The following is a 115,343-nucleotide window of genomic DNA, read 5'->3' as shown; positions in this document are numbered from 1 at the left end:
CCCCATGACGCTACCAGCTCAGAACGCTTAACGCCTTCTTTCACCGGGTACTCATAGTTCACTTCTGCGTACATCTGCTGTGCTTTATCATCCGTCAGGAATTCCATCAGCTTCTGCGCGTTATCTTTGTTAGGCGCATACTTGGCCATTGCCATGCCGCTGACATTCACGTGTGTACCTTCTGCTTTCTGGCCTGGGAAGTTAATGTAAACCGCTTCAGCCCACGCCTTCTGCTTCTCGTCATTAACCATTTTGCCTAGGTAGTAGCTGTTACCAATAGCAAGATCACACAAACCTTCTTTCACAGCTTTAACCTGTGCACGGTCGTTCCCCTGCGGCTTCCGTGCAAGGTTGGCTTTAACACCTTCCAGCCACTCTTTGGCTTCTGCTTCACCGTGATTGGCAATCATCGAAGAAACGAGAGAAACATTGTATGGGTGCTTACCAGAACGAGTACAAATCTTACCTTTCCATTCAGGCTTCGCCAGATCCGCATAGTCAAAGTCAGCAGGCAGACGGCCAACACGATCGCGTGAAGAATACACGTTACGAGAACGCAGTGTCAGTGCAAACCACTCATCTTCGCTATCACGGTACTGAGCTGGTACATTCTTCTCAAGAATTTTGCTATCAACAGCCTGAACCAAATCTTTATTTGTCAGTTCAACCAAACGGCTGATATCTGTTGTCAAAATCATGTCAGCAGGGCTGTACTCGCCTTCTTGCTGCAGTTTCTCTGCCAGACCTTTTTTCGCGAACTTCACGTTAACCTTGATGCCGGTTTCTTTCGTGAATTCGTTAAACATAGGCTCAACCAGGAAAGGTTGACGGTAAGAGTATACGTTCACTTCTTCAGCAGCAGTTGCTACCTGAGGAGCAGCTAAACCAAGCAAAATCGCCGATGCCAACAGCTTTTTCATTAATTCGTCCCTTAATGCAAAATGTAATGATAATGTTTATCAATCTCGAATAATTATACTGTAGCACGGCAGTAAAACAATGCACGGTTACCATTAAACACAAAAAAAATGCCACCTTACGGCAGCATTTTTAAAAGATGCGAACTAAATATATGTTACTTGTTTCTTAGTTTTTCCAAACGCTTGCTCTTAGTTACATCACAGGTTGTGCAGTTATGTGTATATAAAAGTTTAGTCTTTATTTTACGCTAACAAATTCAGGGTAGGCATCGATACCACAGTCATGTAGATCCATTCCCGCCATCTCTTCTTCTTCTGTAACACGGATACCCATTGTTGCTTTCAGTACCGCCCAAACCGCAAAGCTGGTTACAAATACCCAGCCAAAGATTACAGCCGCGCCCAGTAGCTGAGCACCGAATGTCGCATCTGCGTTGTTGAAAGGAACAACCATCAGACCGAAGAAGCCACAAACACCGTGTACCGAAATTGCACCAACCGGATCATCAATTTTTATTTTATCCAGGCCAATGATACTAAAGACAACAAGCGCCCCCGCAACCACACCGATTACTACCGCAGCCATCGGTGATGGTGACAGCGGATCGGCCGTGATAGCAACCAAGCCCGCCAAGGCACCGTTCAATACCATTGTCAGGTCCGCCTTGCCCCAGGTTGTCTTACACACAGCCAACGCTGCGATAGCACCGGCGGCGGCTGCCGCATTGGTGTTGAGGAAAATCTGGCCTACTGCCGTTGCATTTTCAAAATCGGACACCATCAGCTGTGAGCCGCCGTTGAAACCAAACCAGCCGAACCAAAGGATGAAGGTACCCAATGTTGCCAGCGGCATGTTCGAACCTGGGATTGGATGAATAGCGCCGTTTTTGCCGTATTTCCCTTTACGGGCACCCAGCAGTAGCACACCAGCAAAAGCTGCGGCAGCACCCGCCATGTGGACGATACCTGAACCTGCGAAGTCACTAAATCCCGCCTCTGACAAGAAGCCGCCCCCCCAAGTCCAGTACCCTTCCATCGGGTAGATAAAGGCCGTCAGAATGACTGAGAAAATGAGGAACGACCATAGCTTCATGCGTTCGGCTACTGCACCGGATACCACCGACATTGCCGTTGCCACGAACACCACCTGGAAGAAGAAATCAGATTCAAGCGAGTGATCCGCCCCTTCTGCCTGAGAACCTATCAGGGTACCAATCGATGGCAGCCAGCCGCCCTCACCGTTATCGACATACATAATGTTGTACCCCACCACTAAATACATAGTACAGGCGATAGCATACAGGCAGATATTTTTGGTCAGGATCTCAGTCGTGTTCTTTGAGCGGACAAGGCCAGCCTCCAGCATGGCAAACCCCGCCGCCATCCACATCACCAATGCACCAGACATCAAGAAAAAAAATGTATCGAGCGCATAACGCAGCTCTGTTACCGTTGTTGATAATTCCATGGTCGTCATCCCTACTCGTCCAATTCTTATAAGGCTTCTAGATCTGTCTCACCGGTACGGATCCGCACGGCATGATCAAGGTCATAAACAAAAATCTTACCGTCACCAATCTTTCCGGTTTGGGCTGCTTTTGAAATTGCTTCTACAATGGCATCCAAGTTATCTGCCTGAGTCGCAATTTCCAGCTTCACTTTAGGCAGAAAATCTACCTGATATTCTGCGCCACGATACAGCTCGGTATGACCCTTCTGGCGGCCAAATCCTTTGACCTCAGACACTGTCATCCCCTCGACGCCCACATCTGCCAGCGCTTCTCGAACATCATCCAACTTAAATGGTTTTATGATTGCATTTATCAATTTCATTGCCTGCTCCTTACCGACTGAATTCCTTGTGGTTACAGTTAAGTAACAAACAAGCTTTGTGCCAACTTTTTATTTGCTTATTATTCATATACTTAAACCTTAGCGGTAAAAGTAACGAAAAAGGGCCGCACCTATATGGTGCAGCCCTTTCACTGAAAAGAAGCAAATTATACGAATTAGATGATTAAGATCAGAAGCGAGTCACAAATGCACGCCAGGCACTCAGCATTTGCTCAAGATCTTCAAATCCACACAGCGACATACACTCGTCGTCGTAGAAATTCATGTCTTCGTCAAGTTCGGTATCATCTTCTGAAAACAGGTAGTTAGCCTGAACGAGTGCTTCGTTATCCTGGAGGCTCAACGTCAGATCATCTCCCAACAGCCGCCATTCCCGGGTGCTGTTTTTTAACGCACCAATTTGAGCCAATATGGTACCTATCTTTGAAAAGTCTTTACCGACTTCTTCTATTAGCCAGCGGCCCAGCGCTTCATGGCCCATTGAAAAAATGGCGTGATAGCTACCGTCCAGGGTATTTTTCTTAAATTCGTAGTCCATAGCTACCCTCAGTCATCTGCATTGCATACCCAGCCACTTGATAAGCTTGGTACAATAAAAGTAAAGTCACGAGGCACCTGCACATTTGCCTGTATGTTGACATAGCCTGTGCTAACCGTAACAAAGTCGCACATTTTCAGGATCTGGAACAAGAATGCAACTAAATGCCACCATTGCCCGACAGATAGTTGAGCGCACGATGAAGATCATCCATTACTCGGTGAATGTGATGGACGAACAAGGACGGATCATCGGCTCTGGCGATCCCGCTCGGATCAACCAACGCCATGATGGGGCTATCTTAGCAATCAATGACAACCGCGTGGTCGAAATTGATCAAGCCACCGCGAATCAGCTCAAAGGAGTCAAGCCCGGGATCAACCTACCGATCATTTTTCATCACCAAGTGATCGGGGTTATAGGTATATCTGGAGTCCCCGAAGCCGTTCGCAATTATGGTGAGCTGGTCAAAATGACGGCGGAACTGATTGTCGAGCAGGCAGCACTGATGTCACAGATCCAGTGGGACAAACGCCACCGTGAAGAACTGGTGCTCCAGCTGATCCAAGGGAGTGAGCTCAACGAAAGTCAGCTCACGACAATTGCTGAACGACTCAACCTCGACTTGAACCAGCCGCGTATTGCTGCAATTGTGAAGGTCTACCCGACCAAGGGCGAGCAACTATCGCTTGAGCACCTTCAACGCGTCGTTCACCTTCTCGAATATCCTGAACGTGATAACCTCGTCGGTATTGCCTCAGTCTCACTCAATGAAATCGTGGTATTAAAACCGATCAGTTTAGAAGGTGACGACTGGGCAAAAAACATCGAGTTACAGCGAGCGAAAAAGTTAGTAAAACGTGCTGCTAAAGATGGCAGTTTTAGCATTAAGATCTCGCTCGGAGGTTACTTCCCCTCTCTGCAAGGGTTAGCCAAATCTTACCTGACAGCACAAGCAACACTTGAGACCCAGATAGATAATCAAGACATCATGTTCTATCACAATCATCTGCTTCCCGTTTTGCTTAACGGCTTAAAAAACGATGCTTGGCGTCACGAGCAACTTTGTGCACCGTTACTCAAACTCATCGCTAACGATCCTCGGGGGATTCTGTTCAAAACGCTCAAGACATTTTTTGTTCAAAATTGTGATTTAGCGCAAACTTGCGAAGCGCTCCATATTCACCGGAATACTCTACGCTATCGACTTGAGAAAATAGAACTAGAAACATCATTGAATTTCAACAATATACAAGACAAAACTCGCCTGTACCTTGCTGTACTGAATCATCAGTAATTTTGTCAAATTGTGCATCTGCACAATTTGGCAAAATCCACATCAATAATATTTGGTCGCCTGCCCAAAGCATATTTCTATCAGAGTGATTAGAGTAGCCGCCTCCAACAGCTTGCTTATTTTTATTCTAATTAACGGTGAGACCCACTCACCTCCATTGTAAGGACGCACCATTATGGTAGAAGTATCCACCCTCGGCGCACTCTCGGCCTTGATTGTGGCAATTACCCTCATTTTACGAAAAGTTCCACCCGCATACGGCATGATCATTGGTGCTCTCGTCGGTGGTATTGTCGGTGGCGTTTCACTGACAGACACGGTTGGATTGATGATTGGTGGTGCACAAGGCATTGTCACCGCAGTATTACGTATTTTAGCGGCGGGTGTGCTTGCCGGCGTACTGATTGAATCTGGCGCGGCAACCTCCATTGCTGAAACCATAGTAAAAAAAGTTGGCGAAACCCGTGCCTTATTGGCTCTGGCTGTCGCAACGATGATTCTAACGGCCGTTGGTGTTTTCGTTGACGTTGCCGTTATTACCGTCGCTCCGATCGCGCTGGCGATTGCACGTCGTGCCGATCTTTCCAAAATGGCAATCCTGTTAGCCATGATTGGTGGCGGTAAAGCCGGTAATGTTATGTCTCCGAACCCTAACGCTATCGCAGCTTCTGACGCCTTCAATGTTCCACTCACTTCTGTCATGGCTGCTGGTGTCATTCCTGGTTTATGCGGTATGGTCTTTGCCTACTTCATCGCCAAGAAGCTGGTTAATAAGGGTAGCAAAGTACAAGAGCACGAAGTCGTTGCCGTTGACCATAGTCGCCTGCCTAAATTTGGCGCAGCGATCATTGCACCGCTTGTTGCAATCGCGCTACTTGCCCTGCGCCCTATCGCTGGTCTCAATGTCGACCCACTTATCGCCCTCCCACTGGGTGGCTTAATCGGTGCCGTTGTCATGGGGCGCTTCCGTGATGCCAACCATTTTGCAGTGTCAGGTCTTAATCGCATGGCTCCCGTTGCAGTGATGCTATTAGGTACAGGTACCTTAGCCGGCATTATTGCCAACTCCGGCCTCAAAGCAGGTTTGATCGATGTATTAACCGCATCTGGCTTGCCATCTTACCTACTCGCTCCAATTTCAGGTGCCATGATGTCGCTCGCAACAGCCTCAACCACAGCCGGTACTGCCGTCGCTGCTAGCGTCTTTAGCCATACGATTCTAGAACTTGGTGTCCCAGCCCTTGCTGGTGCTGCCATGATCCATGCTGGTGCAACCGTGCTTGACCACATGCCACACGGGAGTTTCTTCCATGCTACGGGCGGTGCGCTACACATGGACATTAAAGAGCGCTTAAAACTTATTCCTTACGAATCTGCGGTAGGCTTAATGATTGCCGTGGTTTCGACATTAATCTTCGGTGTTTTTGGTTTCTTCGTTTAAAGGCTATTCACTATGAAAATTGTTATCGCACCAGACTCATACAAAGAAAGCCTATCGGCAATGGAAGTTGCCACTGCTATTGAAGCAGGTTTTCGTCAAGTATTACCCGATGCCGAGTACCACAAGCTCCCAATGGCAGACGGCGGTGAAGGCACAGTGCAATCACTGGTCGATGCGACGCAAGGCACGATTGTTGAGTGTCGAGTTACAGGGCCGCTTGGCGAACAAGTTGACGGCTTCTACGGTGTCATGGGGGACGGCAAGACCGCAATTATTGAAATGGCTGCCGCATCGGGTTTACACCTTGTACCTTGCGAGCAACGTAACCCATTGCAAACGACCACTTATGGCACTGGAGAGTTGATCAAAGCCGCTCTCGATCGTGGTGTCAAACACATCATTGTTGGCATTGGCGGAAGTGCCACCAACGACGGTGGTATTGGTATGGCGCAAGCACTAGGCATTCAACTCTTGGATGAAGCAGGTAAAGAGATTGGCTACGGTGGCGGTGCACTTGCACGCCTTGCAACCATCAATATGGCGCACGTCGACCCACGCCTTGCGACCATTAACCTTGAAGTCGCTTGTGATGTGGATAACCCACTGTGTGGACCGAAAGGTGCATCTCATGTTTTTGGCCCGCAAAAAGGGGCAACACCAGCGATGGTAGAACAGCTTGATGCGAACCTAGCGCATTATGCCGCAATCATTAAAGCGCAATTAGGCCAAGATGTGAAAGAGTTGGCTGGCGCAGGTGCGGCGGGGGGATTAGGTGCCGCGTTAATCGGTTTGCTATCAGCCAGTTTGCGTCCGGGGATTGATATCGTCATGGATGCTGTCAATCTCAAAGCACAATTAGCGGATGCTGATTTAGTGATCACAGGTGAAGGCCGGATAGATAGCCAGACCATTCACGGAAAAACGCCTATCGGTGTGGCACGTTGTGCCAAAACCTATGGCATTCCAGTGGTGGGGATTGCCGGATGTCTATCCAATGATTGCCATGTGGTGCACGAACATGGCATTGATGCCGTATTTAGCGTGGTACCTCGTTCGGTATCACTCGAAGAAGCGCTGCGTGATGCAACCGTGAATGTTGAACTCACTTCAGCCAATGTGGCGCGCGTACTGAAACTGGGTTTATTAAAAAAATAACGACAGACACAACGTGTAGAAAGATAGAGGACAAAGATCTTCGCCCGTAAAAAAGCCCTCTCTCGAGGGCTTTGTTTTATCGGCTCAAGTAAGACAACTTACACTGCAGTTTGAACAATCACATCGTCTGCCTTCTTCGTGTAAGACTCCATGCGATGGAAATTCAAATAACGATAAGTATCTGCCGCTGTGGCATCAATCTGCTTGGCGTACTCGAGATATTCTTCTTTGGTCGGAATACGACCGAGAATTGCCCCTACCGCAGCCAGTTCTGCCGATGACAGGTAAACATTGGCACCGGTACCCAGGCGGTTCGGGAAGTTACGGGTTGAGGTCGACATAACCGTCGCTTCATCCGCAACACGTGCCTGGTTGCCCATACACAGCGAACAGCCCGGAGTTTCAATACGCACTCCTGCACGGCCGAAGATACCGTAGTAACCTTCTTCCGTTAGCTGATCTTTATCCATCTTCGTCGGCGGAGCTACCCACAGGCGGGTATCGAGTTGACCACCGAATTTCTCTAACAGTTTACCTGCGGCACGGAAATGGCCGATATTGGTCATACAAGAACCGATAAATACCTCATCGATTTCTGTCCCCTGCACATCAGACAACAGACGGGCATCATCCGGATCGTTCGGCGCACACAGGATCGGCTGGGTGATCTCTGCCAGATCGATTTCGATCACATGCGCGTACTCTGCATCTTTATCGGCTTCCATCAGCTCAGGATTTGCCAGCCACTCTTCCATCGCGGTAATACGACGCTCGATGGTACGGCGATCGCCATAACCTTCGGAGATCATCCACTTAAGCATCACAATGTTGGAGTTTAGGTACTCGGTAATAGACTCTTCAGACAGCTTAACGGTACAGCCCGCTGCACTACGCTCTGCCGATGCATCAGACAGTTCGAAAGCCTGCTCGACAGTCAGGTGTTCTACCCCTTCGATTTCCAGTACGCGGCCAGAGAATTCATTAATCTTACCGGCTTTCTCTACCGTTAGCAGACCCTGCTGAATCGCGTAGTAAGGGATAGCATGAACCAAGTCGCGCAGGGTGATCCCTTCCTGCATTTCGCCCTTGAATCGAACCAGGATAGATTCAGGCATATCAAGTGGCATCACGCCAGTTGCTGCAGCAAATGCCACCAGACCGGAACCGGCCGGGAACGAGATACCCAGCGGGAAACGAGTATGCGAGTCACCACCGGTACCGACGGTATCAGGCAGCAGCATGCGGTTTAGCCAAGAGTGAATCACACCATCACCCGGGCGTAGTGCAACACCGCCACGGTTCATAATGAAATCGGGAAGCGTGTGGTGAGTGTTTACATCAATAGGCTTAGGATAGGCTGATGTATGACAGAATGACTGCATCGTCAACTCGGCAGAGAAACCAAGACATGCCAAATCTTTCAGCTCATCACGGGTCATTGGGCCGGTCGTATCCTGAGAGCCGACGGTCGTCATTTTGGGCTCACAGTAAGTGCCCGGACGGATCCCCTCGACACCACACGCTTTACCGACCATCTTCTGTGCCAGACTATAACCTTTACCGGTATCTTCTACTTCGCCAGGACGGCGGAACACATCAGATGATGCCAGACCAAGTGACTGACGTGCACGATCTGTCAAACCACGGCCAATGATCAGCGGAATACGGCCGCCGGCACGTACTTCGTCAATCAGTACATCTGTTTTGAGGGCGAAAGTAGAAACGACATCATCACTGTCATGGTTACGAACTTCGCCTTTGAATGGGTAGACGTCAATTACATCGCCCATATTTAGGGCTGTCACATCCACTTCGATGGGTAGTGCTCCGGCATCTTCCATCGTGTTGAAGAAGATTGGTGCAATCTTGCCACCCAGGACATAACCACCAGCACGCTTATTTGGTACATTCGGGATATCGTCGCCCATGAACCACAGCACGGAGTTAGTCGCCGACTTACGGGATGAACCCGTACCCACAACATCGCCAACATAAACCAGCTGGTGGCCTTTTTCTTTCAGGGCTTCAATTTGCTTAACCGGGCCAATTGAACCGTGTTGATCAGGCGCAATACCCTCACGGTCATTTTTAAGCATTGCCAATGCATGCAAAGGAATATCTGGACGTGACCAGGCATCCGGCGCAGGAGACAAATCATCGGTATTTGTCTCGCCGGTTACCTTAAACACTGTCAGTGTGATTTTTTCAGCCAACTCAGGCTTAGACAAGAACCATTCGGCATCTGCCCACGACTGAATGACTTGCTTGGCAAAGTCATTGCCAGCTTTAGCTTTCTCTTCCACATCGTAGAAGGCATCGAACATCAGTAGGGTATGAGAAAGTGCCTTAGCGGCGATAGGTGCAAGTTTGGCATCATCAAGAAGAGCAATCAGTGGTTCAATGTTGTAACCACCTTGCATGGTGCCCAGAAGTTCAGCCGCTTTTTCTTTGCTAACAATAGGTGAAGCAGCCTCACCTTTGGTTAAGGCTGCGAGGAAGCCAGCTTTCACATAAGCCGCTTCATCAACACCAGGGGGAATACGGTTTTCTAATAGATCCAGCAGGAAGGCTTCTTCACCCGCTGGTGGATTTTTCAGGAGTTCAACCAGAGCTGCAACCTGCTCAGCATCAAGTGGTTTTGCAACAACTCCTTCAGCAGCACGTTCTTCGACGTGTTTACGGTAGGCTTCAAGCACGACATATTCCTCATATTTAGGTTTAGCCTAATGGCCAAACATCCTTGGAAGTGATTGATCATCTTTGCACAGTGCGTCTTATGATTCTTATAACTAAGACACTGAGACATGCACAAGAGACCAAAACCGTCCAGCGAGCATACCATTTTTAACTTAAAATTAAAAATCACTCTCTTTTTACAACATTCGCAAATTTCGCATAAACCTTCATTATTAAGAATCAGAACGCACTACCAAAAGAAACATAGAAGGAATTATTCGCCTTCTCGGTGCGGCCATATGCCAGCAATAAGGGGCCTATCGGGGTGGTGATCCCACCAAACAGGCTACCTGCACGGTAAAGGGGCAATTCGTTGATAGGTAAACTCTCATTGAACACTCCGCCGTATTCCAGCGAACCACCGACAAATACACTGGATGTAAACAGGCCAAAATCCTGCTCCAACAGATGATAACGGTAAATGGCAGCGGTAAACGCCTTCTTTTCACCCGCCATACTGTTTTTAGGAATTCCCGACAAATTAAGAAATCCCCCGATCTCCTTCGGCGCAATACCTGACGACTCCGAGCCCAGTTCCAGTTTCCCCATCACAGTGTGCTTGCCGACGGTATAGGCTCCGGTCCAGTGAATATCAAAATGCGTAGAAGAACCCGCATCCTCATCATCAAGTATTTTTATAACGTTATCAGCCAACGCCAACTCAACTTCTAGCAAATTACCTTTCTTCGGCAGCAGGAAGTCATCCAGGGTATCTAAGCTGTAACGCAGATAACCTTCTTTACTTTCCCGCTTAAAACTAAACCCATTGTTACCTTTAAACTCAGTATCACCGACGATGTAGCGCATCCCCATTCGGAACTCCTGCCACAAATGGGGTTGCCAACCGAATGAACCGTCAAAGGTATAGTCGGTATAGGTTGCCGGGATAAACAGGTCAATATTATCCAATGAGGGCTCTTGATCTGGAAAAATAAAGTTCTTATCGGCAATCTGGTACTCGGCCGACAACAGGCCAAACCACTCCTGATCCTTGATAAACGGTAGGTAAAGTTCAGTGGCAAGCCGTTTCTCCGTTCCGTATTCCAGCTCGTTACGCCACTCGGCCCCGGCCTCGGTCAAACCTGTCACCGTAAAGGCAGCCCCAATGGAATAGTCGGTGCTGTTCTGAAAGTCATCTTCGAGGGCAAAGCGAAGATCAATAAAATTAGGCCCCCAGCTTTTTTTCTGAACATCGAGCATGATGACATTCTTGTCATCCTGCTGTTCAATGCGATAATCGATGCGCTCGAAACGGTCCAGGGCGTAGAGGCTCCTGACACTTTCAGCCAACTCCTCTGAAGAAATATTCTGTCCGGCTTCTAGCTGCAAACGGTTCAGCAGTACGTCATCGGCATAGGAACTGTTATTAATCAGTTTGATTTCATCGACATAAAGCTGATCAAGGTAACTCAGACCACGGCGGCGAACCTGCTTGTTGTCGATATAGTCCTGGAACCAAGTCGTCCGCCCCAGCTTAGACAACTTTTCTTCCATCGCCATGGTTGCCACGTAACCACTCTCATAGGCTTGCGGCATACGGGAGAAATCTGCAGTATTAATCTCACGGATATTTGGCTGGATTAAAAAATCATCATTGTCCAGACTCTCAATCTGACGATCAGCATTTGCACGAACCATGAAGTCCGTTAATTGGTCCATGACCGAAAAATAATTATTCAGTTCATCACGGTGTTTAAACTCATTACTGATATCAACGGCAATGACAATATCCGCCCCCATTGCTCGTACAACATCAATTGGCAGATTATTGGTGATCCCGCCATCGACCAACATATTGCCATGCAGCTCCATCGGCGGCAGGATACCGGGTATCGACATACTGGCCTGCATCGCTTCAGACAAGTCTCCGTAATCAATCACAACCGGCTCAAGCTTTTCAATATCGGTCGCCACCGCTCGGTATGGAATAGCAAGTTGATCAAAGCTCTTCATCGTCGGCAAATTGCCAGAGCTCGAACGCAGAATCTCACCCATGCTCTGCCCCTGAACAAACCCTCTGGGCACCTTCAACTCCCAGAAATCGAAACCTATTTCGCTGTTGATCTGAAACCGGTCTTCCTGCTGTTTCTCTCTGACCCGGCGATCGCTGCGTTGGACCCTATCCTCGTAGCCTTTTTCCCAGTCAACCGTCGTCAGCAACGCTTCGATATCATCGGCGCTCATTCCAGTGGCATACAAGCCGCCAACATAGGCCCCCATACTGGTACCAACAATGTAATCCACCGGGATCTGCATCTCTTCCAATGCCTTGAGAACCCCAATATGAGCCGCGCCTTTCGCTCCCCCGCCACCGAGCACAACGCCGATTTTTGGTCGTTCTGATGCAAAAACAGCCTCAGAGAAAAACACCTGAGTTATTGTGAGAATTATCACTAAAGTTATGTAACGGATCGGCAGATATACATTCATAGAGAGACTTTTAACAGATGGCTTTAATTGGGTCATTGGTTACTTTTTCCATGAACGACCTGTTCGTTCATTACTATATCTATAAGCAGTTAAGCATTATGAAGTTCAATCAGCTCACCATTAAACAGAAACTGATTATGGCGATGATCCTCGCCGTACTAGCCTCAACCGTCCTCGTAGGCGCAATAAGTCAAAACCAAGCCCGCAACGTGGTAGAAAGCCGTTTGCTTGAATCAGAGCTACCGGCAACACTGATGCAGATCCGCAATAATATCGACAAGGAAGTGTCACAGCTACAATCCGCGGCCCACCAACTGGCGACAAATCGCTTTATCACAGATATGTATAAAGAGAACAAACGCCCGGTGCAAGAAGAAAAACTAATTCGGCAGCTCAATGATATCAGAACTCAGTACAATCTGTTTGATGCATCAGTAGCAGACCGTACCACCGGCAACTACTGGAACCAAAATGGTTTTCTGCGCCGCCTGAACCAACAACAGGATGGCTGGTTCTTCGGCTTTACCAACAGCAGTAATGCGAAAATGCTTAACGTTTTTCAGGAAGCCAATGGCGAGGTAAAGCTGTTTGTAAACTATCAGCAGCTTAACGGGCGTGGAATGGCCGGTCTATCAAAATCTATGGACGAGATGGTCAGGTTTATTAACCAGTTCAAGCTAGAGCAAACAGGCTACGTTTACCTTACTGATGCCAACGGTATGGTGCGTCTGCACAAAGACCAAAGCAAGATGGGAAACAGTGATCTAAGTAAGCTCTACGGTACTGATGTTTCCCGCCTGCTTCTGAATAAAAACGACTTCAACGTTGCCGAATCAAATATCAATGGCACTGATACCCTGATAGCCACCAGCTACATTCCGTCAATGGAGTGGTATGTTGTTGCCGAACTACCGAAAGAAGAAGCTTTTGCCGGCCTGAATCAGGCACGCAACCAAATTATGGTTTGGACAGCCGGGATCGCTGCAGTGTTTGTCCTTTTGGCAATCTGGCTCGGCAGCAATATTACCCGCCCAATCGAGCGTCTGGCTGTCGTATTCAAAGATCTTGGTGAAGGAGAAGGTGATCTACGCCATCGCATCGACATCAAAGGCAAAGATGAAATCGCCCAGCTATCGGAAGGCTTTAATAGCTTTATCGGAAAAATCCATTATTCGGTAAAAGAAGTGGCCGAAACCGGAAACTCTCTGCGTGGCGCGGCAGAGTCGGTGGCATCTCAGGCACAGCTTACGCTTGATAACAGCCACAACCAACGTGACCGTACCATCCAGGTTGTGACAGCAATCAACCAGATGGGCGCAACCGTTAACGAGATTGCCGGCAATGCCGCACAGGCAGCAGAAGCGGCACACAATGCAGAGTCCGAGACCCACAACGGCCAGGCCGTTGTCGGACAGGCACGCGACAGCATTAGCCAACTGTCAAATGACGTGTCTAATGTCAGTGAGGTGATCGAATCACTCGCCAACAATACCCAGGCTATAGGTAGTATTCTCGATGTGATCCGCGGTATCTCAGAGCAGACCAACCTACTGGCACTAAACGCCGCCATCGAAGCTGCCCGTGCCGGCGAACAAGGCCGAGGCTTTGCTGTGGTTGCCGATGAGGTACGTAGCCTGGCAAGCCGGACCGCCGACTCGACAGACGAGATCCAAAACATGATCAACCGTCTTCAGGAAGAAGCCAGCAATGCTGTGAACGCCATCGTGCAGAGCCGTCAGCTCACCTCCAATGGTGTCTCGGCAGCCGATGAAGCGTCTGGCGCTCTGGTTTCGATTGCCGACCGCATTACCCTGATCTCCGATATGAATACTCAGGTTGCCACCGCCACCGAAGAGCAGTCAACAGTAGTAAACGACATCAACTGCAACATAGAGGAAATCAACGAGACCACCCAGCGTACTGCTGATACAGCAACCGAACTGGCACATTCGAGCCAGGAGCTGCGCGAATTATCGCAACGCCTAGACAGTATGGTGGGTACGTTTAAGCTTTAAAGCTGCCATCACTATCCTCCCCCTTTCCAAGGGGAACATACAACGAAATACAAAAGGAGAGCTTCGGCTCTCCTTTTTTGATACCAACGGCTTATCCAGATCGGTATAAGCCAATACTTCACTTCGGAAATTTTGATGAACTCAACAGTCAAAACTGTCAATAGATAACGATATTAAAGCAATAGCATGCAACACAGTTAGTATTTTGTGACCAGGTTCTGATTCTCATGGGTCATTGAGGAGTATTTTTGCACCTCCATTTAATCACTAACAAAAATCAACAACGATGAAACTAACTACAATTGCAATTTCTTCCCTACTGGCTTGCGCTGTTGCATCAGGTTCAGTATTCGCTGATCCTAAATTACCAGGTACGGAAACGGGCTTCAGCTCAGTTCAAATTATGCAGCAAGGTGAGCCTGCTCAGCTACATTGGGTATCGGTCGAGGACATTGCAAAGAGCCTTGAAGGCAAGCAGCCAATGGCTGTCGGCTTTGATATCGACGACACCGTACTTTTTAGCTCACCAGGCTTTTATCGTGGTCAGCAAAAGTTTTCGCCAAACGGTTACAGCTACCTTAAATCTCAAAAATTCTGGGATAAAATGAACTGTGAATGGGAGAAGTTCAGTTTACCGAAAGAGATCGGTCAGAAACTGATCGCCATGCACCAAAAACGTGGCGATGATATCTATTTCATTACCGGACGCACTGGTTCTAAATGTGAAATTTCTACTCAGTACCTGAAAGATTCGTTTGGCATTGAGAAGATGAACAAGGTGATTTTCGCCGGTTCAAGCAAAACGGAATACACCAAAACGAAGTACATAAAAGCGAACAATATTAAGATGTACTACGGAGACTCAGACGGCGATATTATCTCGGCCCGTAATGCCGGTGCTGAAGGGCTTCGCATTATGCGCAACGCGAGCTCTAGCTACAAACCCGTACCGAAGAACGGTATCTACGGTGAGAAAATCATTAAAGATTCTCAGTACTGATCCCATTCCTTAAATACAAAAAAGCGCCAAAAGGCGCTTTTTTTATATCAGCTTAAACGGCAAGAATTACTTCTTGCGCTTAACTGCTTTTGCGTTTGGCAGGTCAGTGATTGAGCCTTCAAACACTTCTGCAGCAAGACCTACAGACTCATGCAGTGTTGGGTGCGCGTGGATTGTTAGCGCGATGTCTTCTGCATCACAACCCATCTCGATCGCCAGACCGATTTCACCCAGAAGCTCACCACCGTTAGTACCAACGATAGCACCACCGATAACACGGTGCGTGTCTTTGTCGAAGATCATCTTCGTCATACCGTCAGCACAGTCAGATGCGATTGCACGACCAGAAGCAGCCCAAGGGAAAGTCGCAACTTCGTAGTTGATACCTTCTGCTTTCGCTTCTTTCTCTGTCTTGCCAACCCATGCCACTTCTGGCTCGGTGTAGGCAATTGAAGGAATAACCTTAGGATCGAAGTAGTGCTTCTTACCTGAGATAACTTCAGCAGCAACGTGGCCTTCATGCACACCTTTGTGAGCAAGCATTGGCTGACCAACGATATCACCGATAGCATGGATGTGAGGTACGTTAGTACGCATCTGCTTATCCACGTTGATGAAGCCACGCTCGTCAACTTCGATGCCTGCCTTCTCGGCTTCTAGCAGCTTACCGTTTGGTACACGGCCGATAGCAACAAGAACCGCATCGTAACGTACAGGCTCAGCAGGTGCTTTTTTGCCTTCCATTGAAACGTAGATACCGTCTTCTTTCGCTTCAACAGCCGTTACTTTGGTTTCTAGCATCAAGTTGAACTTCTTCTTGATGCGTTTGGTAAATACTCGAACGATGTCTTTGTCAGCGGCAGGGATCACCTGGTCGAACATTTCAACAACGTCGATCTGTGAACCCAGAGAATGATATACCGTACCCATTTCCAGGCCGATGATACCGCCACCCATAACAAGTAGCTTCTCAGGAACTTCTTTCAGCTCCAGCGCGTCAGTTGAGTCCCAGATACGTGGGTCTTCATGCGGAATGAATGGTAGCTCGATAGGACGAGAACCAGCCGCTACGATCGCGTTGTCGAAGTTAACTGTTGTCTGGCCGTCTTCACCTTCAACTACGATAGTGTTAGGACCAGTAAATTTACCGTAACCGTTAACCACGTTAACTTTACGCATCTTAGCCATACCGCCAAGACCGCCAGTTAGCTGAGTAATTACTTTGTCTTTCCAAAGACGGATCTTGTTGATGTCTGTTTGCGGCTCACCGAACACAACACCGTGCTCTGCCATTGCCTTCGCTTCTTCGATAACTTTTGCTACGTGAAGAAGTGCTTTCGATGGGATACAACCCACGTTCAGACATACACCACCAAGTGTGTTGTATTTTTCGATTAGAACCGTATCTAGACCTAAGTCTGCGCAACGGAATGCCGCAGAGTAACCAGCAGGGCCTGAACCCAACACCACTACCTGGGCTTTAATTTCTTTACTCATCATGACCTCGTTGTAGTCTTTTATCCCTAACAGGCTATCAGGTAAGTTGTACTTATTTGCTTTTGTACATTCTTCTTTCACATTGCCAACAAGTTTACAGACCTGTTAACAAAGTGAAAAGTATATTGCTATAGCCTGTGAGCTACACAACAATTCCATGCCTACTATTGCAGGCATGGCGTTGCGGATGTAAAACCTTAAAGCACCAAACGGCGGATATCAGATAGACAACCGTTTAGGTAAGTAATGAAGCGAGCACCTTCAGCACCGTCGATCACGCGGTGATCGTAAGACAGTGATAGAGGAAGCATCAGGCGAGGTTCGAAATCCTTGCCGTTCCATACTGGTTTCATTTCAGACTTAGATACACCTAGGATGCCTACTTCTGGCGCATTCACGATTGGCGTGAATGCAGTACCACCCAGGCCACCAAGGCTAGAGATAGTGAAACAACCACCCTGCATGTCTGCAGCCGTTAGCTTACCAGCACGTGCTTTCTTAGATACAGCCATTAGCTCTTCAGATAGCTCGTAGATGCCTTTCTTGTTCACGTCTTTGAAGACAGGAACAACCAGGCCGTTCGGCGTATCAACAGCAATACCTACGTTCACGTACTTCTTCAGAATTAGGTTTTCACCGTCTTCAGATAGAGAAGAGTTGAATGCTGGGAATGCTTCAAGTGCTTTAGCTACCGCTTTCATGATGAACACAAGTGGAGTGATCTTCATGCCAGTATCTTTCTTCGCTTCAATCGCATTCTGCTCTTTACGGAATGCTTCCAGAGCAGTGATGTCGGCGTTGTCCCACTGTGTAACGTGAGGGATCATTACCCAGTTACGGTGCAGGTTAGCGCCAGAGATCTTCTTGATACGAGATAGAGGCTTAGTTTCAGTCTCACCGAACTTGCTGAAATCAACTTTCGGCCATGGTAGTAGACCAAGAGCAGAGCCGTCGCCTTTGCCAGATGCTGCAGCACCAGACTCAAGGCGCTTAAGCGCTTCTTTAACGAAGTTCTGAACATCTTCTTTCAGGATGCGCTGCTTACGACCAGTGCCTTTAACCTTCGATAGGTTAACGCCGAACTCACGAGCAAGACGACGAACAACTGGTGACGCGTGTGCGTACTCGTTGTTTTCCTGGAAGTCGCCAGCTGCTGGTGCTGATACTGCTGCCGCTGGAGCCGCTGGAGCTGCTGGAGCTGCTTTAGCCGCTGCCGGAGCAGGTGCTGCCGCCGCTGGAGCCGGAGCCGGAGCTGCGCCAGCCACTTCAAAGACCATAATCAGTGAGCCAGTAGACACTTTGTCGCCAGCTGCGATCTTGATTTCTTTAACCGTACCCGCGAACGGTGCAGGCACTTCCATTGAAGCCTTGTCACCTTCAACAGTAATAAGAGATTGCTCTTCTTCTACTGTATCGCCAACAGCAACCATGATTTCAGTCACTTCTACTTCGTCGCCACCGATGTCTGGTACATTAACTTCTTTAGCTGCGGCCGGCGCTGCTGGTGCCGCTGCTACTGGAGCTGCCGCTTGAGCAACAGGTGCTGCTGATGCAGTACCTGCCACTTCAAAGATCATCACTAGAGAACCAGTAGATACTTTGTCGCCAGCGGCAATTTTGATTTCTTTTAGAACGCCTGCAAATGGTGCAGGTACTTCCATTGATGCTTTGTCGCCTTCAACAGTAAGAAGAGATTGCTCTTCTTCGATGCTGTCACCGATAGCAACCATAATTTCAGTCACTTCAACTTCATCGCCACCGATATCCGGTACGTGAACTTCTTTAAGCTCAGCGGCCGCAGGCGCTGCTGCAACAGGTGCCGTCGCTTCAACTGCAGGAGCTGGCGCAGCTGCTGCACCTTCCGCTTCAAAGATCATAATTAGAGAGCCGGTAGAAACCGTATCGCCTACAGCGATCTTGATCTCTTTAACGATACCCGCCTGAGAAGCTGGTACTTCCATAGAAGCCTTGTCGCCTTCTACAGTGATCAAAGATTGCTCTTCTTCAACCTTGTCGCCAACGCTTACAAGAATCTCAGTTACTTCAACCTCATCCGCACCAATGTCAGGTACATTAATTTCGATTGCCATGTTTTATTGCCTCTTACGCGTATAGCGGGTTGATCTTGTCAGCGTCGATGTTGAATTTAGCAATTGCTTCTGCAACGACAGATTTCTCAACATCACCACGGTTAGCCAATTCAGTCAGTGCCGCTACAACTACGTAACCTGCATTAACTTCGAAGTGACGACGTAGGTTCTCACGGCTGTCAGAACGACCGAAACCATCAGTACCAAGAACTTTGAAAGACTCAGACGGCATGAATGCACGTACTTGCTCTGCGTAGTTCTTCATGTAATCCGTCGCAGCGATTGCTGGCTCAGTACCCATCGCTGTTGTGATGTAAGGTACTTTCTGCTCAGCTTCTGGGTGCAGCATGTTGTAACGCTCAGCATCCTGACCGTCACGTGTTAGCTCGTTGAAAGAGGTAACAGAGTAAACGTCAGATGCAACACCGTAGTCATCGCTTAGGATTTGAGCTGCTTTACGTACTTCATTCATGATAGTACCGGAGCTCATCAGCTGAACCTTCTTCTCACCTGCGTAAGATTCTAGCTTGTAGATACCCTTACGGATGCCTTCTTCAGCGCCTTCTGGCATTGCTGGCATTGCATAGTTTTCGTTCATTACCGTTAGGTAGTAATAAACGTTCTCTTGGTTCTCACCGTACATGCGACGGATACCGTCTTGCATGATAACCGCAAGCTCGTAAGCAAACGTCGGGTCGTAAGAGATACAGTTAGGCACTGTGTTCGCCATGATGTGTGAGTGGCCATCTTCGTGCTGAAGACCTTCACCATTTAGCGTTGTACGACCAGCAGTAGCACCCAATAGGAAGCCACGTGCTTGTTGGTCACCTGCTAGCCATGCCATGTCGCCAACACGTTGGAAACCGAACATTGAGTAGTAGATATAGAATGGGATCATTGGTAGATCATTGGTGCTGTACGACGTTGCCGCAGCAACCCAAGATGCCATTGAGCCAAGCTCGTTGATACCTTCTTGCAGAACCTGACCAGACGTCGCTTCTTTGTAGTAAGAAACCACACCGCGGTCTTCTGGCGTGTACTCTTGACCGTGTGGGTTGTAGATACCAACCTGACGGAATAGACCTTCCATACCAAAGGTACGTGCTTCATCACAGATGATAGGTACGATGTTCTTACCGATGTTTTTATCTTTCAGTAAGATATTCAGCGTACGTACATAAGCCATAGTGGTAGAGATATCACGCTTCTGCTCACCCAGTAGCGGAGCAAAATCTTCTAGCTCAGGAACCTTAAATTCTTGTGTGAACTTAGGCAGACGCTTAGGCGTGTAACCGTGAAGTGCATTACGACGAGCGTGCAGGTAGTTATACTCTGCAGAGCCTTCTTCCAGCTTTAGGTACGGAAGATTCTTCATGTCTTCGTCAGAAACCAGATCTTCCAGGCCTAGACGATCACGCAGGTGCTGAACATGGGTCATGTCCATCTTCTTCACACCGTGGGCGATGTTCTTACCTTCAGCCGCTTCACCCATGCCGTAACCTTTAACAGTCTTAGCCAGGATGACTGTCGGGCGACCGCCAGTTTCTTTTGCGTTGTTAAATGCAGCAAACAGCTTAGAAGACTCGTGGCCGCCACGCTTAAGCGCGAAGATTTCGTCATCAGTCATATCAGCAACAAGTGCAGCTGTTTCTGGGTATTTACCAAAGAAGTGCTCACGTACGTATGCACCATCTTTAGATTTGAATGTCTGGTAGTCACCATCAATAGTTTCGTTCATTAACTGAAGAAGCTTACCGGTAGTGTCTTTCGCTAGTAGCGCATCCCAGTTGTTGCCCCAAACCACTTTAACCACATTCCAGCCAGCGCCTTTGAACAGACCTTCTAGCTCTTGGATGATCTTGCCGTTACCCATAACAGGGCCATCTAGGCGCTGTAGGTTACAGTTGATTAGGAAACATAGGTTGTCCAGTTTTTCACGTGCAGCGAAAGAGATCGCACCACGTGATTCTGGCTCATCCATCTCACCATCACCCAGGAACGCGTATACGCGCTGGGCAGAAGTGTCTTTAAGGCCACGACCTTCAAGGTACTTCAGGAAGCGTGCTTGATAGATAGCAGAGATAGGACCAAGACCCATAGAAACAGTCGGGAACTGCCAGAACTCAGGCATTAGTTTAGGGTGCGGGTATGAAGGGATACCTTTGCCATCAACTTCCTGACGGAAGTTATCTAGCTGATCTTCAGTCAGACGGCCTTCAACAAATGCACGAGAATAGATACCAGGAGAGATGTGGCCCTGGTAGTAAACTAAATCGCCGCCATCAACTTCGTTTGGAGCACGGAAGAAATGGTTGAAACATACCTCGTAGAAGGCAGAAGCAGACTGGTATGAAGCCATGTGGCCACCCAGGTCTAAATCTTTCTTAGAAGCACGTAGTACGATCATGATTGCGTTCCAGCGGATGATGGAACGAATACGGCGCTCAAGAGTAGTATCACCAGGATACGCAGGCTCTTGTGCTGCTGGAATCGTATTGATGTAGTTAGTAGTCATGCCAGTTGGCATATCTACACCGTCTAAACGCGCTTTATCTAATACTTGCTCAAGCAGGTACTGTGCACGCTCTACACCTTCTTCACGAACGACTGATTCAAGAGCTTCTAGCCACTCTTGAGTTTCAAGTACGTCAACGTCATTTTTCATGACTTCAGACATGCGATCTATCCTTTCGTTGATAATCTACAAAACTTAATACCAATCGTCATAATTATCTGAACAGTTCAGAGCGACTTAGCGAAACAAGGGCAAGGCGAAAGATTGTTTGCATAGTGGTTCTACGCATGGAATCTTTTAACGCAGCAATTGTGTTGCTAAGTAGCTCCCTTCGGGCGGAGTAAAACAGCCCCTCTGCTGCGTTATGTCTTATTGATATAGACTCGCTATTATCTTCAAAGACATGTCTTGCATATCGTCTGTTTTATATCCGCTGAATGAGCAAATAATTATGACGACTGGTATATTGTCGCGACTGTTTACTACCTACCTCGGCTTATATGAGGGGTACTAATCCAGCCCGTCCTTGCGTTGTTGAATCCGACGAAGAGAGCGTTCACGTCTGCTATCTTCACGCGATAAATCCAACAGGGTTTCCTCGATATAAGCCAAATGTGCATGCGATGCTTCACGGGCTTTTTCTGGCTCACCAGAAACGATCGCTTGCACAATATTGGCTCGATGCTTTCGCACCTTTCCCACTACCTCTGGGCGGCGGTTCAGGAGCTCAAAGTTTTGTAATACGTTTTGCTCTAGCAAAGGGGCAAGGCTGCGGATGATATGAAGCAGTACCACGTTGTGAGCGGATTCGGTCACCGCTATCAAGTACTGCATTACCGCGCTGGCTTCAGCCTTCATATCGCCTTGCTGCTGGGCATCTTGTATCCGTGTGTGGCAGTCACGGATACGAGTAAAATCTTCCTCGTTGCCTCGCAGGGCTGCATAGTACGCAGCCAGGCCTTCAAGGGCGTGACGAGACTCAAGTAAATCTAGCTGGGTTTCCGGATGGGCGCTAAGCAAATCCAACAGTGGCTCAGAAAAGCTCTGCCATAGCTTTTCTGTTACAAAAGTGCCACCGCCCTGACGACGGGTCAGAAGGCTTTTGGCTTCAAGACGCTGGATTGCCTCTCGTACAGAAGGGCGTGAAACGTCGAATTGCTTGGCCAGCTCGCGTTCAGGCGGCAGCTGCTGCCCCGGAGACAGGGTGCCTTCCAGGATCAGGTGCTCTATTTCCTGCTCAATGGCATCGGAGAGCTTTGGTTGGCGAATTCGTTTATAAGTCATTTTTTTCGTTATGCTTCTTGTACTTATAGCGTTTCGGGAAACCCGTTAACGGGTAAATTGGTATTACCAATTAAATTATGAAAGGAAAGTTTACAGAAATAATTGAAGATGTCCACCGACAACATGATGCAAATCATAGAACCAGCGCACACTTAACAAAAATTTCATCTTGTGAAAACTTATTAACACACGGCAATTACTATTAATTAACAGCAAGAAAGAAAAGGACGGAATGAAAAGAAATTAATGGTCTGACCAATTTGGGGCAAAGAGACTTTTCATCCTTTGTTGATCATTTTTCCAGTAATGCTGTTTTAAACGCCCGCCAGTCGAAAGAAAAACCGGGATCGGTTTTGCGTCCCGGCGCAATAAACTCATGACCGGTGATCCGCGAAGCATTGATGTCAGGGTAACAATGAATAATAACCCGGGTCAGCTCAGTCAACATATTGTACTGGGCTTGGGTATAAGGGAGGGTATCCGTTCCTTCCAGCTCTATCCCAATAGAGTAATCATTGCACTTGTCACGGCCTGCAAATTGCGATACTCCAGCATGCCAGGCGCGACAATCAAACGGTACGAACTGGATAATATCGCCATTTCGTCTAATTAAACAGTGCGCAGAGACCCGAAAACCTGAAATTACCCCAAAATAGGGATGTTCCTCCGGGTCCAGCTGACCGGTAAAAAGTTGCTCTATATATGGCCCGCCAAACTGGCCCGGGGGCAAGCTGATGTTATGAATCACCAGCAGGGAAATATCTTTACTATCAATTCGTTGATCATAAAAAGGGGAAGGGACATGCTTAACGCCTTCGAGCCAGTGGGTGTTGTTAATTGTTAACATTTTTTCATAAATCCAGAGAAGTTGAGTATCGAGTATTACGTTGGAAGATCCGAGAGAGTAAATCAAGCATCTCGAAACGAAGTGCTCTCGACACGCAGCGCCTTTGCTTCTTATATGATTCTGTGGTCAGAGTTAAAAAATCACTTCATCTTGTCAAGCTTTTGCTATTCCTCGATACTCGTTACGCTCAACTAGCCTCTCGCATATTAATTAGTCTCCATGTATGATCAATACCATAATATTCTCGGGAAACTCCTACCCGCTTTCCCTATTCAACAGCAGCTCAACCTTGCTACGGATATGTCATGACTCAGATGGAAAAGAAGCACGACAGCGAATCGCGCTTAGACTACTTAAAGCAGCAACTCCCACAAGAAATTACCCGTGCCGTCGCCGATACCTTGCGTGAAGATCTCGGCGGCAGTATCGATCCGGCTCTTGATATCACAGCCAGCCTGATCCCTGCCGACAGCCAAGGCGTCGCCACGATCATTACCCGTGAACACGGTATCTTCTGCGGCCAAATGTGGGCCGAGGAAGTATTCAAGCAGCTAGGCGGCAAAGTAAACATCGAATGGCATGTCCAAGATGGCGAAACCGTTGAGCCAAACCAAACCTTATGCACCCTGATCGGCCCGTCCCGTATTCTGCTGACCGGTGAACGCAATGCGATGAACTTCATCCAGACCCTGTCGGGCTGTGCCAGTATTGTTGCCGAGTATGCCAAGCAGCTGGAAGGCACCCGTACCCGCCTGCTCGATACCCGCAAAACTATTCCGGGCCTGCGCAGCGCATTAAAATATGCCGTCACCTGCGGCGGTGGCTACAACCACCGTATCGGCGTATTCGATGCCTACCTCATCAAAGAGAATCACATCATTGCCTGTGGCGGTATTGAGCCAGCGATTACGACAGCCAAACAGCTCAATCCGGGCAAGCCCGTTGAAATAGAAACCGAAAGCCTGGACGAGCTGCAACAGGCGATTGACGCCGGTGCCGACATCATCATGCTTGATAACTTCACCACCGAAATGATGCGTGAAGCAGTGAAAATCAATGCAGGCCGCGCGGCACTGGAGAATTCCGGTAACGTGACCCTGGAGACAATCCGTGAATATGCGTTGACCGGTGTCGACTATATTTCCGTGGGGGCCCTGACCAAGCATCTCAAGGCGATGGACTTGTCGATGCGGTTTAAGTAACTCAGTATCGAGGAGTGAATAACGAGAGTTTCACTCCTTTCATTTTTCCTACCATATTGCTTTATTTTTCTTTTCTTAAAACTCGCATCTCGACACACTCCCTTTTATCACCCTCACCCACCAAACACACCTAACCTGATAATTTACTTAATAAATTTTGCGTCAAAGACCGCCAGCCACTGTGCAACAGGTGCAATACTTTCAATTTAAATAAGTAATGCGCCGAGTAATCATCTCCATATTATTCAGCCACTTGCATAAATAGGTATGCTGGAATCACTTTATTTCGAGAATTATTGGCAGAATAAGAAAGGACAAATAAATGAAAGGACAAAAAGGTTTTACCTTGATTGAATTGATGATTGTGGTAGCGATTATCGGTATTTTGAGCGCATTTGCTGTACCTGCTTATCAAAACTACACTAGCCGAACACATGCCAGTGAAATGTTAAATGCATCAACTGCATTCAAAACGGCAGTCGGTGTATGCGTACTCAGCGGAAATACTAACTGCACTCAAGGTAATGGTGGAGTTCCCGGAACTCAAACGTTTACAAAAGGTGACGGATTTGGGGATGCTTTTACTGTAACATCCAACGTAACTGTTACAGATACAGGCACTATTACTGACGGCACCGCAATTACCGCAATTATTGATGCGACAGAAGGAAAAGGGGCGTTACCTGCAGGGGCTAGCGTAATTTTAACCCCTACTCTTAACGGAAGCGGCATTATTTGGACTGTCACTTGCGCAGCGACAGACACTACTGTCGATACTGATGACTTCTGCCCAGTATCAGAAATACCAGCAGCATAATGCAAACCAACCTCGCTTCCGTCCTGCACCAGGCCAGCCTGATTGGTCCGGCGCAGGAGCAGCAAGTGGTGGATCTTGTCCGGGCAGAAGGTACCAGTGTGCCTTCTGCCTTGATACAGCTTGGCTTGTTCAGCGGTACCGAACTTGCACGTCACCTCGAGCACATCTTTGCCGTCGCGCTGATTGATGTCCACCAGTACGACTATCACGCCTGCTGCAAGACGCTCAATCAACGTGAGCTGATACTGCAGCACCGGGTGTTGCCGCTACAAATCAATGACAATACCCTGTTTGTCGGCCTCAGTGATCCGACCCAAATCAATGCGCTGGACGAGTTCCGTTTTGCTACCGGCAAGAACATCGAACCTTTGCTGCTTGAGACCAAGCAGCTCGAAAGTGCCATCCGACGAGTTTACGGCAGCGAAATCGGAGAGAACTATCGCTCTTCCCAGCACCAACGCAGTGTAACTGATGCCGACCTCGGTGATTTGGTTGACTTAGGGGATGGCGAACTGCTTGATGAAGCGACGGATTTAAGCCAGGACACTGCCCCGGTAACCCGCTATATCAACCAGGTACTGATGGATGCGGTCCGTAAAAAGGCATCAGATATCCACTTCGAGCCCTATGAGGAGACTTACCGGGTTCGCTTTCGCTGCGACGGTATCCTCCATCAGCATGCCATGCCACCAGCTCATCTGTCACGGCGGCTATCAACCCGGCTCAAGGTAATGTCAAAGCTCAATATTGCCGAACGACGCCAACCGCAAGATGGTCGGATCAAGCTCAGGCTGACTCAAACGTTGGCTATCGATCTTCGGGTATCTACCCTACCAACACTGTGGGGCGAGAAAGTGGTACTGCGGATCCTTGACAGTTCCAGTGCTCATTTGGACATCGATATTCTGGGTTATAACGAGCAGCAGAAACAGGCCTATCTCGAAGCATTACGGCAACCGCAGGGTATGATCCTGATGACCGGCCCCACCGGGAGCGGTAAAACGGTATCACTCTATACCGGACTTAAAATACTCAATACCGACGAGAGAAACATCTCTACTGCCGAAGATCCGGTCGAAATCAACCTCCCAGGGATCAATCAGGTTCAGATAAACACCCAAATTGGCCTGGGCTTTGCCGAGGCACTGCGATCATTCCTCCGTCAGGATCCCGATGTGGTTATGGTGGGTGAAATTCGAGATTTGGAAACCGGATCCATTGCGGTCAAGGCCGCACAAACTGGTCACTTGGTGCTTTCAACCCTGCATACCAACTCGGCCGCTGAAACAATTACCCGCCTGACCAATATGGGAGTGAAAGATTTCAATTTGGCTTCATCACTGAGCCTGATCATTGCCCAGCGGCTCGCCCGCCGTTTGTGCCATGGCTGTAAAGAGGAACAACCGCTAGATAGCCTTGTACGAGAAAGGCTTGAAATTCCGCTGACAACCACGATCTATCAGGCCAACAAAATGGGCTGCGATGACTGTAACAAAGGCTATCTTGGGCGAGTCGGCATTTATGAAGTGATGCCGTTTAGCCGCGAGATCGCACAAGCGCTCATGGCAGGCGCCTCGACGCTCGAACTCGAAGAGCTGGCTTGCAAGCAAGGAATGCAGAAGCTACAGCAGTCCGGTATAGAAAAGCTCTCTGCTGGCGTGACCAGTTTGGAAGAACTGCAGCGGGTGCTGCATTTTAGTTAGGGGCCTCGGGCTCATAGGGCCGCTTATCCTGAAACCTAGGTAAAGAACGCGAAAGGAGATATCATGGCACAAGCCAATAAAATTCACTATTTCCACTGGCGGGGCGTCAATCAGATAGGAAAAAAAACCTCGGGCGTAACCCTAGGTTTTCAGGAGCGTGATGTTCGTAACATGCTCTGCGAGCAGATGATCCAGGTAAAAAAGATAAAGCGCCACAAACCATCGACCCTCAGCAAGCTGAAAAACCAAATGAAGCCGGCCGATGTGACGGCGATAACCCGTCAGCTGGCAACAATGATCGCCTCGGGCGTCCCCGTTGTACAAGCATTATCCATGATGGCCAATAGCCACAATAAAGCGGAAGCCAGAGCCATTCTGGCTCAGGTCACCACCCAGATCGAAGCCGGTGCTTCACTATCACGGGCATTAAAAACCAGCTCTCCCCTGTTTGATAACTTCTACTGTGATCTGGTATTAACCGGCGAGCAGACAGGTCATTTATCGGAAGTTTTCGACCGTATTGCGACTTATCGGGAAAAAAACCAAGCAACCCGACAGAAAGTGATCAAGGCAATGATCTACCCCACGATGGTTACCCTGACATCCATTGGTGTCACGATCATGATGCTGGTTTTTGTTATCCCTCAGTTTGCCGGTATCTTCAGCAGTTTTGGTGCAGATTTACCCTGGTTTACCCAGCAGGTGATCAAAGCCTCCAACTTTATGCTCGGTTACGGCTCCTATCTGGCCATTGCACTGTTTTCAGTCCTGCTATGCACGAGTTATCGATACAAAAGATCCGCTCGGTTCAAGATGGCTATCCATCGCTTCAACCTCAGGCTACCGATTATTGGCAATGTACTGCTCAAAGCCACGGTCGCCCGGTTTTCCCGGACTCTGGCTACCACCTTCAGTGCCGGTATTCCTCTTTTAAGCGGCCTGCAGTCGGCAGGAAAAACAGCGGGCAACAAATACATCGAACAGGCGATAGAAGAGGCACACAACAGTACGGCAGCAGGCATGCCGCTGCATATCGCACTACGCCAGAGCAATGTCTTTCCGGAGCTAATGCTGCAAATGACAATGATAGGTGAAGAGTCCGGTTCGCTAGACGACATGCTCAATAAAATGGCGACCTTATATGAAAACGATGTTGATAATACCGTCGATAACCTAGGGAAAATCCTCGAACCGCTTATTATCATTTTTCTTGGTGGACTGATTGGCGGATTACTCGTCGCGATGTATATGCCAATCTTCAAATTGATGAGTGTGATGGGATAGAGACCAGTTGCTGATTCTAGGTTCTAGGATCTAGTCCTAGATTCCCCTACAATAGCCTGATATATAAGTATGAGATGTCTTTCATGGAACTGCTGACTTACTACCCCTGGCTATTTCCTGTTTTTGCAGCCATTTTCGGCCTGCTGGTTGGTAGCTTCCTCAATGTCGTGATCTACCGTCTACCCGTTATGATGGAAAGGCAGTGGAAAGCCGACTGTGCCGAATGCTTTCCGGAATGTGGCCCGGTAGATAACAGCCAGCCCTTTAACCTGAGTGTACCGCGCTCACGTTGCCCGCATTGCCAACATCAGATAAGTATGTGGGAGAACATTCCAGTTATCAGCTGGTTGCTACTCAGGGGGCGCTGTCGCTCTTGTCAGGCCAAAATCAGTGTCCGCTATCCGGCAGTAGAACTGTTTACAGCAATTATCACCACAACCGTTGCTATCGTATTGCCAGCTTCTGAATGGGCAATTGCGGTGATCTTCTTTAGTTTTGCTCTGATCGCCCTGACATTTATCGATATAGACAAAATGCTGTTACCGGACCAAATTACTTTGCCACTGATCTGGGCTGGTATTTTTGTTGCATTACTGGGCTGGGGACCAGTCTCACTCACCGAGTCGATTATCGGCACGATGGCAGGCTACCTGTCACTGTGGAGCCTTTACTGGAGCTTTAAGCTGATAACCGGTAAAGAAGGGATGGGATATGGTGATTTTAAATTGCTGGCCGCTTTGGGGGCCTGGCTTGGCTGGCAGCTGCTGCCTTTTGTTGTGCTATTGTCTTCCTTGGTTGGGGCAATTTGTGGCATCATCTTGATGCGTATACAAAGTTCTGATTCTCAGACTCCTTTTTCCTTTGGCCCTTACCTTGCCCTTGCGGGCTGGATCGCCATCTTATGGGGTGAGCCAATCCTGAACTGGTACCTAACTTCATATTTAGGACTGTAATAATGACAATGGTTGTCGGACTCACCGGCGGTATTGGCAGCGGCAAGACCACCGTTGCTGAGCAATTCGCCCGCTATAGCATTGATATCATTGATGCAGATATCGTCGCCAGAGAAGTGGTAGAGCCCGGAACAACCGGCCTCAAAGCCATTGTCGAAAAACTGGGTTCTGACATTTTACTGACAGACGGAACCCTCGACCGCAGTAAGCTACGACAAGCCGTTTTTGACGATAACCACTTGAAAGAATGGTTAAATGCTCTGCTTCACCCTATGATCAGAGAAAAGATGAAGGCGGAAATTGATCTGGCTACCTCGCCTTACTGCCTGCTGGTTATTCCGTTGATGGTTGAAAATAATTTGCAGACCATGGTCCATCGCCTACTGGTCATTGATGTGAATGAAGAGGTGCAGATAGCACGAACCCAGCAGCGTGATCAGGTTGATGCCAGCCACGTCAGGAAGATCCTTGCGGCCCAGGCCACTCGACCGGAGCGACTGGCAGCTGCCGATGATGTGATAAGCAATAATGGTGACAGTACCGAGCTCGAAGATGCCGTCGCAGTACTGCATCAGCAATATTTAGCGATGAGCCTTCAATATCAGTAACGAGCAACCTCGGATAAACAAATATGCTAACAAACCGTTTTGAACATCCGCTAAACGAAAAAGTGCGTATTTATTTGCGCCTTGAGTATTTGCTCAGACAAATGACACATGCCAGCCAGCTAAACGATCAATGGCAGCATCAGATATTCTTCCGAGCATTATTTGATCTACTGGAAATTCTCGATCAAATCCAACTCAAGTCAGAACTGGCAAAAGATCTCGATAAACAACGAACCAAGCTTAAAAACTGGCTCAATATCGAGGGGGTCGATCAGTCAGCCCTGCTTGCCATTCTCGATAACATGGATCTTGCTCACCACCAGCTGATCACGGCGAAACGGTTAGGCCAGGAAATCCGTGAAGATCGTTTTCTAAGCGGGATCAAGCAACGCTTTTCAATTCCCGGGGGAAGCTGCTGCTTTGACCTCCCCACACTGCATCACTGGCTGCACCTGCCATTAGCCCACAAGCAAAACGACATGACTAACTGGCTCAAGCAACTTGCTGAACTCACCGAAGCCCTTTACTTATGGCTCCGTCTTACCCGTGACTCAGGCCAATACCAACCGCAAATTGCTCGTGGCGGTTTTTTTCAGCATGATGCTGAAAATGCCAGTTTATTGCGATTAGAAATTTGCCCAAGCTATGGGGTATATCCTATGATATCGGGCCATCGCAGCCGCTTTGCTATCCGCTTCCTACCTTTTGAAGAAGGCGCAGGCATTGCTGAGGCTATCGACTTTAAACTAGCAATCTGCTGAGGTATCTGTGACACAATCAAATACGGCGTTTTCAGCCAAGATCACCATGGTCAAATGCCCAACCTGTCAATCAAAGGTGGAATGGAGCGAGAAGAACCAGTTTCGTCCATTTTGCTGCAAACGTTGCCAGCTGATTGATTTGGGGGAATGGGCCGATGAAGAGAAGGCGATTCCGGGCGCACCGGATATGTCCGATTCTGACGGTTGGTCGGAAGATATGGGATACTAGAAAGGTACGAGTGCCTAGAGCCTAGTTCCTCGCGACTGGGCCCTAGACACTTTTACATCCCCATCAGCTTTTCCAGCACCACTTCATTGGCTTCGGGAAACGCATAATCCCGCAAGTTCGTTAACTTCACCCACTCTCCGGGCTGGCCTTCTTTTCCGTAAGCTTCACCGTCAAACTCTTTGACTAGAAAAAAATCAAACTTCAGTGATTTTTCCGGGTAGTCGTGTTCTAGTGCAATAAAATGCTCCAGCTCTGTCGCATGAATACCCACCTCCTCATCGAGTTCGCGGATCACGGCCTGCTCGGCAGTTTCTCCGCTTTCCACCTTACCGCCTGCAAATTCCCAAAATCCGCCTTGATGGGCTTTGGCTGCACGCCGAGTAATAAAAACTTCATCTTGCTGCGTATTGAGAATAATCCCTGCCGAAATCCAAACTTGTTTCTTTTCCAAAACTAATGACCTGCTATCCGTATCGAATTGCCAGTTTCAAGTCACGAGAGCATTCTCTCGCGACTTTGCTCTAACATCTCGTATCTTTTCTCAAATAAACAAAAGGCCGCTTACGCGGCCTTTTTACTGTATCAAACGGCTCAACAGCGGATCAATTAGTTGATCTTTCCGTGACACTGTTTGTATTTTTTGCCGGAGCCACATGGGCAAGGCTCGTTTCGGCCAACTTTACGATCTTCACGCTGGAAAGGTGTACTTTCCTCACCTTCCGAGCTTTCATCGGCAATCTGGTTTTCTGCGTTCTGATGCTGGAACTGTTGACGTCGTGCCAGCTCTTCAGCCTGACGACGGCGCTCTTCTTCCAGGCGCTCAACTTCTTCCTGCTGCTGAACACGAACCTTGCTAAGGATCATAATCACATCAGACTTTAGGCTTTCCAGCATACCCTCGAACAATTCAAACGACTCTCGCTTGTATTCCTGTTTCGGGTTCTTCTGGGCATAACCTCGCAAATGAATACCCTGACGCAGGTGATCCATCGCCGCCAAATGCTCTTTCCACAGCGTATCAAGGTTCTGTAGCATTACCGTCTTCTCGAAGTTACGCAGTACCGCAGCACCCACGACTTCTTCTTTCTCACGGTAAATTTCAACTGCTTTCTCGACAATGCGCTCACGCAGTGCTTCTTCGTAAAGCTTATCTTCGCTGTCTAGCCATTCCTGAATAGGCAGCACCATATCAAAGTCTGTTTTCAGACGCTCTTCAAGCCCCGGAACATCCCACATTTCTTCCAAAGACTGTGGCGGAATATGACCGTCAATAACAGTCAGAATCACATCTTCACGGTTCTGTTCGATCATCTCGCTGATGTCTTCGGCATTCATCAGCTCGTCACGCAACTCATAGACAACCTTACGTTGATCGTTGGCAACGTCATCAAACTCAAGCAGCTGCTTACGAATATCGAAGTTACGGCCTTCGACTTTGCGCTGGGCATTTTCAATCGCCTTGGTCACCCATGGGTGCTCAATCGCTTCGCCTTCTTCCATTCCCAGCTTCTTCATCATGTTCGATACACGATCAGAAGCAAAAATACGCATCAGTCCATCTTCCATCGACAGATAGAAGCGAGAAGAACCCGGATCCCCCTGACGACCAGAACGGCCGCGTAGCTGGTTATCAATACGACGGGATTCATGACGCTCGGTGCCGATAATATGCAAACCGCCAGCCGCTAATACCGCGTCATGGCTGTCTTTCCACTTCGCTTTAATAGCCGCAACTTGATCGTCTGTAGGCTTGTCAAGCTTGGCTATATCACTCTGCCAAGATCCACCCAGCACGATATCGGTACCACGGCCAGCCATGTTGGTTGCAATAGTCACTGAACCAGACTGACCTGCCTCGGCCACAATATCGGCTTCTTTTTCATGGAACTTCGCATTCAGAACCTGGTGCTTGATGCCTTGTTTCTTCAGCGCATTGGACAGGAGCTCTGATTTCTCAATCGAGACAGTACCAACCAGCACAGGCTGGCCTTTTGCTACACGCTCTTTGATGTCTTCACTGATAGCGGTAAACTTCTCAAGCTCGGTCATGTACACCAAGTCGCCCATATCATCGCGGATCATAGGCTTGTTAGTCGGTAGCACGACAGTTTCCAAACCATAGATAGACTGGAATTCAAAGGCTTCAGTATCAGCTGTACCTGTCATGCCTGATAGTTTGCTGTACAGACGGAAGTAATTCTGGAACGTGATTGATGCCAGCGTCTGGTTTTCATTCTGGATCTTAACGCCTTCTTTGGCTTCAACCGCCTGGTGAAGACCTTCAGACCAGCGACGTCCCGGCATAGTACGGCCAGTATGTTCATCAACGATGATGACTTCGTCATTTTTGACGATGTAATCAACATCACGCTCAAACAACACATGGGCACGCAATGCTGCGTTCACATGATGCAACAGGCTGATATTAGCTGGAGAATATAGCGTATCATCCTCAGCCATCATGTCGTTCTGTTTCAATAAATCTTCAACAAACTCCTGACCATTTTCGGTCAGGTGGGCTTGTTTTGATTTTTCGTCAACCGTGTAGTGGCCTTCGCCACGGTACTCTTCACTATCTTCTTGATCTTGTTTGGCAAGCTGTGGGATCAACAGATTAATCTTAGTGTAAAGCTCAGAGCTATCTTCTGCCGGACCAGAAATAATCAACGGCGTACGGGCTTCATCGATAAGGATGGAATCCACCTCATCGACTACCGCGAAGAAGCGCTCACGCTGCACACGGTCTTCCGGACGGAACGCCATGTTATCGCGCAGATAGTCAAAACCAAACTCGTTGTTGGTACCGTAAAGGATATCAGCCGAATAGGCTTCTTTCTTTGCTTGCGGTGGCATGTTCGGTACATTGACGCCGACAGTCATACCTAAGAATTCAAACAGGGCGCGGTTTGTTTCCGCATCACGTGCTGCAAGGTAGTCGTTCACCGTAACGATGTGAACGCCTTTGCCTGTCAGGGCATTCAGGTAAGCGGGTAATGTTGCCGTCAGGGTTTTACCCTCACCAGTACGCATCTCGGCAATCTGGCAGTCATTTAGCACCATGCCACCGATTAGCTGGACATCGAAATGACGCATACCGAATACACGGCTCGAAGCTTCTCGCACAGTTGCAAAGGCTTCGGGCAGCAGCTGGTCGAGGTTTTCACCTTGCTCCAAACGCTCACGGAACTCAGCCGTTTTGGCTTTCAGCTCTTCGTCTTGCAGGCTTTCAAATTGTGGTTCTAGCTTGTTGATTTGATCAACAATTTTACGCAAACGACGCAGAGTGCGGTCGTTACGGCTACCGATAACTTTGGTCAGTAGTTTTGATAACATGGCGTTGCCGTTTTCTCTTTGTTATTTCAGCTTCAGTACTGGCTGAATCGCTTAATCTGGGTTTCATAACCGGGAGTATACCTAACTGAACAATTATCTGAGCCTTTTCAGGATCTCTGATAAGTCAGATAATAATTCGGTTTGGTATTATCATCCCTGTCCCGTCTGAATCCGCCACAAATGTGACAACAGAAGCCGACACGAAAAACAATGGTTATAAATGATATTGTGGCCCTTTTGGTTAATTTCAAGGGCTAGATGAAAACAATACCAGTGTTTTGCTCAGGGGCTGTGTTTTACCAACAATCGCTCCCTCGCGGCCAGGCATATCTGCCACTGTTATAGAAAACAGCTAATATTAACCTGCATTCTATAGACTTGGTATAATATGACATATTAACGAGGTCGCCTATGATAAAAGCAGGCGACTTGCTTTCCATATTCGAAAAATTAGAACTTAGCCCTAATTAGGACATGTTTCATGCGTGATCATCGCCCCCAAACAACTGCGAGCCTGCTCGATGACAGTCAACTAGGTAATATCCAGCAGCGTGCTATTGCACTCAGCAAGCTCAACAAAGCCGTAAAACAGCACCTTGACTGTTCAGATTACTGTCGCGTGAGCAACTATCGCCAGGGAACGTTGATCATTGAAACAGCATCCGCGGCCTGGTCAATGCGGCTTAACTACGAACGTAACAACCTGATCCGAAAGTTAAGGGAAAAACTGTTGCCTCAACTGACAAATATCGAGGTAAAGGTCAACCCGGCACTGGCGGCTGTTGAGAGGAAGCAAGAGGATAAGACGCCAGATATCGTGCAAAAGCCAATATCTCCGCTGGCAGCTCAATATTTGCTGACCACAGCAAAAAATGCCCCCGACAAAGTGAAAAAGAAGCTAGAGCGATTAGCGGCGTTAGCCGCGAGAAAACATGAAGTATGATGGGATTAAGGCATTAAGAGACACAACAAGGCTTCGAGGTCACCTTCAATAAAAACAAAAACGCCGGACAGAGTCCGGCGTTTTTTAATTCTGCATCGGTGCTTAAGCTAATACCATACCTGGCTGGGCAAAAGTAACCGGCACTTCGTGCTCTTCCTCGAAGGTTGACCACTCAAAGGCTTCCTGATCGGCCAAGACTGCACGCAGTACCTTGTTGTTCATGGCGTGGCCAGATTTATAGGCACACATTTCACCGATAATATTATGGCCACACATATACAGGTCGCCAATCGCATCCAGTACCTTGTGCGTCACCAACTCGTTATCAAAACGTAGGCCTTCATCATTCAAGATGCGGTAATCATCCAAAACAATGGCGTTATCAAAGCTACCACCCAGACACAGATTCTGTGACTGTAGGTACTCGATATCGCGCATAAAACCAAACGTACGGGCGCGGCTGATGTCTTTTACAAATGACTGGCTCGAGAAGTCCAATACTAAACGCTGTTGCTCTGATTCAATCGCCGGGTGATTAAAATCGATAGCGAAATCTAGGCGGAATCCGTTATACGGACGTAGTTCAGCCCATTTGTCGCCATCTTCGACGCGAACAGTTTTCTTGATACGTAAGAAACGCTTGGGTGTGTTCAGAGTATCAATACCGGCAGACTGCAGCAGGTAAATAAACGGGCTTGCGCTACCATCCATAATCGGAATTTCTGGAGCATCAACCTCGACAATTACATTATCGATTCCCATTCCTGCCAAAGCTGCGTTTAGATGTTCAACCGTTGAGATACGCACACCGTCCTCATTGACAAGGGCGGTACACAGCATGGTATCACGCACAGAATCTGCATTAGCAGGGAAATCCACAGGTGGATTCAAATCTGTACGACGATAGATCACGCCAGTGTTTGCGGCAGCAGGACGCAGAATAAGCGTGACTTTACGTCCAGAGTGAAGTCCCACTCCGGTCGTTTGCACTATGCTTTTCAGGGTACGTTGTCTGATCATCTGCTCTTCTCAACTTTTATTTAGCCAATACATCGGCCCATTACCGTGCAATTGCACGATAATTGGGCAAATATGTTACCACTTATTGAGCGGTAACCCAAACAATTTACGTCAGTTAGTCAGCCTGTTTACGTAAAAATGCTGGAATATCAAGGTAGTCATGGTCAGCCTGAGGCTTCGACTTCGCAGCTGCGGAAGATGAACCCTGTTGCACATTTGTTTCAGCAGCTGGTGCCTGCTGGCTCAACGGCGCGGGCTTAGACTCTTCAACTGCTGGCGCTGCTGCAGTTTTTTCCTGTGCTACCGCCTGAACCGGCTTCGACGTAGTAACCAGAGTAATGTCCGGCTTGCTTTCTTTGCCAATACCTGTTGCAACAACCGTTACACGCAGCTCATCAGTCATCTCAGGATCCAGAGACGTGCCGATAACCACGGTGGCATTGTCTGATGCGAAGGCCTTCACTGTGTTACCCACAGTTTCAAACTCATCAAGACGCATGTCTAAGCCAGCAGTGATGTTAACCAACACACCACGCGCTCCAGCGAGGTCGATATCTTCCAACAATGGACTAGATATCGCCATTTCTGCAGCTTCTTCAGCACGATCGTCACCGGTTGCAACACCGCTGCCCATCATGGCATGACCCATTTCAGACATCACTGTACGAACGTCAGCAAAGTCGACGTTAATCATACCCGGACGGGTGATCAATTCCGCAATGCCCTGTACTGCATTTTTCAGAACATCATTTGCCTTGGCAAATGCATCCAGCAATGTAATACCACGGCCAAGAACTTTCAGCAGTTTTTCGTTTGGAATAGTGATAAGAGAATCGACGTGCTTAGACAGCTCTTCGATACCCTGCTCAGCAAACGCCATACGCTTCTTACCTTCAAAGCTAAATGGTTTGGTAACCACAGCAACAGTAAGAATGCCCAGCTCTTTGGCAACTTCAGCAATGATTGGTGCTGCACCAGTACCGGTACCGCCCCCCATACCTGCGGCGATAAAGATCATGTCAGAACCTTGCAGTTCCGTCTTAATCGCCTCACGATCTTCCAGTGCCGAGTCACGTCCCACCTGAGGGTTCGCACCCGCACCCAAACCTTTGGTGATATCACCACCGATCTGGATCACTGTACTTACATTGCTTTTTCGAAGCGCTTGAGCATCGGTGTTTACACTAATGAACTCAACCCCTTCAATCGACTCACGTACCATGTGATCGACAGCATTACCGCCGCCGCCGCCAACGCCAATGACCTTAATTACAGCTTCATCAGACATTTCCATCATCGGTTCAAACATTTGTTCTCTCCGTTTATCCTGTTCGCATCAGGTTTTAAAATTCTTTTCTTAGCCAGCTACTGATTTTAGTGAAGATCCCGGTTACCGAACGCTTCGGCTCCAGTTCACTATCATCAAATGTCTGACTGTCCTTTCCATAATGCAGTAAACCTACTGCAGTTGCATAGTGCGGAGCCTGAACATAATCAGTCAGTCCACTTAGCTCTAACGGTTGCCCAATCCGTACCTGGTTGCGAAATACTCGCTCGGCACATTCAATCAGGCCTTCCATCTGTGCTGCACCGCCTGTGAGGACGATACCAGCCGCTAAATGATGCTTAACCCCCGCATCTCGCAGTTGTTCTTGTATTTCCAGCAGCTTCTGATTAACCAGCCCCAATAACTCGCTGTAACGGGGTTCTATCACTTCTGCCAACGTCTGGCTCTGCAGGCTACGTGATGGACGACCACCGACACTCGGTACATCGACCTTCGCATCTTTGCTCACCAGCTCACTCAGCGCACAGCCGAATTTAACTTTGATTTCTTCAGCATCACCAGGTGGTGTGCCAAATGCATAGGCGATATCACTGGTTACCACGTTGCCGGCATACGGAATCACTTCGGCATGCCGCAGTGCTCCGCCAGTCCAAACCGCCAAATCCATCGTCCCGCCGCCGATATCGACCACACAAACACCCAGTTCGCGTTCATCGGCAGTCAGCACTGCATGGCTAGCAGCCAAACCAGAAAAGATCAGCTGATCAACTTTCAATCCGCAACGTTCGACCGCCTTCACGATATTACGAGCCATATCATTGTGACAGGTGATCAAGTGAACACTGGCTTCCATCCGAACTCCAGATAAACCAACAGGGTTTTTTATTCCCTCCTGATAATCAATAGCAAATTCCTGAGGAATTACATGTAAAGTTCGGTGTTCATCGCTAATTTTTACCGATTTCGCTGTATGAATAACATTATCAACGTCATCCTGCGTTACCTCTTTGTCAGAAATAGGCACCATGCCTTTTTCTGTCTGGCAACGTATATGTTTGCCGGATAACGACAAAAACACAGAGGAAATCTGGCAATCTGCCATCAGCTCAGCCTGATCGACTGCACGCTGAACTGACTTGACGACGGATTCAAGATCATTGACCCCGCCCTTGTCCATTCCCCGTGACGGACTGCTGCCAACACCAATGACATTTACATTGCCATCAGGCAACACTTCCCCAACCAAAGCACTCACTTTGGAGGTGCCGATATCCAGGCCCACTATGAGTTTTTTATCTGCCGCCTTCGTCATTAGCGCACGCTCTTATAGTTATACTCACCAAACAATTCTGAACACTCAGAGCTTGCTTCTGGCAGTATTATTCTGGAACCACTTTCCAACCCACAGCAGCCCCGGTGTCGTAGCGCAAGTCTACGTACTCAATGGCTTTTCCTTGCTGCTCTAATTCAGGATACAGTCCGATAAAACGCTCAAGGCGTTCCATTCGGGCTTCTCGACCCAGCTCGAGTCGAACTCCATTTGTTAACCATGCTCGCCAGGCTCGGCGTTCATTTAATGCCAAAGTGGCAATCTCGAACCCCGCGAGCTGTAATATTGGTTGCATCTCATGCAACGCAGCCAGCACTTCCCGGCTGCTACCTTCCGGCCCCGTTAATTCGGCCAACCTTTTCTCTTTTACCTGCTCTGCCGGCGCCCTGAACACCGCACCTTCGGTATTCACCAGGTGTTGTTGGTTCCAGATTGCCGCTGGCTGGTGTTCAACCAAAAAAACTTTGATTGAATCTGGCCACTGTTTTCGTACCGACGCTCTTGAAATCCAAGGCAATGCTTCCAAGGCCAGCTGGATCTTGTCAACATCCTGGGTCATAAAGCTCCCCAGATGATCCAACTGTAAGATCCCCTGACGAACATCGTCAGCACTCAGGTACTCCAACTTTCCCTGGATAACCAGCTGCGATAGCGGCAGCCGGTTGGCGTCTGTCATCCAATTTATCCCTGCACTAAAAAGCCAGGCGATAAAACCAATAACAAAAAGAAAAAACGCAGCCCCTCCCCAGTGTGTAACTGTCGCCGAGGGAGGCAGGGGGACTATTTTCAAGACTGCATCAGCCATATATCGTTTGTGCCCTTACCTCAATCGTCTTATATCGCCCCAAAATCACCAAGAGGATATCTGACGTTTGGAAAAGTCAGGTAGGAATACGCAAAGTTGATCGATTATACCGACCAACCCGTTGCTCTCCAACTATTGTTGAAGATTTCCTTTCATATCCTGAGATCAAAACCTAATAAATGGTTATATCACATGCACTTTGCCGCTTAAAAATAATGCAATAAATGTACCATTTCGCTTCTAACAGTCGATAAATAGGTTAATCGCGGCTCATTTCTACAATATTCAACTTCATTTCAGCCAATTGACGGGCAATCTTACCAACATCTCCCGCACCTTGAGTCAAAACTAAATCATCATTTTGAATAATATTGGCTAATGCCGCCGGCAACGCATTGCTGTTAGGCACAAAAATCGGATCGATCTTGCCGCGTCCGCGAATGGTGCGGCAAAGCGCACGCCCATCGGCACCGGTAATTGGTACTTCGCCTGCCGCATAGACATCCAGCATCACCAACACATCAACTTGTTCCAGCACATTCGCAAAGTCATCGTATAGGTCACGGGTACGGCTATAACGGTGAGGCTGGAACACCATAACCAGACGCTTTTCCTTCCATCCGGCACGTGCAGCCTTGATTGTCACATCCACTTCACTCGGATGATGGCCATAATCATCCACCAGCATGACTGTTCCGTTTCCGGAGTCGAACTCGCCTAAGTGATCAAAACGTCGCCCCGTTCCCTGAAATTCAGCCAGCGCACGAATAATCGCCTCGTCTTCGACACCTTCTTCTGTCGCAACGGCAACAGCAGCTGTCGCGTTGAGCGCGTTGTGCTCACCTGGAATATTTAGCTTAATATCCAAGGCCGGCTTGCCCTGACGCAAGATAGTAAAATGTCCTTGCTGGCCTTGTTGATTGTAGTCAACAAGACGCACATCAGCATCTTCGGCAAAGCCATATGTGATCACCTGGCGGCCAATTCTTGGCAGCAGCTCACGAACAACCGGATCATCGATACACATCACGGCTAAGCCATAGAATGGTAAGTTATGCAGGAAATCGATGAATGTCTGCTTCAGCACTTCAAAGTCACCGCCATAGGTTTCCATATGGTCGGCTTCAATATTTGTTACCACACACACCATCGGCTGCAAATGCAGGAATGACGCGTCACTTTCGTCAGCTTCGGCAATTAGGTAGCGGCTGCAGCCCAGGCGCGCATTGGTACCGGCACTTTTCACGAGGCCGCCATTGACGAATGTCGGATCGAGCCCTGCTTCAGAGTAAATCTGCGTGGTCAGTGCGGTCGTGGTCGTTTTACCGTGAGTGCCGGCAATTGCAATACCGTGACGGTAGCGCATTAGCTCGGCCAGCATCTCTGCCCGGCGAACAACCGGGATCCTCAGCTCCCGCGCAGTGACTAGTTCAGGATTATCAGCGGCAATCGCCGTGGAAACCACCACCACACTGGCACCTTCGACATTGCTGGCAGCATGACCGAAGAAGAGTTCAGCCCCTTTTTCTACCAGGCGTTCGGTGACAGCGTTCGGCGCAATATCCGATCCGCTGACACAGTAGCCCTCATTGACCAATACCTCGGCGATACCGCTCATTCCAGCTCCGCCAATCCCAACAAAGTGAATACGCTCAACACGGCGCATCTCTGGCACCATCGTTCTGATTTTTGCTAATTGCGGGTTATCCAGTTTACTCATCACTCTGTCTCTTATTTATTTGCTAGCGACTTGATCACATCGGCAACACGCCCATCGGCGTCAAGGATCGCTGCATCGCGCGCAGCACTTGCCATTTTGGCAAGCGAGTCACGATCTAATTGATTTAATTCTTCGGCCAGGCCCTGTGCGGTCAGATCCATCTGCTCAATCATCTTCGCAGCCCCGCACCGCACCAGATGCTCAGCGTTCAATGCCTGCTGGCGATCTTTGTGCATAAATGGAATAAATATTGCGCCTACGCCAGCTGCTGACAATTCAGACACGGTGAGTGCGCCGGATCGGCACACAACAATATCAGCCCACGCATAGGCGGCGGCAACATCATCGATAAATTCCGTCACTTTATGATGGGTCTCTGTTTTTTCGCTATAAGCCTGTTCGGTGACGTCAAGGCTGCCTTTACCCGCCTGGTGCCAGATAGTTATGCTTTCGCCCAGAATCCCGGCAACTTCAGGCATCGTCTGATTCAGAATACGCGCGCCCTGGCTTCCGCCCATCACCAAGATTCGAATCGGTCCCTGACGACCGGCAAAGCGTTCGCTTGGCGCAGTCAGCAAGGTAACATCCTTGCGAACAGGGTTACCGACAACTTCTTTGCCAGAAAATGCCCCCGGAAAAGCCTGCAGAACTCTCGAGGCAATACGTGATAGCCATTGGTTGGTCAGCCCCGCGACAGCATTTTGCTCATGCAAGACAACCGGCACACCGGATAACCAGGCGGCAACCCCACCCGGACCACTGACATAGCCTCCCATACCCAATACGGCATCTGGCTGCCAGGTTTTGATATATTGACGAGCCTGTAAAATCGCACCAACGATCTTAAATGGCGCGGTAAGCAAACGAGCCAAGCCCTGCCCCCGCAGGCCTTTAACCTTGATAAAGTCGATTTCAATACCATGCTTCGGCACCAGCTCGGCTTCCATCCGGTCGGCAGTACCCAACCAGCGAATCTCCCATCCCTCCAGCTGAAGTTTCTTGGCAACAGCGAGCCCAGGAAAAACGTGTCCTCCGGTACCGCCAGCCATAACCAGCAAGCGTTTATTCTTGTTCATTATCGTCATCATCTAATTCTTCTGCAGGACCATACTTGGCAGCCAAGCGCTGCTCATGATCAATGCGTATCAATATGGCGACTGCCGTCGCCATAATAAACAAACTGGATCCACCGTAGCTGATCAGCGGAAGGGTCAGCCCTTTGGTTGGTACCAGGCCAGCAGCCGCCCCGACGTTGACCAGTGTCTGAAAGGCAAACCAGAAGCCAAAACCAAATGCCAGAAAACCACCAAAAAGTTGGCCTGACTGCAGGCATTTTCGGCCGATAAAGAGCGCCTTGAAAACCAAAGAAAAAATCAGCAGTAGTACTACCGTCACCCCAAGCAGGCCGACCTCTTCGGCCAGTACCGCAAACACAAAATCAGTATGCGCTTCGGGCAAATATTCAAGCTTTTGAATTGAGTTGCCTAATCCTTGGCCCAGCCAGTCACCACGGCCGAAAGCCATCAGAGACTGCGTTAGCTGATAACCGCTGCCGAAGGGATCTTCCCACGGATCCATAAACGAAGTGACCCTGCGCAAACGATATGGCTCGAAGACAATCAGCAGGGCGATCCCCAACACCGCAGCGGCGAGCATTGCCAAAAACTGCCACAGCTTGGCACCGGCAATGAACAGCATGCCTACAGTGGTAACGAACATCACCACAAACGAGCCCAGATCTGGTTGCTGCAGCAGAAGTACTGCGAGAATAGCCAAGACAACAAGCGGCTTGATAAATCCAAAAAAGCTATCCCGCACCTGATGATACTGGCGGACCAGATATCCGGCGAGGAAGATAAATAGCGAAAGCTTTGCTACCTCGGCAGGCTGGAGATTGAAAACCCCCAACGGGATCCAGCGTGATGCCCCATTGACCGAGCGCCCTATCACCAGAACTGCAATCAACAGCATGATCGACACCAGCAGCATCGGAACGCTGAACTGACGCCAGCGCTCAAGCGGAATTTGTACCATAAAGCCGGCAATCACCAGCGAACAAGCCAGGAAAAAGCCGTGGCGCAATGCAAAATAGAAAGGCATATCTGTCAGGCGGGTTGCCACCGGCACCGAGGCTGACGTCACCATCACCAGCCCCGTCACCATCAACGCCAGTGCTATCCACACCAATTGGCGGTCATACATGCTAGGTGCTGCCGGCCGAGTCAACCACTCACTAACCGCCGACCAGCCCTCTCTGACCTGCCCCAGCATCAATTCGCTCCGGAGACGGTGTTCTGTAGCTCAGTGGCCAATGCGACAAATGCATCACCACGAGCCATAAAATTAGGGAATTGGTCAAAGCTCGCACATGCCGGGGATAACAGAATCATATCGCCAGCCTGCGCCGCTTTTGCCGCTATAATCATTGCCTGCTCCATGGTCTCGACAGATAACGGATTTTCAACAAGTGAGGCGAAATGACGGCCATCACGCCCATAACAATAAAGCTGTACATTTAAGTCAGCCAATACAGGCTGAAGTTCCGAAAAATCAGCCCCTTTACCATCGCCACCCATCAATAAGTGCAGTTTGCCCGCCAGATTCAGCCCTTTCAGCGCAGCCAGAGTACTGGCAAGATTCGTCGCTTTAGAATCGTTAACCCATCGTACATCGTGCGAGCTGGCGACCAACTGGCACCTGTGTGCCAGGCCGTTATATCGCCTTAGCGCCCGACATACTGCCAAATGGTCAATGCCAACTGCATCGGCCAGCGCCAACGCCGCCAAGCTATTGGCAACATTGTGGCGACCAACCAAAGCAATATCGCCAGTTGCCATCACAGGTTGCTGAGCGACTGCAAGGTATTCCTCCCCTTCGACAGTAACCAGACCATATTCTGCGGCGTCAAAACCAAAACTGATCATCTCGCCAGAGATGGCTTTGGGGCAGGTTGCCAAATCATCGCGATTATACACCGCCAGCAGCGCATGCTCGAAGATCCGCATCTTAGCCTGGCTGTAATCTTCCAGCCCGACATAACGATCCATATGATCTTCGGAAAGATTCAGGTATACCGCCGCTTTTAACTGCAGCGAAGAGGTGGTTTCTAGCTGGAAACTCGACAGCTCAAGCACATAGAGATCGTGATCCTGTGCCAGCATATCCAAAGCCGCAAAGCCTATGTTACCTCCGACGCCAACATTGATCCCAGCTTCCCTGGCCATCTCACCGACCAGACTGGTAACGGTACTTTTACCGTTGGAACCCGTAATCGCGACAACCGGCTTGTTCACTGCCCGGGCAAAAAGCTCAATATCGCCGACAATCTCAATCCCAGCTTCTGCTGCTGCGACCAACGCAGGCGTTGCCAGTGCGATCCCCGGACTGGCGACAATCAAATCAGCCGTCAGCAGCCAATCCATGTTCCACCCGCCGCTGCAAAGTGCTACATGCGGCGGCAGCTTATCCTGCCCTGGCGGTGTCGGACGGGTATCAATCACTTTAATATCAAACTCGTCAGGTTGACGCAGTAGGTGGCTTACCACCGACAGCCCGGTCATCCCCAGGCCAATAACAACAACCTTTTTCACACCGTCCAAGCCATTCATTTAACGTACCTTCAGTGTTGCCAGTGCAATCAGAACCAGCATTAGGGTAATGATCCAAAAACGGACAATCACTCGCGGTTCCGGCCAGCCCTTAAGCTCATAGTGGTGATGGATAGGCGCCATACGGAAAATACGCTGGCCGCGTAATTTGTACGAGCCTACCTGCAGGATCACCGATACGGTCTCCATCACGAACACACCGCCCATGATCACCAGCAGAAGCTCCTGACGGACCAGTACCGCAATCGTACCCAACGCTCCGCCAAGGGCCAATGAGCCGACATCGCCCATAAAAACCTGCGCCGGATAGGTGTTAAACCACAAAAAACCTAAGCCAGCACCGACAATCGCCGTACAGACTACCACCAGCTCACTGGCATCTTTCAGGTAAGGAATATGCAGGTAGTTGGCAAAATTCACATTTCCGGTCGCCCAGGCAATGAACGCCATCCCAGCTGCGACCATCACCGTCGGCATAATCGCCAGACCATCCAGGCCGTCGGTCAAGTTCACCGCGTTGCTGGTACCGACAATAACAAAATAGGTAAAGACAATATAAAACAGGCCAAGCTGTGGCATAACATCTTTGAAGAATGGCACCACCAGTTGTGTCGCCACGGTATCTTGACCGTGCACATACAGGGCAAATGCAACGCCGAAGGCGATCACCGACTGCCAGAAGTACTTCCAGCGTGCAACCAAGCCATCTGTATTCTTGCGGACCACTTTGCGGTAGTCGTCAACAAAACCAACCGCACCATAGCCCAGCATAACGGTCAGTACCGCCCAGACGTAAGGATTAGAGAGATCGGCCCACAGCAAAACAGTGATAGCAATTGCAGCCAGGATCATGATACCGCCCATCGTCGGCGTACCACGCTTGCTGAAGTGCGATTCAGGACCATCATGGCGTACCACCTGGCCAATTTGCAGCAGCTGCAGACGGGCAATCAAACGCGGCCCCATCCACAGAGAAAGCAGCAAAGCCGTCAATACACTGACAATCGCGCGAAACGTCAAGTATTCAAACAGGCGGAAAAAAGGGAACGTGGACTCTAATAAGTCAGCTAACCAGTAAATCATTATGCTTTTTCCTGCAGTGCAACAACAACGTCTTCCATTCGGGAACTACGTGCTCCTTTTGCCAACACTGTAATTTCTGTATGTTGTGAATTAAGTTCTTGATGATCAAGCTGTGCTTTCAGGAACCTGATCAGGTCAGATTTATCATCAAAATGTTGACCGTGATTCATTTCACTGACCACGGCACTGGCCCGGCCATATGTTAGTACCTGCTCCAGATCTTTAGCCATGGCATATTCTGCCACTTCCCGATGCAGTGCTGCACTGTCATTGCCCAACTCAGCCATATCGCCAAGCACAAACCAGCGTTGCCCTGAAAAAGTAGCAAGCAAGTCAATCGCCGCCTTCACAGAAGCCACACTGGCGTTGTAAGAATCATCGATAAGACGCAGGCCATCACGAGGCAAGGTAATATCCACCCGCCCTTTTACATTCTTTACCTGCTCCAGGCCATTTTTCACCTGCTCCAGTGTTGCCCCCATTGCCATGCTTAACGCGGCAGCAGCCAGTGCATTGGCAACATTGTGGGCACCAGCCAGTGTCAACGTGACTGGTATATCACCGTCGGTGGTGCGCATTGTAAAACAAGCTCGGCCTTGACTGTTAATAAATATGTCATTTGCTGAGAAGTCAGCCGTCGATTGCGTCGCAGAAAAAGTGATTAGCCGATGTCCAGAGAGCAACGGCTGCCACATTGCCAATTCATTGGAATCCAGGTTGATGATTGCCGTCGTTTCGGCAACAGCTTCATCTGCCCTCTCTTCAACTGAAGCAAGCCCTTCAAATATTTCACCTTTTGCCTTGGCAACGCCTTCCAGCGAGCCAAAACCTTCTAGATGAGCAGCAGCTAAATTGTTAATCAGCGCAATCTGCGGCTTTACCAATGCCGTTGTATAGGAGATTTCTTGCTGGTGATTTGCACCAAGCTCAATCACCGCATATTCGTGGCTCGGCTCCAAACGCAAAAGGGTCAGGGGAACGCCGATATCATTATTGAAGTTGCCAGCGGTTGCCAGCACCCGGCCTTTCTGGCTCAGGATGGCAGCAACCATCTCCTTGACTGTGGTTTTGCCACAGCTACCAGTCAATGCCAGTGTTTTCAGGCCATGCTGCTGCTCCATACGGGCCCTGAGCCAAGCTCCGAGCTGTCCCAGAGCCAAGCGGGTATCTTTTACCACCAGCTGCGGAAGGTCGACAGGTAAGTGCTTGCTTACCAACAGAGCATCAGCACCGTTATCCTTTGCTGCCTGACAGAAGTCATGGGCATCGAAACGCTCCCCCTTGAGGGCGATAAACAGTGTCTGAGCCGCAATCTTGCGCGTATCTGTCGACACCTCGGCAATAACAGTATCACGGCCAATCAGTTTAGCCGCCAAAACGTCAGCCAAATGCGAAAGCCGAACCTCAATCATGCGTTATTCTCCAGTAATTCCCCGACAGTTTCGCGATCAGAATAGTGAATAGTGCGATCTGCCAAGATCTGATAGTCCTCATGCCCCTTGCCGGCAACCAGAACAATATCATCGGCATCGGCAGAGGTCAGTGCCCACTGACAAGCAGCATAACGGTCATGGTTCACAACGGCCAAGTCTGGCTGCTGTAACCCAGCCAGCATATCCGCAACGATAACAGCAGGGTCTTCACTGCGAGGGTTATCGTCAGTTAAAATGATCTTGTCGGCCAACCGCTCGGCAATACCGGCCATCATCGGGCGCTTGCCATTATCACGATCGCCGCCACAGCCAAAAATACACCACAACTTGCCACGACAGTGAACACGCAAAGCCTGCAATGCTTTTTCCAGCGCATCTGGGGTATGAGCATAATCAACAACCATCATAGGTTTGTCAGGCTTTTGAAAAACTTCCATTCGCCCGATAACGGCCTGAAGCCTTGGTGCCGTTTCAATCAGACGCGACAAAACGTGCCCTGTCGCCAGCAATGTCGCCAGGGCCAGCATCAGATTCATCACATTAAACGAGCCAACCAGCGGTGCCGTAAACTTACCGCCCCCCCAAGAAGAGTCAAAAACAACAGTTACACCCTGGGTACTGTATTCCACCTGTTCAAGCCACAGTGCACGGCCTGAATGCTGGCTCAGATTGGATTGCTCACTGGCAACAGCAACGGCATCCGGCAAAGAAGCCAACCACTCACGACCTACCTCGTCATCGGCATTAATGACCGCGGTACCGGACTGGTGATTGGTAAACAAGGTTTTCTTTGCGGCAGCATAAGCCGTCATATCCCCATGGTAGTCAAGGTGATCTCGGCTCAGGTTAGTAAAAATACTGGCTACAAAGTCCAAGGCTTTGACCCGGCCCTGCACCAAACCATGAGAAGATACTTCCATCGCGGCAAAGTCAGCACCGTCATTAACCAAGCCTGCCAATACCTGCTGGATTTCTATCGCGCTGCCGGTAGTATTCACCGCAGGTTTTAGCTGCTGCAGCAAGCCATTTCCGGTCGTCCCCATCACACCCGCGCAGTAGTCTAGCTGCTCGGCCCATTGTGCCAGCAGCTGGCTGATGGTGGTCTTGCCGTTGGTACCAGTGATGGCAACCAGCTTCAGTTGCTCGTCAGGCTGTCCATAGAAGCGACGGGCGATAGCTGATAGCAAATGTCCGAGCTCGTAAAGATAAACAATAAAAATGCCATCCTGCCTTACTAAAGTCGCATTTTCAGCGATATCGTCAGCTTCTGCCAAGATAACGGCGGCGCCCGATTCAAGCGCTGCAGGAATAAACCGGCGGCCATCAACAGCATGGCCGTTAACGGCAACAAACATCTCGCCAGAACGTACCTGGCGGCTGTCCAGAGTCATCCCGGTTAGCTCGATATCGGCAAGGTCTGCCGGTAATGTCGCTGCCGCAATCCATGGAGACAATAATGCTCCCACTTTATTGTTCTGATTAATTAGCGGCATGCGCATTGCCTCTGTTATTGACGATATTCAACGATTCACCTGTACCGGCATCTGGCGGAACATTTAAAATCTGAAGTGCACTTTCCATCACTTCCGAAAAAATCGGTGCTGCAATCGCACCACCATAATATTTATCGCCCTGTGGCTCGTTCACTACCACGACCATAGCCAGGCGAGGGTTACTAATTGGGGCAAGGCCGGCGGTCATCGCGATATATTCATCGCTGTATCCGCCCGCCGCTGCCTTTTTGGCCGTTCCTGTTTTCGCCCCGACACGGTAGCCCGGAACAGCAGCTCGTTTGGCACTGCCCCCGTCACCGGTAACCATCTCTAACATATTCAGTAATTTGCGAGTATTTTCCACCGATGCAACCTGGCGTCCCGGAACGACTTCTTCCGTTTTCAAGATCGACAGCGGACGACTCACACCCATGGCGCCAAGAGTGGCATACGCACGTGCCAGCTGAATCGGGGTCACGGATATTCCATAGCCAAATGCCAGTGTTGCCCGTTCAAAATCCGACCAGCGGCGACGATCAGGGAAAAACCCCTGCGCTTCGCCAATCAAGTTGATCCCAGAAGCATCTCCCAGCCCGACACTGCTATACATGCCCAGTACCGCATCGATCGGCATCGCCAAAGACAGCTTGCTCACTCCGATGTTGCTCGACTTTTTGAGGATTTTTGCCAAGTTGGCTTTACCAACCCGGGAAACATCCCTGACTCGGCTGCCACCCACCTGCATTATGCCATTACCGGTATCGATGATCGTGTCTTCGTCCGCCACCCCGTTTTCCATTGCAGCAAGCACCACAAACGGCTTGATTGTCGAGCCCGGTTCCATTGCATCAGTGATCGAGCGGTTACGCATCCGAAAACTCTGTAGCTGGTTGCGATTATTCGGGTTGTAGGACGGCGCGTTGACCATCGCCAGTACCTCGCCGGTACGCACATCAACCATGACAACAGTGGCCGAGGTGGCCTGATAATCCACAACAGCCTGTTTGACGGCTCGGTAGGCAACGGCCTGCAACCGCTGATCTATGCTCAGGCTCAGCGGTTGGCCTGGCTCACGCTGCTTGAGGGATATGTTTTCCACCACCCGGCCATATCGGTCTTTGCGTACCGTCCTGCGGCCCGGTTCACCGGTCAGCCAGCCATCATAGGTACTTTCGACGCCTTCAAGACCATGGCTATCAATACCTGTTACCCCGATCAGGTGGGCACTGACCTCCCCGGCGGGGTAAAAGCGGCGGGATTCATCTTTGAGCCCGACTCCTGGCAATTTGAGTTTGTTGACATAAGATGCCATTGCCGGGCTGACTTGGCGCTGGAGGTAGATAAAACGACGCTTCTTGTTTTTTTCAAGACGGGATAGAAGCTGCTGACGATCAAGCCCAAGGACATCCGCCAACGCAAACCAACGATCAGGAACCTGGATACCGCCATTTTTGTATATTTGAACCGGATCAGCCCAGACGGCCTGAACTGGCACACTGACCGCCAAATGTTCATCATTGCGATCAGAAATAATACCGCGTGCAGAAGGCATGGCTTTCACCCGCAGCGAGCGCATGTCTCCTTCCTGGATCAGCTTGCCCGGCTCCAGTACTTGAATGTAGGCCGCCCGGCCAACCAAAGCAACCAAAGCCAGTACGACGCAACCACATATAACACCAAAGCGCCACGGGATAAAAACCGGTGGCGCTTTCTGGCGACGCTGATTCTTCGATTGTTGGCGCTTAAATATATTCATCAAATCTATTACTGTACGATGACTTCACTTTCTCTAGAAGGGCGTTTCATTTCTAGCTCTTTCTCGGCTAATCGCTCAATCCGGCTGTGTTCTGCCAGTGAGTTTTCCTCAAGGATCTGATTTCGCCATTCAATATCCAACTGATCCCGCTCAATCAGCAACTGCTCTTGCTTGGCAATCAACTGGCGAGAATGGTGGGTGATCAAGACCACCCCCAAGGCAGAGACAAGCACCAAAACCAACAGAACAGATGGTACTCGTCCCACCGACACGAGATCCCGTGCGATCAAACGAGCAAGGCTCTCCGTGGGTTCCGGTGCCAAACTCACACTCGTTCAGCCAGACGCAATACTGAACTACGCGAACGCGTATTATCAGTAATTTCAGACTTTGACGGCTTAATAGCCTTACCTACCGTCTTCAAATCTGCCGTTCCCAGCGCCTTGATTTGGTCTTCGGTCAGCGGCAGGCCTGCTGGCACCTCTGGCCCTTTACTCTGCTTACGAATAAAGCGCTTCACCATGCGATCTTCCAGCGAATGGAAGCTGATCACTGATAGGCGACCGCCTGGAGCCAAAACGTCAACCGCACCGTGCAATGCCGTATCAATCTCATCCAGCTCACTGTTGATATAAATACGGATAGCCTGGAAACTGCGGGTCGCCGGATGCTTATGCTTGTCTCTAAATGGCGAGACCTCGGCAATCAAGCCTGCTAGCTGGGTGGTGCGTGTCAACGGCTCTTTCTCAGGGTTCTCACGATGGGCGACGATGCCACGGGCGATACGCTTGGCAAAACGCTCTTCACCAAACTCTTTCAATACCCAGGCAATATCGTCGGCATCCGCCTCCGCCAGCCAATCGGCAGCAGAAAGACCAGAAGTCGGATCCATACGCATATCCAGCGGACCGTCACGCATAAAGCTGAATCCGCGCTCGGCATCGTCCAGCTGCGGCGAGGAAACGCCAAGATCCAGCAGTACGCCATCCACCCGACCAATCAGGTCACGCTCTTCCATATATTTGGCCAAGCCGGAAAAGGGACCGTGGATGATATTGAAACGCGGATCATCTATCTTTTGCGCTTCGGCAATGGCCTGTGGATCGCGGTCAATGCCGTAAAGACGGCCACCTTCACCAAGTTGAGATAAAATCAACCGGCTGTGCCCACCACGACCAAAAGTCCCGTCGATATAAATTCCATCAGGTTTAATTGCCAGGCCATCGACAGACTCTTGGAGTAAAACAGAAACGTGCTCAAATTGTTCAGACATAAAAATAAGTTCAGCCGTAGTGAAAGCTAGCCAAGGATGTCCAGATATAACCGCAACACCTCGGCCTAAAAATGTATATTCAGAAGGAAAATGACCTGCCAAATCATGGTTTAGGCAATAAAGCACATTTATTTATCGTTAAAAACGGCTTTTCCCGCACAATCCCACCGCAAAGTGTACGTATGAGACAAAAAAGTTGTCAAGCAAGAGGCATGATTTCTGACAAAGAAATAATAATACTATGTGGAGGTTTTACATTGATACTAGGCAGATACGGGCTAATTAATTCAATTTTGTGAAATTGAGCCCTAAAACGATAAAAGGTGATGTCCGCTTCGTTTCCAAAGCATGACACCACCTTCTATACAAAAGAGGGGAGTTGGCTGATGAGCCGGGTTCTGTCCCGCTTGCGCGGTGGTAACCATTCCTCTAGGCCTGCAATCGCTCACAGGCTCAAGCAACCTACCCGTCCCCAACGCGGGCCACGCCATTAGGGACCTATTTGGTCTTGCTCCGGGTGGAGTTTACCGTGCCACGAACTATTACTAGTCGCGCGGTGCGCTCTTACCGCACCCTTTCACCCTTACCTGTACTCGCAAGCGAGCCATCGGCGGTTTACTCTCTGCTGCACTGGTCGTGGGCTCACGCCCCCCAGACGTTATCTGGCACCCTGCCCTATGGAGCCCGGACTTTCCTCCCCCCCGTCAGTCTCCCAAAGGACATCAACGAGGCAGCGATTACCTTAGCCAACTCCGGCGACGGATTGTATAGGAGTCAGGTCACAGTTACCAGTGAAAAATCCAACAACGGCCAAGAGGAACTAAAAAAAGCTAATGCATCAGGTTCAAGTTTCGAGTTAGCAGCCCCACTCTAACCCTCCACTTCACAAAGGGAGGGAGCTCAAACCTCGATCCTAAACAATTAATCGAGGTTCTCTAACCCCCACTTATACAGCGCATTCTTCTTCACGCCGTGAATTTCAGCCGCCAGTGCAGCCGCCTTTTTCAGTGGCAGCTCCTTGGTCAGCAGGGTAACGGTACGCAGCGCCTCTGCCGGCAACTCATCTTTCTGTGCCCGGTGGCCCGCCACCAGCAACACCATCTCACCACGGGTACGATTGCTGTCTTCACCCAGCCAATCAATCAGCTCCCCTAGTGGCGCACCATGGATAGTTTCAAAGGTTTTGGTCAGTTCGCGGGCCAATACCACCTGGCGATCCGGTCCCAGTACCGCCAGCATATCCGCCAGCGAATCCATAATTCGATGCGGCGACTCGTAGAAAATCATCGTTCGCTCATCGTCTGCCAGATCTTGGAAGCGATCCCGGCGCCCTTTGCTTTTCGGCGGCAAAAAGCCTTCAAAGCTAAAGCGATCAGACGGCAGACCTGCCCCGCTCAGTGCCGTTACCACCGCACAGGGGCCGGGAAGAGGAACAACTTTTACACCCGCCTGACGACAACGATTGACCAAATGGTATCCTGGATCGCTAATCAGGGGTGTACCGGCATCAGACACCAGTGCGATGCTCGTGCCCGCCTGTAGCTTTTCGATCAGATAATCGGCTTTTTGCTGCTCATTGTGATCGTGAAGTGCAAAGGTGCGGGTTGAGATAGAGAAATGTGTCAACAAGCGTGATGTATGGCGTGTATCTTCAGCGGCAATTAAATCCACATTTGCTAATACATCCAATGCACGCTGCGTGATATCCGCTAAATTACCGATTGGTGTAGGTACGATGTACAAAGTTGCGACATCTACCGTGCATGAATTGGTCTCACTCATTTGTCTAAGATCTCATCTGCAATTAATATAGAGAGTAATTTGTCACAGTTGAATGAATTCAATGCTCAATTTTACCCATAAGCGTAAAAGTGTATCACGACTATTAGCGCCTGTAGCCCTCGCCGTGATCTTGGCTGGCTGCTCGACGCCAACTCAACAACAGGCCGTGACCGCCGATATTACCGCTGCCGTTACCGACAGTGCAGCAAATTATCTGATCAAAGCCGAGTCGAATGAAGGCACAGAAAGCATCGACTGGCACATTCTGGCCCTCAAGGCGCTGATAAAAGAAGGAAGCTGGTCTCAAGCCGAACAACAGGCAAATCGGCTGGGACGATTGTCATTGAGCCCGCTACAAATGGCTGAATGGCAACTGGCCCGCGCAACCCTGCGCTATCAGCAAGGCCAGCCCCAGTCAGCCCTGGACACGTTGAATTTCCAGCCGTGGTGGACACTGGCTGATAGCCAATACCTACGTTTCCATATGCTTCGAGCTGAGCTGCTTGGCCAAACCAACCAATCATTCAAGGCTGCTCGTGAGCGAACGGCTCTGGACCAGTACCTGAAAACAGAGCAGAAAGCGGCAAACTGGCAAAACCTGTGGCGAGATCTTTCTCACTACAATAACAACCAGCTACAAGCGACAAAGCTCAACGAAGACGAAACAGTCCTACGCGGCTGGATCCAGTTGAATATTCTGAAAAATACCTATTCGCAGCGACCAGCAAAGCTCAAGGCGACGGTTGAGGAATGGCTAGCCAAAAATCAGTATCACCCGGCCAACCAGTTCCTGCCGGCAGAACTGCAGGCGATCATGTCGCTTGAAATCACCCAGCTAAACAATGTGGCACTCCTGCTTCCGCTGACCGGACGCTATGAGAACTCCGGAAAAGCAGTCAGAGACGGCTTTATAAACGCCATGCTCGACGATACCGGCCGCGAGGCCGATACAGAGCTCGCGATTTACGATACCGAAGCAGAGCCTGTCAGCGCTATCCTCAGCAAACTGAAGCAAGATGGAATCGAGCTGGTTATTGGTCCGCTGCGCAAAGAAAAAATCACCGACTTCCAACGCGGCAACAGCACCGACATCACGATGCTTGCTTTAAATGAGCCAGAGCAGCTAAACATGACCCAGTCGAATGCCTGCTATTTCTCGCTCTCGCCAGAACAGGAAGCCGAGCAAGCCGCCCAGCACCTATTTGCAAAAGGCCATGAGTATCCGATGGTACTCGCTCCGGGTAACAGTTTTGGTGAACGTGTAAGCAATGCCTTTATCGATCAATGGCAGCAACTGACCGGCAAGTCACCGGCAATCAGCTCTTTCAGTTCGCGCAAACAAATCCAGCAGCAAATCGCGACAGTGTTCGGCCTGACTGAAAGCCAGGCAAGAGTTAACCAAATGCAACAAGTACTGGGCTTAGAACTTGAGTCGCAGCCGCGCAGCCGCCGAGACACCGATGCGGTCTACCTAGTCGCCAACAAAAATGAACTGACCCTGCTCAAACCGTTTATAGAAGTAGCGATCAACCCTGACATTGAGCCACCTAAGCTGTACGCCAGTTCACGCAGTTACCCTGATAGCAAAGAAGACACAAGCGAGCTGAAAGGGATTGAATTTAGCGATATACCGCTGCTGGTCGATGCAAACCAGAACTTTATGGCTCGCTATAACGAACTGTGGCCAAATGCCAAGAATACCGATGTCCGCTTGCACGCCTTCGGGATGGATGCCTATAAGATGATCGCCGAGCTACCGCAGATGCGTGTCGTCGATAATTACACGACACCAGGAAAAACCGGCCAACTGAGTATTAATGACCAATGTGTGATCCAGCGTCAGATCAGCTGGGCTATTTTCTCGGGAAATGGCATTGAGCCCGTTCAATAAGCGTAAGCAAGGACAGGTTTATGAAGCCATGGCGGAGCAGTTTTTGCTTCGCCACGGGCTCAAGCCCGTTTGCCGAAATTTCCAGTGTCGAAGCGGTGAAATTGATATCATTATGCGCGACAAGACCTGCTGGGTCTTTGTCGAGGTTAAATTCCGCAAAAATGCACATTACGGTTCAGCCGCAGAAGCGGTAAACTGGCGTAAACAGCAAAAGCTAAAACGGGCAGCATTGTTTTGGCTACAGAAAAACGGCTTTTCAGCCGAACACACTGAGTTTAGGTTTGATGTCGTGGCAATCCAAGGCCCCGATCACCAGATTGAGTGGTTTACCAACACCCTAGTTGAAGGTTAATCCATGCTAGAGAGCATTAGAGAAAGTTTTACAGAAAGTATTCAGACCCAGATTGCGGCGGCAGAAGCACTACCAGATGCGATTTCGCAAGCAGCACAAGTGATGGTTCAGAGCCTACTTAACGGCAACAAGATTTTAAGCTGTGGCAATGGTGGCTCGGCGGCAAACTCCCAGCATTTTGCCTCCTGTCTGATTAACCGTTTTGAAACTGAGCGACCAAGCCTACCGGCACTAGCACTGACAGCGGATACCACGACCTTGACGGCTGTCGCCAATGATTATCATCATGATGAAGTATTTTCCAAGCAAGTTCGTGCACTAGGCCAGGCTGGCGATATCCTGCTTGTCCTGTCGACCAGCGGTAACAGCAAAAATATCATAAAAGCCATGGAAGCCGCGCTAACCCGCGACATGACTATCATAGCCCTAACCGGCAAGGACGGCGGTGAAATGGCGGGGCTGCTCGGTATTCAGGATGTAGAAATCCGTATTCCGTCACAGCGCACTGCTCGTATTCAGGAAGGACACCTGCTGACGGTCCATTGCTTGTGTGATCTTATCGACAAGGTCTTGTTCCCGCATCACGAAGGATAATCAATGAAAATGTACCGAGCCCTGCTAATTACTGTTTTATTTGCTATTCAGGGCTGTTCCGGTCTCACAACGGCCGATCCCCGCTCAACCAAGCAGCAGTGGTTCGATCAGCAGATCGAAATGGAAATCGGCGGATTGGCCAATAAGCCACCGTTCCGGCAGCAAGCCCGGATCAATGCAATTGCGATAGACGGCAAGGTACTGCTCGTTGGTCAGTCTGTTGATCAACCAACCAAGCAGCAACTGACCGAACAAGTTCAGTCTTTGGAGAATGTCGATACTGTTTATAATCAGGTACAGATCCGTCCGCTCCCTCAACTGGCCGAGGTCAGCAAAGATAGTTGGCTCACCACCAAGGTCAAATCACAGATGATTGGCAGCAAGAAGCTGAAAGACGTATCGATTAAAGTGATCACCGAAGGACAGGAAGTCTACCTGCTCGGCTATGTGAACCGCGAGCAAGGCAATATAGCCGCAGAGATCGCCCGCAACGTATCTGGCGTGAAAAAGGTCGTCAAGGTGTTTGAATATCCGAATTAAGCATGTTGCAGATTATACTTAGCGATTAAAGAAAAACGCAGCCAGAAGGCTGCGTTTTTTATTTCACGACGCGAAGACTCGGTCGGCCACGAGGACGAGGCGGCTCATCATCTGGGCTGCTGTCATCGCTGGTTTCGGTCACTTCAGCAAGAGGAGATTGTGTCTCTTCTGCATCCTCGATGATCTCATCATAATGATAATCACCGTCCGCAAGACCACTCTCAGCCATGTCTGAAGCATAAGCCGGCTCCGGCTCAAACATGGTACCTGCACCGTTTTCACGGGCGTAGATAGCCAATGCTGCATACATAGGAACGATCACAGAGTGAGGACGGCCACTAAAACGCGCATTGAAGCTAATTGCTTCATTACCCAGTTCCAGATTACCGACTGCACGCGGAGCAATATTCAGTACAATTTGACCGTCACTGACAAATTCCGTCGGCACCTTCACTCCTTGCAATGTGGCATCCACAACCAAGTGAGGTGTCAGGTCATTGTCGACCAACCAGTCGTAAAACGCGCGCAGCAAATAAGGGCGACGCGGCGTCATTTTATCCATATCCATTATTGGCCAGTCAAGCGCATTTCACGCTCGGCTTCAGTCAGTGAGGCAAGGAATGAATCACGCTCGAAAACGCGAGTCATATATGCTTTCACTTCTTTGGCACCAGCACCAACCAATTCAATACCCATTTCAGGTAAACGCCACAGTAGCGGTGCCAGGTAACAATCAACCAAGCTGAACTCGTCGCTCATAAAGTACGGGAATTCAGCAAATACAGGTGCCAGAGCAAGCAGTTCATCACGTAATTGCTTACGTGCTTTATCTGCCTCATCAGCACTACCTTTGTTTACCTTCTCAGCCAATGTGTACCAGTTACGCTCAACACGGTACATCATCAGGCGGCTGTTACCACGAGCAACAGGATAAACTGGCATCAGAGGTGGGTGAGGGAAACGCTCATCCAAGTACTCCATAATGATGCCGGCCTGGTAAAGAGCAAGCTCACGGTCAACCAGGGTTGGAACAGAGTTGTACGGGTTTAGGTCCAGTAGATCTTCAGGCAGGTTGTTTGGTTCAACCAGCTCAATTTCAACACTAACACCCTTTTCTGCTAGTACGATACGCACCTGATGGCTGTAGATGTCCGACGCATCAGAATACAGAGTCATCACAGAGCGTTTATTGGCAGCAACAGCCATTAACCCCTCCAGTATACTTATATACACAAAAAGCAACGGGGGCTCGAGCCCCCATTGCGAGATTCTTAACCCACTAGGTTACCTGATCAATGGACATCACGCCAATATTCTTTCTTCAACAGTAATGTTAGCACAAAGAATATGACCAGAAAGCCCATTACCCATAACCCCAGACTCTGACGTTCTAGTTTTACCGGCTCAGCCGAATACTCTAGGAAGTTAACCAGATCACGAACCGCCTCATCATACTCTTCGGCGTTCAGCTCACCAGTCCCATCAGACTCGATGCCAACAAATTCCTGTACTTCCTCACCGTCAACCAGGTGAGTTTCATACCTTTTTGTTGGTACACCCTGCAGCTCTTCCAGGACATGCGGCATACCTACACTAGGAAAAACCACATTGTTGACGCCAAACGGGCGGCTTGGGTCTGCATAGAAAGAACGCAGGTAGGTGTATAACCAGTCTGTACCACGAACACGGGCAACCAGAGTCAGATCCGGTGCCGGAGCACCAAACGATGTCGCTGCGTATTCCTCAGGAATTGCATTGGTCATCAGATCACCGATCTTAGCTTCGCTATCAAAGATCATGCTCTCTTTCATCAGATCCAGCGGAATACCGATATCCGTCGCCACACGCTCATAGCGCTGATACTGCGTGGCGTGACAGCCAAAGCAGTAGTTCATGAATGTCTTGGCACCACGCTGTAGCGAGGCTTTGTCCGACAAGTCATTGTTCGCAGCATCTAAATGTACGTTACCACCAGCCGCTATAGCCATCGAAGGCAACAGAGCTAGTAGCATTACAATCAACTTCTTCATTTGAATGTCACCCTCTCTGGTAGCGGCTTGGTTGCTTCGTTTTTACTGTAGAAATACAGCAGGACGAAGAACATAAAGTAACCCAGACTGAAAATCTGCGCCATCAAGGTATACGTTGCTGTCGCAGGCAGCGCCCCCAGTACACCCAGGGCAATAAAGCTCACAGTAAACTGAGCGATATTGATCAGATGGAACTTGCTGCGGTAGCGGTAAGAGCGCACCTTACAGCGATCCAGCCACGGCAACAGGAACAGCACCACAATCGATGCACCCATCGCAATAACGCCCATTAGCTTGTCTGGTACCGCACGCAGAATCGCGTAGAACGGAGTAAAGTACCAAACTGGTGCAATATGCTCTGGTGTCTTCAGCGGGTTAGCGGCTTCAAAGTTAGGTGGTTCAAGGAAATAACCGCCCATCTCTGGATTAAAGAACAACACATAACAAAAGAAGAACAGGAAGACGGCCACACCGACCATATCTTTCACCGTACCATATGGATGGAACGGGATAGAATCAATGACATCGTACTTGCCGCTGTACTGCTTATGGAACGGGAACTGAGTCTTGTACCCTTCACCTTTGCTGCCTTTCGGCAGTTTGGTCTCGATACCGTCCGGGTTGTTTGACCCCACTTCATGCAGTGCCAATATGTGCAGCACAATCAGAAGCAACAGCACGATAGGCAACGCAATAACGTGCAGAGCGAAGAAACGGTTCAGGGTCGCGCCCGAAATAACATAGTCACCACGGATCCATAATGTCAGATCATCGCCAATAAAAGGGATAGCACCAAACAGTGAAATAATTACCTGAGCACCCCAGTATGACATCTGGCCCCATGGCAACAGGTAACCCATAAAGGCTTCTGCCATCAGCACCAGGAAGATCAGCATACCGAACAGCCACAGCAGTTCACGAGGCTTCTGATAAGAACCGTAAATCAAACCACGGAACATATGCAGGTAAATTACAACGAAGAACGCCGAAGCGCCTGTCGAGTGCATATAACGCAGCAGCCAGCCATATTCAACATCACGCATGATGTACTCAACGGAGGCAAACGCTCCCTCACCGGAGGGAACATAGTTCATCGTCAGCCAGACACCGGTTAATAACTGATTGACCAGCACCAGCATGGCGAGCGATCCAAACAGATACCAGAAGTTAAAGTTCTTCGGCATCGGGTATTCGGACAAATGCTTTTTGTAAGCATCCATCATAGGTAAACGTTTTTCGATCCAACCGAGTAGCGCTTCCATTAGGCTGTCTCCTCATCTACACCGACCAGAATGGTATTGTCATCCAGGAATGTATGAGGCGGTACCACCAAGTTGAGCGGTGCTGGTACCCCCGCAAATACCCTGCCGGCCATATCGAACTTAGAACCGTGACACGGGCAGAAGAAGCCTGCACTGACGCCACTCACCTGCTCGTTAAAGCTATCTGGCAAATAGGTAGGGGAACAACCGAGGTGAGTACAGATCCCTACGGCTAGAAAGATCTCAGGTTTAACTGAACGAAATTTATTCTGGGCATATTCAGGCTGCTGTGGCTCATCTGACGACGGATCGCGAAGATCACCATCATGGCCACCCAACTCTTCTAAAATTGCATCACTACGACGCACGACCCAAACAGGCTTACCGCGCCACTCGACGCGTACCATTTGGCCATCTTCCAACTTACTGATATCAACTTCTACTGGTGCACCGGCGGCTTTTGCTTTCGCGCTCGGGTTCCAAGATTTGATAAAAGGCACAGCTACAGCGACTGCACCTAAGCCTCCAACAACCGAAGTTGTCGCAGTCAGGAAGCGGCGGCGGCCGTTACTTACTGGCGCATTGCTCATCCAACATTCTCCCATGTGCTCCCGCTCTGGATTATTATTATGTCCTTCGGCGTCCCTGGAGCTTACGGCTAACTTTCAACGGAAAGAAACAACAGATTGTTTGTAACATTATAAAACTGTTGCTTATCGCGCCAAATGATAAAGAAAACCCCACTTTTTGACAAGATAAAGCTACTTTTTCGCAACAAATGTGAGAGGTATGTTCTTTTTGTTTCAATTTTACATCAAGCCGCGGAATACAGGGATTCTAGAGGGAGAAAGGGTGTTTTTTTGACAAAAAAAAAGCCCAACCCGAAGGTTGAGCTTTTCGTACACAGTATCCAGAATAAATATTCTGAAGCGTAATATTAACGCTTAGAGAACTGTGGACGACGACGTGCTTTACGTAGACCAACTTTCTTACGCTCAACTTTACGTGCATCACGAGTAACATAACCCGCAGCGCGTAGAGATGGACGTAGAGTCTCATCATACTCCATAAGAGCACGAGTGATACCGTGACGGATAGCACCTGATTGACCAGTGATACCACCACCCTTAACAGTGATGTATAGGTCAAGTTTCTCAGTCATTTCAACTAGCTCAAGTGGCTGACGAACAACCATGCGAGCAGTTTCACGACCAAAGTATTCTTCAAGGCTACGCTTGTTGATTACGATGTTGCCAGTACCCGGTTTAATGAAAACACGAGCAGCTGAGCTTTTGCGGCGACCAGTGCCGTAGTATTGATTCTCTGCCATTGTCATCTTCCCCAATTAGATGTCTAGTACTTTAGGCTGCTGTGCAGCATGGTTGTGCTCTGTACCTGCGTAAACTTTAAGCTTACGGTACATAGCACGGCCTAGAGGACCTTTAGGAAGCATGCCTTTAACAGCAGTTTCGATAACCATTTCTGGCTTCTTATCGATAAGCTTCTCGAAGCTGATTGACTTCAGACCACCAATAAAGCCAGTGTGGCGATGGTACATCTTGTCAGTCTTCTTAGCGCCAGTTACAGCAACTTTTTCTGCGTTGATAACTACGATGTAGTCACCAGTGTCAACGTGCGGAGTGTACTCCGGCTTATGCTTACCACGTAGACGAGATGCGATTTCAGTTGCTAGACGACCAAGAGTTTTACCTTCAGCGTCAACAACATACCAGTCACGTTTTACAGTTTCTGGTTTAGCAACGAAAGTTTTCATGCTAATTCTTACCCAAAATTAAATAGTTTCACTTCACAGGAGCGCAAAAACGCTCCCTCTGTTCAGAGCCCAGTCATCACCCCTTCGAGCGGTTGGTGCTCCCGGCTTTCGCCGACACAGGTACGGTGGGTCGCAAGATTATAGGGAAGGGTGGGGGAAAAATCACCTTTTTTTCAAAAAAAAGTGTGTTTTTTTCTCCCAAGGCCGTTGTTGAGGAAAAACCTTCGTTTTTTTACCGCAAAGTCACATTTGCCCCGGCACTATGCAAGGTGAGGTTTTGCCAGATAATCGTGGCTTTGCATTTCAATCAAACGTGAACAGCAGCGCTTGAATTCAAACTCGAGGCGGCCATTTTGGTAAAGCTGTGTCATATCCACCTGCGCCGACATAATGAGCTTTACATTGCGCTCGTAGAATTCATCGACCATGGCAATAAAACGTCGCGCGGCATCGTCTTCTTTCTCGCCCATCTGGATCACCTCCGAGACCAGCACGGTGTGATAAATACGGGCTATTTCCATATAGTCAGTCTGGCTTCTGGCCGTTTGGCATAATGTCTTAAACGTAAAATGCACTACCCCATCGGCCTCGTGGCGAGTCGGCAACATTCGGTTGTTTATGTCGATAGCTTTGCCTCGGCTTCTTGGCTCGACACTCAATTGAACGAAATATTGCTCAATGTTATTTTCCGCTAGGGCATCAAGTGGGTAATGATAAATTTCGGCCTGTTCAAGCGTTCTCAGGCGATAGTCGATGCCAGAATCAACATTGACGATATCGCAGTGCTGCTGAATCAGCGCTATAGCCGGTAGGAAACGGGATCGCTGCAGACCATTGCGATACAACTCGTCAGGCGGGATATTCGATGTCGCCACCAGCGTGATCCCCCGGCGGAACAACGCCTCGAATAGCGTCCCGAGGATCATCGCATCAGTAATATCAGAGACAAAGAATTCATCAAAACAGATGATATCAGTTTCGGCCTTGAATCGGTCCGCGACCAGCTCCAGCGGATCTGACTGTGCAGACAGTTGCTGCATCTCCTGATGCACACGATGCATAAACCGATGGAAATGCACCCGCATTTTACGCTCGGTCGGCAAGCACTCAAAAAACGTATCAACCAGATAGGTCTTTCCTCTTCCGACCCCACCCCAAAAATAGACGCCTTTTACTGGCGTGGTACTGGTCTCTTGTTGCCGTTTGAACAACCGCTGCAACAGTGAAGCTTTGGCTTCCGGTTTGGGTGCCAGCATTCGATGATAGAGAGCTTCAAGGTAAGAGACCGCCATGGCCTGCGCCGGGTCGGCAATGAAATCGGCCTGCTGGAGATCGTACTGATATTGTTGTTGTGGAGTCATCCTTTACCATTACCAAATTAGTCCCATCTTTGGCGTCAGATAGTACCATGGCAACGTTTGTGCATGTATAGTAACTATACGAACTAATTAGTTGGCGCCCATTCAGCACCAATTAAACTATCTGGTATACAAAGGAAAGACCCGTCGGCACGAGCATGCCCTAACTCGTTGGTATGCCGCCACAATGTCTTTAGACCGACATAAACAACTTGGTATTCATAAAGTCACAAGGAGTTTTTCATGGCTTGGATATATGCGCTACTCATTTTTGCCGCAGGTGCAATTGTAGGTGCTTTTGCAGCCCGTTTAGGCAATAAAAGCCTCAAACAACAAAAAGAACTAAAGAAAGACTTGGATAAGTCAAAATACGAACTGGAGCAATACCGTCAGGAATTAGTGGATCATTTTGCCTGCAGTTCAGAGCTGTTAGATAACATAGCGAAAGATTACAGTAAGCTATACGAACACATGGCAAAAACATCAACCGAGTTGATGCCTAATCTTCCGGATCAGGACAACCCGTTTGCCCGTCGTATCAGTACACTGGAGCCCGTTGCGGAAACGGGGAATGTACAAAATCAACCCCGTGATTACGCCAACGGTGCAACCGGGCTACTGAGAGACGAACCTGAAAAAGTGGAAGAGCCCAAAGCGAGCTAATTCCTTTTTTTCTGGAACTAAACCCCGGTTTTCAAGTCAGAGCTAATACCGCTTTCCTTCGTTGGTGATTGATTCTTAGATGTTTATAGTCACTATGGAATGGTACTACTACTTGTAAACCGGAGTTTAGTAATAATGAAAAAACCTTTGCTTGTATTCAGTGCGCTGGCACTCTGCATCAGTTCTGTTATTACCCCAATCACGGCAACTGCTGCATTACCTCTTTCAACCAATAGCCAACAGCTTCCTAGCCTCGCCCCGATGCTGGAGCAAGTCACCCCGGCAGTCGTCAGTATTGCAGTCGAAGGCAAGCAGGTTTCAAGGCAACGCCTTCCTGAAAACTTCCGCTTTTTCTTTGGCCCCGAATTTCCCGAAGAGCAGCTTCGTGAACGACCGTTCCGAGGGCTGGGTTCCGGAGTCATCATCGATGCGGACAAAGGCTATATTGTTACCAACCATCATGTCATCAACGGCGCCGATAAGATTATGGTCCAGCTGCATGACGGCAAAGAGCTATCTGCCGAGTTAATTGGCAGCGATGAAATGTCAGATATTGCGCTGCTTAAAATTGAAAAGACCAAAAACCTGACCGCCATAAAACTTGCGGACTCCGACAGCCTGCGTGTGGGTGATTTCGCCGTTGCAATCGGTAACCCGTTCGGCTTGGGCCAGACGGTTACCTCGGGCATTATTTCGGCCCTTGGCCGCAGTGGACTCAATATCGAAAATTTCGAGAACTTTATTCAGACCGATGCGGCTATCAACAGCGGCAACTCAGGCGGAGCATTAGTTAGCCTTAACGGTGAACTTATCGGAATCAACACCGCAATTCTGGGGCCTAACGGTGGCAATGTCGGCATCGGCTTTGCCATCCCGGTCAATATGGTGAGAAACCTAACCGAGCAAATCATTGAGTTCGGCGGAGTCAAGCGGGGGGTCCTGGGTGTTCAGGGCGGAGAGCTAACCTCTGAACTGGCAGAGGCCTTTGGTTATGAAACCAATCATGGCGCTTTCATCAACCAAGTAATGCCAGACTCTGCAGCAGAAAAGGCCGGACTCAAAGCCGGGGACATTATTGTGTCGGTCAACGGCAAACAAATCCGTACCTTCGGTGAACTCCGGGCGAAAATAGCCACCCTCGGTGCCGGCAAACAAACATCCTTGGGCATCGTCCGTGATGGCAAGGAACAAACGGTTTCAGTGGTGCTGCAAGAGGCAAGCCAGAACAAAGTCAAAGCAGAAAACCTTCACCCAGGTCTTGCCGGTGCTGAATTTGCCAATACAACGGCCGACGACGGTGTCAAAGGGGTAAAAGTCACCAATATTGACGAAAAATCTCTGGCAGCGCGTTATGGCCTACAAAAAGACGATATTATCCTTGGGCTTAACCGCCAGCCAATCCGTAACCTCGGTGAACTGCGCAAGGCGCTTGAGCAAGAGCCCAATGTATTGGCGCTGGAAGTGAAACGTAGCGACAATATCCTCTACTTGATCATTCGCTAATCCTATTTCCGGGCCAGCAATGGCCCGCCTCCCCTGTTTACCCCCGCAATTGCCTAAGTACCTAGTAGCGTTTGGTATCTAGTCATTGTAATGATATCCTCGTCCAAATAATTCATAGAATGCACTCTTCGTGCACTGCCGCTATTTCGTTTCAGGGGAGCAAGCATGCTGGCTTTTATTCGTCGGTCCATTTTACTTGGCATCGTCACAGCTGTTGTCTTACTCGTTGTTTTTCCTGAACTTCGCACCAAGATGATCCAACCCAAAGTGTCATTGACCACCATCCAGACGGATCAACCCCAGTTATCCTATAACTTTGCCGTTCGCCGTGCCTCTCCAGCCGTCGTCAATATCTATAACCGTCGCTACAACGCCGAAGACCGGCTCAAACTGAGCACCCAAGGCCTCGGTTCAGGCGTGATCATGAGTGATAAAGGCTACATCGTCACCAACTACCATGTTGTTGCGAAAGCCGATCAGGTGATAGCAGCATTACAGGACGGACGCATATTTACCGCCCAACTGATTGGTAAAGATCAGCGTACCGATATTGCAGTCCTGAAGATCCAGGCCGAAAACCTACCGGTTATTCCGCTTAGCCCTGATTACAAGCCAGCCGTCGGTGATGTCGTGCTGGCAATCGGCAACCCATACAACCTAGGGCAAACCACAACCTACGGGATCATTTCCGCCACCGGTCGCTCTGGTATGAGCTTCTATGGCCGTCAGGACTTTCTCCAGACCGATGCCGCCATTAATGATGGCAACTCCGGTGGGGCACTGGTCAATACCCGAGGCGAGCTCGTCGGGATCAATACTGCCTCTTACCAACAGACAACAGATATCGAGACCTATGGCATATCCTTTGCCATTCCCTATGAGCTAACCCAGAAAATAATGAACAAGCTGATTGCCGATGGCCGAGTGATCCGCGGTTACATTGGGATTGAAGCTCGGGATATCAATCCGGTAATGGCGCGCCTGTATGATGCAGAACAAGTCAGCGGGATCATTGTAATGGGGATGGATCCAAACGGCCCGGCAGCCAAGGCTGGGTTTAAGGTACAGGATATCTTGATCGAGATAGACGGCAAGAAAGTGACTGACCGTCGTAATGTGCTGGATATCGTTACCGAGCTTCGGCCTGGCAATTCCGTTGAAATGAAAGTGTTGCGTAACGGTCAGGTAACAACGCTATCAGTACTGATAGCCGACGAACCCAATGGGTATTAATAAAGTGGCTAGAAACTAGAAAAACATACAAAAAAGCCTCGCATTGCGAGGCTTTTTAATTTCTGGCGCTAGCAACATTTACTCGCTGAAGCGCTCAATTTTCATACCCAGCGCACTGAACTTATCTTCGATGTGCTCGTAACCGCGATCGATATGATAGATACGATCAACAATCGTTTCGCCTTCGGCAATACTGCCGGCGATCACCAAACTGGCAGAGGCGCGAAGGTCAGTTGCCATTACCTGCGCACCGCTTAGGCCATCTGTGTCACCACAAATGACGGTATTACCTTCGATTTCTGCATGAGCCCCCATACGGATCAGCTCAGGAATATGCATAAAGCGATTTTCAAAAATCGTCTCGGTAATAATCCCTGTACCTTTGGCTATCAGGTTCAACAACGAGAACTGAGCCTGCATATCCGTTGGGAAACCAGGGTGTGGCGCCGTACGAATATTCACCGCCTTTAGCTCACGATCGGTCATATCCAGACTGATCCAGTCATCGCCGGTTTCGATAGCGGCACCAGCCTCTTCTAACTTGGCAAGCGCAGCCTCGAGCAGCGAAGGTCTGGTGTTACGGCACATAATCTTGCCACCAGACACAGCCGAAGCAACCAGGAACGTGCCGGTTTCAATCCGGTCGGCAACGACTTCGTGATAACCGCCACCAAGACGTTCGACACCTTCAATCGTGATGGTATCGGTTCCGGCACCCGTGATCTTGGCACCAAGCGTATTCAAGAAGTCCGCGGTATCAACAATTTCCGGCTCGCGAGCGGCATTTTCAATGACGGTAGTCCCGTCCGCCAACGTCGCGGCAGACATAATGGTCACTGTCGCACCGACACTGACCTTGTCCATCACGATATGCGCACCTTTCAGGCGGCCATCAACGGTCGCTTTGACATAACCTTCTTCGAGCACAATCTGGGCACCCAGTTGCTCCAGGCCATGAATGTGCAGATCAACCGGACGCGCACCAATCGCACAACCGCCCGGTAAAGAGACCTGTCCCTTACCAAAACGTGCCACCAGCGGTCCAAGCGCCCAAATAGAAGCGCGCATGGTTTTGACCAGCTCGTACGGGGCGCAAAGTTCATTGACCCCACTGGCGTCAACATGCACCGAACCGTTACGGGTTACCTTCGCACCCAGACGGCTTAGCAACTCCATCGTGGTATCGATATCACGGAGCTTGGGCACATTGGCAACTTCGACAGGCTCTTCTGCCAGCAAAGAGGCAAATAAAATCGGTAATGCTGCATTTTTAGCACCAGAAATGGAGACTTCACCACTTAATGGGCCACCGCCCTGGATTCGAAACTTTTGCATCATTAACCTCTTAGGACAGCGACATAAGCTTTTTATCACGCGCCCACTCTTCTGGCGTGAATGTTTTAATGCTTAAGGCATGAATGTCGTTCGCCGCAATCTGCCCCATCAACGGGCCGTAGATCGTCTGTTGTTTCTTAACTCGATTCATGCCTTCAAAAATGGCACCTACAGCAATCACTTCATAGTGGCTGCCCTCGCCTTTAACGATGATTTCATCAAGTTCTAAGGCATTTTCCAGAATATGTTTAATTTCGGAGATTTCCACAAGCTATCCTCTCTGCTGCTTAGTCAATACAAGCAGCTAACATTGATTCTACATGGCTCAGGCGTAGCAAGGTAACCAGCTGTTCCGGCACATTCAGCAACGTCAGTTCACTGCCATTACTGCTGAGCTGTTGATATATATGAAGCAACATCACCATGCCCGCCGAGTCTACCCGAGATAAAGCAGAAAGATCGAGCTTTACCCTGGCATCCTGTGGCATCCATTCATGTCTTTGCTGCCAAAAAGCTGGAACTGTGTCACGTTCGACTGCCCCTGACAAGCAATAATAACCATTTTCCTGGGCTCGCCACTCAATCTTAGGCTTACTCATTGTTTTTGTCCTCACGGCGTATTGGTTTCGCCGCAAGCTCTCTTAAACTCATTGTTACTGCATCAACACCTTCGGTACGGATTTGACCACTCCACTCGCTCTGCTTGGTCGAGATCATACTCACCCCTTCAGCCACCATATCGTAGCCCTGCCACTCACTGGTTTTTTTGTTCTTGCGCAGCTTAAAGTCGAGGCGGATAGGCGGGCGCTTGGTATCAAGAATATCGACCCGAACCGATACGATCGTACGGCCAGCAGGCACCGACCTCGGTGACTCTATCTTGATATCCTGATCAGTATACTGGGTCAGCACCTGGGCATAAGATGCCACTAGGTACTCACTAAACGCACTCACAAAGTTGTTACGCTGCTCTTTGGTTGTTTTCTTCAGCTGGGGCCCCAGCACCTTATAAGCGGCATAACGGGTATTGATATACGGCAGCAGCTCCTGTCTCACGATAGTGCGCAGCAACTCCGGGTTACGTTGGATCTGATCCTTTTCTGTTTTCAGGCGATCGAAGGTGGTCTGAGAGACGACCTGTATCATCAGGTAAGGATCGGTTTTATCTACGGTGCCGGCCTGGGCAACCAAAGGGAGCGACAGTAGCATCACCAATATATATCGAAAGAGTTTCATCATATCCTCTACTTATTACTATCACCGCCAATGCTATACAGCACCTGGCCAATCATGTCTTCCAGAACCAATGCCGACTTGGTGTCTTCAATTAAGTCACCGTCAGCCAGCATTTCTATATCTTCATCAATAAAACCAGGTTCAATACCCAGATACTGCTCGCCCAGCAGCCCTGATGTAAGAATGGCTGCCGAACTGGTTTCAGGAAAGTAGCCATACTTTTTCTCGATAGCCAATGTAACCACCGGGATATAGTGTTCCGTATCAAGTGTAATATCGGTAATTTTACCGACAGTCACGCCACCGACTTTAATCGGCGAGCGAACTTTTAATCCGCCGATATTGTCGAAATGAGCTTTCAGAGTATAAGACTCATTCCCGCCAATACTCTGCACATCCGCGACCTTAAACACCAATACCAACAAAGCAGCAAATCCAGCAAGCACAAACCCACCGACCCATAGTTCTAATTTTTTTATCTGTTGCATCCGTTAATTCCCAAACATCAATGCTGTCAGCACAAAATCTAATCCCAATACCGCCAATGACGAGTTCACAACCGTTCTTGTTGTCGCCCGGCTGATCCCTTCCGATGTCGGTATCGCATCATAACCATTAAATACCGCAATCCAAGTCACCGTAATTGCAAACACCACAGCTTTGATAATGCTGTTAGCAATGTCATTTCCTAATTCGACCGATGACTGCATCACCGACCAGAAACTACCATGATCGATGCCTTTCCAGTCCACACCAACTAGCTGGCCGCCCCAGATACCAACAGCACAGAACAGCAACGACAACAACGGCATCGAGATCACACCAGCCCAGAAACGCGGGGCTATCACCCGGCGCAGAGGATCCACCGCCATCATTTCCATGCTCGATAACTGCTCGGTCGCTTTCATCAAGCCAATTTCAGCGGTCAGTGCCGAGCCAGCCCGGCCAGCAAACAGCAACGCCGTCACCACAGGCCCCAGCTCACGCAGCAGTGACAGGGCCACCATCTGCCCAAGGCTTGTTTCAGCCCCGAAATCAATCAGCACAATATAGCCCTGAAGGCTCAAAACCATACCGATAAACAAGCCGGACACCAAAATAATGGCAACTGACAGTACCCCGACGGAATACAGCTGCCTTATTAGCAACGGAAACATTTTTCCTGGCTGTGGCTTGCTGACCAACGCGCCGTATAGCAACAAACTCGCACGCCCGACAGCCTGGCATTTTTCGATCCCCCGCCGTCCTTGCCGCGCAACAAAATCCGCTATCATTATTGATAATTACCTTATTTTTAATATTATATCTGCTGGTGACATCTCGCATACCGACCACTCCGGTCGCATGACTGCACGCCCAGCTATTCTTCCGTCATCCCGAAAATATCATCACTCAGGCTTCGAGCCGGAAAGTTAAATGGCACCGGGCCATCGGCATTTCCATCCAAAAACTGTCTGATCTGTGGATCAGGGTTTGCCCTCAGCTCGTCAGGGGTCCCCTGCCCAATGATTTTGCCGCCAGCCAAGAGGTAAACATGATCGGCAATACTCATGACTTCCGGAACATCATGAGAAACAATCACCGATGTGATCCCCAGCGCCTGATTCATGCTGCGTATCAAGGTAACCAGCACTCCCATGGTGATAGGGTCCTGGCCGACAAACGGCTCATCATACATGATTAAGTCTGGGTCCAGGGCTATTGCCCTTGCTAATGCTGCCCGCCGGGCCATACCGCCCGACAGCTCGTTCGGCATTAGCTGCGCAGCACCGCGTAACCCTACGGCCTCCAGCTTTAACAGCACGAGAGTACGCAATAACTCTTCCGGTAAGTCGGTATGCTCCCTTAACGGAAATGCGACATTGTCAAAGACAGTCATATCCGTGAACAACGCGCCGGATTGAAATAGCATGCTCATTTTATTTCGAGCCTGATACAGCTCACTCCGGCTCAGAGTTGGGATATTCCAACGCTCGAACCACACCTCGCCGCTATCTGGCTGGATCTGGCCGCCAATAAGCCGCAGTAAGGTCGTTTTCCCGATACCGGACGGTCCCATAATGGCCGTCACTTTTCCTTTAGGCACATCCAGAGTCACATCATCAAAAATTTTTCGTTCACCCCGCGAAAACGTCATATTTTTGATTGAGACTAGCGCTTCACTCGGTTCCATAGCCATCCTGTCGGCCTAGTCGGCCTTATGTTCGTATTCCACGCTCTCCAATAAAGAGCGATATGGTTAATATAATTAGTGATTTATACGCTAAGCGTCGATCATAGGTACATTACGCTACCAACTCAAGACGAGAACTGTTAGAACTGTGCAATTTTACTTTCTATCATGAGTCCATAATGAGGCGCCTAACATATTGTTTTTCGCCATAGCTGGCAACAATATAAGACACAATGCTACATTTACTTACCAAGGCTTTTTGGGTAAAGAATGGGACAAGGCACGATAAGAACTTCTCGCTCCGCTCAATTAGTCACGGCTTTTCCTTTCTTTTTAGTCAACGAACCGTCAAAATTGCCCCCCTGACTTATATATAAAGATTTACGACAAAAGGGATAAGAATGCTCGAAGCCATTGTGTTGCTCAGTATCGGTTTGGCTTTACTGGTATGGAGTGCAGATCGACTTGTTTTTGGCGCTGCTGCGTTGGCAAAGAATCTCGGTGTAGCACCATTAGTAATAGGTATGACCATTCTCGCAATGGGCTCCTCGGCACCTGAAATGATGGTTTCGGCAACAGCTGCTCTTGACGGAAAAACCGATACAGCAGTCGGTAATGTATTAGGTTCGAATATTGCCAATATCGCCCTTATCCTTGGCCTAACTGCGCTGCTTAAGCCACTGGCCATCAGTTCCGGCATCATTCGCCGCGAATTACCGCTAATGATGGTCGTAACCCTTCTCGCTGGCGCGTTGCTGTGGGACAACCATCTCGGTTTCATCGAGGGTGTGCTACTGGTGATCCTGTTCGTGATCTTCCTTCTTGTCATGCTCAAAATCAGCCGAAATGCAAAAGCATCCGGCGATCCGCTTGCCAAAGAGCAAGAATCAGAGATCCCTGACGGTGTCAGCAATAAAGCCGCTTTGGTTTGGGTAGTTATCGGCCTGGTATTGCTTCCTTACGCAGCGAGTATGCTGGTCGACTCTGCTGTGACTATTGCCAAGTACTTTGGCATGAGCGATCTGGTGATAGGCCTGACAATCATCGCAATCGGTACCAGCCTGCCGGAGCTGGCAGCCTCTATCGCCAGTATTCACAAAGGCGAGGACGATATGGCTGTCGGTAATATTATCGGCTCCAACGTCTTCAATATTCTTGCCGTCATGGGAATACCGGGCCTACTCAACCCATCCGTACTGAGCCCGTTGGCGATGGGACGGGATTACTACGTCATGCTCGGCGTATCAATATTGTTGGTATTAATGGCTCTCGGAAAACGTCGCAGAATCAACCGTGTGGAAGGCGCTGTACTAATTTGTTGCTTTGTCGCCTATCAAGGCTATCTGTTTTATAATCTAGCGGCTTAACGGAGACCCAAGCCATGTCTGATACGTTTGATTATTGCGGTTTTGGCCGCAAAGTTATTGAAATTGAAGCAGAAGCCCTGCAAAAACTGACCCAGTATATCAATGGTAGCTTTAGTGAAGCCTGCCATCTTATTGCAAGCTGTACCGGAAAGGTCATTGTGATGGGAATGGGGAAGTCGGGCCATATCGGCAATAAAATTGCTGCAACCCTAGCCAGTACCGGCACCCCGTCTTTCTTTGTTCATCCAGGCGAAGCCAGTCATGGCGATCTGGGCATGATCAAAAAGGGGGATGTCGTACTCGCCATTTCTAACTCTGGTGAAGCGGCAGAGATTATGACCCTGCTGCCTGTAATCAAACGTCTGGGGATCCCGCTGATCAGCATGACGGGAAAACCAGAATCCAGCATGGCCAAGCTGGCTCAGACCCATCTTCAGATCACCGTCGCCCAGGAAGCCTGCCCGCTGAACCTGGCACCGACATCCAGCACGACGGCAACGCTGGCAATGGGCGATGCACTGGCTATTGCCCTGATGGAAGCGCGCGGATTTACCGCTGATGATTTTGCCCTCTCCCATCCGGGCGGGGCGCTTGGGCGCAAGTTGCTGCTGCGTATTGCGGATGTCATGCACACCGGTGAAATGCTGCCAATCGTCACAGAGCAGGCCACGATTAAAGATGCCTTGCTTGAAGTTTCCCGCAAAGGGCTCGGCATGACGGCCATCATCGACAACAATCAAAAGCTCACCGGAGTCTTTACCGATGGTGACTTGCGTCGCCTGCTGGACAATCGTGTTGATATCCACAGCACCACTATCGGCGAGGTAATGACCCGTAACCCAGCCACTATTTCAGCACAAGTGCTGGCGGCTGAGGGCTTGAAGCTCATGGAAGACCATAAAATCAGCGGCCTGCTGGTCACTGAAAATGAATGCCTGGTCGGTGCTCTCAATATGCACGATCTACTTAAAGCCGGGGTCATGTAATGCTAATCGAAACTATTTATGGTCCCGTCTGTCAAACGGTGTATCAGCAGGCAAAAAATATCCAGCTATTGATCTGCGATGTCGACGGGGTCTTTTCCGATGGCCGTATTTACATGGGAAACGACGGTGAAGAACTGAAGACATTTCACACCCGTGATGGCTATGGTATCAAGTCTCTGATGGCTGCCGGGATTGAGATTGCTATCATTACTGGCCGTAAGTCAGCGATTGTAGAAAACCGTATGTCTGCGCTGGGTATCAAGCACGTCTACCAGGGGCAGGACAACAAGCTGGCCGCCTATGCCGATATTGAGAAAAGTCTCGGTATTGCACCGGAGCACACTGCCTATATCGGCGATGACCTGATTGACTGGCCGGTGATGGAAAAGATCGGATTATCAGTCTGTGTTGCAGATGGTCACCCTCTTCTCGCTCGCCGGGCTGATTTTGTTACCCGAATTCAAGGCGGATCTGGTGCCGTTCGCGAGGTCTGTGACTTGATCCTTGAAGCCAAAGGCGAATTAGATAAACATAAAGGCCTAAGTATATGACCTTGAAAAGGCTACTCTATGCATTGTTGTTGCTCTTATGTGCATGGACTGGCTATTACCTGCTGGAAAAACAATGGCAGGAAGATATTCAGGTGGAGCCTGACGCAGAAAAGCCGCTATTTACCGGCAATGCCGTCGTCAACACCTCGTTTAACGAATCTGGCTTGCGCAGCTATCAGATAGATTCTGAGTACCTGGAGCATTTCAGCAAAAGTGGCGATACCGACTTTGTCGAACCTGTATTATGGGTTTATCGTAACGGTACCGAAACTGAATGGCGTATCAGTTCAAACACCGCCAGACTGGATAAAAACCAGGTACTGCAGATGACCGGCAATGTCCGTATTTTTAACCTATTGCCAGAATCTGCGGTCAAGGTAATCCAGACTGAAAACCTGAGACTTGACCTGATCAGCAAAGATTTCGACACACCTGATCACGTATTCATTACCGGTGCCTCCTTCCAGAACGAAGGGACAGGAATGAAGGGAAATATGGAACGCAGTGTGGCGACCTTATTAAAGAATGTAAAAGGTAGATATGAAGCTTTACAAAATTAGTACCCTGCTCTGCCTTTGTATCAGTGCATCAAGCTGGGCATTAAGTAACGATACAGAGCAGCCAATATATATCGATTCGGATAACCAACAGCTCGATATTCAAAAAAATATCGTGACCTTTACCGGTAATGTGGTCTTACGTCAGGGCAGTATTGATATCCGTGCCGATAAAGTTGTCGTCACCCGCCCGGAGGGCAGTGAAGGCAAGGAAACCATCGATGCCTATGGTAACCCTGCGACCTTCCATCAGGAGATGGATGACGGAAAGCCTATCGATGGTGCCGCGCGTAAAATGCGCTACGAAACATCGACAGAGTTTTTGAAAATGACCGATGAAGCAATCCTGATCCAGGAAGGCAGTGAAATTCAGGGCAAAGTCATCAGTTACAAGATTGATGAGCAAAAACTCGTGGCAGAAAGTGGCAGCAAGAAGCGTGTCACTACGATTTTGCAACCCAACCAACTTAACAGCAACAATAAGTAAGCGGCAATTATGGCAACGTTAAAAGCAGAACACTTAGCTAAGAGCTATAATGGCCGCAAAGTCGTTTCAGACGTCAGCCTGGAAGTCCATTCCGGCAAAATCGTCGGCTTGCTGGGCCCAAATGGTGCAGGCAAAACAACATCTTTCTATATGATTGTTGGCTTGGTCGCCCGGGACGAGGGCACAATAAGCATCGACGGTAACGACATCAGCCTGCAGCCGATGCATAACCGTTCAAGAATGGGTATCGGTTACCTGCCCCAGGAAGCATCCATTTTCCGCAAGCTGACAGTTCACGATAACCTGATGGCGGTATTGCAAACTCGAAAGGAGCTAAGCAAAGCCGAGCGCCAGGATAAATTAGAAGAATTATTGGATGAATTCCACATCCAGCACATTCGTAATAGTTTAGGCATGGCATTATCAGGGGGAGAACGTCGCCGGGTCGAAATTGCCCGGGCACTAGCTGCCAATCCAAAATTCATTTTGCTTGATGAACCTTTTGCTGGGGTTGATCCTATATCTGTGATCGACATCAAAAAGGTTATCGAACATTTACGTGATCGTGGGCTGGGTGTTCTCATCACCGATCATAATGTCAGAGAGACACTTGATGTATGTGAACATGCTTACATCGTTAGTCAGGGGCAGCTCATCGCCCACGGGACCCCGAGTGATGTTCTCAACGACGAGCACGTAAAACGAGTCTATCTGGGCGACCAGTTCCGTCTATAGTTATTAGTAAGGACGTACCAGGAGCCAGTTTATAACGGCTTAATGACTGCTAATGTTTAAGCCGTTCTTGGCACCATAATAAAAGATAACAACAAGGTACATACGCATATATGAAAACCTCGCTCCAGCTCAAACTAGGTCAACAACTGGCAATGACGCCGCAATTGCAGCAAGCGATTCGCCTGTTGCAGTTATCCACCTTGGATCTTCAACAGGAAATTCAAGAGGCACTGGACGCGAATCCGCTGTTGGAGCTGGATGAGAATACCAATGAAGCCGAAGCCGCACCTAACGCTGAAGAAAATAAGCCCGACGGACAGGACAATAGCGAAATATCAGCACAGGAAAGTGACTCGGGCAATGACCCGGAACCGTTTGATACCTCAGAAGTCATTGAACAACGTGAGATGCCGGAAGAGCTTCCTGTTGATACAACCTGGGATGATGTCTACAGTGCCGGAACCGGCAGTACCGGTATTGCTATCGACGATGACATGCCCGTCTATCAAGGCGAAACCACCGAGAGCCTGCAAGATTACCTAATGTGGCAAGTGCAACTGACACCTTTCAGTGACACCGATTTGACCATTGCCACCGCGATTATTGATGCAGTTGATGACAAAGGTTACCTCACCTGCTCTACCGACGAAATCTTAGAAAGTATGGGCGATGAAGAAGTCGAGCTTGATGAGGTAGAAGCGGTATTAAAGCGTGTACAGCAGTTTGACCCACTTGGTGTTGCTTCGCGTAACTTGCAGGAATGCCTGCTGCTTCAACTCGCCACCTTCCCTGAAGATACACCTTGGTTAACAGAAGCTAAAATTCTACTTAATCAACACATTAACTTGCTAGCTAACCGCGACTATCGCCAATTGATGCGCGAGACCAAGCTCAAAGAAGCAGAACTGAAAGCGGTGATGCAGCTAATCCACGATCTTGACCCACGCCCGGGCAATCGTGTTGTCGCTTCTGAAACAGAATATGTGGTGCCGGATGTTTCCGTCTTTAAAGATCACGGAAAATGGATCGTCACCATCAACCCCGACAGCGTACCGCGTATCCGGGTCAACCAACAATATGCGGCATTAAGCAAAAACACCCGCAACAGTGCTGACAGCCAGTTCATTCGCACCCATCTGCAGGATGCAAAATGGCTCATCAAAAGCCTGGAAAGCCGCAACGAAACGCTGCTAAAAGTCGCCCGCTGCATTGTTGAGCACCAGCAGGACTTCTTTGAATATGGCGAGGAAGCTATGAAGCCAATGGTACTCAATGATATTGCACTGGCAGTAGAAATGCATGAATCAACGATTTCACGAGTAACGACGCAGAAGTATATGCACACACCTCGTGGTATCTTTGAATTGAAATATTTCTTCTCAAGTCACGTTAGTACGGATAATGGCGGAGAATGCTCTTCGACCGCTATTCGGGCACTGGTGAAGAAACTGGTTGCCGCTGAAAATCAGGCGAAGCCACTAAGTGACAGTAAAATTGCGACATTGCTGGCGGAACAAGGAATTATGGTAGCACGGCGTACCATCGCCAAATACCGTGAATCCTTGGGAATTCCGCCGTCTAACCAGCGAAAACGTCTGCTCTAGTCAGACGCCAACAGAAGGAAGATGTCTATGCAAATTAATCTCACAGGGCACCATGTCGAAATTACCCCGTCTCTACGTGAATACGTAACGACCAAGTTCGATAAGCTGGAACGCTTTTTTGATAAGATTAATAGTGTCCATGTGATTCTGAATGTTGAAAAATTACAACAGGTGGCTGAAGCGACCTTGCATATTAACGCGGGGGAAATCCACGCAAAAGCGGATTCTGAAAATATGTATGCCGCTATTGATGCATTAACTGATAAACTGGTCCGTCAATTAAACAAACACAAAGATAAACTCAATAGCCACTAATCATGCAACTGAGTACTGTATTGAGCCTGGACTGCACCAAGAGTGCAGTTCACTGCTCCAGCAAAAAACGCGCGCTGGAAATCATCAGCGAAATTGCGGCTGAACACCTAGACCAGAATCCCCAACCGCTGTTTGAGTGTATGCTCAGCCGCGAAAAAATGGGCAGCACAGGTATAGGCAACGGTATCGCGATCCCCCACGGACGGATCAATAACAGTGATCAGGCCATTGCCGTGCTGATCCAATGCATGGACCCAATCCAGTTTGATGCCATTGACAACCAGCCTGTCGATTTACTCTTTGCCTTGTTGGTCCCTGATGCACAATGCAAAGAGCATCTGAAAACACTGTCCAGCATGGCCGAAAAGCTGAGCAATAAACAAGTCTGCAAACAGCTGCGCACCGCAAAAAGCGATGAAGAGCTTTATCAAATCCTAACCTGTGATTCATAATGGTCACCACTCCACTCCCGTCATTTAAGGTATACCAGCCATGATGTTAATGGTCGTAAGCGGACGTTCTGGTTCAGGAAAATCCATTGCCCTGCGGGTACTGGAGGATCTGGGCTATTACTGTGTTGATAACCTCCCGGTGAACCTGCTGCCTCAGCTTGTCAAAACGGTCGACAGTAACCAGCAAGATATTGCGGTGAGTATCGACGTTCGCAATATGCCCGATGAGCCTGAACAAATCCGCAAGACACTGGACTCTCTCAGTGACCAGTTGGATGTCAATGTGATTTACCTTGATGCCGATGACAAAGAGTTGGTTAAGCGCTATAGCGAAACCCGTCGCCTGCACCCGTTATCACGGGACAACATGAGTTTGGAACAGGCAATCCAATCAGAAAGTGCCCGCCTGACAGAACTAAAAGCACATGCCGACCTGGTGATTGATACCACCAACAAATCCATTCATGATTTAAGTGAAATGGTACGTTCTCGCGTCTTGGGCCGTGATGCACGCGAGCTGATCATCGTGTTCGAATCCTTTGGCTTCAAACATGGGCTTCCGACAGATGCCGACTACGTGTTCGATGTACGTTTCTTGCCAAATCCTCACTGGGTTCCTGAGCTCAAGCCATTAACCGGCCTGGACCAAGGCGTTAAGGAGTTTCTTTCCGGTCATCCAGAAGTGAATCAGCTGATCTACCAGATCCGTAATTTCATCGAGACCTGGCTACCTATGCTGGAAAAAAACAATCGCAGCTACCTGACTGTTGCAATTGGTTGTACCGGCGGCCAGCACCGCTCAGTATACGTTGCCCAGCAGCTGGCAGAGCATTTTCGCTATGAAGGCCACCAGATCCAGATTCGCCACCGTACGCTGGAAGCAACCCCATGAGCACACTAAGCCGCCAGCTATTTATCAAAAACCGCCTTGGCCTGCATGCCCGTGCAGCCATCAAGCTGGTTGAATTAGCGCAAAGCTTTGAAGCCACAATCACCATCAGCAATGACGAGAAAAGTGCCACCGCTGACAGCGTGATGGGGCTGTTGATGCTTGAATCGGCTCAGGGTCAGCAAATCTGTGTCAGTGCCGACGGTAATGATGCCGAAGCCGCATTATCTGCTGTGTCTGAGCTGATCGAAGCCGGCTTTGACGAAGAAAACTAGTCGCCGGAACCCTGTATAACTTCGCCAATCAGGCAGATAAAAAGAATGATTATGAGCTCATTTCAGCCGAACCACACCATAATCTTTTTTTTCCTGGTAAGATCTCTTATTCCTCTTGCAGATTAAATCTTTATTTCCTCTCAGATCTGGTGAGACAACCACTACACTATTGCGTTAGTATTCAGCTTATTGCGGCCGGCATCAGAGTAATTTGGGGTACCACGACCAATGGCGGATGTATTAGAACAAGATCAGACGCACCAGACGTTACAAGAAGTCAATCAAGCGCTTGAAAATGGCATGTTTGTCCATGTCCGCCGAATGCTTCAGGATATGGAGCCGGAGGATATCGCTCACCTGTTGGAAGCCTCTCCGCCCAAAGAACGCCAGGTATTATGGCAGCTAACCGATCCCGAAGAGCAAGGTGAGATCCTCGATGAACTTTCAGAGGATGTAAAAGACGGTATTGTCTCGCAAATGGAGCCAGAAAAGCTGGCTGCCGTAACCGAGGGAATGGAAACCGATGATGTAGCCTATGTACTGCGTAGCCTGCCTGATGGCAAATATCAGAAAGTACTGGCTCAAATGGATGCCACTGACCGCCACCGGGTAGAAAAGGCTCTGGCCTACCCCGAAGAAACTGCCGGCGGTATGATGAGCACCGACTTCATTACCATTCGTGGCGATGTAACGGCTGATGTGGTTTTACGTTACCTCCGTATGAAAGGGGAACTGCCGGAAGCAACTGATGCCCTGTACGTAGTCGATCAAAATGAGCAGCTTATTGGCCACCTCTCGCTATCAACCCTGATCACAACCCAGCCGGATATTGAAGTCCAAGAGGTCATGGAGGACGCTGACGAGGCCATCTCGGTAGAGATGGACGACAGTGAGGTCGCCAATCTCTTTGAACGGCGAAACTGGCTCTCGGCACCGGTTGTCGATCTCGACAACCACTTGGTTGGCCGTATCACCATTGATGATGTTGTCGATATTATTCGTGAAGATGCCGAACACTCAATGATGAGTATGGCGGGTTTGGACGATGACGAAGATACTTTCGCGCCAGTCATGAAATCAGCCCGACGTAGAAGCATCTGGCTCGGCGTCAATGTGCTGGCAGCACTAGCGGCAGCCTCGGTATCGAACCTCTTTGAAGAAACGCTCGACCAAATGGCGGCGATTGCGATTCTGATGACTATCGTTCCGTCGATGGGGGGAGTTGCAGGCAACCAAACCGTCGCCTTGGTGATCCGGGGACTGGCTGTCGGCCATATCGGTGAAACCAACACCCGCTGGCTACTCAGCAAGGAAGCCCGGGTCGGCCTGATCAACGGTATCCTCTGGGCAGCCATCATTGGCGGTGTCGTCGTCGTATGGAAAGGCAACCTGATACTCGGGCTGATCATTGCCGGGGCCATGATGACCAACTTGCTGGTTGCGGGAGTCGCTGGGGTTTGTATTCCAATCCTGCTGAAGAAGCTCAATATCGATCCGGCTCTGGCGGGCGGGATGGCGCTGACAACCATTACCGATATCATCGGCCTATCGGTGTTTTTGGGCTTGGCGACAGTATTCCTCGTCTAAAGGGATTGAGAAGCTAATAAACAAAAGCGAGAGCCTCGGCTCTCGCTTTTGTTTGAATCTGGGTCCTACTCACCCGCGATTTTCATCGTATCCAGCAACATAGAACCGGTCTGGATCTGACTACGGGTTTCGGTATCCGTACCAATCGCAACAATATTTTGCATCATGTCTTTTAGGTTACCGGCAATCGTGACTTCGCTAACCGGGAATTGAATTTCGCCATTTTCAACCCAGAAACCAGCTGCGCCGCGAGAGTAATCACCCGTAACAATATTAACCCCCTGCCCCATCAGCTCGGTTACCAACAGGCCACGATCCATTTTTTTCAACATCTGGGCATAATCTTCGCCTGTCGACTTAACTTGCCAGTTATGAATGCCACCGGCATGGCCAGTTGGCTGACGACCCAGTTTACGAGCAGCATAACTGGTCATCAAATATGTCTGCAAGATACCATCTTGAATAATTTCACGATCATAGGTTGCCAGGCCTTCACTGTCGAAAGGTGTACTCGCCATACCACGAAGAATATGCGGACGCTCACTGATATTCATCCACTCAGGGAAAATCTGCTCCCCCAGCTTATCCAGTAAGAAAGATGACTTACGGTATAAATTAGAACCACTGATAGCCATCACCAAGTGGCCAAAAAGCCCGGTCGCCACATCGGCGGAAAACATAATAGGAGCCTCGCGAGTCGACAGCTTCTGCGGATCAATACGGCCAACAGTGCGCTCGGCAGCATGTAGACCAACTCGCTCCGGAAGCCACAAATCAGAAGCTCGGCGTGCAGTGGTATAGCTGTAATCCCGTTCCATTTCGCCATTTTTGCCTTCGGCAATCACGCAGCAGCTGGTACTGTGGCGGCTAGAAGCATAGCTGGCCAACATGCCATGGCTATTGCCATAGACACGAATACCATAGTGACTGTCATAGCTCGCACCGTCACTCTGCTTGATTCGCGGATCATAATCGAGCGCGGCCTGCTCCGCCTGGATTGCAATAGCGGCAGCATGATCGGGCTCTGGCTCATCAGGGTGAAAGAGGTCAAGATCAGGAATATTCTTGGCCATCAGCTCTTTCGGGCCAGGGCCAGCAAACGGGTCTTCGGACGTATAGCGGGCGATATCAAGCGCAGCAGCAACAGTCTGGGCAATCGCATTCTCACTCAGATCAGAAGTAGAGGCGCTGCCTTTGCGTTGACCGCGGTAAACAGTGATCCCCAATGCACCATCGCTATTAAACTCCACATTCTCAACGTCACACATACGTGTAGAAACGCTAATACCCGTCGTTTTATTAATAGCAACTTCGGCAGCATCAGCCTGCTTGCCCGCCAGCTCTAATGCCCTGGCGACTGCCGCTTCCAGCTCTACACGCTGCTGTGCAACCTGTTCTCTTACGTCCATACCTTCACTTACTCAAAAAGTGATAACTATTTCAATATGTTACCAAGCACACCCTGGCAGACGACCTAATGAAATGGAGATCATGATTATGATTAGCAGCACACCAGCCTATGCTGATACGTGCTCTATTTAGTATTACTTATAGGATAACACCGCCTGTGAGGAATTTGCGCCCCAAATCATGATTAAACTGATAAAATAGACCCATTACCTTCTTTAGTGAGCCAGTTATGAGCCGTAAAAACCAAAAAGCCCCTTGGGAAGAGGAAGAAGAAATCATCTGGGTAAGTAAGTCCGAGATGAAACGCGACATGGAAGCCCTGCAGAAATTGGGAGAAGAGCTCGTTGAGCTTAAGCCAAATGCACTGGCAAAAATCCCGCTAGACGAGGAACTGATGGATGCCGTTCGCGACGCGCAGCGCTTTAAAAATGAAGCCCGTCGCCGCCAGTTGCAACGAATTGGCAAGCTAATGCGCCAAATCGAAATCGAGCCTATCCAGGCCGCTCTGGATATGCTTCGTAACAAGCACTCACAGGCAACTGTTGCATTAAAAAAACTGGAGCTTAAACGCGATAAGCTGATCGAAAATGGCGATAGCATGATCAATGCAATACTGGTTGACCATCCGGAAGCCGATCGTCAGCGCCTACGTCAACTTGTTCGCCAGGCGAACAAAGAAAAGGCGCAGAGCAAGCCGGCAAAAGCGTACCGTGAGATCTTCCAGTACCTAAAAGAATTGTACCTGGAAGATTAAGCTTCTATCTTCTGCAACAATTTATGTCATAAAAAAATGCCAGCACTGTTAGTGCTGGCATTTTAATTTTCTGTTCAGTAACGACTCTACTGTGTTCCACCGACCGTCATGGAATCAACTTTCAACGTTGGCTGGCCGACACCAACCGGTACACTCTGACCGGCTTTGCCGCAGACACCTACACCACGGTCAATATCAAGGTCATTGCCTACCATCGAGACTTGCTGCATCGCTTCAATGCCACTGCCAATCAAGGTCGCTCCCTTGATAGGTCTCGTCACTTTACCGTTTTCGATCAGGTATGCTTCTGAGGCCGAGAATACGAACTTGCCCGAGGTAATATCAACTTGTCCCCCACCGAAGTTGGGCGCATAGATCCCCTGCTTCACACTGGCAATGATCTCTTCCGGCGAATGCTGGCCCGGCAACATATACGTATTTGTCATACGCGGCATAGGCAGGTGCGCGTAAGACTCGCGCCGACCGTTCCCCGTTGGCGCAACGCCCATCAGGCGTGCATTCAGCTTGTCCTGCATATAGCCTTTCAGCTTGCCGCCTTCTACCAGCACATTGTACTGACCCGGCGTACCTTCATCGTCAATATTAATCGAGCCCCGGCGATCAACCAGCGTGCCATCATCGACAATCGTACATAATGGCGAGGTGACCTGCTTGCCCATTTGCCCGGCAAACATGGACGAGCCTTTACGGTTAAAGTCACCTTCCAGGCCATGGCCCACCGCTTCATGCAGTAGCACACCTGGCCAGCCAGCACCAAGAACAACCGGCATCGTCCCCGCAGGTGCCGCATCGGCATCTACATTGACCAAAGCCTGGCGAATCGCCTCATCGGCATAGTTCAGTGCAATGGACTTGCCATTTTCTTCATTGAGGAAATACTCATAACCATAGCGACCGCCACCACCGGCACTGCCATGTTCGCGTTTATCACCCTTTTCGATCAGAATACTGATAGACAGGCGCACCAACGGACGAATATCAGCCGCATAGGTGCCATCTAATGCTGCAACCAATACCTGCTCATAGACACCGTTTATGCTGACAGAGACTTCCTTCACCAGTGGCTCTTTGGTTCGGATATAACGGTCAATCTCTTCAAGCAGCGCAATTTTCTGGTGCTTGTCAAAGCTACCCAGCGGATCAATCGGCGCATAGATCCCTGAAGCAATTACAGGGCTAAATGCCTGCACCTTACCGTTTCCGCCACCGCGAACGATGCCACGAGCCGCCCTGGCACTCTGGGTCAATGCCAGTAGGTTAATCTGATCCGAATAGGCAAAACCCGTTTTCTCGCCAGCAACCGCCCGAACACCCACGCCACGGTCAATGTTGAAAGAGCCATCTTTAATAATGCTATCTTCTAGCACAAGTGATTCGTGCCAGCAGGACTGAAAGTAAATATCGGCATAATCCACATCCCGAGCCGCAATCAGCTCCAGGGTTTGACTTAATTCATCACGTCCCAAACCTGACTGAGTCAGCATGGTATTTTCTACAGTTTCCAGAGTCATTCTCTTTGCTCTTGTAAGATACCTACCGCTGGTGCACACCTAATCGGGCATGCTGCAGCAATGGCATGTTTGTTCTTATGGTCTGGCTCAAATTTAAATCCAGATCGGCCGTCAGTACACCGGTTCCCTGCTGTTGACAGGCAACCACCTGCCCCCAAGGATCAATTATCATCGAGTGACCCCATGTTTCCCGGCCTTCATTGTGCTCGCCCCATTGAGCTGCAGCCACAATCCAGCACTGTGTTTCCACCGCACGTGCTCGTAATAATACATCCCAGTGAGCCTTGCCGGTCACTTTGGTAAACGCCGCCGGAACCACAATAATGTCGGCCCCCTGCTCTCTCAGAGCGGTATATAACTGCGGGAACCGGATATCATAACAGATTGATAATCCGATGTTGCCAAAGGGGGTGGATACCACTTTGACTTCTTGACCCGGTCGGAACGTATCGGATTCCCGATAACTATGATGCTGGTCTTCTATCTCAACATCAAACATATGTAACTTATCGTAATGTGCCCGGCACTGGCCCATATCATCAAACAGCAACGCTGTTGCGGTGATCGCACCATCAGGCTGGCGGATCGGCATTGAACCAATCAACAACCAAATCCCTAGCTGCTTGGTAAGCGCCGAGAGCGCCTCCTGCAAAGGCCCCTCGCCAAGAAGCTCGGCATGACGCTGATAATCTGAGCTGGAACCAAACACCAAACAATTTTCTGGCGTAACAACCAGCTCAGCCCCTTGCAACTGCAACCCTTTAAGCTTCTTTTTTAGTTGCCGCAAGTTCGTTTCAGGATCGGCTCCTGAATTCATTTGTACAACGCCCACTTTTGCCATCATTAACTTCCTTTTTCTGACAAATATCGCCATTCCATCGTTATTTCGGCTGATTTTGTTGTTCTTTCAGCTTTTCAGGCAAAGTGTACTCGCCAGTAAAGCGAGACTTCTCTGTTACCGTCGGAGAATCAATCGGTCCTTTCACCGCATAATTGATCTGAGTAAATACATCCAGCACCGGAGATAGTGCCGTTGAGATGGCAAACACCAAGATCGCGGTTTGCGGTGCCACAGCAAAAGCAGTAAGTACCGGTATCCCTGAGGTAAAATCAGGAAGAAACTTCACTTTTGCATCAACGGTTTCATTTACAAGGTTAGCACTTCCGGTAATAAACATATCACCGGCCAATGCCTGCATTTTAATATCATCACTCTCAAACTGACCGTTTTCAATCCTGCCGGAGCCCCTGATATAGTTAAAAGCCAGACCGTCATCAAAAATACCAGAGAAATCGAGCTGCATTTTTCGCACAATCGAATCAATACTAAATAGCCCAAGCAAGCGCCCGGCACCTCCGACTTCACTGATCAGCCCCTTGCCGGTTTCTGTTTTTACTTCACCGGTCAACGTTTCACGGTGCATTGCCCATGGTGAACCTTGCCATTGAATAGAGGCATAGCTGCTAAATTTTGCCCCCTGGATCCCCCCGGACACACCAAAACGTCCCATCAAATCAGAGCTGTTTTCACCTTCAATATCGAAGGCTATATGGGTCTCATTCTGATCATCGTCAAGCATCCAGTGGCCATCTAAACTCAGGGAGGTAGTTCCGGAGTCAATCAGCAGGTTCTGCAATTCCAGCATTGTGCCTTCCCGACGCAACTTGCCTGACACCTTGCCGAGACGATAGCCCTGTAACCAAGCATCCTCAAGCAAGAGATCAATGTCAGGCATATTCGCCATTATGGTTCGATCAAAATCAGTTGCAGGCGGTATCTCCCGCTGTGGTACATACTTTTTACGCGGTAGCACTTCTTCTACGCTTTCTAACCCCGGTAGGTTCAGGTGCATTTTTTCCAGGGTAACTTTCAATGGCGCACCGTCAGGCCAGAAAGCCTCACCGGTCATTTCACGGCTGCCCAATATCATGTGCCATTGCTCAGGTTGCCGACGAACAGCCAAATCGACATCATTCCAGTTCAGTGTTGCCATTTTCAGCTTTTTCACTCGGGCATTTACCCTCGTAGGCAACGGCACCTCAGGCATCGTCGTGAACTGACCAGCTTGCGCCATTTGCGCAGTTTTTGTTTCAATCTCGCCGATAAGATCTATCCAGCGGTCAGCATCCAAATAATCGCTATTGATTCGCAACGAATGGCTTCCCTGCGCCAGTGAACGTAATTTTCCCCGTCCTACCAACAATTCACTTGCTTCGAGTTTCAGCCGCTCAGGAACCAAGTTGATCTTAGCTTGATAGGTGGCATCCGGCACCGTGACAATACCGGAAAGAACTTCTGCATTGCCGTGAGCGGTGAGTTTAGCCTGCTGTTTCGTGCCCGGTGACAACTGAAGCGGGTAAGGCAACGTGCTATCGATGGCTGCAAGCTCCGCCAGCAAATCAACATTGTAGTCAAAGCCGGTATCGTACAAGTTGACTCCGATCGTCGACTGCCAGAGGCTACTACCCGAAGCATGCGCCAGCAAAGGGTCTTCAACCTGTTGCTGCAGGGTGGCAACATCCCACCGACCTCCCAGCTTAACGCCCACCTGATAGCCCGTTTCAACACTCTTTCCAGTAAACCCAAGCGCTACAGGCTGTGCCAGCAACATGCCTTGAATATCACTGGCCTTGATAACATCATTATCAAAACTCAGGCTACCACTGACTTGGTCCAGCTGGACCGGCGGCGTGTCCATGACTATCTGATTATCTTTCAGCTGAGCCGAACCCCATGCACGTACATCGCTGCCATCAAAAGGAATATCAAGCTTGAACCGTGATGTTACCGGACCACTTACCTGAACCGTTGTCAACGCGGCACCGACGGAATCAACCAGCGGTGTCGCCAACATATAATCACGGATCTTCTGCCCCTCGGCACCGACATCCAGTACCAGCTTCAAATGGCCGTCTTCGCTCAGCTCGGCATCGCCAGTCACCCGAGAGGCTGTCGCTCCCATCGTTTTGGCATGACTCGCATCGAGGTAGAGGAAATCATTTTCAAATAGCAGATCCAGTTTGAGATCGGTCAGCTCAGGCCAGGAGGTATCAAAGCTAAACCGCCCATCATACAGAGAAACGCTAGCCTGAAAGACGCCTTCTTGTTTGCTGTAAGGAAAATCAGCCAACTCGCCATACCATAGCAACTGCGCATGATCTGCCTTGCCACCTCGAATCGCGGTTGATAGGTAATCGGTCAGTTCACGCCCCAGAGCCAGTGTCGGTAAATAACGCCAAGTTTCACCCACATTGCTGGCTGAAGCTTCACCATAAAACGACAACCATGCGGGCGCCTTTGCCGGAAAGTCCAGCCGGAACTGTCCATTAGCGCTTAAGTGCGGCGTTGATACCGCCAACTGATCACTCCACAACCGCCAGCCATCATCATCGATCTGCCAGTAAGCAGTTACTTCACCTTTAGTAATATTCAACGGGGTCTGGAACACGTCTCCATATGGCAGCATATCATCGTTAAGTACCAGTACGGCTTTCCCACCATCCAGGCTTCCGGACAACCGAGCGTTAAGCTTGTGTACCTCAGGAAGCAACTTCCACTGCTTCATACCAAACCCTTTGAGACTGGCAGAAAAACGCGGAGACTGATCGCCATTGGCGGCGATTCGAATATCTTGTAACTGGCCGGAAGGCTGTAAGGTCGATAGCATTTCCGCAGCCGTATTGCCCTCCGGCAGGAAACTGACAAACGGAAGCAAATGCTCAAGGTGAAGGCGACTCAATGCAACTTGCCAGCGTTCAGGCTCCCATTGCGCGGCAATATCGAAGGCTGGCCACAACAACTTGTCGGTTTGCAGAATCATCTGATCACTATCAATCCGCCAGCCAGTTTTCCCTTCGGCCAACGCAACAGGGGTCAGTCCCACCAACCCCTTGGGGATCCGGAACTCATGCTTCTCTTCTCCCTCGCGCCAACGAAGGTAGCTATCATCAAGTCTGGCCAGACTCTTGAGTACTTTGCCGTCTTGCAGGTTCAACCATACCTCGGCATTGATATTGCTGCCGATAATATCCGCTCCACCTAACATACGCTTGTTTAACCAGGGCGTAATTGACAGGTTTTGGGTCTGGACATAGATACTGCCCGATAATTCGGGCAAGGAACGCCGGGCCGATAAGTTAGCGATTACTCGCATCTGGCTGAAGTGGGTATCGGCAATGCTAATCACCCCTTCGGCTAAATGCTGACCACCCGTACCGTCCCATTTCAGTTCGTTGATATCAATACGCTTTTTATCCCCAGCAGGAGATAGCAAAGTAATATCAGCATTGCGTAATGAAAACTTACCCAACTGGACAAAAAACAGCTCTTCCAGCCGTTTAACCGTAGAAGCCTGGTTTGTCTCTTCGACAACTGACTGTGATGGAGAAACCTGGCTGAAAACGGAGCCTGAAAGACGGGTCAAATCGAGGCTAAGCTGATCGATACGTATATCTTTAAAAACAAGCCGCATCTCAATCGCCGAGCGCAGCATATCAAGCTGCATCTCGACATCGCCGACCCGGACAATCGATTCCGGATCATCGCTTGCTGAAACACTCACCCCCTGCAGTACGAGGGATGGTCCAAGGTTTCGCCAATATCCCTCAACATGTGCGACTTCAAGGCTCATATCAGCCTGTTCAGATGCCCACTGACGGATAGGTTCGCGATATTCGTTTAGCTGGGGAAGGTAAAAACGCAGACCACTAATCGCAATAGCGGCCAGTACCAACATAGTCAGCACCAGCCACATTAATCCACGTGCCAGACGAACTGGAACTGTTGTCACTCAAAAGCCTCGCATTGGTAATTACATCATTACAACGTCAAATTGTTCTTGGATATATAATGGCTCGGCCTTAACTTTCACCTGTTTGCCAATAAACACTTCCAGCTCTGCCAGAGCATGGTATTCATCGCCAGCCAACGCTTCGGCAACGGCAGGGGCGACATAGACCACAAAACGGTCAGCATCGTAGGCACGGTTCACCCGAGTAATTTCACGCAGGATCTCGTAGCAAACACTTTCCACGGTTTTTACCGTGCCTCGGCCCTCACAGGTCGGGCAAGTACCACACAACACATGTTCGATACTTTCACGAGTTCGCTTACGGGTCATTTCAACCAAACCAAGCTGGGTAAAACCATTGATATTAGTTTTTACCCGATCGTAGGAAAGCGCCTGCTCCAGTGCTAATAACACGCGACGCTGGTGATCTTCCAGTGCCATATCGATGAAATCAATAATAATGATCCCACCTAAATTACGCAGTCGAAGCTGACGTGCAATCGCCTTGGTCGCCTCGATATTGGTATTGAAAATGGTTTCTTCCAGATTTCGGCGGCCAACAAATGCCCCGGTATTGATATCAACCGTGGTCATGGCCTCAGTCTGATCAATGATTAGATAGCCACCAGATTTCAGCTCAACCTTGCGATCCAACGAGCGCTGAATTTCACTTTCTGTGTCGTATAAATCAAATATAGGCTGCTCGCCGGCATAGTAGTCAAGCTTCTCACTCAACTCCGGCACGAATTCATCGGTAAACTCTTTGAGGTTTTCAAAACCGATACGCGAGTCAACCTTAATACAGTCCAGCTCAGTACCGACAAAATCGCGAAGTATACGCTGAGCCAGCCCTAGCTCACCATATAGCATTGACTTGGGCTTGTGCTTGGCACGTCGCTCCAGCACTTTTCGCCATAAGTGTTTAAGGAAGGCGGCATCTTGCGCCAGCTCTTCTGGTGTCGCGCCTTCGGCTGCAGTGCGAATAATAAAGCCGCCCAGATCGTCACAGTGTTTACTCACCATCTTTTTCAGGCGTTCGCGCTCATTTTCGCTTTCAATTCGCTGGGAAACACCAACATGGCCTGCACCAGGCATAAAGACCAAATAACGCGAAGGCAGGGTAACATCGGTTGTCAGCCGTGCGCCCTTGGTTCCCAGGGGATCTTTAACCACCTGAACCACCAAATCCTGGCCCTGACGAACCAGTTCAGAAATATCCCGAACCTGAAACTGCTGTTTTTCGTTCTCGGCCACACACTCTGTATGCGGCACAATGTCGGACGCATGCAGGAAGGCTGCTTTTTCCAACCCGATATCAACAAATGCCGCCTGCATACCCGGCAATACCCGGCTCACCCGGCCTTTGTAAATATTGCCAACAATACCGCGTTTTGATTCTCGTTCTATATGTATTTCCTGAAGGGTCCCTCCTTCAATCATCGCAACGCGTGTTTCACTTGGCGTCACGTTAATTAGCAGCTCTGTGCTCATGGTTGCCTCTAAATTGATAAACTTAAAAAGTCTCGAACCATGATGTCGGTTTCCATTAACGGTAACCCCACCACAGCGTAATAACTGCCATCGATGCGCTCAATAAACTTGCCGCCGATGCCCTGAATACCATAGCTGCCTGCTTTGTCCTGCGGCTCGCCGCTTTGCCAGTATGCTTCTATTTCTTTTTCAGACAAAGCCTTGAACCAAACGTTCGTTACGACAAGCTTAGTTTTACTACGTGCTGCCGTTGCTAGGGTAACAGCCGTCATCACCTGGTGCTGGCGGCCGGAAAGCAGAGTCAGCATACGCTTGGCATCTGCATAGTCTTCAGGTTTTTCCAGAATCTCATCATCTACTACAACAATAGTATCTGAACCCAGTACCGGTGTTTGACCATCGGTCTCTTTCACGCCAGCCTGTGCCTTGTCCTGCGCTAATCGCTGGACATACTCAGCCGGTGCCTCGCCAGATTGATGCTGTTCTTCAACATCCACGACAACCCGTTCGAAGCCGTAGCCTAGCTGAGCCAGTAATTCTTTTCGCCGAGGAGAACCCGATGCCAGATACAGTTGCAATGTAGACATGATGATACCATTTACTTAAATATCAAAAAGATCCATTCGATGTCATGTTTTACAACCTAACACCGAACAGACCTTGTTTGGAAAGTTATTTAACGAATTGAGAACTTACGACGCATTCGCCGCAACAGCAAAAACAGCCATGGCCACAGCAGGAAATTCAGCAGCACAGCCCATAGTCTATCAGGCTCGAAGGTGATCACAGAGACCAGATACTCAGCCCAGAACTCGACCAACTTACCGGCCAACGTCAGCAAGGCAACCAGTATCGCCTGCTGCCATAGCGACAGATTACGCAACACCTGAAAGTTCAGGGCAACGACGTAACACAGTACCGACATCATCAGGCCCCGTACCCCGAGGGTAGAGCCCAGCATCAAGTCCCACAGTAACCCCAATAACAATGCCGTGCCGACATTCACCCGATGCGGCAATGCCAACACCCAGTAAAATGCCACCAGCAAGACCCATGAAGGCCTGAACAGCTCCAGCTCGCCGGGCCATGGTGCAGCCTGTAAAATAAGTGCCACAATAAAAGAAAGCCAGATCAACAAGCGGCCACTTGGTCGACTATTCGCCACTATTGAGATCTCCTACCATCAGCGTTTCCCGCGGTGTAGGCCAGACCAGCAGCAAATAACGCAAGCGGTCAAACTGTACCGTCGGTTTCGCCTTTATCTGGGCAAACGGGCGCTTGTTATCGAATGAAAACTCGGTCACGTGACCGACCGGATAACCTTCAGGATAACGGCCGCCCAAACCGGATGTCACCAACAGATCCCCGACTTCAATATCGGTACTGCTCGGCACATGTTCAAGTTGGATTTGGTCTATCTGGCCGCTGCCCGAGGCAATCACTCGGATATCGTTACGAACAACTTGGATAGGAATCGCATGCGTTGGGTCAATCAATAACAGGACGCGGCTATTATGGGCACCAACATAAGATACCTGGCCGACGATGCCTTTTTCGTTGATCACCGGCTGGCCTTCATACACACCATCGACCCGCCCCTTATCAATCATCACCTGATGACTGTATGGATCTGAGTCTACCGCCATGACTTCCGCGATCAATTTCTTCTCGTCACGAACAAACGGTGAGCCTAATAGCTCCCGCAAACGCTGATTTTCCTGCTTTAACTGATCGAGCAGCAGCACATCACTCTGCTTTACCAATAAATCACGCTTAAGTGCTTTATTCTCTGCCAACAAACGCTGATGGGAGCTCAACTGACCCGACATACCATCTAACAAATCGCGGGGTAAGTTAGCTGCATATTGCAGTGGCGAAATCGCAGTGTTCAGCAAATAACGTATATTGGCGAAGGCATCTAGGCGGCTGTCGGCCAGCATCAGACCAACCGACAGTAATATGGCAAGAAACAGGCGTAACTGCAGAGAAGGTCCTCTGCCAAATATAGGTTTCATCTAACACTATAACCTGTTCTATCTATTGCCAGACTTGGCATTATTCTTCGCTGAAAAGATCGCCACCGTGCATATCGATCATTTCCAATGCCTTGCCACCGCCACGCGCAACACACGTTAGCGGATCTTCTGCAACAACCACTGGAATACCGGTTTCTTCGGTAAGCAGGCGATCAAGATCGCGCAGCAGCGCACCGCCACCGGTCAGCACCATACCGCGCTCTGAGATATCAGATGCCAGCTCTGGCGGACACTGCTCAAGCGCAACCATGACTGCCGAAACAATTCCGGTTAGCGGCTCTTGCAGCGCTTCAAGGATTTCATTGGAGTTAAGGGTAAAGCTACGAGGTACACCTTCAGCCAAGTTACGGCCGCGCACTTCAATTTCACGCACTTCATCACCCGGATAGGCCGAGCCAATTTCGTGCTTGATGCGCTCAGCGGTCGCTTCACCGATCAGGCTGCCGTAGTTACGGCGAACGTAGTTAATAACCGCCTCATCAAAACGGTCACCACCGATACGTACCGACGAAGAGTAAACCACGCCGTTTAGAGAGATAACCGCAACCTCGGTAGTACCACCACCGATATCGATCACCATTGAACCCGTTGCTTCCGACACTGGCATACCGGCACCGATCGCCGCCGCCATTGGCTCGTCAATCAGGTACACTTCGCGAGCACCTGCACCTTGTGCAGATTCACGGATAGCACGGCGTTCAACCTGGGTTGAACCGCAGGGAACAGCCACCAGCACGCGTGGGCTAGGGCGTAAAATACTGTTGTCATGGACCTGCTTGATAAAATGCTGAAGCATTTTTTCGGTCACATAAAAGTCGGCAATCACACCGTCTTTCATCGGGCGGATAGCAGCGATATTACCAGGTGTACGACCAAGCATCTGCTTTGCGTCATGACCAACGGCAGCAACACTTTTGGTTGCACCCGCTCGATCCTGACGGATAGCTACTACTGAAGGTTCATCGAGTACGATGCCCTGTCCTTTGACATAAATAAGGGTGTTGGCAGTACCCAGGTCAATAGACAGGTCATTAGAAAACATGCCACGAAGTTTTTTAAACATAGTCTTCGGCTAATTCCTGCAAGCTTACAAAATTCGTTAAATTGCGCTAAATGTATCAAGGGGCACGGATCGAGACAAGGTAAGCTTTGTCAAACCTGCCACAGATCCGCATTTTATTTAGTTGAGCAGCTGATTCATACCTTTTTCACCACGATAAATGATGCGATCGTTGCCGCGATAGACACCGAAGGTAACAACGGCAGACGGGCTTTCATCACCAAACTTGCGCCAGTTGAACTGAAGCCAAGGTTGATTGGAGTGGCTGCCGACGCAGATCCCCTCTTTTATGTCTACTGGTATACCCGACGTTAATCGCTGCCAGAACCGAGCTTGCTCACGATAATTTACTTTAGAATGAGGTACCGCGACAAACTCTCCAGAGCTCGTCTCTCCGGCAGAAACGGTACCGTCACCTTCGGTTCTGGACTCACTGTTTTTGACAGCTGAATCTGACTGGGCGATAACTTGCTGACAGTAATTGCCCCCGGCAAATACTGAGAGCCTGTCATCGGAATTCATAACGAATCGGCTACCGTCCCAATATTCGACACGAAGAGGTATGGCAATCTTGCTATCGGCACGCCCCCCCACATCCTCCATCATCATACGCCCATAGCGAATATCAGCTCTGTCGACATAGGCCCCCACAGCATTTTGATTATTTTCAGTCTCCGACAAAATAAAATCAACACCATCAGCAAATTTACTGACTTTGACCCTGAAATCGAGAGCCTGATAAGGCCCATCCGCCTTTGTGGCCTTGGAGCAACTGTTTGCATCGTCAAACGAGCAGGTAAAGCTCGTATCTATCAGCCGTGATATCGTCAGTCTGGGCGCATTGCCAGCCGTAGCATCAAAAACCCGCCCGCTTTGCTGGGAGACCGAGCTCTGGGCGACATTGCTCCAGCCCTGCCAAGCTAAATTCGCCTTACACTCTTTGGTATCACAAATATGAAGCCTTGCCAGATCAAAGGCCTTATACTGATTCTCCACAAGGCTGCCTAGCCATAAGCCAAAATCAGCCTGTAACGACGAGGCAAATAGGTGGTAGTTACCGACAGGCGCTGAGGCATTCATTGCCTTGACTGTAAACTTACCGGTAAATGGCTGTTCCATATAAGAGAACGAGCCATTGGCCGGAATAATGCCTTCGCTTCCGCCCGCTTTAACAAACACGGCAAAATGATCCGGGTAAAAACGGCCGACAGGTCGTTGACCCATATTAATATCCATATTCAGATATTTGGCCTGTGTATCAGCCTGCAACCAGATACTGCCTACCTCACTCCAACTGGCAGAAAATGCCTTATCTTTTATCTGTGCATGAGATAACTCTGTACTCGTCAGGCTTCCTGTTATTGCGCCCGCTTCATCAGGCGAATGGGGGTTGACCCCGTAACCGCTAGGAATACTCAAGGCTACCGTTGCTGCAGGGGCACCGGCTGCATAAAAATTATAAGTAATGGTACGATCGCACATCCCGGAACTATCAACAGCAGCTGTAGCATTCTGATTCGCATCAATACCGCCGTTGCCATCACTTTCAATCCAGACTACAGGCCTGACTTTCACACCGAATGGCTCATCGGCAGCAACAAAGCGGTGACCTTGCTCAGACGTGCCTGAGGCATCTTGAATAGATTTTGCGGTTCCATCGTTACACAGCGCAAAGGTATATGGCCGTGTCGCAACCGACAGCTCCCCCTCTAAGCGCTCCCAGTTCTTCAAAGAGGTCTCAGTAGACTTCATCAAGCGGGCTATCGGCTCTACATCGCATTTTTTATTGGTACAATTAGGATCATAGAACGTCAGTTTGGTTATTCCCGCATCGGCATATTTCAGAACCGAGCGAGCCCGGGCAGTTTCTGTATTGTCTGAGTTTCTTTCTACTTTGAACTCAAATTTACCCTCACCAGATTGCCAGTTTCCGTCTTTGTCTTTCAGTAAGATACTGGCGGCTTTGGTTCCAGACGAAATGTTAGGCTTTGTATACGCGGTTTCAAGCCTGAGTGTTCTGATACCGGTATAACCGTTAGCCACAGAATCATCAACCTTATCGTCTGCACATGCCTTGGCAACAATCGAGATATCCTGGGGTTTATTCGCTACAGTTTTGAGTTCATTCTGCTGAATTTCCAGCTTAAAGGGCACAAACTGGAAATTCCCCGTCTTCGGATCGGCCATACCTGTCGTCAACTTTCCTGTCACGTCTATCGAGCCGATATAATCACTTTTCAACCAGAGCTTCACTTTACCGCCGCTGACATCAAAAGAAGTATTATTGCCCGTAATATCACGCTTGGTATTTCCCCCCCCAGTCTCGCTGAAGTACCAAAATGCCTTTCCAGACGGGAACGTATCTTCAGCAGAGATAATGACCTTGCCACTATAATCTGCAACCAATGATTTCGTGTTCTTATCTTTTACTTGAAACTCAACGGGCAGGCGCTCGCACACAAGCTGCAAGTCTTCGTCGGGAATTAGGTCTAACAGATATTCTTCTTCCGGAGGCGGATCAAAACACTGGCTATCGCCAATAATTTGAGCCGTATTACTCATCTGTAGCTGACAGGCCGTTACCGCCCCGATCAAGGTTGTCGCATTAGACAGGGCGACTGGCCCCTGAGAATAAATCCTGCCGTTAAACTGTCCGGATACATTAATGTTGACCGCATAATCAACATTAACCTGAGGGGGGCCACTGGGGTAATTAGCTGGAAGCGGACATGCCTCTCCTGAATTATAAGCAAAGATAGTCAAATTATCGGTAGGGCTTAAGGTATTCACTGCCCCGCCAATATTTAAATTATCCTTAACATGCAACGTCACCTGGCCATCAATAGTCAGCTCCCCCCGAATATCAGCAGCGTCGACCCAGTACTCGCCGGAAGGCAGCGTTAAGTTTCCACGAGGCTCGATCGTTAAACCGTATGTCCAACTCCGTACGGCTTGATAGGAGGTACCGGGACTTGCTGTTTCATTAGCAGTAATAACGGTGTTTTCCAGTTGCTTAGAGGCTCCTGAATTATCCCAGCTCAGTGCTTTTTTCTGCGCTACCTTACCGTTGAGCTGGCAACTGTTACCATCACACAGGCCAAGGAGGGGGGTTTGCGGCGGATGATAATCGGAAGGATAACCATTGATTATTTGGTTTGAGAAACCAATCTGATAGTTATCAGCCTTCGCTATCTTGCTGTAACGATCCATTGTTATCAGGTTATTCGTGTTTCCTTGCCAACTCTGTACAGGCCCTGGAAATAGCTCACAATGGCTAGGCTCAGGTAGAGGCTCAATTGTGCCGTTACAATTTAATATTTCCGTACTCTGCCCGGAAACATAAACATTGTTACTTAAACCGGAAATATTTACCGATTTTTTTTCCATCGCGAGTCCCCATCGATTAGGGTTTAAATCCCAGCGATAAAAATAGTATTTCAGCGTTCCGGGTGATTTCTTTCCCTTACCGGGAGTGTAATGCAGCCAAATATCATAATTTTGGCCCTTAACTGTCCAGCGATAATCACTATCATTGATTATCGCGACATCACCGGGAATATTTGACCACAATATTTTTTTTCTACCGTTCTGTCCGGTCAAAATAACCCGTTCTTGATGTTGAACATCAGTAAGACGAAAAACGACATCAAAGCCTTTATTGACCTGTAAACGGCCACAAGAGGCGTGAACAGACAGACTGAAAAATAATACCTCCACACAGAAAGCCAACCAAAAAATATTTTTCATCACTTCAAATCCTTTGCCCAGGTTTCCTGAATCCGAGTGGTTGCAAATTTCCCGCTACCACAGGTCGCGCTGCTTTCTAGCTGGTATTTATAAGAGGTGGGAGTTCCGGAGCCATACTTATGTCGGGTACAAACGACCTTAACTTCCTTGCACTGAAATAAGCTGGCATTGACCGTGTACGTTTTGGAGTCGCTGCTCTTCCCTTCTGAACACGCATCAGGAGCAGAGGCTTTCTGCCCCAGAGGAAACAACTTGCTCAGCACATACTCATTGCCCGAGTGCGCCGCAAACCATGCCCGAGTCGCAAACACTTCCCGCGAGGTCATATCCTGCCCGGACCAATCAATCCGGATCATTGCCGCCGCAAAGGCCGCCATCACGGTAATAATAAAAACCGAGACAATCAATGCACTGCCACGTTGCTTGCTATAGAACATTGATCACCTGCACCGTGTGGTTGTAGTTGAAGGCTTCGCCGGTACTGCCTTCAACAGCATCTCCACCGGTATAGCCTTTTTCGATAGTCAACGATATGTGCACCATGCCGTTATTCTGCAGGCCTGCACCTTCAGCCACAAACTCGACAGTCTTTACATCCTCGGCAATTCGGTTCCCCTGACGAGTCAGCAGACTTCCAGCCAAGCAGTATTCGACTTTATCGCCATAGATATAAGCCCGCTGGGCCGGTGACGAATACAACAGCGCCGCGCCTGCATTCACGGTCAGCTCACCTTGCTCTGCGCCCTCAGTCACAGAACGAATAGGGTTACGCTTTGCGTCATACTCTGCGGGCGAAGGCAAACCGACAGCCAAAACAAGATCAGCTTTGGTATCAATCGCTTTCCAGTCGTTAACAGAACCCACCGCCGGGATGACACTGATCATATTTGTCTCAGGACTTCCTTGGTAAAAACCAGAATACCGAACCGGATAGAACGACAGGCAAGCTCCCTCATTAGAGGTCGATACGCTATTGGGCGCAGCATGGCGAATTTCCCGGGTTATTTTTTCCAGAGCAAAGCGCGCAACCGCCTGTGCACGGTCACGATTGACGGTATCGACATAACCCTGTGCCCCCAGCTGTAAATAACTGCCTATTGCCAATGAAATAATGCCAAGGATCACCAAGGCCATCACCATTTCAATCAGTGTAAAACCTTTCTGCCGCCACATCAGTAATTGCTCCTGTAGGCAACAAAGTCATACTTGCCATAGCGGCCCGTATCGACCTCGATATCAATGCGTTTATGCTGATTCGGAAAAGCATCATTCGGGTAGGCGGTGTTTAAAGACTTATCGTAGCTAACCGCAATCTTTACCGTCATGTTTAGATAACGGTCATTCTTTCCCTTATTCTCCGCCAGCAGGTTTTCAATGAATCCACGCCATGGATATTGGTTACTGCTATATCGCTTGCCACACAGAGATAACTCCCCCCAGCAACCGTGAAAGTCGTCTACATCATCGGCAGCAGACACCATCAGCCCCCAACCAAGTCTATTTCCATTCACTGGATCGACATACTCAAAATACTCTTTGCTTGTGCCGTCATCCTGTTGTTCATCTCTGGGCCAACTGCCCGACGTTTCAGGCTGAGTGCACGCCTGAGCCCCCGTCTCTCCGCAGCGCACTACACTATCGCCGAAGGGATCAGAGCTTTCATCAAACTTGCGCGACAAGACTTCGTTGAGGAATGCATTGCTAATTGCCGCAGCGCGGGCCTGGTAATAAGGCGTTGCCGAACGCTCAACCTGAGGAAACAAGAAACTGGTGAGGGTTATCATCGCAATGCCTAAAATCACGATGGTGATAATACCTTCAATCAAGGTAAAGCCTGCTTGTTTTGCGCCTTGTGTCGCACCCGAGCTTGCATGCAGAGACTTAGCAGCCGGCATAGATGTACCCTTCTTGATTGATACACATCGTGGTTTGTTCATTGGTGCCAGAACGGAAGGTGATCTTACAACCTGAACGACTGCGACAGGCACTTACCCGTTTTTCATTCTCACCCGTACCGGTAAAATAAAAAGGCTGACCCAGCATATCAAAATACAGATTTTCGACAGCGAGACCTTCGGCGGATAGCCTCAGGTTATTATCTGCAGCCGTTAGCGCAGGCGGCATTCCCGGCAGAACGTTATCACAGCGCGGACTTCCCAAATAGCCCGAAGATACCTGCAAGGAATAACAGGAGGCATTGGCATCATTGGCAGAGGTAACTAGGTGGTTCATTGACAGGATTTGAACCTGTCTTGCAATGGAGATCGCTTGGTCACGATTCAGGTGGGCATCGAAGCTGCTTCTGCCTATCATTTTAGAGGTCGCTGTGGCACCTAGTATTCCAACGAGAATAATCACAACCACCAGCTCAACCAATGTAAAACCTTGCTGGCGATTTTTCATTCGATCCCTACCAGAATTAACTTTGACTATTTTCCGAGCCGCTTTAATAAAGAAAGCAGTTCGGAAAATAGGGCTCAGACGAGCCCTATTTAAATTAATTACAACCAGTCGTTACGATAGTTGTTTTAGCCGCTTTATCAGCAGTAGAACCTGTTGCTTCGCTGTATTTGACATAACATTTGGTTGCTATAACGTTGGCATAATTTAGAGTGCTAGGTTTCTTACTTGTCAGTGTAAATGCACCATTGCTTGTCGCAGTCGGGCCTGTTCCTTCAGTACCAAAAGCCATCACCCAATCGTCAGAATCCAGACCAGTTACAGCAAGCTTAATTCCATCGGTAGCAGCAGTCGGATACCCATAATGCGTTTTAATACCTTCCACTACAGCAGCAGGAGTATCGCTTTTCTTTCCTGAATCCTTGCCTGTTAACGCAGCTTTACCAAATACGATTGATGCACCACCATCGATACCACCTTTCAGGCCCTGTAGCGATGCGATACGCGCATCATCCTGGAAGTTCATAAACTTAGGTGCAGCGGTTACCGCCAGAATACCCAAAATTACAATCACAACTACTAGTTCAATTAGCGTAAAACCGCCCTGACGTTTCATAACTCACTCCTATTTATTTCAAATTGACTTCGACGCGGCCTAAAGCCGGCTTATACGTAAATGAATGTCCGGCCTCAACGTCAGTTGAGCCCGCTCCATTCGTTCCGGCCGAAGCCAGTTGGTAATAACGACAAAGCTTTGCTGAATTATCAGTACCGGCTTTAACGTAAAACAAATAATTCCCACTCACCGCATCACGACTGCTAGTTGTTGCCAGCGGCGGGTTCTGTAACAAATTCTCTAGCAACGCCTGGCAGTCTGTTGCATTGATAGCACCGACATCAGAGGTACCATTTTTCAATGCATAGGGGTAACCATCACGGACACTTTTATCTGTTGTTGCCTTGGTCAGCAAAAAGTCGGTGCCATCGTAGTCCACCTGATATTGGCCACTGCTATCGACAGGACGGCCATTGGCTTCCCACTGGGCACGAGCAGACAAAACTGCAGTAGCAAAACCACCAGCGACGCCTTCAATCGAGGCTTTCTTGGCTTCATCGGTTACCTGTAGAAAACGAGGCAGTGCTGTTGCCGCCAGCAGGCCGACAACAATAATCACAATAACGAGCTCTACAAGGGAAAAACCGCGTTGATTTTTCATTATGATACTTCTCTGTTCGTCATAAGAATGACGCTTGACCCGTCAAAAAGCCGTTAATGTGTATTGTCTCATTTTTATAAAATAATTCCAGCCAATTACCGTCACTTACTTGGTAATAACAGGAATTATATCGAGCTGATCTCATTTCTTTTTTTGAGTCAAAACGAAGGTACGATACAGCCCCGCTTCTTGATGCCAATAAATCCCATATTTTTCGACAGTCAGTACCTTTATCATTAAATACGACAGGCCAACCACGAGCAGTAAATTCAACATTCATTCCCGCAATATCTAACTGCGCAGGCTTGTCTTGAAGCTCCCACTGCTGGCGTAGCGTTGAGGCACTTTTGTAAAAGGTTTGCTTCAAAACATTGAGCCTGGTGTGCTCGGCTTCTTCCTTGATTTCGATCCCTTGCACCAACATGCTGGTGACAATAAAAGAAACACCACAAAACCAAATAAAATATTGGAGGCGTTTTTTTTGTTGTTGGTTAAACGCCTCTAGCCACATCGAGCAGACTCCACATCGGCAAGAAGATCCCCAGAGCCAAGAGCAGAACCATGATTGCCACGATAAGTAACAACAGCGGCTCTATTCGTGCCGTCAGGGTCTTCAGATCATAATCGACCTCCCGGTCATAAAAATCGGAGACTTCGAGCAATAGGTTATCAACCTGACCAGTTTCTTCACCCACGGCTATCATCTGCAACACCAGTGGTGTGAACACCCCAGACAGGCTGGCAGTACTGGCAATCGTATTGCCACCCTCGATGCCATTTTTCATCTCTATCAGGCGGTTTTCCAGAAAGCGGTTTCCCAAGGCTTCGGCGGCCATCTGGATCGCCTGATTTAAAGGCACGCCGGCACGGATCATCAGGGAAAATGTACGCGAGAAACGCGATAGCTGTGCCCGGTTAACAATATCGCCGACAACTGGCACTTTTAGCCGCCATCGGTCCCACTTTTCATGACCTGCCGGCGTCTGTCGCCACATTCGGATCCCGATCCAACTTGCGACCAACGCCCCTAGCAGCAGTGGCCAGTAGTTGACAAAAAAGTTAGAGCTGGCGATCAGAATCCGTGTCGGTAGCGGTAAGTCGACCCCGAAACGGCTGAACATGGCGGTGAACTGCGGGATCACCTTAACGTTCAGTACCACCATCGCCAGCAAGATTGCCGATATCACGAACGTCGGATAACGCATCGCCGACTTGATCCGGCGCCGAGTTTCCATTTCCTGCTCAAAATAGTTCGCCAGCTGCAACAATGATTCATCCAGCCGACCGGTATTTTCGCCGACATGGATCATCGATACATACAATTCAGAAAACACCCGAGGGTGTTGCTTCATCGCCACCGAAAGCGGACGGCCATTGGTAAGCTCATCGGATACGGCATCTAGCGATTCTTTCATCAATGGATGGGCCGAGCTCTGACTCAGCCCTTTTATTGCCCTCAACAAAGGCACGCCGGCCTTAGTCAGGCTATAGAGCTGGCGACAGAAAATCACCAGCACTTCCAGAGGAATACGACTTTTGAATAAAGACTGGAGATCCAACCCCTGCCCTTGCGCTTTCCCCTGACGAATTTCCAACGGGATGATGCCTTGCCTTATCAGAAGATCGGCTGCCGCATCCTGGCTTGCGGCTTCAATTTGCCCGCGCTTTAAGCCACCTTGGTTATCACGCCCGCGATAGTTGAATATCGGCATACAAACTCACTCCTACCGCGCAATTACAGCACTTGGCCATCATTGAAATTATCGATATTAAAATCAGCGGTATTCAATTCACCGTCACCCAGCAGCAAGACTTCCTCGAGGCTAGTGCGCCCCTCAAGGGCCAGATCCATCGCTGACTCAATCAGGGGCTTGTAACCCTTGGCATTACGGGCAATTTGACTAAACAAGACTGCATCATTGGCACGCAATGCATCCATCATTGGTTGATCCAATTCAAGCAGTTCGAATACCCCTATTCGTCCTTTATAGCCAGTAAAATTGCAACTCTGGCAGCCTCTTCCTTGGCGGTAATTGTTGTGTAAATGCTTCGGGAAACGCGCCTTCAGCCATTGCTGTTTGGCCCCATCAAGCTCGTCACTTTCGCCGCAATCGTTACATACCCGGCGAACCAGTCGTTGCGCCAGTACAGCTCGTACCGCACTGGCAACCAGATAGCCCGGCGCTTCCATATCCATCATCCGTAGTGCACTGTCGATAGCATCATTAGTGTGCAGGGTAGACAGAACCAAATGGCCAGTCAGTGCCGAACGCAGGCCAATTTCGACCGTTTCCTTATCTCGCATCTCACCCACCAGAATAATGTCGGGGTCCTGACGCAGGAACGTTCGCAGGATAGATGAGAATGTCAGACCAATCTTGCTATTTACCTGCACCTGATTGACTCGGGGCAGACGGTATTCCACCGGGTCTTCTGCCGTGATCAGCTTTTTACCCGGTTTGTTCAGTTCACTGAGTGCACCATACAAGGTGGTCGTTTTTCCGGATCCTGTCGGGCCGGTCACCAGGATCATTCCATGGGGTCGTTTAAGCTGACGACGAAAACGCGGCAACAGATCACCGGGCATACCGATCTCTTCCAGACTCAGGATACCTGCCGACTGATCAAGCAATCGCATCACGACAGATTCACCATGCTGGACCGGCATTGTTGATACGCGGACATCAACCGAATGACCGCGCACCTTAACGTTAAAGCGGCCATCTTGTGGTAGGCGCTTCTCTGAAATATCCAGCCCACTCATTAGCTTCAGACGAAGTACCAACGCCGCCGATACACTGGCCTCATTGAGTAAAGTCTCATGCAGTACACCATCGATACGCTGGCGAATACGCAGCACATCGCTATCCGGCTCGATGTGGATATCGGAAGCGCCAACTTGGATTGCATCTTCAAACAAGGAGTTGATCAGCTTAACAACTGTCACTTCATCGTTATCCGAATCATCAAAGCCAAAACTATAGTCCGAGCCACTCTGGTGCTCGGCCTGCAGCTGTTCGGCGAACGAAACGATTTCCTGCGTCCGTCGGTAATAACGGTCAAAAGCGGCGATCAACTGACGCTCTGGTGCAATAACCAATTCGACACGATACTGGGCCAACTGATCGTAAACGGCTTCCTGCGCTGCCAAGTCAGCCGGATCGCTCATCGCGACACGAACAGTATCCCCCCGAGCCCCGATAACCAGAGCACGCAGGCGGCGGGCATGAACCTCAGACAACAACGGTACCGAATCGATATCCACCGACACCCGAGTAAGATCCACCAGCGGAATATCAAGTTGACGGGACAAAAAAGAGAGCATCTGCTGCTCACTCAAAAAGCCCATGCTGATCAAGGTATCTCCCAACTTACGGCCGGTCGTCTGCTGTTTACCCAACGCCTGCTCAAGCTGATCCTGTTTAACAATCCCTTCTTCTACCAGCAAGTCACCAAGACGCTTTCTTAATCTGATTTGCATCCGCTTAGCCCTCCCGAGCCTCAAGCAGCGCCAGGCGCTGTTGGATAAACTTTTGTGACTGCTGTGAAATTCGTCCCCTTAGCAATGCCTGTTTATAGGCATCGAGGGCTTTCCCGGCCGCTTCGCTACGATCCAAGGCAATACCCAGCCCCAGCCACCAGCGGCCATCGTAAGGCTCTTCTTTAACCAGCAACTGATAGCTGCTCATTGCCAATTCGTTGTTATTGAGCTGCTGGGCCAATGCCCCGCGCATTGCCAGATAGCCACTATGTTTTTTCTCTGGCAGGCGACTCAATACATTCAGGGCAGCCTGCTGCTGAGATTCATTAACCAACAGTCTTGCCATCGTCAAACGCAAGTCAGGCTGATCACCATCAAGTACCAATCCGTCTTGCAAAGTCGCTACAGCCTTACGGTTCTCGCCCCGTCCGTAATACAACGCCGACAGCTTCTGCCTTGCCTTGACCCATTCCGGCTGGTATTTCAGAGTCTGCCTCAGGTAACCAATCGCTTTGCGGCTATCTCCTGATTTCAGGGCCTTCTGCGCTTTTTTATATTCCACATTGGCGAGCTGTCCGGCATCAAGTTCAACGGTTTCAATCATCAACCCTTCAGTCAGTTTGTCTTCTTCGTAACCGGCCGATTGAACATTGAGGTTTTCTTGTTTAGCCGTTTGCTCTGTATTCGACTTCGCCTCGTGGACCACCGCTGCTGTCTTCTTGACGTCAGGCACCGGCGGCTTCATCTCGCTTGTCACTGAAGTAATTTGCCTAGAAACAGGCTTGGCCACCACTGACTTGGTACTGGTTGGCTGTATATCAATCTTTTTGGCCGTGCTGACAACCACGGGTTGCTGCAATGTTTCTGATACAGTTTCCGGTACAGCTTTCAGTTCTGCATCGGATTCAATATCAGGCTCTGCAACCATCGCGACTGTAGCAGGGGGGAGCTCGGGGGCCGGCTTAACCGTTACCGGCTCCACACTGACAACCTCTTCTTTCGGGTTGCTGAGCTGGCTTTGAGATCCAAGCCACCACCCCATTCCCCCGGTCATCACCGCGATACATAGGCCGGCAATCATCCATCGTGGTCCATTGTTCTGCGGAACCGGTTTTACGACTGCCGCTTGCAACGGCAGAGAAGTCGATGAACGATTACTATGTTTTTGGCTCAAGGCGTTAAGCTTTTTGTTTATCTCGCTCATGCTCAATGCCATCCCCATAATACCGGGTATGTCCATTTAGGCTGACGTGCCCCTAATGTATCTTTAACTGCCATCAAAACTTCTTTACGACCTACTAATTGAGTATTGCTGCTATATGCTGCAATTAATGCTTTATGACAAAGCTGATTGATAAGGCGGGGGATCCCCTGGCTGGCTTTCCAAATCTCACGATACTGTGCCAGCTCAAACAACACGTGTTCACAACCAGCGCTGCCTAGGCGAAATTCGATATAGGAAACCGTCTCGGCAAAATCTAACGGACGCAGACAAGCTCGGAACGTGATCCGCTGCCGGAGCTGGCGCATATGATGCTGACTAAGCCTTTGATCTAACTCTGGCTGGGCCAGCAAAACAATATGCAGCAACTTCTCATGCTCTGTCTCCAGATTGCCGAGCAAGCGAAGTGCCTCCAATGCATCATCTGGCAATGCCTGTGCTTCATCGAGCAATACCACCACGGTCTTACCCACCGCTTTACGAGTGATCAGCGCGTGCTGGAGCCGCTCTGTCAAGGCTGTGTTGTCTTCCTCTGCCTGAATGGCCAGCTCCCGAGCCAGCGCGAGCCGTAACTCATGCCCATTGGCTGCAGGCGTAGGCAGGTACGCCAGCTCAAACGGCTCCGGCAACTGGTTAATCAACATTCGGCAAACCAGCGTCTTTCCTGTTCCGACCTCACCGGAGATCTGAATGATGCCTTCTCCCATTTCCAATGCCGCCAGCGTGGTCTGAATCGCTTCCAGATGTGGCGGCAATGCATGAAACAATGCCGTGTTTGGAGTCAACGAAAAAGGCAGCTCATTAAGGCCGAAATGCGACTGGTACATGACTTATCCCTCTTCAGGGAACCATTCGGCAATCAAGGCGCGAGAGCGCTCGATTTCCTTTTGCCATGTCTGCTCACCGACAACGGTTGGTTTTAGCAAGATCACCAGCTCAGTTTTAGTCTGGAGCTTATTTACATTACGGAACAAGTGACCAAGCATAGGGATGTCTCCAAGCAACGGGACTTTCGAGACCTGATCACTGGTAGCCGATTTCATCAAACCACCAATAACGACCACATCACCGGTACGGGCATGAATAACCGAGTCAGATTCACGCACCGAGCTTTTGGCCAGAGGCAATTTGTAGGTACCAAAGGTTTGACCCAGCTCGATACTCTGGATTTCCGTTTCCACATCAACCACAGCTGGGTGAACATGCAATAACACCCCGCCTTCATCATCAATTTGCGGTGTCACATCCAATGAGATACCGGAGAAAAAGGGCGTCAGTTCAATATCTGGCGAGGAGGTTCCACCATCGCTGTTCACTTCGCCACCAGAAATATCAGTAACAAAATACTGGTCTCCCCCAACCTTAATTACCGCTTTCTGGTTATTGGCTGCCGTCACACGGGGGCTGGACAGCACGTTCAGATCGCCCTGAGTATCGAGAAAGCTCAATACGGCTTCAAAATTCCCATCTTTGATCGTGACATTAGTCTGGCCGCCAAGCAGGCTAGAAATTGCATTGCCACCCGGTAGGGCCTGGATCGGATCGGTCGTCGGACGCCCAAAAATAATTTCCGTACCACCAATGGTCTTGGTAATATTGCTCCAATTAATCCCTTGCTGATAACCGTCACTCAACGTTACTTCCATGATTTTCGCCTCGAGTACCACCTGGCGCTTCAGGCGCTGCTGCGAAATCCCGAGAAACTCTTTCACTTCACGTAATTCATTGGGAAAAGCACGTACCGAGATCAGGCTGGCCTGCGGAGAAACCACAATGCTTCTTCCCTGACCGCTACCTATCATTGCCTGAACTGCTTTTTCCAGCTGCTGCCAGAAGTCGCTCTCGGACGTGGTTTCAATTGTCGTGCCACCAGTGGCCGTGCTTGTGCGGCTATTGCTATTACTCGAGTTATTGCCGCTAGTGCCATTGCTGTTACTGCTGCTATTGCCGTCGTTACTACCGGATGAGTTCGAATCACTGCTCGAAATCGAACCTGTCGTGAGTGACGTCAGCGATACACCACGGCGTTTTAGCTGCAGGTAGTCAACCGGGATCACTTCAGTACGTAATGTGGCCGGAAATATCTGGATAATGTTGCCCTTGCGCGTCGTACTATAGCCGTAGATATCCGACACGACATCAAGCACCTCACCCAACGTCACATCACGCAGGGTCAGGGAAATTCGTCCTTTGACCTCGGGGTGAAGCACCATATTGAAAGGGGTGCCTTTAACCAGGCTGCCAAAAAAAGCGCGGGCATCGACATTTCGGGCATTTACGCGAAAACGCTTTTCCATTGCCGTATTGGAAACATAATCAGCACCGTCCAACGTCGGCATCAGATCAGCACTTACGGCCGACGGCAGATCGACCAGCGGGCGGCTATTGGCTTCATTGGCCGCCTCATTCAGCGCCCCTTTGACTTCAACAGGATCACGGTGCCCCATGTTGGTTGAGCAACCAACCAAGGACGCGATCATGACCCCAACTATTAATCCACGCATGTTAACCACTTCATTCTTTTAATTTGCTTTCACAATGTCGGCAAATAACTCCAGACGCCATTTTTTACCACCACGTGTTACTGTGACATGATCATCCCGAATGTCCGCCAGGGTGTACCCGCTGACACTCTCTCCTCGTTCAACGGACACATTATTCAAAATCACCGTACAGGCATTCAACTCACTACAAATAATCCCCTGTAGCTGGGGCAACTTGGTCTTGGTCACAGTGTGCTTTTTGGCCGGAGCCTGCCAGCCAAGAGGTGCCGTAGGATCCTGACTGGCCTGCGCATTGCCTGCGAGCATTCCAAGCAAGGCAATAGCAACAAATCCTAATTTAACCACCAATGAAATCCTTACTCTCGCCCAATGTATAAACATCCAACTCAATATCAGCCCAAGGGTACTTATCAACCTGATAGCTCAAACTCCGCCAGTAATACTTAACCGGCAGCGCTTCAAGCTGTGCCAAATAACTCACCACATCAAAATAACGCCCGCGCAACGTCAGGCGAACCGGATGAATGTAATACCCTTCATCTTTACCGTTGATTAGCTGTACCGGTGACTGCGATTCCAACGACACCAACTTCAGACGCTCTGAGCGCTGAAGTACCTGCTCCATCAACCCCGACATCTGTACAGGCGTCACCAGGCTGGCTACCCGTCCCTGTAGCTCTTCGTCAAGTACCGAGTTTTCCTGCTCCAGCCTGTCAATTCTTTGCTCGATATCTTGGTTGGGATTGGCCTGTAATTTTCGTTCAATCATAATGATCTGATTGACGCTGCTGGTTATTTCATTAGCGACAGAAACAACTTGCTGCTTAACAGATGTCAACGTCTTGATTTGCGGCTCAATAAACATCACAAAGCCGACAAATAACAATGCGATCCAACCTGACAGCAAAATCATCCACTGCTCACGGCGAGTCAGCAAATCAAAGCGCTCGCTTAATCTCTGCCAGCCATTCATTGTTTATCCTCTCTCGCAGACAGCACTGGCTTCTCTGTTATTGCCGAACCACGCTCGGCCAACAGCTTAAATGTCACGACATTTTGCTTGTTTCGTCCCAATGACATCAGTTGAAAATTGCGATCAGACAATTCAGAGTAGTCTTTAAATGCCTGAAGCCAACTCGGCACAGAATCTGGCATCCGGGCCAAACCTTCCAGGTCCAGCAACTTACCTGTCACCCTAATACGGTTGACGGAAATATTTCCACTTGCCGCATCCGATAATTGCTGTAGTAAACCGGCGTAGCCAACTTGCAAGCTGTCATCATGCATTTCTATTGCTTTCAGCGTGGCCTGCTTGGCCGCCAGATGTTTTTCAAGCTCACCGGCCAACTCCACCTTCAATGGACTTGGTATATGTTTGGCCAAAGCCGTTTTAGCTCGGTCGAGTTCTGATTGCTTGCTATCCAAACGGCTTTTTTCTGCCACCAACTGTTGCTGCTGTTGATAAGTATGCCAACTATACCAGCCAGCCATCGAAACCATCACCACGGCGGCCAGTACCCAGCTAAGCACCACATTTTGCAATGTTAGCAATTGAGCCTGTGGCTTAAGGGTATCGCTATATAGATTGATGCCAACCCCTTCGGGCTCCGCCAGCGCAGCTTGGGCGATTCGGGCGGCATTTGTTGTCAGCGCCGGATGTGGCGGCGTTATTGCCACGACAGCAACACTCAGGCGCTGGCTCAGCTCTGCCGCTAAAGCACTATCGTCATCATCGTCACACGAGACCAGTAATTGTGTAATAGGAGCATCACGTAACTGTGCACTAAGGAAATCCAGTGAACGCTGCAATTCAAGAGCAAGGCCATCCAGCTGCAGGCTATTGCCGATCTCTCCCGCCGTTTTCTCGTCAAGCAAAGGAGACGGGAAGCCACGCAGCTGACGCTGAAAGCACATTTCCCTTTGTTTGAAAGCTGTGAGCTGCAAACTTGCATTACGACGACAGTGCAATACCAACTGACTAAGAGAAGGTGCGGTTAATTGACCCCATACCACCTCCTCGGCAGAAATAGTCATCACTTCGCAACCCGCATCGCTACAAATTTGGATCAGTTGCTCGACCTGAGATCGGTTAGTAACAAAAACCTGCAAGCGATCTTTTAGCGGAGCCGGAAAACCATCTGCAACCAGTTCAAGCGGTGACTCATTGACCAAGTCTTTAACCAGAAAAGGCAGGGCCGTCGAGTATTCCTCACGAGGCAGCTCCGGCTTCTCGATTAGCATACTCTGATATAAACCATGGCCGAGCACCAAGCGTAAAGCACAGCCATCCAACTGATGCTTAGTAAGCAAAGAGGTTATTGCCGTAGCCCACTCACCAACAGTCGAAGTTGCAATACTTTCTGTTATCCATTCCTGCCCTGATTCATGAGCAACTGTGATGGAATCAGCAAAAATGGCTAGGCAGGCCTGTTTATTGCGGCTTTTCTTTTTAAAGTACCGACTAAGCAAAGATTTAGATTTCATTAAACTCCAACACTGCTCACAAAATATACATATTTTGCTACGGACAAGCGCTAATAACTAGCAGTCGTCAATAATTTGACCATTATAACGAGCTTTTATTGATAACATAGTATTATTTACTGCCAGCCGTTATCGCCTAAACAACGTTTTTCCCATCTTGTTTATTTCTTTTGGGTCATTTTTAACAGAGACTTCTGCGGCAAAGAAACGTCCCTGCCCACCTTGCACACCGAGCAGCTTCAGTACTCGCCATTCCTTTTCATTTTCCACACCGACAGCGATGACCTGTGCATTTGAGTTTGCACATGCGCCCAGCATACTTCTGACAAAAAGCTGGTTTTCCTGCCGTTGGTCAATTTCACGAACCAGTCCGCGGTGCAGCTTTATATAATCAGCCTTTATATCCTTGATATAGTGGGTACTAACAATGGTTCGGCCTGCCTGGTCTACCACCAGCTTACAACCAAGACCCACCAACATTCGTACCACGGGCCGCATTGCATCAAGGTGTTTGACCAATCCGCTTTCCGCAATCTCAAACGACAGACGATTTAATACCGTACGAGGCGTTTGCAGCAGCTCATCGCGAAGCCAGCGGACGAAGTCTTTTTCCAATAATGCTTCGACACTGACATTGACCGACAGGGAGTCACTCACCGGGCGGCTTTTCAAGAGCTGAAGTGCCTGGCTAATGACCTGCCTGTCCATCCGGGCGCTAAATCCGACCTGCTCTACTGCAGTTAAAAAGCGTGATGCTTTAATTAATACGCCATTTTCATCCTGGATCCGCGCCAGCAGCTCACGGTGAATAATCGTTTTGTCATCCAGCGCTAAGACCGGCTGCTGATATAAAATCGGCCCGCCACTGTTAAACACGGCATCCAGCAAAGTACGCCAACGAACACTGCCGCGAGCATCTTCGTATTGCTGTTCTTTCTGGAAGGCATACCAGCTGTTGGTGCCCTGAAGCTGCGCACTGCGCAAAGCCATATCGGCTTCATCCATAACCCGGCCGCGACGCTCACCGCTAGAACAGAATGTCACCCCGATATGGCACCAGTTATCCTGCTGCAATGGCGGTACCGGAACCAGCCTCTCTAGTGCCTTTAATAGCTGATTGGTAAATAGCTTGATCTCTTTTGTCGACTGCTGAGACAGCAGAATTGCAAACTCGGCGTCAAAATAGCGTGATAGGACGGTATCGGGATAACGCTGGATCTGATTAGACAAAATCATGCCGACATCCTGAATCAGCTCATCGGCAACCTCTTTGCCTTTTTCGGTCAATAACTCATCCCAGTCAGAGATCCGGATCAGGATCACGGCACCGTGCGTCTCCTGATCCTGCACCATCGATTGCAGTCGGCTATCAAAAAGTACCCTGTTTGCCGCTCCGGTTAATTGGTCAAGAAAAGTATGGGTACGAATAAAGGTATCAAACCGACTCCGTTCCTGACGGGCATCTTTTAGCTCGGCAATCATCTGGTCCAATGCAAGGCTGGCCGTAGCCGGCCACTCTTGCTCATCCCCTACCGCATTGTCGTCTACCTTTCCGGCGAGGATCAACCGTCCGCGGTGCTCCAGCAGTTCCGAACCATAGAGTTGCTGACGCAGCCAGTTCACGCCCCGCACCAGCCCCATAATAATGATCACAATGGCAAGGCTTATCGATGACATGGCGCCGATGGAATACGTAAATTCCGTATACGGCGGTATTGATTTTAAATTAATAAAAAAACCCGGATTATGGTTCAGCGTATAGTGGCTTTGCTGCAAAATTGTAGGGTCATTGACAGGCTGAAGTCCTTTGAAGGTATAAATAACCCCAGCCGAGCTTCCCACCTCAAGCTCTACAACATTGCTGGCCTTCAGTAACTTGGGTAACCAACGGGATAAAGACTGCGCCCCTTGCGGATCGGCAAGCTCCACATCAATCACCTCAACGACACCGTCGATATAATGAGTCAGATAGTCCTGTCCCAACTTTCGAAAACTGACAGCACCGCCGATAAAAATAACGAAGATGGCACAAATAACGATGAGCGTAACAAAGGCAACCAGACGGTTGGTTAGCTTCATCCCAGAGGCTTTTCTCATAAGGATCCAATTCTAGCTAAATAAATGACGTCCCAAATGACCCACCACCGAGTCAATCCAAGCAATTAAGCACAAGTATAATGAGCAAAGTATCACTCCCACGGCTGCAGTGTTAGTGTTCAGGTCGACAATTTAAAAAATTGTTAATGAATACCAAACAGACCAACCTGCCAATGCTTTTCACTGTCGATTGTTCAGATCATCGTCCAGTTTGTTATCATCAGCTTACCGGTTTCAGTAACAGCCCGCGGATATTACAAATATATGGATTGGATAACGTGTACCACCAGCTTTGTCACGGTTGTCGATCAAGGGTCTCTGGCCCAGGCAGCAACGAAGCTCAATACTTCAAGTTCAGCCCTGTCGAAACGCCTTTCATGGCTGGAAAAACAGCTCGGGGTTCAGTTATTAAAGCGGACAACCCGCAGCCTGACAGTGACAGATGCCGGTAAGCTATTTTATCAGCGTAGTGCCCGCCTACTGGAAGACTGGCACCAGATGCTAGCCGAAACAACCTCTACCTATGGCGAGGTCAGCGGCATACTACGGATCGGGGCACCGTTGGCAACCGGCAGCCGTTTGCTCGTTCACTACCTCGCTGAATTTATTGAAACCTACCCCAATATTCAGGTAGAGCTGCATACGATAACACCGGGTCAACTTCCTGATCTCAATCTGGATGTGTTTATTAGCCGGGAGCTAACCGACTTCAACTCCTCCAGCTATATTGCGACTCGGTTATTTAACTTCCAACCCAGTTTTTATGCTTCTCCCGGTTATCTGGAAGATAAGTCACAAATAGAAACTCCAGAGCAACTGACTCAGCACAATTGCCTACTATTTGGAACGCATGGTCATGAACAAGAGCATGTTTTTGAAAACAACCTGCGCTTGCGGTTGCGAGGCAATTTCACCACCCAAAACCCCGAGGCCCTGGTCGCCGCAGCAGTTGCCGGAATGGGCATCATCTTAACCGGAGAGAAAATGGTTAAGAGAGAGCTAGGCAAGGGCCTACTCGTCCCGGTTCTGCCTGAGCTGAAACAGCCAGTCAGCTCAGCCTACGCTTATTACCCCAAGCTTGACTACAACCATGTTAAAACCAAGCTATTTATTGATTTTATTAAGGAAAAATCCAACTCGGCATAACAGTTCTAGTATCAATGAACTAAAGCACAGACAGTAAAAATCCGCCTTCTAAGAAGGCGGCTTTACATTCACCCCCTAGAAGGGGGCATTCCACGCTATCAGTTTTTCAACAACTCAAGCTGATTCTCATACTCAAGCTCTTCTTTGTCCTGATGTCGTACATATCTACGAATTATTGCC

At 49.3% G+C, this 115,343-nt stretch carries 104 protein-coding genes, 1 other RNA gene and 1 pseudogene (1 of these 106 running past the window's edge); 35 read left to right on the top strand and 71 right to left on the bottom strand.

Annotated elements, in window-relative coordinates:
- The 4 genes from EDI28_RS19625 to EDI28_RS19610 all read right to left on the bottom strand — a co-directional run.
- On the bottom strand, positions 1-920 hold the 5' portion of the coding sequence (locus EDI28_RS19625; protein ID WP_128785580.1) for a Fe(3+) ABC transporter substrate-binding protein. 94 nt of this gene lie to the left of the window's left edge; 920 of the gene's 1,014 nt are visible here — the first part of the coding sequence; it begins with the start codon at positions 918-920; its stop codon lies off the left edge, out of view.
- A gap of 238 nt (positions 921-1,158) precedes the next feature.
- Entirely contained in the window at positions 1,159-2,388 is a 1,230-nt protein-coding gene (locus EDI28_RS19620) for an ammonium transporter (RefSeq protein ID WP_128785579.1), read from the bottom strand.
- 26 nt (positions 2,389-2,414) lie between these two features.
- Positions 2,415-2,753: a P-II family nitrogen regulator gene (locus tag EDI28_RS19615; protein ID WP_128785578.1), complete on the bottom strand. Its 339-nt coding sequence runs from the start codon at positions 2,751-2,753 to the stop codon at positions 2,415-2,417.
- A 190-nt stretch (positions 2,754-2,943) separates the two neighbouring features.
- Positions 2,944-3,312: a YacL family protein gene (locus tag EDI28_RS19610; RefSeq protein WP_128785577.1), complete on the bottom strand. Its 369-nt coding sequence runs from the start codon at positions 3,310-3,312 to the stop codon at positions 2,944-2,946.
- Positions 3,313-3,466: 154 nt separating this feature from the next.
- Between EDI28_RS19610 and EDI28_RS19605 the strand changes: the two genes are divergently transcribed.
- From EDI28_RS19605 to EDI28_RS19595, 3 genes are all read left to right on the top strand, one after another.
- On the top strand, positions 3,467-4,609 hold the full coding sequence (locus tag EDI28_RS19605) for a sugar diacid recognition domain-containing protein (protein WP_128785576.1): 1,143 nt from the start codon (positions 3,467-3,469) through the stop codon (positions 4,607-4,609).
- A 175-nt stretch (positions 4,610-4,784) separates the two neighbouring features.
- Positions 4,785-6,050: a GntP family permease gene (locus tag EDI28_RS19600; protein ID WP_128785575.1), complete on the top strand. Its 1,266-nt coding sequence runs from the start codon at positions 4,785-4,787 to the stop codon at positions 6,048-6,050.
- Between the two features lie 12 nt (positions 6,051-6,062).
- Positions 6,063-7,205, top strand: coding sequence for a glycerate kinase (locus EDI28_RS19595; protein ID WP_128785574.1), 1,143 nt, complete (start codon positions 6,063-6,065; stop codon positions 7,203-7,205).
- A gap of 98 nt (positions 7,206-7,303) precedes the next feature.
- On the opposite strand, the gene acnB is transcribed toward EDI28_RS19595, so the two are convergent.
- Together acnB and EDI28_RS19585 are read right to left on the bottom strand one after the other, a co-directional pair.
- Entirely contained in the window at positions 7,304-9,901 is a 2,598-nt protein-coding gene (acnB, locus tag EDI28_RS19590) for a bifunctional aconitate hydratase 2/2-methylisocitrate dehydratase (RefSeq protein WP_128785573.1), read from the bottom strand.
- 220 nt (positions 9,902-10,121) lie between these two features.
- Positions 10,122-12,371: a patatin-like phospholipase family protein gene (locus EDI28_RS19585; protein WP_233353477.1), complete on the bottom strand. Its 2,250-nt coding sequence runs from the start codon at positions 12,369-12,371 to the stop codon at positions 10,122-10,124.
- Between the two features lie 98 nt (positions 12,372-12,469).
- Here EDI28_RS19585 and EDI28_RS19580 point away from each other — a divergent pair, with 98 nt between their 5' ends.
- Together EDI28_RS19580 and aphA are read left to right on the top strand one after the other, a co-directional pair.
- Positions 12,470-14,386, top strand: a complete 1,917-nt coding sequence (locus EDI28_RS19580) for a methyl-accepting chemotaxis protein (protein ID WP_128785607.1) — start codon at positions 12,470-12,472, stop codon at positions 14,384-14,386.
- A 286-nt stretch (positions 14,387-14,672) separates the two neighbouring features.
- A complete protein-coding gene (gene aphA, locus EDI28_RS19575) occupies positions 14,673-15,386 on the top strand; it encodes an acid phosphatase AphA (protein ID WP_128785571.1) in 714 nt (237 codons plus the stop codon).
- 66 nt (positions 15,387-15,452) lie between these two features.
- Here aphA and lpdA read toward each other — a convergent pair whose 3' ends face one another.
- The 5 genes from lpdA to ampD all read right to left on the bottom strand — a co-directional run bounded on the left by lpdA (position 15,453) and on the right by ampD (position 23,619).
- Positions 15,453-16,883 (bottom strand): dihydrolipoyl dehydrogenase, encoded by a 1,431-nt coding sequence (gene lpdA / locus EDI28_RS19570; protein WP_128785606.1) that lies wholly within the window; start codon positions 16,881-16,883, stop codon positions 15,453-15,455.
- Positions 16,884-17,080: 197 nt separating this feature from the next.
- Positions 17,081-18,973 (bottom strand): pyruvate dehydrogenase complex dihydrolipoyllysine-residue acetyltransferase, encoded by a 1,893-nt coding sequence (gene aceF / locus EDI28_RS19565; RefSeq protein WP_128785570.1) that lies wholly within the window; start codon positions 18,971-18,973, stop codon positions 17,081-17,083.
- 13 nt (positions 18,974-18,986) lie between these two features.
- Positions 18,987-21,650 carry a pyruvate dehydrogenase (acetyl-transferring), homodimeric type gene (aceE, locus tag EDI28_RS19560; protein ID WP_128785569.1) on the bottom strand — a complete coding sequence of 888 codons (2,664 nt, stop codon included), beginning with the start codon at positions 21,648-21,650 and terminating at the stop codon, positions 18,987-18,989.
- Between the two features lie 348 nt (positions 21,651-21,998).
- Positions 21,999-22,772: a pyruvate dehydrogenase complex transcriptional repressor PdhR gene (pdhR, locus tag EDI28_RS19555; protein WP_128785568.1), complete on the bottom strand. Its 774-nt coding sequence runs from the start codon at positions 22,770-22,772 to the stop codon at positions 21,999-22,001.
- A gap of 292 nt (positions 22,773-23,064) precedes the next feature.
- Positions 23,065-23,619, bottom strand: coding sequence for a 1,6-anhydro-N-acetylmuramyl-L-alanine amidase AmpD (gene ampD / locus EDI28_RS19550; RefSeq protein WP_128785567.1), 555 nt, complete (start codon positions 23,617-23,619; stop codon positions 23,065-23,067).
- Between the two features lie 314 nt (positions 23,620-23,933).
- Here ampD and nadC point away from each other — a divergent pair, with 314 nt between their 5' ends.
- The 8 genes from nadC to yacG all read left to right on the top strand — a co-directional run bounded on the left by nadC (position 23,934) and on the right by yacG (position 31,176).
- Complete coding sequence (gene nadC / locus EDI28_RS19545) at positions 23,934-24,821, top strand: carboxylating nicotinate-nucleotide diphosphorylase (RefSeq protein ID WP_128785605.1); 888 nt, start codon at positions 23,934-23,936, stop codon at positions 24,819-24,821.
- Between the two features lie 322 nt (positions 24,822-25,143).
- Entirely contained in the window at positions 25,144-25,638 is a 495-nt protein-coding gene (locus tag EDI28_RS19540) for a pilin (RefSeq protein WP_128785566.1), read from the top strand.
- Positions 25,638-27,341 carry a type IV-A pilus assembly ATPase PilB gene (pilB, locus tag EDI28_RS19535; protein WP_128785565.1) on the top strand — a complete coding sequence of 568 codons (1,704 nt, stop codon included), beginning with the start codon at positions 25,638-25,640 and terminating at the stop codon, positions 27,339-27,341. Before EDI28_RS19540 ends, pilB begins: the two co-directional genes overlap by 1 nt.
- A gap of 63 nt (positions 27,342-27,404) precedes the next feature.
- On the top strand, positions 27,405-28,625 hold the full coding sequence (locus EDI28_RS19530) for a type II secretion system F family protein (protein WP_128785564.1): 1,221 nt from the start codon (positions 27,405-27,407) through the stop codon (positions 28,623-28,625).
- A gap of 83 nt (positions 28,626-28,708) precedes the next feature.
- Positions 28,709-29,578, top strand: a complete 870-nt coding sequence (locus EDI28_RS19525) for a prepilin peptidase (protein WP_128785563.1) — start codon at positions 28,709-28,711, stop codon at positions 29,576-29,578.
- A 2-nt stretch (positions 29,579-29,580) separates the two neighbouring features.
- Positions 29,581-30,186: a dephospho-CoA kinase gene (gene coaE / locus EDI28_RS19520; RefSeq protein WP_128785562.1), complete on the top strand. Its 606-nt coding sequence runs from the start codon at positions 29,581-29,583 to the stop codon at positions 30,184-30,186.
- Between the two features lie 23 nt (positions 30,187-30,209).
- A complete protein-coding gene (gene zapD / locus EDI28_RS19515) occupies positions 30,210-30,947 on the top strand; it encodes a cell division protein ZapD (RefSeq protein WP_128785561.1) in 738 nt (245 codons plus the stop codon).
- A 46-nt stretch (positions 30,948-30,993) separates the two neighbouring features.
- Positions 30,994-31,176: a DNA gyrase inhibitor YacG gene (gene yacG, locus EDI28_RS19510; protein ID WP_128785604.1), complete on the top strand. Its 183-nt coding sequence runs from the start codon at positions 30,994-30,996 to the stop codon at positions 31,174-31,176.
- Between the two features lie 52 nt (positions 31,177-31,228).
- Here yacG and mutT read toward each other — a convergent pair whose 3' ends face one another.
- Positions 31,229-31,627 carry an 8-oxo-dGTP diphosphatase MutT gene (gene mutT / locus EDI28_RS19505; protein ID WP_128785560.1) on the bottom strand — a complete coding sequence of 133 codons (399 nt, stop codon included), beginning with the start codon at positions 31,625-31,627 and terminating at the stop codon, positions 31,229-31,231.
- 155 nt (positions 31,628-31,782) lie between these two features.
- Positions 31,783-34,509 (bottom strand): preprotein translocase subunit SecA, encoded by a 2,727-nt coding sequence (secA, locus tag EDI28_RS19500; RefSeq protein ID WP_128785559.1) that lies wholly within the window; start codon positions 34,507-34,509, stop codon positions 31,783-31,785.
- Between the two features lie 481 nt (positions 34,510-34,990).
- Between secA and EDI28_RS19495 the strand changes: the two genes are divergently transcribed.
- Positions 34,991-35,452, top strand: coding sequence for a DUF721 domain-containing protein (locus EDI28_RS19495; protein ID WP_128785558.1), 462 nt, complete (start codon positions 34,991-34,993; stop codon positions 35,450-35,452).
- Positions 35,453-35,554: 102 nt separating this feature from the next.
- Here EDI28_RS19495 and lpxC read toward each other — a convergent pair whose 3' ends face one another.
- From lpxC to rsmI, 16 genes are all read right to left on the bottom strand, one after another.
- Positions 35,555-36,472: a UDP-3-O-acyl-N-acetylglucosamine deacetylase gene (gene lpxC / locus EDI28_RS19490; protein ID WP_128785557.1), complete on the bottom strand. Its 918-nt coding sequence runs from the start codon at positions 36,470-36,472 to the stop codon at positions 35,555-35,557.
- Positions 36,473-36,587: 115 nt separating this feature from the next.
- Positions 36,588-37,781, bottom strand: coding sequence for a cell division protein FtsZ (ftsZ, locus tag EDI28_RS19485; RefSeq protein ID WP_128785556.1), 1,194 nt, complete (start codon positions 37,779-37,781; stop codon positions 36,588-36,590).
- Between the two features lie 34 nt (positions 37,782-37,815).
- The gene (gene ftsA / locus EDI28_RS19480) at positions 37,816-39,072 is read right to left on the bottom strand and encodes a cell division protein FtsA (RefSeq protein WP_128785555.1); all 1,257 of its coding nucleotides are present in this window, start codon (positions 39,070-39,072) and stop codon (positions 37,816-37,818) included.
- A 67-nt stretch (positions 39,073-39,139) separates the two neighbouring features.
- Positions 39,140-39,895 carry a cell division protein FtsQ/DivIB gene (locus tag EDI28_RS19475; protein ID WP_128785554.1) on the bottom strand — a complete coding sequence of 252 codons (756 nt, stop codon included), beginning with the start codon at positions 39,893-39,895 and terminating at the stop codon, positions 39,140-39,142.
- Positions 39,896-40,154: 259 nt separating this feature from the next.
- Positions 40,155-41,615: a UDP-N-acetylmuramate--L-alanine ligase gene (murC, locus tag EDI28_RS19470; protein ID WP_128785553.1), complete on the bottom strand. Its 1,461-nt coding sequence runs from the start codon at positions 41,613-41,615 to the stop codon at positions 40,155-40,157.
- An 11-nt stretch (positions 41,616-41,626) separates the two neighbouring features.
- A complete protein-coding gene (murG, locus tag EDI28_RS19465) occupies positions 41,627-42,691 on the bottom strand; it encodes an undecaprenyldiphospho-muramoylpentapeptide beta-N-acetylglucosaminyltransferase (RefSeq protein WP_164918593.1) in 1,065 nt (354 codons plus the stop codon).
- A complete protein-coding gene (gene ftsW, locus EDI28_RS19460) occupies positions 42,678-43,886 on the bottom strand; it encodes a cell division protein FtsW (RefSeq protein WP_128785552.1) in 1,209 nt (402 codons plus the stop codon). Before ftsW ends, murG begins: the two co-directional genes overlap by 14 nt.
- On the bottom strand, positions 43,886-45,223 hold the full coding sequence (gene murD, locus EDI28_RS19455) for a UDP-N-acetylmuramoyl-L-alanine--D-glutamate ligase (RefSeq protein WP_128785551.1): 1,338 nt from the start codon (positions 45,221-45,223) through the stop codon (positions 43,886-43,888). Before murD ends, ftsW begins: the two co-directional genes overlap by 1 nt.
- The gene (gene mraY / locus EDI28_RS19450; RefSeq protein WP_128785550.1) at positions 45,224-46,306 is read right to left on the bottom strand and encodes a phospho-N-acetylmuramoyl-pentapeptide-transferase; all 1,083 of its coding nucleotides are present in this window, start codon (positions 46,304-46,306) and stop codon (positions 45,224-45,226) included. It lies immediately after the preceding gene.
- Complete coding sequence (gene murF, locus EDI28_RS19445) at positions 46,306-47,718, bottom strand: UDP-N-acetylmuramoyl-tripeptide--D-alanyl-D-alanine ligase (RefSeq protein ID WP_128785549.1); 1,413 nt, start codon at positions 47,716-47,718, stop codon at positions 46,306-46,308. Before murF ends, mraY begins: the two co-directional genes overlap by 1 nt.
- Positions 47,715-49,232: a UDP-N-acetylmuramoyl-L-alanyl-D-glutamate--2,6-diaminopimelate ligase gene (gene murE / locus EDI28_RS19440; RefSeq protein WP_128785548.1), complete on the bottom strand. Its 1,518-nt coding sequence runs from the start codon at positions 49,230-49,232 to the stop codon at positions 47,715-47,717. The genes murF and murE overlap by 4 nt, the downstream gene beginning before the upstream one ends.
- A complete protein-coding gene (gene ftsI, locus EDI28_RS19435; protein ID WP_128785547.1) occupies positions 49,219-50,988 on the bottom strand; it encodes a peptidoglycan glycosyltransferase FtsI in 1,770 nt (589 codons plus the stop codon). The genes murE and ftsI overlap by 14 nt, the downstream gene beginning before the upstream one ends.
- Before the next feature lie 8 nt (positions 50,989-50,996).
- Positions 50,997-51,317 carry a cell division protein FtsL gene (gene ftsL / locus EDI28_RS19430; protein ID WP_128785546.1) on the bottom strand — a complete coding sequence of 107 codons (321 nt, stop codon included), beginning with the start codon at positions 51,315-51,317 and terminating at the stop codon, positions 50,997-50,999.
- Complete coding sequence (gene rsmH / locus EDI28_RS19425; protein WP_128785545.1) at positions 51,314-52,261, bottom strand: 16S rRNA (cytosine(1402)-N(4))-methyltransferase RsmH; 948 nt, start codon at positions 52,259-52,261, stop codon at positions 51,314-51,316. The genes ftsL and rsmH overlap by 4 nt, the downstream gene beginning before the upstream one ends.
- Positions 52,262-52,632: 371 nt before the next feature.
- Positions 52,633-53,015, bottom strand: an RNA gene (gene rnpB / locus EDI28_RS19420) — RNase P RNA component class A.
- Between the two features lie 167 nt (positions 53,016-53,182).
- Positions 53,183-54,043 (bottom strand): 16S rRNA (cytidine(1402)-2'-O)-methyltransferase, encoded by an 861-nt coding sequence (gene rsmI, locus EDI28_RS19415; RefSeq protein ID WP_128785544.1) that lies wholly within the window; start codon positions 54,041-54,043, stop codon positions 53,183-53,185.
- 61 nt (positions 54,044-54,104) lie between these two features.
- Here rsmI and EDI28_RS19410 point away from each other — a divergent pair, with 61 nt between their 5' ends.
- Genes EDI28_RS19410 through EDI28_RS19395 form a run of 4 tightly spaced genes read left to right on the top strand, consistent with a single transcriptional unit; the run spans position 54,105 to position 57,420 of the window.
- On the top strand, positions 54,105-55,934 hold the full coding sequence (locus EDI28_RS19410; protein WP_128785543.1) for a penicillin-binding protein activator: 1,830 nt from the start codon (positions 54,105-54,107) through the stop codon (positions 55,932-55,934).
- Positions 55,918-56,286, top strand: a complete 369-nt coding sequence (locus tag EDI28_RS19405; RefSeq protein ID WP_428430295.1) for a YraN family protein — start codon at positions 55,918-55,920, stop codon at positions 56,284-56,286. The genes EDI28_RS19410 and EDI28_RS19405 overlap by 17 nt, the downstream gene beginning before the upstream one ends.
- 3 nt (positions 56,287-56,289) lie before the next feature.
- The gene (locus EDI28_RS19400) at positions 56,290-56,880 is read left to right on the top strand and encodes a phosphoheptose isomerase (protein WP_128785541.1); all 591 of its coding nucleotides are present in this window, start codon (positions 56,290-56,292) and stop codon (positions 56,878-56,880) included.
- Positions 56,881-56,883: 3 nt separating this feature from the next.
- The gene (locus EDI28_RS19395; protein ID WP_128785540.1) at positions 56,884-57,420 is read left to right on the top strand and encodes a BON domain-containing protein; all 537 of its coding nucleotides are present in this window, start codon (positions 56,884-56,886) and stop codon (positions 57,418-57,420) included.
- A 58-nt stretch (positions 57,421-57,478) separates the two neighbouring features.
- Here the strand turns inward: EDI28_RS19395 and sspB are convergent, their stop codons facing one another.
- From sspB to zapE, 8 genes are all read right to left on the bottom strand, one after another.
- Entirely contained in the window at positions 57,479-57,988 is a 510-nt protein-coding gene (gene sspB, locus EDI28_RS19390) for a ClpXP protease specificity-enhancing factor (RefSeq protein WP_128785539.1), read from the bottom strand.
- Positions 57,988-58,626: a stringent starvation protein SspA gene (gene sspA / locus EDI28_RS19385; RefSeq protein ID WP_128785538.1), complete on the bottom strand. Its 639-nt coding sequence runs from the start codon at positions 58,624-58,626 to the stop codon at positions 57,988-57,990. Before sspA ends, sspB begins: the two co-directional genes overlap by 1 nt.
- Before the next feature lie 86 nt (positions 58,627-58,712).
- The gene (locus EDI28_RS19380; protein ID WP_128785537.1) at positions 58,713-59,450 is read right to left on the bottom strand and encodes a cytochrome c1; all 738 of its coding nucleotides are present in this window, start codon (positions 59,448-59,450) and stop codon (positions 58,713-58,715) included.
- A complete protein-coding gene (locus EDI28_RS19375) occupies positions 59,447-60,712 on the bottom strand; it encodes a cytochrome b (RefSeq protein ID WP_128785536.1) in 1,266 nt (421 codons plus the stop codon). The genes EDI28_RS19380 and EDI28_RS19375 overlap by 4 nt, the downstream gene beginning before the upstream one ends.
- Positions 60,712-61,302, bottom strand: coding sequence for a ubiquinol-cytochrome c reductase iron-sulfur subunit (petA, locus tag EDI28_RS19370; protein ID WP_128785535.1), 591 nt, complete (start codon positions 61,300-61,302; stop codon positions 60,712-60,714). The genes EDI28_RS19375 and petA overlap by 1 nt, the downstream gene beginning before the upstream one ends.
- 347 nt (positions 61,303-61,649) lie before the next feature.
- Positions 61,650-62,042: a 30S ribosomal protein S9 gene (gene rpsI, locus EDI28_RS19365; RefSeq protein ID WP_128785534.1), complete on the bottom strand. Its 393-nt coding sequence runs from the start codon at positions 62,040-62,042 to the stop codon at positions 61,650-61,652.
- Between the two features lie 15 nt (positions 62,043-62,057).
- Entirely contained in the window at positions 62,058-62,486 is a 429-nt protein-coding gene (gene rplM / locus EDI28_RS19360; RefSeq protein ID WP_048899223.1) for a 50S ribosomal protein L13, read from the bottom strand.
- A 260-nt stretch (positions 62,487-62,746) separates the two neighbouring features.
- Positions 62,747-63,847: a cell division protein ZapE gene (gene zapE, locus EDI28_RS19355; protein ID WP_128785533.1), complete on the bottom strand. Its 1,101-nt coding sequence runs from the start codon at positions 63,845-63,847 to the stop codon at positions 62,747-62,749.
- 240 nt (positions 63,848-64,087) lie between these two features.
- Here zapE and zapG point away from each other — a divergent pair, with 240 nt between their 5' ends.
- The 3 genes from zapG (at position 64,088) to degS (ending at position 67,243) form a co-directional block, all read left to right on the top strand.
- A complete protein-coding gene (gene zapG, locus EDI28_RS19350; protein WP_128785532.1) occupies positions 64,088-64,507 on the top strand; it encodes a Z-ring associated protein ZapG in 420 nt (139 codons plus the stop codon).
- Positions 64,508-64,642: 135 nt separating this feature from the next.
- Positions 64,643-66,010, top strand: coding sequence for a Do family serine endopeptidase (locus tag EDI28_RS19345; RefSeq protein ID WP_164918592.1), 1,368 nt, complete (start codon positions 64,643-64,645; stop codon positions 66,008-66,010).
- Positions 66,011-66,175: 165 nt separating this feature from the next.
- Positions 66,176-67,243 (top strand): outer membrane-stress sensor serine endopeptidase DegS, encoded by a 1,068-nt coding sequence (gene degS / locus EDI28_RS19340; RefSeq protein WP_128785531.1) that lies wholly within the window; start codon positions 66,176-66,178, stop codon positions 67,241-67,243.
- Between the two features lie 78 nt (positions 67,244-67,321).
- Here degS and murA read toward each other — a convergent pair whose 3' ends face one another.
- From murA to mlaF, 7 genes are all read right to left on the bottom strand, one after another.
- Entirely contained in the window at positions 67,322-68,578 is a 1,257-nt protein-coding gene (gene murA, locus EDI28_RS19335) for a UDP-N-acetylglucosamine 1-carboxyvinyltransferase (RefSeq protein ID WP_128785601.1), read from the bottom strand.
- 10 nt (positions 68,579-68,588) lie between these two features.
- Complete coding sequence (gene ibaG, locus EDI28_RS19330) at positions 68,589-68,846, bottom strand: BolA family iron metabolism protein IbaG (protein WP_128785530.1); 258 nt, start codon at positions 68,844-68,846, stop codon at positions 68,589-68,591.
- Positions 68,847-68,865: 19 nt separating this feature from the next.
- A complete protein-coding gene (locus EDI28_RS19325; protein WP_128785529.1) occupies positions 68,866-69,177 on the bottom strand; it encodes an STAS domain-containing protein in 312 nt (103 codons plus the stop codon).
- Positions 69,170-69,814, bottom strand: a complete 645-nt coding sequence (mlaC, locus tag EDI28_RS19320; RefSeq protein ID WP_128785600.1) for a phospholipid-binding protein MlaC — start codon at positions 69,812-69,814, stop codon at positions 69,170-69,172. Before mlaC ends, EDI28_RS19325 begins: the two co-directional genes overlap by 8 nt.
- An 8-nt stretch (positions 69,815-69,822) precedes the next feature.
- A complete protein-coding gene (gene mlaD, locus EDI28_RS19315) occupies positions 69,823-70,302 on the bottom strand; it encodes an outer membrane lipid asymmetry maintenance protein MlaD (RefSeq protein ID WP_128785528.1) in 480 nt (159 codons plus the stop codon).
- Between the two features lie 3 nt (positions 70,303-70,305).
- Positions 70,306-71,088 (bottom strand): lipid asymmetry maintenance ABC transporter permease subunit MlaE, encoded by a 783-nt coding sequence (mlaE, locus tag EDI28_RS19310; protein ID WP_128785527.1) that lies wholly within the window; start codon positions 71,086-71,088, stop codon positions 70,306-70,308.
- Positions 71,089-71,174: 86 nt separating this feature from the next.
- Positions 71,175-71,987, bottom strand: a complete 813-nt coding sequence (mlaF, locus tag EDI28_RS19305) for a phospholipid ABC transporter ATP-binding protein MlaF (RefSeq protein ID WP_128785526.1) — start codon at positions 71,985-71,987, stop codon at positions 71,175-71,177.
- 401 nt (positions 71,988-72,388) lie between these two features.
- Between mlaF and EDI28_RS19300 the strand changes: the two genes are divergently transcribed.
- The 12 genes from EDI28_RS19300 to mgtE all read left to right on the top strand — a co-directional run bounded on the left by EDI28_RS19300 (position 72,389) and on the right by mgtE (position 81,792).
- Positions 72,389-73,354, top strand: coding sequence for a calcium/sodium antiporter (locus tag EDI28_RS19300; RefSeq protein WP_128785525.1), 966 nt, complete (start codon positions 72,389-72,391; stop codon positions 73,352-73,354).
- A 14-nt stretch (positions 73,355-73,368) separates the two neighbouring features.
- Entirely contained in the window at positions 73,369-74,340 is a 972-nt protein-coding gene (locus EDI28_RS19295) for a KpsF/GutQ family sugar-phosphate isomerase (RefSeq protein ID WP_128785524.1), read from the top strand.
- Positions 74,340-74,891, top strand: coding sequence for a 3-deoxy-manno-octulosonate-8-phosphatase KdsC (gene kdsC / locus EDI28_RS19290; protein ID WP_128785523.1), 552 nt, complete (start codon positions 74,340-74,342; stop codon positions 74,889-74,891). Before EDI28_RS19295 ends, kdsC begins: the two co-directional genes overlap by 1 nt.
- The gene (gene lptC, locus EDI28_RS19285; RefSeq protein WP_128785522.1) at positions 74,888-75,451 is read left to right on the top strand and encodes an LPS export ABC transporter periplasmic protein LptC; all 564 of its coding nucleotides are present in this window, start codon (positions 74,888-74,890) and stop codon (positions 75,449-75,451) included. The genes kdsC and lptC overlap by 4 nt, the downstream gene beginning before the upstream one ends.
- On the top strand, positions 75,432-75,935 hold the full coding sequence (lptA, locus tag EDI28_RS19280) for a lipopolysaccharide transport periplasmic protein LptA (RefSeq protein ID WP_128785521.1): 504 nt from the start codon (positions 75,432-75,434) through the stop codon (positions 75,933-75,935). Before lptC ends, lptA begins: the two co-directional genes overlap by 20 nt.
- A 9-nt stretch (positions 75,936-75,944) precedes the next feature.
- Positions 75,945-76,670 (top strand): LPS export ABC transporter ATP-binding protein, encoded by a 726-nt coding sequence (gene lptB / locus EDI28_RS19275; protein ID WP_128785520.1) that lies wholly within the window; start codon positions 75,945-75,947, stop codon positions 76,668-76,670.
- Positions 76,671-76,780: 110 nt separating this feature from the next.
- Positions 76,781-78,274: an RNA polymerase factor sigma-54 gene (locus tag EDI28_RS19270; RefSeq protein ID WP_128785519.1), complete on the top strand. Its 1,494-nt coding sequence runs from the start codon at positions 76,781-76,783 to the stop codon at positions 78,272-78,274.
- A 27-nt stretch (positions 78,275-78,301) separates the two neighbouring features.
- Positions 78,302-78,589, top strand: a complete 288-nt coding sequence (hpf, locus tag EDI28_RS19265; protein WP_128785518.1) for a ribosome hibernation promoting factor — start codon at positions 78,302-78,304, stop codon at positions 78,587-78,589.
- 2 nt (positions 78,590-78,591) lie between these two features.
- On the top strand, positions 78,592-79,041 hold the full coding sequence (gene ptsN, locus EDI28_RS19260) for a PTS IIA-like nitrogen regulatory protein PtsN (RefSeq protein ID WP_128785517.1): 450 nt from the start codon (positions 78,592-78,594) through the stop codon (positions 79,039-79,041).
- 40 nt (positions 79,042-79,081) lie between these two features.
- On the top strand, positions 79,082-79,933 hold the full coding sequence (gene rapZ / locus EDI28_RS19255; protein WP_128785516.1) for an RNase adapter RapZ: 852 nt from the start codon (positions 79,082-79,084) through the stop codon (positions 79,931-79,933).
- Positions 79,930-80,205, top strand: a complete 276-nt coding sequence (locus EDI28_RS19250) for an HPr family phosphocarrier protein (RefSeq protein ID WP_128785515.1) — start codon at positions 79,930-79,932, stop codon at positions 80,203-80,205. Before rapZ ends, EDI28_RS19250 begins: the two co-directional genes overlap by 4 nt.
- A gap of 228 nt (positions 80,206-80,433) precedes the next feature.
- A complete protein-coding gene (mgtE, locus tag EDI28_RS19245; RefSeq protein WP_128785514.1) occupies positions 80,434-81,792 on the top strand; it encodes a magnesium transporter in 1,359 nt (452 codons plus the stop codon).
- 65 nt (positions 81,793-81,857) lie between these two features.
- Here the strand turns inward: mgtE and pmbA are convergent, their stop codons facing one another.
- Complete coding sequence (gene pmbA, locus EDI28_RS19240) at positions 81,858-83,201, bottom strand: metalloprotease PmbA (protein WP_128785513.1); 1,344 nt, start codon at positions 83,199-83,201, stop codon at positions 81,858-81,860.
- A gap of 230 nt (positions 83,202-83,431) precedes the next feature.
- Between pmbA and yjgA the strand changes: the two genes are divergently transcribed.
- Positions 83,432-83,956, top strand: a complete 525-nt coding sequence (yjgA, locus tag EDI28_RS19235; RefSeq protein ID WP_128785512.1) for a ribosome biogenesis factor YjgA — start codon at positions 83,432-83,434, stop codon at positions 83,954-83,956.
- A gap of 86 nt (positions 83,957-84,042) precedes the next feature.
- Here the strand turns inward: yjgA and tldD are convergent, their stop codons facing one another.
- From tldD to csrD, 25 genes are all read right to left on the bottom strand, one after another.
- Positions 84,043-85,488 (bottom strand): metalloprotease TldD, encoded by a 1,446-nt coding sequence (gene tldD / locus EDI28_RS19230; RefSeq protein WP_128785511.1) that lies wholly within the window; start codon positions 85,486-85,488, stop codon positions 84,043-84,045.
- 22 nt (positions 85,489-85,510) lie between these two features.
- Positions 85,511-86,329 (bottom strand): carbon-nitrogen hydrolase family protein, encoded by an 819-nt coding sequence (locus EDI28_RS19225; protein WP_128785599.1) that lies wholly within the window; start codon positions 86,327-86,329, stop codon positions 85,511-85,513.
- Between the two features lie 40 nt (positions 86,330-86,369).
- Positions 86,370-90,278: a YhdP family protein gene (locus tag EDI28_RS19220; protein WP_128785510.1), complete on the bottom strand. Its 3,909-nt coding sequence runs from the start codon at positions 90,276-90,278 to the stop codon at positions 86,370-86,372.
- A 21-nt stretch (positions 90,279-90,299) separates the two neighbouring features.
- Entirely contained in the window at positions 90,300-91,769 is a 1,470-nt protein-coding gene (gene rng, locus EDI28_RS19215) for a ribonuclease G (RefSeq protein ID WP_128785509.1), read from the bottom strand.
- Positions 91,770-91,777: 8 nt separating this feature from the next.
- Entirely contained in the window at positions 91,778-92,356 is a 579-nt protein-coding gene (locus EDI28_RS19210; RefSeq protein WP_128785508.1) for a Maf family protein, read from the bottom strand.
- 89 nt (positions 92,357-92,445) lie between these two features.
- On the bottom strand, positions 92,446-92,934 hold the full coding sequence (mreD, locus tag EDI28_RS19205; protein WP_128785507.1) for a rod shape-determining protein MreD: 489 nt from the start codon (positions 92,932-92,934) through the stop codon (positions 92,446-92,448).
- Positions 92,924-93,784 carry a rod shape-determining protein MreC gene (mreC, locus tag EDI28_RS19200; protein WP_128785506.1) on the bottom strand — a complete coding sequence of 287 codons (861 nt, stop codon included), beginning with the start codon at positions 93,782-93,784 and terminating at the stop codon, positions 92,924-92,926. Before mreC ends, mreD begins: the two co-directional genes overlap by 11 nt.
- 40 nt (positions 93,785-93,824) lie before the next feature.
- The gene (mreB, locus tag EDI28_RS19195) at positions 93,825-94,868 is read right to left on the bottom strand and encodes a rod shape-determining protein MreB (RefSeq protein ID WP_075762409.1); all 1,044 of its coding nucleotides are present in this window, start codon (positions 94,866-94,868) and stop codon (positions 93,825-93,827) included.
- Between the two features lie 117 nt (positions 94,869-94,985).
- Positions 94,986-98,612, bottom strand: coding sequence for a polymer-forming cytoskeletal protein (locus EDI28_RS19190; protein ID WP_128785505.1), 3,627 nt, complete (start codon positions 98,610-98,612; stop codon positions 94,986-94,988).
- Positions 98,612-99,049, bottom strand: coding sequence for a hypothetical protein (locus EDI28_RS19185; protein WP_128785504.1), 438 nt, complete (start codon positions 99,047-99,049; stop codon positions 98,612-98,614). Before EDI28_RS19185 ends, EDI28_RS19190 begins: the two co-directional genes overlap by 1 nt.
- Positions 99,039-99,785, bottom strand: a complete 747-nt coding sequence (locus EDI28_RS19180; RefSeq protein ID WP_128785503.1) for a PilW family protein — start codon at positions 99,783-99,785, stop codon at positions 99,039-99,041. The genes EDI28_RS19185 and EDI28_RS19180 overlap by 11 nt, the downstream gene beginning before the upstream one ends.
- On the bottom strand, positions 99,785-100,507 hold the full coding sequence (locus EDI28_RS19175) for a type IV pilus modification PilV family protein (RefSeq protein WP_128785502.1): 723 nt from the start codon (positions 100,505-100,507) through the stop codon (positions 99,785-99,787). The genes EDI28_RS19180 and EDI28_RS19175 overlap by 1 nt, the downstream gene beginning before the upstream one ends.
- A complete protein-coding gene (locus tag EDI28_RS19170; protein WP_128785501.1) occupies positions 100,494-101,015 on the bottom strand; it encodes a prepilin-type N-terminal cleavage/methylation domain-containing protein in 522 nt (173 codons plus the stop codon). The genes EDI28_RS19175 and EDI28_RS19170 overlap by 14 nt, the downstream gene beginning before the upstream one ends.
- A gap of 94 nt (positions 101,016-101,109) precedes the next feature.
- Positions 101,110-101,628, bottom strand: coding sequence for a type II secretion system protein (locus EDI28_RS19165; RefSeq protein WP_128785500.1), 519 nt, complete (start codon positions 101,626-101,628; stop codon positions 101,110-101,112).
- Between the two features lie 13 nt (positions 101,629-101,641).
- Positions 101,642-102,232: a prepilin-type N-terminal cleavage/methylation domain-containing protein gene (locus tag EDI28_RS19160; protein WP_199287467.1), complete on the bottom strand. Its 591-nt coding sequence runs from the start codon at positions 102,230-102,232 to the stop codon at positions 101,642-101,644.
- A gap of 16 nt (positions 102,233-102,248) precedes the next feature.
- The gene (locus EDI28_RS19155; RefSeq protein ID WP_128785498.1) at positions 102,249-102,740 is read right to left on the bottom strand and encodes a hypothetical protein; all 492 of its coding nucleotides are present in this window, start codon (positions 102,738-102,740) and stop codon (positions 102,249-102,251) included.
- Complete coding sequence (locus EDI28_RS19150) at positions 102,721-103,941, bottom strand: type II secretion system F family protein (RefSeq protein ID WP_128785497.1); 1,221 nt, start codon at positions 103,939-103,941, stop codon at positions 102,721-102,723. The genes EDI28_RS19155 and EDI28_RS19150 overlap by 20 nt, the downstream gene beginning before the upstream one ends.
- A 23-nt stretch (positions 103,942-103,964) precedes the next feature.
- A complete protein-coding gene (locus tag EDI28_RS19145) occupies positions 103,965-105,710 on the bottom strand; it encodes a GspE/PulE family protein (protein ID WP_128785496.1) in 1,746 nt (581 codons plus the stop codon).
- Positions 105,711-105,714: 4 nt separating this feature from the next.
- Positions 105,715-106,914 (bottom strand): tetratricopeptide repeat protein, encoded by a 1,200-nt coding sequence (locus EDI28_RS19140; protein ID WP_128785495.1) that lies wholly within the window; start codon positions 106,912-106,914, stop codon positions 105,715-105,717.
- Between the two features lie 2 nt (positions 106,915-106,916).
- On the bottom strand, positions 106,917-107,759 hold the full coding sequence (locus EDI28_RS19135) for an ExeA family protein (RefSeq protein WP_128785494.1): 843 nt from the start codon (positions 107,757-107,759) through the stop codon (positions 106,917-106,919).
- 3 nt (positions 107,760-107,762) lie between these two features.
- Positions 107,763-109,436, bottom strand: a complete 1,674-nt coding sequence (gene mshL, locus EDI28_RS19130) for a pilus (MSHA type) biogenesis protein MshL (protein WP_128785493.1) — start codon at positions 109,434-109,436, stop codon at positions 107,763-107,765.
- Between the two features lie 18 nt (positions 109,437-109,454).
- Positions 109,455-109,781: an MSHA biogenesis protein MshK gene (locus tag EDI28_RS19125; protein ID WP_199287466.1), complete on the bottom strand. Its 327-nt coding sequence runs from the start codon at positions 109,779-109,781 to the stop codon at positions 109,455-109,457.
- A complete protein-coding gene (locus tag EDI28_RS19120; RefSeq protein WP_128785492.1) occupies positions 109,774-110,409 on the bottom strand; it encodes an MSHA biogenesis protein MshJ in 636 nt (211 codons plus the stop codon). The genes EDI28_RS19125 and EDI28_RS19120 overlap by 8 nt, the downstream gene beginning before the upstream one ends.
- Complete coding sequence (locus EDI28_RS19115) at positions 110,406-111,920, bottom strand: PilN domain-containing protein (RefSeq protein WP_128785491.1); 1,515 nt, start codon at positions 111,918-111,920, stop codon at positions 110,406-110,408. The genes EDI28_RS19120 and EDI28_RS19115 overlap by 4 nt, the downstream gene beginning before the upstream one ends.
- 129 nt (positions 111,921-112,049) lie before the next feature.
- Positions 112,050-114,017: an RNase E specificity factor CsrD gene (gene csrD, locus EDI28_RS19110; RefSeq protein ID WP_128785490.1), complete on the bottom strand. Its 1,968-nt coding sequence runs from the start codon at positions 114,015-114,017 to the stop codon at positions 112,050-112,052.
- 264 nt (positions 114,018-114,281) lie between these two features.
- Between csrD and EDI28_RS19105 the strand changes: the two genes are divergently transcribed.
- Positions 114,282-115,163: a LysR family transcriptional regulator gene (locus EDI28_RS19105; protein ID WP_128785489.1), complete on the top strand. Its 882-nt coding sequence runs from the start codon at positions 114,282-114,284 to the stop codon at positions 115,161-115,163.
- Positions 115,164-115,261: 98 nt separating this feature from the next.
- Here EDI28_RS19105 and EDI28_RS19100 read toward each other — a convergent pair.
- Positions 115,262-115,343, bottom strand: a pseudogene (locus EDI28_RS19100) (IS200/IS605 family transposase); the annotation flags it as partial.

Source organism: Photobacterium chitinilyticum (assembly GCF_004104355.1).
Classification (GTDB): Bacteria; Pseudomonadota; Gammaproteobacteria; order Enterobacterales; family Vibrionaceae; genus Photobacterium; species Photobacterium chitinilyticum.
Note: the sequence above shows the minus strand (reverse complement) of the source record. Positions and strands in the feature narration are given on the sequence as shown.

What these genes read in the sequence shown, in the direction of transcription:
- mshL (WP_128785493.1), bottom strand. Translation starts at nt 109,436, where the DNA reads ATGCGTGGATTAATAGTTGGGGTCATGATCGCGTCCTTGGTTGGTTGC.
- EDI28_RS19225 (WP_128785599.1), bottom strand. Translation starts at nt 86,329, where the DNA reads ATGGCAAAAGTGGGCGTTGTACAAATGAATTCAGGAGCCGATCCTGAA.
- EDI28_RS19525 (WP_128785563.1), top strand. Translation starts at nt 28,709, where the DNA reads ATGGAACTGCTGACTTACTACCCCTGGCTATTTCCTGTTTTTGCAGCC.
- yjgA (WP_128785512.1), top strand. Translation starts at nt 83,432, where the DNA reads ATGAGCCGTAAAAACCAAAAAGCCCCTTGGGAAGAGGAAGAAGAAATC.
- ampD (WP_128785567.1), bottom strand. Translation starts at nt 23,619, where the DNA reads ATGTTAACAATTAACAACACCCACTGGCTCGAAGGCGTTAAGCATGTC.
- murC (WP_128785553.1), bottom strand. Translation starts at nt 41,615, where the DNA reads ATGAGTAAACTGGATAACCCGCAATTAGCAAAAATCAGAACGATGGTG.
- EDI28_RS19410 (WP_128785543.1), top strand. Translation starts at nt 54,105, where the DNA reads ATGCTCAATTTTACCCATAAGCGTAAAAGTGTATCACGACTATTAGCG.
- aceE (WP_128785569.1), bottom strand. Translation starts at nt 21,650, where the DNA reads ATGTCTGAAGTCATGAAAAATGACGTTGACGTACTTGAAACTCAAGAG.
- EDI28_RS19120 (WP_128785492.1), bottom strand. Translation starts at nt 110,409, where the DNA reads ATGAATGGCTGGCAGAGATTAAGCGAGCGCTTTGATTTGCTGACTCGC.
- rplM (WP_048899223.1), bottom strand. Translation starts at nt 62,486, where the DNA reads ATGAAAACTTTCGTTGCTAAACCAGAAACTGTAAAACGTGACTGGTAT.
- EDI28_RS19605 (WP_128785576.1), top strand. Translation starts at nt 3,467, where the DNA reads ATGCAACTAAATGCCACCATTGCCCGACAGATAGTTGAGCGCACGATG.
- kdsC (WP_128785523.1), top strand. Translation starts at nt 74,340, where the DNA reads ATGCTAATCGAAACTATTTATGGTCCCGTCTGTCAAACGGTGTATCAG.
- mlaC (WP_128785600.1), bottom strand. Translation starts at nt 69,814, where the DNA reads ATGAAACTCTTTCGATATATATTGGTGATGCTACTGTCGCTCCCTTTG.
- murD (WP_128785551.1), bottom strand. Translation starts at nt 45,223, where the DNA reads ATGAATGGCTTGGACGGTGTGAAAAAGGTTGTTGTTATTGGCCTGGGG.
- EDI28_RS19175 (WP_128785502.1), bottom strand. Translation starts at nt 100,507, where the DNA reads ATGCCGGCTGCTAAGTCTCTGCATGCAAGCTCGGGTGCGACACAAGGC.
- lpdA (WP_128785606.1), bottom strand. Translation starts at nt 16,883, where the DNA reads ATGAGTAAAGAAATTAAAGCCCAGGTAGTGGTGTTGGGTTCAGGCCCT.
- EDI28_RS19610 (WP_128785577.1), bottom strand. Translation starts at nt 3,312, where the DNA reads ATGGACTACGAATTTAAGAAAAATACCCTGGACGGTAGCTATCACGCC.
- EDI28_RS19375 (WP_128785536.1), bottom strand. Translation starts at nt 60,712, where the DNA reads ATGGAAGCGCTACTCGGTTGGATCGAAAAACGTTTACCTATGATGGAT.
- mreC (WP_128785506.1), bottom strand. Translation starts at nt 93,784, where the DNA reads ATGAAACCTATATTTGGCAGAGGACCTTCTCTGCAGTTACGCCTGTTT.
- rsmI (WP_128785544.1), bottom strand. Translation starts at nt 54,043, where the DNA reads ATGAGTGAGACCAATTCATGCACGGTAGATGTCGCAACTTTGTACATC.
- zapD (WP_128785561.1), top strand. Translation starts at nt 30,210, where the DNA reads ATGCTAACAAACCGTTTTGAACATCCGCTAAACGAAAAAGTGCGTATT.
- EDI28_RS19140 (WP_128785495.1), bottom strand. Translation starts at nt 106,914, where the DNA reads ATGAGCGAGATAAACAAAAAGCTTAACGCCTTGAGCCAAAAACATAGT.
- aceF (WP_128785570.1), bottom strand. Translation starts at nt 18,973, where the DNA reads ATGGCAATCGAAATTAATGTACCTGACATTGGTGCGGATGAGGTTGAA.
- nadC (WP_128785605.1), top strand. Translation starts at nt 23,934, where the DNA reads ATGGAAAAGAAGCACGACAGCGAATCGCGCTTAGACTACTTAAAGCAG.
- EDI28_RS19475 (WP_128785554.1), bottom strand. Translation starts at nt 39,895, where the DNA reads ATGGCTGATGCAGTCTTGAAAATAGTCCCCCTGCCTCCCTCGGCGACA.
- pdhR (WP_128785568.1), bottom strand. Translation starts at nt 22,772, where the DNA reads ATGACTTATAAACGAATTCGCCAACCAAAGCTCTCCGATGCCATTGAG.
- rpsI (WP_128785534.1), bottom strand. Translation starts at nt 62,042, where the DNA reads ATGGCAGAGAATCAATACTACGGCACTGGTCGCCGCAAAAGCTCAGCT.
- EDI28_RS19325 (WP_128785529.1), bottom strand. Translation starts at nt 69,177, where the DNA reads ATGAGTAAGCCTAAGATTGAGTGGCGAGCCCAGGAAAATGGTTATTAT.
- EDI28_RS19105 (WP_128785489.1), top strand. Translation starts at nt 114,282, where the DNA reads ATGGATTGGATAACGTGTACCACCAGCTTTGTCACGGTTGTCGATCAA.
- secA (WP_128785559.1), bottom strand. Translation starts at nt 34,509, where the DNA reads ATGTTATCAAAACTACTGACCAAAGTTATCGGTAGCCGTAACGACCGC.
- ftsZ (WP_128785556.1), bottom strand. Translation starts at nt 37,781, where the DNA reads ATGTTTGAACCGATGATGGAAATGTCTGATGAAGCTGTAATTAAGGTC.
- EDI28_RS19165 (WP_128785500.1), bottom strand. Translation starts at nt 101,628, where the DNA reads ATGAAACGTCAGGGCGGTTTTACGCTAATTGAACTAGTAGTTGTGATT.
- EDI28_RS19135 (WP_128785494.1), bottom strand. Translation starts at nt 107,759, where the DNA reads ATGTACCAGTCGCATTTCGGCCTTAATGAGCTGCCTTTTTCGTTGACT.
- zapG (WP_128785532.1), top strand. Translation starts at nt 64,088, where the DNA reads ATGGCTTGGATATATGCGCTACTCATTTTTGCCGCAGGTGCAATTGTA.
- lptA (WP_128785521.1), top strand. Translation starts at nt 75,432, where the DNA reads ATGAAGCTTTACAAAATTAGTACCCTGCTCTGCCTTTGTATCAGTGCA.
- lptC (WP_128785522.1), top strand. Translation starts at nt 74,888, where the DNA reads ATGACCTTGAAAAGGCTACTCTATGCATTGTTGTTGCTCTTATGTGCA.
- EDI28_RS19155 (WP_128785498.1), bottom strand. Translation starts at nt 102,740, where the DNA reads ATGTGGCTAGAGGCGTTTAACCAACAACAAAAAAAACGCCTCCAATAT.
- murG (WP_164918593.1), bottom strand. Translation starts at nt 42,691, where the DNA reads ATGAACAAGAATAAACGCTTGCTGGTTATGGCTGGCGGTACCGGAGGA.
- aphA (WP_128785571.1), top strand. Translation starts at nt 14,673, where the DNA reads ATGAAACTAACTACAATTGCAATTTCTTCCCTACTGGCTTGCGCTGTT.
- ftsI (WP_128785547.1), bottom strand. Translation starts at nt 50,988, where the DNA reads ATGAATATATTTAAGCGCCAACAATCGAAGAATCAGCGTCGCCAGAAA.
- EDI28_RS19210 (WP_128785508.1), bottom strand. Translation starts at nt 92,356, where the DNA reads ATGTCTACATTGCAACTGTATCTGGCATCGGGTTCTCCTCGGCGAAAA.
- mlaE (WP_128785527.1), bottom strand. Translation starts at nt 71,088, where the DNA reads ATGATAGCGGATTTTGTTGCGCGGCAAGGACGGCGGGGGATCGAAAAA.
- EDI28_RS19270 (WP_128785519.1), top strand. Translation starts at nt 76,781, where the DNA reads ATGAAAACCTCGCTCCAGCTCAAACTAGGTCAACAACTGGCAATGACG.
- EDI28_RS19530 (WP_128785564.1), top strand. Translation starts at nt 27,405, where the DNA reads ATGGCACAAGCCAATAAAATTCACTATTTCCACTGGCGGGGCGTCAAT.
- EDI28_RS19395 (WP_128785540.1), top strand. Translation starts at nt 56,884, where the DNA reads ATGAAAATGTACCGAGCCCTGCTAATTACTGTTTTATTTGCTATTCAG.
- murA (WP_128785601.1), bottom strand. Translation starts at nt 68,578, where the DNA reads ATGCAAAAGTTTCGAATCCAGGGCGGTGGCCCATTAAGTGGTGAAGTC.
- rng (WP_128785509.1), bottom strand. Translation starts at nt 91,769, where the DNA reads ATGAGCACAGAGCTGCTAATTAACGTGACGCCAAGTGAAACACGCGTT.
- mreB (WP_075762409.1), bottom strand. Translation starts at nt 94,868, where the DNA reads ATGTTTAAAAAACTTCGTGGCATGTTTTCTAATGACCTGTCTATTGAC.
- EDI28_RS19600 (WP_128785575.1), top strand. Translation starts at nt 4,785, where the DNA reads ATGGTAGAAGTATCCACCCTCGGCGCACTCTCGGCCTTGATTGTGGCA.
- EDI28_RS19540 (WP_128785566.1), top strand. Translation starts at nt 25,144, where the DNA reads ATGAAAGGACAAAAAGGTTTTACCTTGATTGAATTGATGATTGTGGTA.
- EDI28_RS19185 (WP_128785504.1), bottom strand. Translation starts at nt 99,049, where the DNA reads ATGTTCTATAGCAAGCAACGTGGCAGTGCATTGATTGTCTCGGTTTTT.
- EDI28_RS19115 (WP_128785491.1), bottom strand. Translation starts at nt 111,920, where the DNA reads ATGAAATCTAAATCTTTGCTTAGTCGGTACTTTAAAAAGAAAAGCCGC.
- EDI28_RS19170 (WP_128785501.1), bottom strand. Translation starts at nt 101,015, where the DNA reads ATGAAAAATCGCCAGCAAGGTTTTACATTGGTTGAGCTGGTGGTTGTG.
- rsmH (WP_128785545.1), bottom strand. Translation starts at nt 52,261, where the DNA reads ATGTCTGAACAATTTGAGCACGTTTCTGTTTTACTCCAAGAGTCTGTC.
- yacG (WP_128785604.1), top strand. Translation starts at nt 30,994, where the DNA reads ATGGTCAAATGCCCAACCTGTCAATCAAAGGTGGAATGGAGCGAGAAG.
- EDI28_RS19585 (WP_233353477.1), bottom strand. Translation starts at nt 12,371, where the DNA reads ATGAATGTATATCTGCCGATCCGTTACATAACTTTAGTGATAATTCTC.
- EDI28_RS19145 (WP_128785496.1), bottom strand. Translation starts at nt 105,710, where the DNA reads ATGCAAATCAGATTAAGAAAGCGTCTTGGTGACTTGCTGGTAGAAGAA.
- EDI28_RS19380 (WP_128785537.1), bottom strand. Translation starts at nt 59,450, where the DNA reads ATGAAGAAGTTGATTGTAATGCTACTAGCTCTGTTGCCTTCGATGGCT.
- EDI28_RS19620 (WP_128785579.1), bottom strand. Translation starts at nt 2,388, where the DNA reads ATGGAATTATCAACAACGGTAACAGAGCTGCGTTATGCGCTCGATACA.
- EDI28_RS19250 (WP_128785515.1), top strand. Translation starts at nt 79,930, where the DNA reads ATGAGCACACTAAGCCGCCAGCTATTTATCAAAAACCGCCTTGGCCTG.
- mlaF (WP_128785526.1), bottom strand. Translation starts at nt 71,987, where the DNA reads ATGGAACCGAGTGAAGCGCTAGTCTCAATCAAAAATATGACGTTTTCG.
- murF (WP_128785549.1), bottom strand. Translation starts at nt 47,718, where the DNA reads ATGATTGAGGTTCGGCTTTCGCATTTGGCTGACGTTTTGGCGGCTAAA.
- EDI28_RS19580 (WP_128785607.1), top strand. Translation starts at nt 12,470, where the DNA reads ATGAAGTTCAATCAGCTCACCATTAAACAGAAACTGATTATGGCGATG.
- sspA (WP_128785538.1), bottom strand. Translation starts at nt 58,626, where the DNA reads ATGGCTGTTGCTGCCAATAAACGCTCTGTGATGACTCTGTATTCTGAT.
- lpxC (WP_128785557.1), bottom strand. Translation starts at nt 36,472, where the DNA reads ATGATCAGACAACGTACCCTGAAAAGCATAGTGCAAACGACCGGAGTG.
- mlaD (WP_128785528.1), bottom strand. Translation starts at nt 70,302, where the DNA reads ATGCAACAGATAAAAAAATTAGAACTATGGGTCGGTGGGTTTGTGCTT.
- csrD (WP_128785490.1), bottom strand. Translation starts at nt 114,017, where the DNA reads ATGAGAAAAGCCTCTGGGATGAAGCTAACCAACCGTCTGGTTGCCTTT.
- EDI28_RS19595 (WP_128785574.1), top strand. Translation starts at nt 6,063, where the DNA reads ATGAAAATTGTTATCGCACCAGACTCATACAAAGAAAGCCTATCGGCA.
- ftsA (WP_128785555.1), bottom strand. Translation starts at nt 39,072, where the DNA reads ATGACGAAGGCGGCAGATAAAAAACTCATAGTGGGCCTGGATATCGGC.
- coaE (WP_128785562.1), top strand. Translation starts at nt 29,581, where the DNA reads ATGACAATGGTTGTCGGACTCACCGGCGGTATTGGCAGCGGCAAGACC.
- EDI28_RS19615 (WP_128785578.1), bottom strand. Translation starts at nt 2,753, where the DNA reads ATGAAATTGATAAATGCAATCATAAAACCATTTAAGTTGGATGATGTT.
- pmbA (WP_128785513.1), bottom strand. Translation starts at nt 83,201, where the DNA reads ATGGACGTAAGAGAACAGGTTGCACAGCAGCGTGTAGAGCTGGAAGCG.
- EDI28_RS19180 (WP_128785503.1), bottom strand. Translation starts at nt 99,785, where the DNA reads ATGTGGCGGCAGAAAGGTTTTACACTGATTGAAATGGTGATGGCCTTG.
- degS (WP_128785531.1), top strand. Translation starts at nt 66,176, where the DNA reads ATGCTGGCTTTTATTCGTCGGTCCATTTTACTTGGCATCGTCACAGCT.
- EDI28_RS19400 (WP_128785541.1), top strand. Translation starts at nt 56,290, where the DNA reads ATGCTAGAGAGCATTAGAGAAAGTTTTACAGAAAGTATTCAGACCCAG.
- sspB (WP_128785539.1), bottom strand. Translation starts at nt 57,988, where the DNA reads ATGGATATGGATAAAATGACGCCGCGTCGCCCTTATTTGCTGCGCGCG.
- rapZ (WP_128785516.1), top strand. Translation starts at nt 79,082, where the DNA reads ATGATGTTAATGGTCGTAAGCGGACGTTCTGGTTCAGGAAAATCCATT.
- EDI28_RS19150 (WP_128785497.1), bottom strand. Translation starts at nt 103,941, where the DNA reads ATGCCGATATTCAACTATCGCGGGCGTGATAACCAAGGTGGCTTAAAG.
- petA (WP_128785535.1), bottom strand. Translation starts at nt 61,302, where the DNA reads ATGAGCAATGCGCCAGTAAGTAACGGCCGCCGCCGCTTCCTGACTGCG.
- mraY (WP_128785550.1), bottom strand. Translation starts at nt 46,306, where the DNA reads ATGATTTACTGGTTAGCTGACTTATTAGAGTCCACGTTCCCTTTTTTC.
- tldD (WP_128785511.1), bottom strand. Translation starts at nt 85,488, where the DNA reads ATGACTCTGGAAACTGTAGAAAATACCATGCTGACTCAGTCAGGTTTG.
- ptsN (WP_128785517.1), top strand. Translation starts at nt 78,592, where the DNA reads ATGCAACTGAGTACTGTATTGAGCCTGGACTGCACCAAGAGTGCAGTT.
- EDI28_RS19495 (WP_128785558.1), top strand. Translation starts at nt 34,991, where the DNA reads ATGCGTGATCATCGCCCCCAAACAACTGCGAGCCTGCTCGATGACAGT.
- lptB (WP_128785520.1), top strand. Translation starts at nt 75,945, where the DNA reads ATGGCAACGTTAAAAGCAGAACACTTAGCTAAGAGCTATAATGGCCGC.
- murE (WP_128785548.1), bottom strand. Translation starts at nt 49,232, where the DNA reads ATGCCGCTAATTAATCAGAACAATAAAGTGGGAGCATTATTGTCTCCA.
- EDI28_RS19295 (WP_128785524.1), top strand. Translation starts at nt 73,369, where the DNA reads ATGTCTGATACGTTTGATTATTGCGGTTTTGGCCGCAAAGTTATTGAA.
- zapE (WP_128785533.1), bottom strand. Translation starts at nt 63,847, where the DNA reads ATGACTCCACAACAACAATATCAGTACGATCTCCAGCAGGCCGATTTC.
- pilB (WP_128785565.1), top strand. Translation starts at nt 25,638, where the DNA reads ATGCAAACCAACCTCGCTTCCGTCCTGCACCAGGCCAGCCTGATTGGT.
- mgtE (WP_128785514.1), top strand. Translation starts at nt 80,434, where the DNA reads ATGGCGGATGTATTAGAACAAGATCAGACGCACCAGACGTTACAAGAA.
- ftsW (WP_128785552.1), bottom strand. Translation starts at nt 43,886, where the DNA reads ATGCTGGGGCAGGTCAGAGAGGGCTGGTCGGCGGTTAGTGAGTGGTTG.
- hpf (WP_128785518.1), top strand. Translation starts at nt 78,302, where the DNA reads ATGCAAATTAATCTCACAGGGCACCATGTCGAAATTACCCCGTCTCTA.
- EDI28_RS19345 (WP_164918592.1), top strand. Translation starts at nt 64,643, where the DNA reads ATGAAAAAACCTTTGCTTGTATTCAGTGCGCTGGCACTCTGCATCAGT.
- EDI28_RS19190 (WP_128785505.1), bottom strand. Translation starts at nt 98,612, where the DNA reads ATGAAAAATATTTTTTGGTTGGCTTTCTGTGTGGAGGTATTATTTTTC.
- EDI28_RS19300 (WP_128785525.1), top strand. Translation starts at nt 72,389, where the DNA reads ATGCTCGAAGCCATTGTGTTGCTCAGTATCGGTTTGGCTTTACTGGTA.